General features: G+C 60.9%; 105 protein-coding genes, 1 other RNA gene, 2 pseudogenes and 1 riboswitch (2 of these 109 only partly in view). Of the genes and pseudogenes, 50 read left to right on the forward strand and 58 right to left on the reverse strand.

The window, feature by feature from the left end:
- The 3 genes in view from KHP07_RS03340 to KHP07_RS03350 are tightly spaced (at most 48 nt apart) and all read left to right on the forward strand, a layout consistent with a single transcriptional unit that may run on beyond the window.
- A protein-coding gene (locus KHP07_RS03340) for a DUF1120 domain-containing protein (RefSeq protein ID WP_100491450.1) crosses the window boundary here: on the forward strand, positions 1–359 show its 3' portion. It extends 262 nt beyond the left edge of the window; the window shows 359 of its 621 coding nt (coding positions 263–621); its start codon lies off the left edge, out of view; the stop codon is at positions 357–359.
- A 10-nt stretch (positions 360–369) separates the two neighbouring features.
- Positions 370–1,020, forward strand: a complete 651-nt coding sequence (locus KHP07_RS03345) for a DUF1120 domain-containing protein (protein ID WP_214496600.1) — start codon at positions 370–372, stop codon at positions 1,018–1,020.
- A gap of 48 nt (positions 1,021–1,068) precedes the next feature.
- On the forward strand, positions 1,069–1,692 hold the full coding sequence (locus tag KHP07_RS03350) for a DUF1120 domain-containing protein (protein ID WP_214496601.1): 624 nt from the start codon (positions 1,069–1,071) through the stop codon (positions 1,690–1,692).
- A gap of 95 nt (positions 1,693–1,787) precedes the next feature.
- Here KHP07_RS03350 and KHP07_RS03355 read toward each other — a convergent pair whose 3' ends face one another.
- Positions 1,788–3,053, reverse strand: coding sequence for a CynX/NimT family MFS transporter (locus KHP07_RS03355; protein WP_214496602.1), 1,266 nt, complete (start codon positions 3,051–3,053; stop codon positions 1,788–1,790).
- The gene (locus KHP07_RS03360) at positions 3,043–3,702 is read right to left on the reverse strand and encodes a FadR/GntR family transcriptional regulator (protein ID WP_214496603.1); all 660 of its coding nucleotides are present in this window, start codon (positions 3,700–3,702) and stop codon (positions 3,043–3,045) included. Before KHP07_RS03360 ends, KHP07_RS03355 begins: the two co-directional genes overlap by 11 nt.
- 158 nt (positions 3,703–3,860) lie before the next feature.
- Between KHP07_RS03360 and KHP07_RS03365 the strand changes: the two genes are divergently transcribed.
- Both KHP07_RS03365 and KHP07_RS03370 read left to right on the forward strand, forming a co-directional pair.
- Positions 3,861–4,172: a type II toxin-antitoxin system MqsR family toxin gene (locus KHP07_RS03365; protein WP_099494093.1), complete on the forward strand. Its 312-nt coding sequence runs from the start codon at positions 3,861–3,863 to the stop codon at positions 4,170–4,172.
- Positions 4,169–4,660, forward strand: coding sequence for a type II toxin-antitoxin system MqsA family antitoxin (locus tag KHP07_RS03370; RefSeq protein WP_099494092.1), 492 nt, complete (start codon positions 4,169–4,171; stop codon positions 4,658–4,660). The genes KHP07_RS03365 and KHP07_RS03370 overlap by 4 nt, the downstream gene beginning before the upstream one ends.
- Positions 4,661–4,712: 52 nt before the next feature.
- On the opposite strand, the gene KHP07_RS03375 is transcribed toward KHP07_RS03370, so the two are convergent.
- The 4 genes from KHP07_RS03375 to KHP07_RS03390 all read right to left on the reverse strand — a co-directional run bounded on the left by KHP07_RS03375 (position 4,713) and on the right by KHP07_RS03390 (position 8,882).
- On the reverse strand, positions 4,713–5,477 hold the full coding sequence (locus KHP07_RS03375; protein WP_003171943.1) for an amino acid ABC transporter ATP-binding protein: 765 nt from the start codon (positions 5,475–5,477) through the stop codon (positions 4,713–4,715).
- 11 nt (positions 5,478–5,488) lie between these two features.
- Positions 5,489–6,586, reverse strand: a complete 1,098-nt coding sequence (locus tag KHP07_RS03380; protein WP_078047000.1) for an amino acid ABC transporter permease — start codon at positions 6,584–6,586, stop codon at positions 5,489–5,491.
- 10 nt (positions 6,587–6,596) lie between these two features.
- A complete protein-coding gene (locus KHP07_RS03385; RefSeq protein WP_034102297.1) occupies positions 6,597–7,778 on the reverse strand; it encodes an amino acid ABC transporter permease in 1,182 nt (393 codons plus the stop codon).
- 72 nt (positions 7,779–7,850) lie between these two features.
- Positions 7,851–8,882, reverse strand: a complete 1,032-nt coding sequence (locus tag KHP07_RS03390; RefSeq protein ID WP_025855626.1) for an amino acid ABC transporter substrate-binding protein — start codon at positions 8,880–8,882, stop codon at positions 7,851–7,853.
- Between the two features lie 346 nt (positions 8,883–9,228).
- On the opposite strand from KHP07_RS03390, the gene KHP07_RS03395 reads away from it, so the two are divergent.
- Both KHP07_RS03395 and rhlB read left to right on the forward strand, forming a co-directional pair.
- A complete protein-coding gene (locus tag KHP07_RS03395) occupies positions 9,229–9,885 on the forward strand; it encodes an alpha/beta hydrolase (protein ID WP_078046999.1) in 657 nt (218 codons plus the stop codon).
- A 96-nt stretch (positions 9,886–9,981) separates the two neighbouring features.
- The gene (rhlB, locus tag KHP07_RS03400) at positions 9,982–11,469 is read left to right on the forward strand and encodes an ATP-dependent RNA helicase RhlB (RefSeq protein WP_177409526.1); all 1,488 of its coding nucleotides are present in this window, start codon (positions 9,982–9,984) and stop codon (positions 11,467–11,469) included.
- Between the two features lie 131 nt (positions 11,470–11,600).
- Here rhlB and moaE read toward each other — a convergent pair whose 3' ends face one another.
- The 5 genes from moaE to KHP07_RS03425 form a co-directional block, all read right to left on the reverse strand.
- Entirely contained in the window at positions 11,601–12,050 is a 450-nt protein-coding gene (gene moaE / locus KHP07_RS03405) for a molybdopterin synthase catalytic subunit MoaE (protein ID WP_214496604.1), read from the reverse strand.
- A 2-nt stretch (positions 12,051–12,052) separates the two neighbouring features.
- Positions 12,053–12,295 carry a molybdopterin converting factor subunit 1 gene (gene moaD, locus KHP07_RS03410; protein WP_016978209.1) on the reverse strand — a complete coding sequence of 81 codons (243 nt, stop codon included), beginning with the start codon at positions 12,293–12,295 and terminating at the stop codon, positions 12,053–12,055.
- Complete coding sequence (gene moaC, locus KHP07_RS03415) at positions 12,292–12,765, reverse strand: cyclic pyranopterin monophosphate synthase MoaC (protein ID WP_016978208.1); 474 nt, start codon at positions 12,763–12,765, stop codon at positions 12,292–12,294. Before moaC ends, moaD begins: the two co-directional genes overlap by 4 nt.
- 165 nt (positions 12,766–12,930) lie before the next feature.
- Positions 12,931–14,325, reverse strand: a complete 1,395-nt coding sequence (locus tag KHP07_RS03420; protein WP_012722339.1) for a PhoH family protein — start codon at positions 14,323–14,325, stop codon at positions 12,931–12,933.
- 340 nt (positions 14,326–14,665) lie between these two features.
- Positions 14,666–15,790, reverse strand: coding sequence for a polysaccharide deacetylase family protein (locus KHP07_RS03425; protein ID WP_099494089.1), 1,125 nt, complete (start codon positions 15,788–15,790; stop codon positions 14,666–14,668).
- A 119-nt stretch (positions 15,791–15,909) separates the two neighbouring features.
- Here KHP07_RS03425 and yaaA point away from each other — a divergent pair, with 119 nt between their 5' ends.
- The 13 genes from yaaA to KHP07_RS03490 all read left to right on the forward strand — a co-directional run bounded on the left by yaaA (position 15,910) and on the right by KHP07_RS03490 (position 34,119).
- On the forward strand, positions 15,910–16,689 hold the full coding sequence (gene yaaA / locus KHP07_RS03430) for a peroxide stress protein YaaA (protein ID WP_099494088.1): 780 nt from the start codon (positions 15,910–15,912) through the stop codon (positions 16,687–16,689).
- Positions 16,690–17,587: 898 nt separating this feature from the next.
- Entirely contained in the window at positions 17,588–18,904 is a 1,317-nt protein-coding gene (locus KHP07_RS03435; RefSeq protein ID WP_078046994.1) for a nucleotide sugar dehydrogenase, read from the forward strand.
- Between the two features lie 106 nt (positions 18,905–19,010).
- Positions 19,011–20,492, forward strand: coding sequence for a mannuronan synthase (gene alg8 / locus KHP07_RS03440; protein ID WP_502937525.1), 1,482 nt, complete (start codon positions 19,011–19,013; stop codon positions 20,490–20,492).
- A gap of 38 nt (positions 20,493–20,530) precedes the next feature.
- Positions 20,531–21,697 (forward strand): alginate biosynthesis protein Alg44, encoded by a 1,167-nt coding sequence (locus KHP07_RS03445; protein WP_078046993.1) that lies wholly within the window; start codon positions 20,531–20,533, stop codon positions 21,695–21,697.
- Between the two features lie 89 nt (positions 21,698–21,786).
- A complete protein-coding gene (gene algK / locus KHP07_RS03450) occupies positions 21,787–23,211 on the forward strand; it encodes an alginate biosynthesis TPR repeat lipoprotein AlgK (RefSeq protein WP_371857037.1) in 1,425 nt (474 codons plus the stop codon).
- Positions 23,208–24,695, forward strand: coding sequence for an alginate export family protein (locus KHP07_RS03455; protein WP_214496606.1), 1,488 nt, complete (start codon positions 23,208–23,210; stop codon positions 24,693–24,695). Before algK ends, KHP07_RS03455 begins: the two co-directional genes overlap by 4 nt.
- Positions 24,695–26,284, forward strand: coding sequence for a mannuronan 5-epimerase AlgG (gene algG / locus KHP07_RS03460; protein ID WP_078046990.1), 1,590 nt, complete (start codon positions 24,695–24,697; stop codon positions 26,282–26,284). The genes KHP07_RS03455 and algG overlap by 1 nt, the downstream gene beginning before the upstream one ends.
- Positions 26,285–26,295: 11 nt before the next feature.
- Complete coding sequence (locus KHP07_RS03465; protein ID WP_078050870.1) at positions 26,296–27,741, forward strand: alginate O-acetyltransferase; 1,446 nt, start codon at positions 26,296–26,298, stop codon at positions 27,739–27,741.
- Positions 27,742–27,765: 24 nt separating this feature from the next.
- Positions 27,766–28,875 carry a mannuronate-specific alginate lyase gene (locus KHP07_RS03470; RefSeq protein ID WP_099494086.1) on the forward strand — a complete coding sequence of 370 codons (1,110 nt, stop codon included), beginning with the start codon at positions 27,766–27,768 and terminating at the stop codon, positions 28,873–28,875.
- 180 nt (positions 28,876–29,055) lie between these two features.
- The gene (locus KHP07_RS03475) at positions 29,056–30,588 is read left to right on the forward strand and encodes an MBOAT family O-acyltransferase (RefSeq protein WP_025855609.1); all 1,533 of its coding nucleotides are present in this window, start codon (positions 29,056–29,058) and stop codon (positions 30,586–30,588) included.
- A gap of 11 nt (positions 30,589–30,599) precedes the next feature.
- Positions 30,600–31,784 (forward strand): alginate O-acetyltransferase, encoded by a 1,185-nt coding sequence (locus KHP07_RS03480; RefSeq protein ID WP_100491456.1) that lies wholly within the window; start codon positions 30,600–30,602, stop codon positions 31,782–31,784.
- 16 nt (positions 31,785–31,800) lie between these two features.
- The gene (locus KHP07_RS03485) at positions 31,801–32,457 is read left to right on the forward strand and encodes an alginate O-acetyltransferase AlgF (protein ID WP_033899560.1); all 657 of its coding nucleotides are present in this window, start codon (positions 31,801–31,803) and stop codon (positions 32,455–32,457) included.
- A gap of 210 nt (positions 32,458–32,667) precedes the next feature.
- Positions 32,668–34,119 (forward strand): mannose-1-phosphate guanylyltransferase/mannose-6-phosphate isomerase, encoded by a 1,452-nt coding sequence (locus tag KHP07_RS03490; protein WP_028618920.1) that lies wholly within the window; start codon positions 32,668–32,670, stop codon positions 34,117–34,119.
- An 88-nt stretch (positions 34,120–34,207) separates the two neighbouring features.
- Here KHP07_RS03490 and KHP07_RS03495 read toward each other — a convergent pair whose 3' ends face one another.
- A complete protein-coding gene (locus tag KHP07_RS03495; RefSeq protein WP_214496607.1) occupies positions 34,208–34,735 on the reverse strand; it encodes a hypothetical protein in 528 nt (175 codons plus the stop codon).
- Between the two features lie 179 nt (positions 34,736–34,914).
- On the opposite strand from KHP07_RS03495, the gene KHP07_RS03500 reads away from it, so the two are divergent.
- Together KHP07_RS03500 and KHP07_RS03505 are read left to right on the forward strand one after the other, a co-directional pair.
- Positions 34,915–35,379 carry a multidrug transporter gene (locus KHP07_RS03500; RefSeq protein WP_099494084.1) on the forward strand — a complete coding sequence of 155 codons (465 nt, stop codon included), beginning with the start codon at positions 34,915–34,917 and terminating at the stop codon, positions 35,377–35,379.
- Between the two features lie 134 nt (positions 35,380–35,513).
- Complete coding sequence (locus tag KHP07_RS03505; protein ID WP_078046984.1) at positions 35,514–36,326, forward strand: SDR family oxidoreductase; 813 nt, start codon at positions 35,514–35,516, stop codon at positions 36,324–36,326.
- On the opposite strand, the gene KHP07_RS03510 is transcribed toward KHP07_RS03505, so the two are convergent.
- On the reverse strand, positions 36,323–37,180 hold the full coding sequence (locus KHP07_RS03510) for a LysR family transcriptional regulator (protein ID WP_099494082.1): 858 nt from the start codon (positions 37,178–37,180) through the stop codon (positions 36,323–36,325). The two genes, KHP07_RS03505 and KHP07_RS03510, sit on opposite strands and share 4 nt — an antisense overlap.
- Before the next feature lie 112 nt (positions 37,181–37,292).
- On the opposite strand from KHP07_RS03510, the gene KHP07_RS03515 reads away from it, so the two are divergent.
- Entirely contained in the window at positions 37,293–38,477 is a 1,185-nt protein-coding gene (locus tag KHP07_RS03515) for an MFS transporter (RefSeq protein ID WP_214496608.1), read from the forward strand.
- Positions 38,474–38,875 carry a DUF4440 domain-containing protein gene (locus tag KHP07_RS03520; protein ID WP_078046981.1) on the forward strand — a complete coding sequence of 134 codons (402 nt, stop codon included), beginning with the start codon at positions 38,474–38,476 and terminating at the stop codon, positions 38,873–38,875. The genes KHP07_RS03515 and KHP07_RS03520 overlap by 4 nt, the downstream gene beginning before the upstream one ends.
- 97 nt (positions 38,876–38,972) lie before the next feature.
- Here KHP07_RS03520 and KHP07_RS03525 read toward each other — a convergent pair whose 3' ends face one another.
- The 4 genes from KHP07_RS03525 to KHP07_RS03540 are packed head-to-tail and all read right to left on the reverse strand — an operon-like array spanning position 38,973 to position 43,724.
- Positions 38,973–39,824 carry an efflux RND transporter periplasmic adaptor subunit gene (locus tag KHP07_RS03525; RefSeq protein ID WP_078046980.1) on the reverse strand — a complete coding sequence of 284 codons (852 nt, stop codon included), beginning with the start codon at positions 39,822–39,824 and terminating at the stop codon, positions 38,973–38,975.
- Positions 39,825–39,834: 10 nt separating this feature from the next.
- Entirely contained in the window at positions 39,835–40,035 is a 201-nt protein-coding gene (locus tag KHP07_RS03530) for a DUF1656 domain-containing protein (RefSeq protein ID WP_012722318.1), read from the reverse strand.
- Positions 40,025–42,202 carry an FUSC family protein gene (locus KHP07_RS03535; RefSeq protein ID WP_214496609.1) on the reverse strand — a complete coding sequence of 726 codons (2,178 nt, stop codon included), beginning with the start codon at positions 42,200–42,202 and terminating at the stop codon, positions 40,025–40,027. Before KHP07_RS03535 ends, KHP07_RS03530 begins: the two co-directional genes overlap by 11 nt.
- 10 nt (positions 42,203–42,212) lie before the next feature.
- Positions 42,213–43,724: an efflux transporter outer membrane subunit gene (locus KHP07_RS03540; RefSeq protein WP_214496610.1), complete on the reverse strand. Its 1,512-nt coding sequence runs from the start codon at positions 43,722–43,724 to the stop codon at positions 42,213–42,215.
- Positions 43,725–43,906: 182 nt separating this feature from the next.
- Here KHP07_RS03540 and KHP07_RS03545 point away from each other — a divergent pair, with 182 nt between their 5' ends.
- The 5 genes from KHP07_RS03545 to KHP07_RS03565 all read left to right on the forward strand — a co-directional run bounded on the left by KHP07_RS03545 (position 43,907) and on the right by KHP07_RS03565 (position 48,460).
- Entirely contained in the window at positions 43,907–44,875 is a 969-nt protein-coding gene (locus KHP07_RS03545) for a LysR family transcriptional regulator (protein WP_078046977.1), read from the forward strand.
- Between the two features lie 214 nt (positions 44,876–45,089).
- Positions 45,090–46,064: a 2-hydroxyacid dehydrogenase gene (locus tag KHP07_RS03550; RefSeq protein ID WP_099494078.1), complete on the forward strand. Its 975-nt coding sequence runs from the start codon at positions 45,090–45,092 to the stop codon at positions 46,062–46,064.
- A gap of 162 nt (positions 46,065–46,226) precedes the next feature.
- Positions 46,227–47,129 carry a chemotaxis protein CheV gene (locus KHP07_RS03555; RefSeq protein ID WP_078046975.1) on the forward strand — a complete coding sequence of 301 codons (903 nt, stop codon included), beginning with the start codon at positions 46,227–46,229 and terminating at the stop codon, positions 47,127–47,129.
- Positions 47,126–47,608 (forward strand): GNAT family N-acetyltransferase, encoded by a 483-nt coding sequence (locus tag KHP07_RS03560; protein WP_214496611.1) that lies wholly within the window; start codon positions 47,126–47,128, stop codon positions 47,606–47,608. The genes KHP07_RS03555 and KHP07_RS03560 overlap by 4 nt, the downstream gene beginning before the upstream one ends.
- A 108-nt stretch (positions 47,609–47,716) precedes the next feature.
- On the forward strand, positions 47,717–48,460 hold the full coding sequence (locus KHP07_RS03565) for a YkgJ family cysteine cluster protein (protein ID WP_100491461.1): 744 nt from the start codon (positions 47,717–47,719) through the stop codon (positions 48,458–48,460).
- Between the two features lie 20 nt (positions 48,461–48,480).
- On the opposite strand, the gene KHP07_RS03570 is transcribed toward KHP07_RS03565, so the two are convergent.
- The 5 genes and pseudogenes from KHP07_RS03570 to KHP07_RS03585 form a co-directional block, all read right to left on the reverse strand.
- Positions 48,481–49,644, reverse strand: a complete 1,164-nt coding sequence (locus KHP07_RS03570) for a transporter substrate-binding domain-containing protein (protein ID WP_214496612.1) — start codon at positions 49,642–49,644, stop codon at positions 48,481–48,483.
- A gap of 157 nt (positions 49,645–49,801) precedes the next feature.
- Positions 49,802–50,875, reverse strand: coding sequence for a methyl-accepting chemotaxis protein (locus KHP07_RS03575; RefSeq protein WP_502937527.1), 1,074 nt, complete (start codon positions 50,873–50,875; stop codon positions 49,802–49,804).
- A 219-nt stretch (positions 50,876–51,094) separates the two neighbouring features.
- A pseudogene (locus KHP07_RS29780) lies at positions 51,095–51,376 on the reverse strand (PAS domain-containing protein); the annotation flags it as partial.
- A 107-nt stretch (positions 51,377–51,483) separates the two neighbouring features.
- The gene (locus KHP07_RS03580; protein WP_214496614.1) at positions 51,484–52,254 is read right to left on the reverse strand and encodes a transporter substrate-binding domain-containing protein; all 771 of its coding nucleotides are present in this window, start codon (positions 52,252–52,254) and stop codon (positions 51,484–51,486) included.
- 166 nt (positions 52,255–52,420) lie between these two features.
- Positions 52,421–52,654, reverse strand: a complete 234-nt coding sequence (locus KHP07_RS03585) for a hypothetical protein (RefSeq protein WP_099494074.1) — start codon at positions 52,652–52,654, stop codon at positions 52,421–52,423.
- Positions 52,655–52,864: 210 nt separating this feature from the next.
- Between KHP07_RS03585 and KHP07_RS03590 the strand changes: the two genes are divergently transcribed.
- The 6 genes from KHP07_RS03590 to KHP07_RS03615 all read left to right on the forward strand — a co-directional run bounded on the left by KHP07_RS03590 (position 52,865) and on the right by KHP07_RS03615 (position 62,430).
- Positions 52,865–54,031: an efflux RND transporter periplasmic adaptor subunit gene (locus tag KHP07_RS03590; RefSeq protein ID WP_078046968.1), complete on the forward strand. Its 1,167-nt coding sequence runs from the start codon at positions 52,865–52,867 to the stop codon at positions 54,029–54,031.
- A complete protein-coding gene (locus KHP07_RS03595) occupies positions 54,028–57,117 on the forward strand; it encodes a multidrug efflux RND transporter permease subunit (protein WP_078046967.1) in 3,090 nt (1,029 codons plus the stop codon). Before KHP07_RS03590 ends, KHP07_RS03595 begins: the two co-directional genes overlap by 4 nt.
- Before the next feature lie 26 nt (positions 57,118–57,143).
- Positions 57,144–57,821, forward strand: coding sequence for a heavy metal response regulator transcription factor (locus KHP07_RS03600; protein WP_078046966.1), 678 nt, complete (start codon positions 57,144–57,146; stop codon positions 57,819–57,821).
- Entirely contained in the window at positions 57,811–59,175 is a 1,365-nt protein-coding gene (locus KHP07_RS03605) for a heavy metal sensor histidine kinase (RefSeq protein WP_100491465.1), read from the forward strand. The genes KHP07_RS03600 and KHP07_RS03605 overlap by 11 nt, the downstream gene beginning before the upstream one ends.
- Before the next feature lie 352 nt (positions 59,176–59,527).
- Positions 59,528–60,850, forward strand: coding sequence for an OprD family porin (locus KHP07_RS03610; protein WP_214496615.1), 1,323 nt, complete (start codon positions 59,528–59,530; stop codon positions 60,848–60,850).
- 86 nt (positions 60,851–60,936) lie between these two features.
- Complete coding sequence (locus KHP07_RS03615) at positions 60,937–62,430, forward strand: sensor domain-containing diguanylate cyclase (protein ID WP_214496616.1); 1,494 nt, start codon at positions 60,937–60,939, stop codon at positions 62,428–62,430.
- 185 nt (positions 62,431–62,615) lie between these two features.
- On the opposite strand, the gene lpxC is transcribed toward KHP07_RS03615, so the two are convergent.
- From lpxC to rsmI, 18 genes are all read right to left on the reverse strand, one after another.
- Positions 62,616–63,527, reverse strand: a complete 912-nt coding sequence (gene lpxC, locus KHP07_RS03620) for a UDP-3-O-acyl-N-acetylglucosamine deacetylase (RefSeq protein ID WP_003171886.1) — start codon at positions 63,525–63,527, stop codon at positions 62,616–62,618.
- 112 nt (positions 63,528–63,639) lie between these two features.
- The gene (gene ftsZ, locus KHP07_RS03625) at positions 63,640–64,845 is read right to left on the reverse strand and encodes a cell division protein FtsZ (RefSeq protein WP_017526184.1); all 1,206 of its coding nucleotides are present in this window, start codon (positions 64,843–64,845) and stop codon (positions 63,640–63,642) included.
- 65 nt (positions 64,846–64,910) lie between these two features.
- Positions 64,911–66,173 (reverse strand): cell division protein FtsA, encoded by a 1,263-nt coding sequence (gene ftsA / locus KHP07_RS03630; protein ID WP_010213031.1) that lies wholly within the window; start codon positions 66,171–66,173, stop codon positions 64,911–64,913.
- Positions 66,174–66,188: 15 nt separating this feature from the next.
- Positions 66,189–67,058: a cell division protein FtsQ/DivIB gene (locus tag KHP07_RS03635; RefSeq protein ID WP_033899483.1), complete on the reverse strand. Its 870-nt coding sequence runs from the start codon at positions 67,056–67,058 to the stop codon at positions 66,189–66,191.
- A gap of 3 nt (positions 67,059–67,061) precedes the next feature.
- A complete protein-coding gene (locus KHP07_RS03640; protein ID WP_099494070.1) occupies positions 67,062–68,018 on the reverse strand; it encodes a D-alanine--D-alanine ligase in 957 nt (318 codons plus the stop codon).
- Positions 68,015–69,460 (reverse strand): UDP-N-acetylmuramate--L-alanine ligase, encoded by a 1,446-nt coding sequence (murC, locus tag KHP07_RS03645; RefSeq protein WP_214496617.1) that lies wholly within the window; start codon positions 69,458–69,460, stop codon positions 68,015–68,017. The genes KHP07_RS03640 and murC overlap by 4 nt, the downstream gene beginning before the upstream one ends.
- On the reverse strand, positions 69,453–70,523 hold the full coding sequence (murG, locus tag KHP07_RS03650; RefSeq protein WP_099494069.1) for an undecaprenyldiphospho-muramoylpentapeptide beta-N-acetylglucosaminyltransferase: 1,071 nt from the start codon (positions 70,521–70,523) through the stop codon (positions 69,453–69,455). Before murG ends, murC begins: the two co-directional genes overlap by 8 nt.
- Positions 70,513–71,736 (reverse strand): putative lipid II flippase FtsW, encoded by a 1,224-nt coding sequence (gene ftsW, locus KHP07_RS03655; protein ID WP_078046959.1) that lies wholly within the window; start codon positions 71,734–71,736, stop codon positions 70,513–70,515. The genes murG and ftsW overlap by 11 nt, the downstream gene beginning before the upstream one ends.
- Positions 71,733–73,079, reverse strand: a complete 1,347-nt coding sequence (gene murD / locus KHP07_RS03660) for a UDP-N-acetylmuramoyl-L-alanine--D-glutamate ligase (protein ID WP_100491468.1) — start codon at positions 73,077–73,079, stop codon at positions 71,733–71,735. Before murD ends, ftsW begins: the two co-directional genes overlap by 4 nt.
- Before the next feature lie 6 nt (positions 73,080–73,085).
- Complete coding sequence (gene mraY, locus KHP07_RS03665) at positions 73,086–74,168, reverse strand: phospho-N-acetylmuramoyl-pentapeptide-transferase (protein WP_071491183.1); 1,083 nt, start codon at positions 74,166–74,168, stop codon at positions 73,086–73,088.
- A complete protein-coding gene (locus KHP07_RS03670; protein WP_214496618.1) occupies positions 74,168–75,538 on the reverse strand; it encodes a UDP-N-acetylmuramoyl-tripeptide--D-alanyl-D-alanine ligase in 1,371 nt (456 codons plus the stop codon). Before KHP07_RS03670 ends, mraY begins: the two co-directional genes overlap by 1 nt.
- Positions 75,531–76,994, reverse strand: a complete 1,464-nt coding sequence (locus KHP07_RS03675; protein ID WP_214496619.1) for a UDP-N-acetylmuramoyl-L-alanyl-D-glutamate--2,6-diaminopimelate ligase — start codon at positions 76,992–76,994, stop codon at positions 75,531–75,533. The genes KHP07_RS03670 and KHP07_RS03675 overlap by 8 nt, the downstream gene beginning before the upstream one ends.
- Positions 76,994–78,736, reverse strand: a complete 1,743-nt coding sequence (locus KHP07_RS03680; protein WP_164673122.1) for a peptidoglycan D,D-transpeptidase FtsI family protein — start codon at positions 78,734–78,736, stop codon at positions 76,994–76,996. Before KHP07_RS03680 ends, KHP07_RS03675 begins: the two co-directional genes overlap by 1 nt.
- On the reverse strand, positions 78,736–79,029 hold the full coding sequence (gene ftsL, locus KHP07_RS03685; RefSeq protein WP_003216203.1) for a cell division protein FtsL: 294 nt from the start codon (positions 79,027–79,029) through the stop codon (positions 78,736–78,738). Before ftsL ends, KHP07_RS03680 begins: the two co-directional genes overlap by 1 nt.
- On the reverse strand, positions 79,026–79,973 hold the full coding sequence (gene rsmH, locus KHP07_RS03690; RefSeq protein ID WP_078046955.1) for a 16S rRNA (cytosine(1402)-N(4))-methyltransferase RsmH: 948 nt from the start codon (positions 79,971–79,973) through the stop codon (positions 79,026–79,028). Before rsmH ends, ftsL begins: the two co-directional genes overlap by 4 nt.
- Positions 79,970–80,425: a division/cell wall cluster transcriptional repressor MraZ gene (gene mraZ, locus KHP07_RS03695; RefSeq protein ID WP_003171868.1), complete on the reverse strand. Its 456-nt coding sequence runs from the start codon at positions 80,423–80,425 to the stop codon at positions 79,970–79,972. Before mraZ ends, rsmH begins: the two co-directional genes overlap by 4 nt.
- A gap of 354 nt (positions 80,426–80,779) precedes the next feature.
- Positions 80,780–81,133: RNase P RNA component class A (gene rnpB / locus KHP07_RS03700), an RNA gene on the reverse strand.
- Between the two features lie 96 nt (positions 81,134–81,229).
- Entirely contained in the window at positions 81,230–82,135 is a 906-nt protein-coding gene (gene rsmI, locus KHP07_RS03705) for a 16S rRNA (cytidine(1402)-2'-O)-methyltransferase (protein WP_177409475.1), read from the reverse strand.
- A 176-nt stretch (positions 82,136–82,311) separates the two neighbouring features.
- Here rsmI and KHP07_RS03710 point away from each other — a divergent pair, with 176 nt between their 5' ends.
- The 4 genes from KHP07_RS03710 (at position 82,312) to KHP07_RS03725 (ending at position 85,758) form a co-directional block, all read left to right on the forward strand.
- A complete protein-coding gene (locus tag KHP07_RS03710; RefSeq protein WP_214496620.1) occupies positions 82,312–84,123 on the forward strand; it encodes a penicillin-binding protein activator in 1,812 nt (603 codons plus the stop codon).
- Positions 84,123–84,494: a YraN family protein gene (locus tag KHP07_RS03715; protein ID WP_078046953.1), complete on the forward strand. Its 372-nt coding sequence runs from the start codon at positions 84,123–84,125 to the stop codon at positions 84,492–84,494. The genes KHP07_RS03710 and KHP07_RS03715 overlap by 1 nt, the downstream gene beginning before the upstream one ends.
- Before the next feature lie 92 nt (positions 84,495–84,586).
- Positions 84,587–85,180 (forward strand): phosphoheptose isomerase, encoded by a 594-nt coding sequence (locus tag KHP07_RS03720; RefSeq protein WP_007904374.1) that lies wholly within the window; start codon positions 84,587–84,589, stop codon positions 85,178–85,180.
- Positions 85,177–85,758, forward strand: coding sequence for a BON domain-containing protein (locus KHP07_RS03725; protein WP_012722284.1), 582 nt, complete (start codon positions 85,177–85,179; stop codon positions 85,756–85,758). The genes KHP07_RS03720 and KHP07_RS03725 overlap by 4 nt, the downstream gene beginning before the upstream one ends.
- 59 nt (positions 85,759–85,817) lie before the next feature.
- Here the strand turns inward: KHP07_RS03725 and KHP07_RS03730 are convergent, their stop codons facing one another.
- The 7 genes from KHP07_RS03730 to KHP07_RS03760 form a co-directional block, all read right to left on the reverse strand.
- Complete coding sequence (locus KHP07_RS03730) at positions 85,818–86,591, reverse strand: YiaD family glycine zipper/OmpA-like lipoprotein (RefSeq protein WP_078046952.1); 774 nt, start codon at positions 86,589–86,591, stop codon at positions 85,818–85,820.
- 193 nt (positions 86,592–86,784) lie between these two features.
- A complete protein-coding gene (locus tag KHP07_RS03735) occupies positions 86,785–87,429 on the reverse strand; it encodes an MBL fold metallo-hydrolase (protein WP_028618886.1) in 645 nt (214 codons plus the stop codon).
- 85 nt (positions 87,430–87,514) lie between these two features.
- On the reverse strand, positions 87,515–90,244 hold the full coding sequence (locus tag KHP07_RS03740; RefSeq protein ID WP_100491473.1) for a winged helix-turn-helix domain-containing protein: 2,730 nt from the start codon (positions 90,242–90,244) through the stop codon (positions 87,515–87,517).
- 248 nt (positions 90,245–90,492) lie between these two features.
- Positions 90,493–91,857 (reverse strand): DUF1329 domain-containing protein, encoded by a 1,365-nt coding sequence (locus KHP07_RS03745; RefSeq protein WP_078046915.1) that lies wholly within the window; start codon positions 91,855–91,857, stop codon positions 90,493–90,495.
- A gap of 27 nt (positions 91,858–91,884) precedes the next feature.
- A complete protein-coding gene (locus KHP07_RS03750) occupies positions 91,885–93,744 on the reverse strand; it encodes a DUF1302 domain-containing protein (RefSeq protein WP_214496621.1) in 1,860 nt (619 codons plus the stop codon).
- 330 nt (positions 93,745–94,074) lie between these two features.
- The gene (locus KHP07_RS03755) at positions 94,075–95,757 is read right to left on the reverse strand and encodes a fatty acid--CoA ligase (protein ID WP_214496622.1); all 1,683 of its coding nucleotides are present in this window, start codon (positions 95,755–95,757) and stop codon (positions 94,075–94,077) included.
- A 132-nt stretch (positions 95,758–95,889) separates the two neighbouring features.
- Positions 95,890–96,522, reverse strand: a complete 633-nt coding sequence (locus tag KHP07_RS03760) for a LysE family translocator (RefSeq protein WP_010213066.1) — start codon at positions 96,520–96,522, stop codon at positions 95,890–95,892.
- 85 nt (positions 96,523–96,607) lie between these two features.
- Between KHP07_RS03760 and KHP07_RS03765 the strand changes: the two genes are divergently transcribed.
- From KHP07_RS03765 to KHP07_RS03775, 3 genes are all read left to right on the forward strand, one after another.
- A complete protein-coding gene (locus KHP07_RS03765; protein ID WP_078046912.1) occupies positions 96,608–97,573 on the forward strand; it encodes a 2-hydroxyacid dehydrogenase in 966 nt (321 codons plus the stop codon).
- Positions 97,574–97,603: 30 nt separating this feature from the next.
- A complete protein-coding gene (locus KHP07_RS03770; protein ID WP_099494062.1) occupies positions 97,604–98,602 on the forward strand; it encodes a methyltransferase in 999 nt (332 codons plus the stop codon).
- 50 nt (positions 98,603–98,652) lie between these two features.
- Positions 98,653–98,774, forward strand: a riboswitch (yybP-ykoY riboswitch).
- Positions 98,775–98,862: 88 nt separating this feature from the next.
- Positions 98,863–99,447, forward strand: coding sequence for a TMEM165/GDT1 family protein (locus KHP07_RS03775; RefSeq protein ID WP_025855563.1), 585 nt, complete (start codon positions 98,863–98,865; stop codon positions 99,445–99,447).
- Positions 99,448–99,568: 121 nt separating this feature from the next.
- Here KHP07_RS03775 and KHP07_RS03780 read toward each other — a convergent pair whose 3' ends face one another.
- Positions 99,569–100,387 carry a M48 family metallopeptidase gene (locus KHP07_RS03780; RefSeq protein WP_078050868.1) on the reverse strand — a complete coding sequence of 273 codons (819 nt, stop codon included), beginning with the start codon at positions 100,385–100,387 and terminating at the stop codon, positions 99,569–99,571.
- A gap of 1,324 nt (positions 100,388–101,711) precedes the next feature.
- Here KHP07_RS03780 and KHP07_RS29785 point away from each other — a divergent pair.
- Together KHP07_RS29785 and KHP07_RS29790 are read left to right on the forward strand one after the other, a co-directional pair.
- Positions 101,712–101,912: pseudogene (locus KHP07_RS29785) on the forward strand (HAMP domain-containing protein); the annotation flags it as partial.
- 114 nt (positions 101,913–102,026) lie between these two features.
- Positions 102,027–102,770 (forward strand): methyl-accepting chemotaxis protein, encoded by a 744-nt coding sequence (locus KHP07_RS29790; RefSeq protein ID WP_371319328.1) that lies wholly within the window; start codon positions 102,027–102,029, stop codon positions 102,768–102,770.
- Between the two features lie 131 nt (positions 102,771–102,901).
- On the opposite strand, the gene KHP07_RS03790 is transcribed toward KHP07_RS29790, so the two are convergent.
- Genes KHP07_RS03790 through KHP07_RS03800 form a run of 3 tightly spaced genes read right to left on the reverse strand, consistent with a single transcriptional unit; the run spans position 102,902 to position 104,013 of the window.
- Positions 102,902–103,522, reverse strand: coding sequence for an SOS response-associated peptidase (locus KHP07_RS03790; protein ID WP_214496623.1), 621 nt, complete (start codon positions 103,520–103,522; stop codon positions 102,902–102,904).
- 36 nt (positions 103,523–103,558) lie between these two features.
- Positions 103,559–103,819 (reverse strand): putative signal transducing protein, encoded by a 261-nt coding sequence (locus tag KHP07_RS03795; protein WP_078046908.1) that lies wholly within the window; start codon positions 103,817–103,819, stop codon positions 103,559–103,561.
- Positions 103,820–103,830: 11 nt separating this feature from the next.
- The gene (locus KHP07_RS03800; RefSeq protein WP_012722266.1) at positions 103,831–104,013 is read right to left on the reverse strand and encodes a CPXCG motif-containing cysteine-rich protein; all 183 of its coding nucleotides are present in this window, start codon (positions 104,011–104,013) and stop codon (positions 103,831–103,833) included.
- Positions 104,014–104,146: 133 nt separating this feature from the next.
- Here KHP07_RS03800 and KHP07_RS03805 point away from each other — a divergent pair, with 133 nt between their 5' ends.
- The gene (locus KHP07_RS03805; RefSeq protein WP_177409476.1) at positions 104,147–105,310 is read left to right on the forward strand and encodes a 1-acyl-sn-glycerol-3-phosphate acyltransferase; all 1,164 of its coding nucleotides are present in this window, start codon (positions 104,147–104,149) and stop codon (positions 105,308–105,310) included.
- Between the two features lie 118 nt (positions 105,311–105,428).
- Here the strand turns inward: KHP07_RS03805 and KHP07_RS03810 are convergent, their stop codons facing one another.
- Complete coding sequence (locus KHP07_RS03810) at positions 105,429–105,686, reverse strand: hypothetical protein (protein ID WP_078046906.1); 258 nt, start codon at positions 105,684–105,686, stop codon at positions 105,429–105,431.
- A gap of 182 nt (positions 105,687–105,868) precedes the next feature.
- Here KHP07_RS03810 and KHP07_RS03815 point away from each other — a divergent pair, with 182 nt between their 5' ends.
- Complete coding sequence (locus KHP07_RS03815; protein ID WP_058422975.1) at positions 105,869–106,078, forward strand: hypothetical protein; 210 nt, start codon at positions 105,869–105,871, stop codon at positions 106,076–106,078.
- Between the two features lie 57 nt (positions 106,079–106,135).
- On the opposite strand, the gene KHP07_RS03820 is transcribed toward KHP07_RS03815, so the two are convergent.
- A complete protein-coding gene (locus KHP07_RS03820) occupies positions 106,136–106,723 on the reverse strand; it encodes a YajG family lipoprotein (protein ID WP_078046905.1) in 588 nt (195 codons plus the stop codon).
- A gap of 194 nt (positions 106,724–106,917) precedes the next feature.
- Between KHP07_RS03820 and KHP07_RS03825 the strand changes: the two genes are divergently transcribed.
- Together KHP07_RS03825 and mqo are read left to right on the forward strand one after the other, a co-directional pair.
- Entirely contained in the window at positions 106,918–107,151 is a 234-nt protein-coding gene (locus tag KHP07_RS03825) for a hypothetical protein (RefSeq protein ID WP_078046904.1), read from the forward strand.
- A 722-nt stretch (positions 107,152–107,873) separates the two neighbouring features.
- Positions 107,874–109,382 (forward strand): malate dehydrogenase (quinone), encoded by a 1,509-nt coding sequence (gene mqo, locus KHP07_RS03830; protein ID WP_078046903.1) that lies wholly within the window; start codon positions 107,874–107,876, stop codon positions 109,380–109,382.
- A gap of 69 nt (positions 109,383–109,451) precedes the next feature.
- Here the strand turns inward: mqo and KHP07_RS03835 are convergent, their stop codons facing one another.
- The 4 genes from KHP07_RS03835 to KHP07_RS03850 all read right to left on the reverse strand — a co-directional run bounded on the left by KHP07_RS03835 (position 109,452) and on the right by KHP07_RS03850 (position 111,496).
- Positions 109,452–109,739, reverse strand: coding sequence for a PA4642 family protein (locus tag KHP07_RS03835; RefSeq protein WP_003188614.1), 288 nt, complete (start codon positions 109,737–109,739; stop codon positions 109,452–109,454).
- A 208-nt stretch (positions 109,740–109,947) separates the two neighbouring features.
- Positions 109,948–110,433, reverse strand: a complete 486-nt coding sequence (locus KHP07_RS03840; RefSeq protein ID WP_099494058.1) for a hypothetical protein — start codon at positions 110,431–110,433, stop codon at positions 109,948–109,950.
- 35 nt (positions 110,434–110,468) lie between these two features.
- Positions 110,469–110,936, reverse strand: coding sequence for a WbuC family cupin fold metalloprotein (locus KHP07_RS03845; RefSeq protein WP_099494057.1), 468 nt, complete (start codon positions 110,934–110,936; stop codon positions 110,469–110,471).
- A 2-nt stretch (positions 110,937–110,938) separates the two neighbouring features.
- Positions 110,939–111,496: a hypoxanthine-guanine phosphoribosyltransferase gene (locus tag KHP07_RS03850; RefSeq protein ID WP_078046900.1), complete on the reverse strand. Its 558-nt coding sequence runs from the start codon at positions 111,494–111,496 to the stop codon at positions 110,939–110,941.
- A 164-nt stretch (positions 111,497–111,660) separates the two neighbouring features.
- Here KHP07_RS03850 and upp point away from each other — a divergent pair, with 164 nt between their 5' ends.
- On the forward strand, positions 111,661–112,299 hold the full coding sequence (gene upp / locus KHP07_RS03855; RefSeq protein WP_025856322.1) for a uracil phosphoribosyltransferase: 639 nt from the start codon (positions 111,661–111,663) through the stop codon (positions 112,297–112,299).
- Between the two features lie 2 nt (positions 112,300–112,301).
- A complete protein-coding gene (locus KHP07_RS03860; protein ID WP_034102220.1) occupies positions 112,302–113,576 on the forward strand; it encodes a uracil-xanthine permease family protein in 1,275 nt (424 codons plus the stop codon).
- 121 nt (positions 113,577–113,697) lie between these two features.
- Here KHP07_RS03860 and hisC read toward each other — a convergent pair whose 3' ends face one another.
- On the reverse strand, positions 113,698–113,918 hold the 3' portion of the coding sequence (hisC, locus tag KHP07_RS03865; protein WP_214496624.1) for a histidinol-phosphate transaminase. Its footprint extends 832 nt past the window's final position; only the last 221 of its 1,053 coding nucleotides appear in the window; its start codon lies beyond the right edge, outside the window — the gene reads right to left on this strand; the stop codon is at positions 113,698–113,700.

Here is a 113,918-nt window from a genome sequence, read left to right on the forward strand (position 1 = left end):
CCAAGGATAACCGCCTCGGTTCCAGCTACAGCGAATACTCCAGCACGTTCGGCCTGGGACTGGCTGGCAACAACGCCAAAATCGGTTTCCTGCAAATCACCCTCGAGTCGGTAGTGGCCGACGACGTTGACATGAATCCTATTGGCTCGACGGGGCCCGATACCTGGGCCCCATCAGCCGTGTTGTCGCACCACTTCCTGACTGCGTTCACCCCTGATCAGACACATGTCCCCGCAGCGATACAACATCTGACGGGCGACCTACAGTTCATTCCCTACCTCGCCCCCACCAACACCCTGCCGCTTACCGAAGAAGTGCACTTCGAAGCCTCAGCGACCCTGAGCATCAAGTACCTATAGGAGCTGAATCATGAAGACGTTATTGATTCTCGTGGCCGCCTTCGCCTGGCTTGCCAGTGCCGCCGCCACCCACGCTGCGTCCACTGTCGAACTCACTGTCGGCGGCTTGATCACCCCCATGGCCTGCACTCCGGTGTTCTCCGGCGGCGGGGTGGTCGATTTCGGCAAGATTTCCCAGCAAGACCTCAACCAATCCACCGGCACGCGGCTGCCACTCAAATCCCTGACCTTGACCGTCAGTTGCAACGCCCCGGGCCGCTACGCCCTGCGCATGCGCGATAACCGCGACGGCACCGCCCACGTCGACAGCGAAATTTTCTATGGGTTGGGCCTGGATAGCAGCGGCAACAAGATCGGTGTGTATTCGGTGAAATTCGACCCAAAACAGACCGTCGCCGACAGCGTCACGCAACTCTACGGCACCGAATCCACCACCGGCGGCGTGGCGTGGCGCACCGCCAATAGCAACCCGATCGATATCGGTTCGCGCAGCCTGCTGGGATTCACTGAGACCGAGGGCAGCACCGCCGGCCCTTCACCGATCCAGGTGCTGAGCAGCACGCTGACCCTGGAAGCGGTGATCAACGCCAAGCAGAACCTGGACCTGAGTCACGACGTGCGGATGGACGGCTCAGCCACCCTGGAAGTTGTTTACCTGTAATCCCCCCTTGACCCCTAGTTCCACCCATCACTGAAGGAAGACCTTTAAATGAAAGCATTTTTCCCTACTTGCACGGCCACCCTGTTGCTGGCTGCCGCCTCCATTGTGCAGGCGGCCAGCAGCACCGACCTCACGGTCAAGGGCACGATCACGCCTAGCGCTTGCAGCCCCGCGTTGTCCAACGGCGGATCGTTGGACTTTGGCAAGATTTCCTCCAGTGACCTACGCAAGGACCGGCCCACCTACCTGCCGCGACAAACGCTGCAAATGACGGTGACGTGCGAAGGCGCGACGATGATGGCCCTGGAGGCCAAAGACAACCGCGAAGGCACCGAGTCCTCCAATGACTATTACAACTTTGGACTTGGCCTGATCAATGGCACAGAGAGACTGGGCTACCTGACCATAAGTCCGATGAATCGCGTCGCTGACGGGGTCGGCGTCAGCGGTATTGTTTCATGGGACGGTGGGACGACCTGGGAGCGGGAGCCCATGATAGTGGATAACGGCCTTTACTCCGTCGCCCCCTTGGGCTCATTGACTCCGATACCGGTAACGCTGCTGACCACCGACCTGTCTGTCTCGGGGGTAATCGCTCCGACGCAAAACCTGACCTTGGACAACGAGGTGAACATGGACGGCTCCGTGACCATCACAGTCAGATACTTGTAAGACGAAAAGGCGTGGCGGCACTGGCGTTCCAACCAAGCCCAGCGTCTGTACACCGACCTTGAGCGGCAACGATCAAGGCGGTGTGCCTGTAGCCGTTACACCCGCTCGCTGCTGACCGCCACATAGCGCGCACGGCCGGCGCCCAGGCCGGCAACGATGGCGCCCACGCCGATCACCGCGAAGATCCAGCCCACTGCCGTCCAGCCGCCGGTCCAGTCATGCACCAGGCCGACTGCGAACGGCCCCATGGACGCCAGCGTGTACCCGATGCCCTGGGCCATGCTCGACAGGTTGGCGGCGACATGGGCGTCCCGCGAGCGCAGTACGATCAAGGTCAGCGCCAGGCTGAACGTGCCGCCCTGGCCCAGCCCCAGCAAAATCGCCCAGCCCCACAGCCCGTCGAGCGGCGCATACAGGCAGCCGAACAAGCCGCCGAGGGTCAGCAGCATCACCACCACGATTGCCAGGCGCTGGTCCTTGCCACGGGTGGCCAGCCACGGTGCGGCGAGGGAACTCAGCAATTGCACAATGATCGAGCCCGACAATGCCAAGCCGGCTTCGGTGGCCGTCAGGCCACGGCCGATCAGGATCGACGGCAGCCAGCCGAACACGATGTACGCCAACGACGATTGCAGGCCCATGTACAAGGTCACCTGCCAGGCCAGAGGGTCGCGCAGCAACCCCTTCACGCGGTAGGCGATCCGATGGGCGCCGTGTTTGTGCCCGACTTGCGGCAACCAGAACAACGCCGCGACCAGCGCCGGCACAATCCAGAATCCCAAGCCAATGCGCCAACGGTCGCCGAAGTAATGACTGAGTGGCACCGTCGAGCCCGCCGCCAACGCCGCGCCCAGGCACAGCGCCATGGTGTAGACGCCGGTCATCGCGCCCGCCTGTTTGGCAAAGTCGCGCTTGACGATGCCCGGCAGCAACACACCAATGATGCCGATACTTGCCCCGGCGATCAGGCTGCCGGCGAACAGGCCAAGCTCACCGAATGAGCTGCGCAGGATGATCCCTGCGGCCAACGTCAGCAGAATCCCCAGCACCACGCGCTCGGCACCGAAACGTCGAGCCAGGATCGGCGCCGTGGGCGCGAACAGCCCCAGGCACAGGACCGGCAAAGTGGTCAGTAAACCGGCCTTGGCCGCCGACAGCCCAAGGCTTTGCGAGACCTCAGCCAGCAGCGGCGACATGCTCGACAGTGCCGGGCGCAGGTTCAGCGCCACCAGGATCAGGCCCAGCAGCAACAGCCACGGGCGGCTTACCACGGGGTGGGCGTGCTGTACTTCCTCGTCATCGGCTTCGGCGTCGATCAGCAGCTCTTCAAGTTCGGTCGTGCGTTTGGCTTCAAGGTTCATTGATCAACTGCCGGCAGAGGGATTTGGCGCGTTCCGGGTCTTGGTTTTCGACCGCGTCGAGCAAGGCGATATGCAGGTCGAACACGGCCTGGCGGCGCGGTGAGATATTCAGGGTCTGGCGCAACTGCGCGCCGACGATGGCGGAGAAATATTGGTACAGCTCGCTCAAGGCAGGGTTGTGCGCAGCGTCGACCAAGTGTTTGTGAAACACCAGGTCGGCGCTGATATAGGCCTCCAAATCACCGTGGTACAACTCGGCGCTGGCGTCCAGTGCGCTGCGCAACAGCTTCAGATCTTGCGCGGTACGCCGCTGTGCAGCCAGGCCGATGGCCTCCACTTCCAGGATCTGCCGCGTCTCTTGCGCCTGCTCGAGCGTGCAGTGCGACAGCGCCCGCATCGCACCCAATGGGTCGGTCATCGAGCGCAGGTAACTGCCGTCACCCTGTCGGACTTCGATCAACCCGGAGAATGCCAACACCCGCATGGCCTCGCGCACGGTATTACGGCTGATACCCAGCTCGGCGGACAGCTCGGGCTCGGTGGGCAAGCGCTCACCAATGGCCCATCGGCCTTCAGTGATGCGCAGGCGTAACTGCTCCAGGGCCTGGTCGACCAGGGAGCGTTTGATCAGTGGGGCGATGTCTGTCATGAGTTTTGCGCTTTCGTCCAATCATAGGATGAATTTTCCTACAGCGTATGCGGACTTGCCTACAAAGGCAACGCACTAGGGTTCTTAGGCAAGCAAAGGAGCAGTATTTTCGATTGGTAAAATTACCCTCTGAGGGTAATTATGGACTCAGGTGTCTTATGGACAAGTACACACCTCATTACGATTTGGCGGTGATAAAGGCGGATGTGAGGCGGCTTGGCAGGCGAGCGTTTACCCGCACAGCAGAAGCATGCGGCGACGCTCTTGGCTTTAGCATCGAGGATATGCAGGAGGTCATCTATGAGTTGCAAAACTGGATGTTGTACAAGTCGATGACTACCTATAGAGACCATCGGGTATGGCAAGACGTGTATCACACACACTCAAAAGGCAGGGAGATTTACATCAAGGTCACTTACTCCCCCGACGGTGCCCCCCCGGTGATCTCCTTTAAGGAGAAGAACATATGAAGACAAAAGACTGCTACATCTGCGGCGCCCCCAATGGATTGTCATACTACGAGGGGCGCAGCGAGACCATCAGGATCAAAAACCTGGAGCGCCGGGTCGACAATCTTTCAGGCTGGGAATGTACAGTCTGCGGCGACGGCTTCTGGGACCCGGACAACGACAGCGCCGACCGCTTCGGTGAGGCCAAAGATGCACTGGCACTTGCCGCCCGAAAAATGATCGGCACCGAAATGAAACGTACCCGTCGCAAACTGCACCTTACCCAAAAGGAAGCAGTGGAATTACTGTCCGGTGGCGGTCACAACGCATTCTCTCGGTATGAGCGCGGCGAGCTTCTCGCCCCCAAACCCTTGGTGCTGCTGATGCGGTTATTGGATCGTCACCCGCATTTGCTTGCGGACGCAAAAGCGTTGGCAGACGGTGCGGATATGCGTGGCGCCTTCACCTACACCGTGAACAACGACGCTGAAGCACTCAAAGCGTCCTAGCCCCAAAAAAACAAACCCGGCACAGGGCCGGGTTTGTTTGTTCAACCATCGATCAATGCAAAATCTGGCTCAAGAACAACTTGGTCCGATCGTTCTGCGGGTTGTCGAAGAAGTCATTCGGCGCTGCCTGTTCCACGATTTCGCCCTTGTCCATGAAGATCACGCGGTTGGCCACGGTACGGGCAAAGCCCATTTCGTGGGTCACGCACAACATGGTCATGCCGTCTTCGGCCAAGCCGATCATGGTGTCCAGCACCTCTTTCACCATTTCCGGGTCGAGTGCCGAGGTCGGCTCATCGAACAGCATGATCTTCGGCTTCATGCACAGCGCACGGGCAATCGCCACACGCTGTTGCTGGCCGCCGGACAGTTGCCCCGGAAACTTGTGGGCCTGCTCCGGGATGCGCACGCGCTCCAGGTAGTGCATGGCGATTTCCTCGGCCTTGCGCTTGGGCATCTTGCGCACCCACATCGGCGCCAGCGTGCAGTTCTGCAGGATGGTCAGGTGCGGGAACAGGTTGAAGTGCTGGAACACCATGCCGACTTCACGGCGGATCGCTTCGATCTGCTTGAGGTCGTTGGTCAGTTCCACGCCATCGACCACGATGCGGCCTTGCTGGTGTTCTTCCAGGCGGTTGAGGCAGCGGATGGTGGTGGACTTGCCCGACCCCGACGGGCCGCACAGCACGATACGCTCGCCCTGCTTGACGTTGAGGTTGATGTCTTTCAACACGTGGAACTGGCCGTACCACTTGTTGACGCCCTGCATCTGGATAATGCCTTCAGGGCTCACAGGCTGTTTGATCGCTTCGCTCATAACAACAACTCCTAACGCTTGTGGCCTGTGTCGAGCTTGTGTTCCAAATGAATGGAATAGCGCGACATACCAAAACAGAAAATCCAGAACACCAGGGCCGCGAACACGTAGCCTTCGGTGGCCATGCCCAACCATTTGGGGTCGGCGGCGGCTTGCTTGACGCTGTTGAGCAGGTCGAACAGGCCGATGATGATCACCAGGCTGGTGTCCTTGAACAGCGCAATGAACGTGTTGACGATGCCAGGGATCACCAGCTTCAGGGCTTGCGGCAGAATCACCAGGCCCATGCTGCGCCAGTAACCCAGGCCCATCGCCGCAGCGGCTTCGTACTGACCTTTTGGAATCGCCTGCAGGCCACCGCGCACCACCTCGGCCACGTAGGCCGACTGGAACAGGATCACGCCAATCAATGCACGCAGCAATTTGTCGATGCCCATGCCCTCAGGCAGGAACAACGGCAGCATCACCGAGGACATGAACAGCACGGTGATCAATGGCACGCCACGCCAGAATTCGATGAAGGTCACGCAGACCACTCGAATCGCCGGCATATTCGAACGCCGCCCCAACGCCAGCATGATGCCCAGTGGCAACGCGCCGGCGATGCCGACAGTGGCGATCACCAAGGTCAGCATCAAGCCGCCCCATTGGCTGGTCGCCACGTTGGTCAGGCCGAAGATCCCGCCGTGCAGCAGGAAGTAGGCAATGATCGGGTACAGCACCAGAAAGCTCAGGCCGTAGACCGCCTTGCGCTGGAAGCGCGAGATGAACAACGGCGCCACGCCGACAATGGCCAGCCACACGGTGAGGTCTACGCGCCAGCGCAGGTCGCCGGGGTAGTAGCCGTACATGAACTGCCCGAAGCGCTGTTGGATAAACACCCAGCAGGCGCCTTCCTTAGTGCAATCGGCGCGCGTGGTGCCGACCCAGTTGGCGTCCAGGATTGCCCAATGCAGGATTGGTGGCACCACCAGGTAGATCAGGTAAAACGCCAACAGGGTCAGCAGGGTGTTGAGCCAGCTGGAAAACAGGTTGGCGCGCATCCATGCCATCGGCCCGAACACTTTGTTCGGCGGTGGCATATCAGGTTTGAACGTATGCGTACTCATGCGTGTTTCCTCACCGCTCGATCAGCGCAATGCGCTTGTTGTACCAGTTCATCAGCAAGGAAATGCTGATGCTGATCGCCAGGTACACGCTCATGGTGATGGCAATGACTTCGATGGCCTGGCCGGTCTGGTTGAGCACCGTGCCGGCAAACAGCGAAACCATTTCCGGGTAACCGATACCGGCAGCCAGCGACGAGTTTTTCGCCAGGTTCAGGTATTGGCTGGTCAGCGGCGGGATGATCACTCGCAGTGCCTGCGGAATGATGACCTTGCGCAGCGTCGGCCCAGGGCGCAGGCCCAGGGAGCGCGCGGCTTCGGTTTGGCCATGGCTGACGGACTTGATGCCCGAACGCACGATCTCGGCAATAAACGCTGCCGTGTAGACGGTAAGCGCCAGGGTCAGTGCCAGCAGTTCAGGGATGAGTACCCAGCCGCCGACAAAGTTGAAGCCCTGCAGCTTGGGCATTTCCCAGTGCAGCGGTGCACCGAAGATCAAGGCGCACAACGCCGGGATCACGATGAACAGCGCCAGGCCCGCCCAGAACTTATGGAAGGGGACGCCGGTGGCTTCAAAGCGCTTGTTGGCCCAGCGCGCCATCAGAACGATTGCCACGATGGCCACGACGATGCTGACCACGAACGGCCAGAAACCGTCAGCGGCAATCGCTGCCGGCATGTTCAGGCCACGGCTGCTGACAAAGAAGGTATCGCCGAAGTTATGGCTGTTGCGCGGCCCCGGCATGGTCAGGAACACCGCGAAGTACCAGAACAGGATTTGCAGCAGTGGCGGAATGTTGCGGAACACCTCCACATACACGGTCGCCAGCTTGTTAATCATCCAGTTCGGCGACAGCCGCGCCACGCCGATGACGAACCCGAGCAGCGTCGCCAGGATCACGCCGATAAACGTCACCAGCAAGGTGTTGAGCAAACCGATCACAAACACCCGGGCATAACTGTCCGATTCGGTGTAATCGATCAAATGCTGCGCGATGCCGAAGCCGGCACTGCGCTCAAGAAAGTCGAAACCCGAGGTAATGCCTCGGTGCTGAAGGTTGGTCTGGGTATTGTTGAAGAGGTACCAGCCCAGCGAGACCACCGCCACAATCGTGATGATCTGGAAGAGCCACGCACGCACTTTGGGATCGCTGAAGCTGAGCTTCTGCTTGGGTGCGCCGATTTGATTTTGCATGAAGTGCCCCGGAAAGAATGGAACAGAACATCACCCGGCGGTTGGCCCACCGGGTGACAGAACCATCAGCGATCAGCGCACAGGTGGTGCGTATTGAATGCCGCCAGCGTTCCACAGCGCGTTCAGGCCACGGTCGATTTCCAGCGGGGTGCTCTTGCCCAGGTTGCGCTCGAACACTTCACCGTAGTTACCGACTTGCTTGACGATCTGTACGACCCAGTCTTTCTTCACTTTCAAGTCTTTGCCGTATTCGCCGTCAGCACCGAGCAGACGGGCAACGTCCGGGTTCTTGGTGGACTTGGCTTCAGCTTCAACGTTTTTGGAGGTGATACCGGCTTCTTCAGCGTTGAGCATGGCGTAGCCCACCCAGCGCACGATGGCCAGCCACTCGTCGTCGCCGTTACGCACGACTGGGCCCAACGGTTCTTTGGAAATGGTTTCCGGCAGAACGACGTAGTCCTTCGGTGCGGCCAGCTTGCTGCGCTGTGCGAACAGTTGGGACTTGTCGGAGGTCAGCACGTCGCAACGACCGGATTCCAGCGACTTGGCGCTTTCGTCGGAGGTGTCGAAGGTGATCGGGGTGTATTTGAGGCCGTTGCCACGGAAGTAGTCGGAAACGTTCAGCTCAGTGGTGGTACCGGCCTGGATGCAGATGGTTGCACCGTCCAGTTCCTTGGCACTTTTCACGCCCAGCTTGTTGTTTACCAGGAAGCCGATGCCGTCGTAGTAAGTGATGAAGCCCGGGAATTTCAGGCCCATGCCGGCGTCGCGGGAGCTGGTCATGGTGGTGTTACGGGACAGAATGTCGACTTCGCCGGATTGAAGCGCGGTGAAACGCTCCTTGGCATTCAACTGGCTGAATTTGACCTTGGTAGCGTCGCCGAAAACGGCAGCGGCCACAGCGCGGCACACGTCAGCGTCGATCCCCAGGATCTTGCCGCTGGCATCCGGCACCGAGAAACCCGGCAGGCCGTCACTCACGCCACATTGCACAAAGCCTTTCTTCTGCACGGCGTCCAGGGTGGCGCCCGCTTGGGCGAAACCACTGACACCCAGTACAGCCGCCGCGGAAACGATGGCCAGGGTGGATTTCAATACCTTCATTCAAACCTCCAGTTTGCTCTTGTTGTGTCGGAGCTCGAACCTCAGCGCACCCTTATGAGGCGATATCGACCCGTGTTGGCTTTTTTTAGGGTCAAGCGGCATGAAGTTGTCGCAGTAATTCCAGTTGCTATCCCACAAGCGGCAGTCACTGATAGTGTTACCGTCCCAGGAAAGTTCTGACATCGACCTACACATAGCAAGGCGCGTACCAGAGTGCCGGCTGAGCCGTTTCAGCCCATGATCAAGTGCAAAAGATTCAACCTTGCGACATTCTCTTAACAGATCAACCAGCGGCGCACCGTTCCGTCGCACTTAATCGGAGCGCACGCACATTAATGGAGCAGACATGACCGAACCCTTGATTCTTCAGCCCGCCAAGCCCGCAGACGCCTGCGTAATCTGGTTGCATGGCCTGGGTGCCGATCGCTACGACTTCCTGCCGGTGGCCGAAGCGTTGCAGGAAACTTTGCTGACCACCCGCTTCGTTTTGCCCCAAGCGCCCACCCGCCCGGTGACGATCAACGGTGGCTACGAGATGCCCAGTTGGTACGACATCAAGGCCATGAGCCCTGCCCGCTCCATCAGCCTGGAGGAGCTGGAAGTCTCGGCCAGCATGGTCGCGGATTTGATCGAAGCGCAGAAGAGAACCGGAATAGACGCTTCGCGGATTTTCCTCGCGGGTTTTTCCCAGGGCGGCGCCGTGGTTTTCCACACCGCGTTTATGAATTGGGAAGGACCGTTGGGTGGCGTGATCGCCCTTTCCACGTATGCACCGACCTTCGATAACGCGCTGGAATTGTCTGCCAGCCAGCAGCGCATTCCCACCCTGTGCCTGCACGGCCAGTACGATGACGTAGTGCAGAACGCCATGGGCCGCAGCGCCTACGAGCATTTGAAGAGCCGTGGTGTCACCGTGACATGGCAGGAATACCCAATGGGCCACGAAGTGTTACCTGAAGAGATCCGTGATATCGGTGCCTGGTTGACCGCTCGCCTGGGTTGAACACTGCCGTTTATGTAGCCGTATGACAGACGCACTACGCCGCGCCCGATTCTTGCATTACACTGGCCGGCGTACATTCCTTAACCAATTAATGAGATCACCGTGCTCAAAGCACTTAAGAAGATGTTCGGCAAAAGCGAGGCTGAGCCGCTCGCGCCAGTTCCCAGTGCTCCTGTCCCGACACCCGGCAGCCGCAACGACGGTCAACAGCCCGGCCGGACCGCACCTGCCGCCCAGCCGAAGAAGCCGACCGTGACGCCGCCTGAACCGGCGCAACCGGTTGAAGCCGCTCCCGTGCCAGTCGCAGCCGCCGCGCCCGTCGCCCCCAAGCCGCGTCGCGAACGTGCGCCAAAACCGCCCGTGACCCCATGGAAGCTCGAAGATTTCGTCGTCGAGCCCCAGGAAGGCAAGACTCGCTTCCACGATTTCAAACTGGCCCCGGAACTGATGCACGCCATCCAGGACCTGGGCTTCCCGTACTGCACGCCGATCCAGGCGCAGGTGCTGGGCTTTACCCTGGCGGGCAAAGACGCCATTGGCCGCGCCCAGACCGGTACCGGCAAGACCGCCGCGTTCCTGATCTCGATCATCACCCAGTTGCTGCAGACGCCGCCGCCGAAAGAGCGCTACATGGGTGAACCGCGCGCACTGATCATCGCCCCGACCCGGGAGCTGGTGGTACAGATCGCCAAGGACGCCGCCGACCTGACCAAGTACACAGGCCTCAACGTGATGACGTTCGTCGGTGGCATGGACTTCGACAAGCAGCTCAAGCACCTCGAAGCTCGTCACTGCGACATCCTGGTGGCGACACCGGGCCGCCTGCTGGACTTCAACCAGCGCGGCGACGTGCACCTGGACATGGTCGAAGTGATGGTACTGGACGAAGCCGACCGCATGCTCGACATGGGCTTTATCCCACAAGTGCGTCAGATCATTCGCCAGACCCCGCCGAAAAGCGAACGCCAAACCCTGCTGTTCTCCGCGACCTTCACCGAAGACGTGATGAACCTCGCCAAGCAATGGACCACCGACCCGTCCATCGTCGAGATCGAGGCGCTTAACGTTGCCAGCGAAAACGTCGAGCAACACATCTACGCCGTGGCCGGTGCCGACAAATACAAACTGCTCTACAACCTGGTCAACGACAATGGCTGGGAGCGGGTGATGGTGTTCGCCAACCGCAAGGACGAAGTTCGCCGCATCGAAGAACGCCTGGTACGCGATGGTGTGAACGCTGCGCAACTGTCGGGCGATGTGCCGCAACACAAGCGCATCAAGACCCTGGAAGGTTTCCGCGAAGGCAAAATTCGCGTGCTGGTGGCCACTGACGTGGCAGGTCGCGGGATTCACATCGACGGCATCAGCCATGTGATCAACTTCACCCTGCCGGAAGTGCCGGACGACTACGTGCACCGCATTGGCCGCACCGGCCGTGCCGGGGCTGCGGGGGTGTCGATCAGCTTTGCTGGGGAAGATGACTCGTATCAGCTGCCGTCGATCGAGGCGCTGTTGGGGCGCAAGATCAGCTGCGAGACGCCGCCGACGCATCTGTTGCGCCCGGTAGAACGCAAACGCCCCTAAAGCTGGAATGCAGTAAAAAAATGTGGGAGCGGGCTTGCTCGCGAATGCGGTGTATCAGTACCAGATTCATTGACTGACACTGCGCATTCGCGAGCAAGCCCGCTCCCACATTGGGTTTTGTGTTTAGCCAGCTACTTCCAGCGGTCTGCAGCGGCGTGGTCGCTACTGCGCCCTTCCACCCAACGCGGCCCCTCACTGGTATTTTCCTTCTTCCAAAACGGCGCCCGCGTCTTCAAGTAATCCATCACAAACGCACAGGCATCAAATGCAGCCTGGCGATGGGCGCTGCCTGCCGCGACGAACACAATCGGCTCACCCGGTTCCAGCGCGCCCACACGGTGCAGCACCTCCAGCTTGAGCAACGGCCAGCGTTGTTCGGCTTCCACGACGATCTTGGCCAGGGCTTTCTCGGTCATGCCGGGGTAGTGCTCAAGGAACATTCCCGACACGTCGCGGCCATCGTTAAAGTCGCGCACATAGCCGACAAAACTCACTACCGCGCCCACGCCGACATTGGCCGCATGCATCGCGTTGACCTCGGCGCCGGGATCGAACGGCTCAGCCTGTACACGAATGGCCATGTTCAGCCTCCGGTCACGGGCGGGAAAAAGGCCACTTCATCACCGGCTTGCACCGGCTCATCGAGACCACACAATTCCTCGTTGCGCGCGCACATGAGGCTGCTCTCGTTGAGCACAGCGAACTCCGGATCACTGGCAAGGGCCAGGCGCACAGCCTCGACAGTGGCGAAATCGCCTTCCATCTCCAGCGAGTCAAAGCCCACCGCTTCGGCGTAACGCGCAAAAAACAATACGTTGATACTCATGCCTGGTCCGCCTTGAAGTGCCCGCTTTTACCGCCGAGCTTTTCCAGCAGGCGAATGCTTTCGATGGTCATACCGCGATCCACGGCCTTGCACATGTCGTAGATTGTCAATGCCGCGACGCTGGCGGCGGTGAGGGCTTCCATCTCCACGCCGGTCTGGCCGGAGAGTTTGCAGCGCGCCAGGATATGCACAGCGTCCACGCCATCGGCACTCAGCTCGACCTTGACGCCCGTGAGCATCAGCGGGTGGCACAGGGGGATCAGGTCGCTGGTTTTTTTCGCCGCCTGGATTCCGGCAATACGGGCCACGGCAAACACATCGCCCTTGGGGTGGGCGCCATCGACAATCATTTTCAGGGTCTCGGGTAGCATGCGCACACGCGCTTCAGCCACCGCCTCACGGAAGGTCACGGACTTGTCGGTGACGTCGACCATATGAGCGCGGCCTTGGGAATCGAGATGAGTCAGCACAGGGATACTCCTGATCAGGAGCATCGATTGTAAACCCAACGCATAACAAATGTGGGAGCTGGCTTGCCTGCGATGCAGGCACCTCGGTGTGTCAGTCACATCGCGGTGATGCTATCGCAGGCAAGCCAGCTCCCACAAAAGCCAGCTCCTGCACTGGCTGTGTTTTTACAGGTGAGATTCGGCGTATTCAGCCAGAATCGAACGTGGAACCCCTTGCAGCGCAATGTGCACGCCGTTCGGGAAGTCTTTGAAGCGTTCCGTCAGGTACGTCAGCCCGGAGCTGGTCGCGGACAGGTAAGGGGTGTCGATCTGTGCCAGGTTGCCCAGGCACACCACTTTGGAACCGGCGCCGGCACGGGTGATGATGGTTTTCATCTGGTGCGGGGTAAGGTTCTGGCATTCATCGATCAAAATCAGGCTCTGCTGGAAGCTGCGACCTCGGATGTAGTTGAGGGATTTGAACTGCAACGGCACTTTGCTGAGGATGTAGTCGACGCTGCCATGGGTGTTTTCGTCATCCATGTGCAAGGCTTCGAGGTTGTCGGTGATCGCCCCCAGCCACGGCTCCATTTTTTCCGCTTCGGTGCCGGGCAGGAAACCGATTTCCTGGTCCAGGCCCTGCACGCTGCGGGTGGCGATGATGCGGCGATAGCGCTTGGTCACCATGGTCTGCTCGATGGCGGCGGCCAGGGCGAGGATGGTTTTCCCCGAGCCTGCGGCGCCGGTCAGGTTGACCAGGTGAATGTCCGGGTCGAGCAGCGCGTACAGCGCCAGGCTCTGGTAGATATCACGCGGTTTCAGGCCCCAGGCTTCCTGGTGCAACAGGGGTTCCTGATGCAGGTCGAGGATCAGCAACTTGTCGACCTGGATCTCTTTGATCCAGCCCACGAAGCCCTGCTCGTCGATGATGAACTCGTTGATGTGCACGGCCGGCAGGTTGTCGATCAACTGCACCTGGTGCCAGGTGCGGCCATGGTCCTGACGGGTTTCGACTTTGCTGACCAGGTCCCAGAAGGAGCCCGTCACCGTGTGATACCCACGGGAGAGCATCGACACGTCGTCGACCAGTTGGTCGGTACTGTAGTCCTCGGCAGCGATCCCACACGCTCGTGCCTTGAGGCGCATATTGATGTCTTTGGTCACCAGCACCAGGCGCAGGTCCTTGTCGCGTGCGTGCAGGTCGATCAATTGGTTGATGATTTTGTTGTCGTTCAGATTTTCCGGCAGCAGGCTGTTGGGCTCGCTGCGCTTGCTCATCAGAATCGACAGCAACCCCTTGGGTCCGCTTTTGCCGCGCTGGATCGGTACGCCGACTTCGACGTCCTCCGGCGACGCTTCGCCCAATGTCTTGTCGATCAGGCGGATAGCCTGGCGGCATTCGGCGGCAACGCTGTGGTGCCCGCTTTTGAGTTTGTCGAGCTCCTCAAGCACGATCATCGGGATGGCGACGTGGTGTTCTTCGAAGTTGAGCAGTGCGTTTGGATCGTGAATCAGTACGTTGGTATCAAGCACATAAAGGATTGGCTGGTCGGAAGAAGGGTTACGTCCATGATCATCCATACTCGGTCACCTTTGTGGGAGCCAGTCGACGCAATACCTGGGCGGTGCTGCGCCTCGATTCGACCACCGACTGCACCTGAGTGACGTCAAGCGCAGTGCCCACATGAGGAGTCTTGGAAGACGCCACCTGTGCTGCAGGTTTCGGCGATCTGACTTCGTAATACCGCAAAACCCATGACAGGAAAAAGCACTTTGACGCTTTTTTGAAGTTTATTTTTCAGGATGACGAATAGCACTAGTCGAGTGCCACGTACCCCGCTAAAGTCGGAAGTCCGCCTGCATCGAAATATCGCAAAAAATCACCCCAAAAAGGCCTCATCCCCAACAGGGCCGGGCATTTTCAGCGAAACGCCTCTCGGCAGTCCTGCCAACCCAGACCACTCTGCGCCGTCGCTTGCAACAAGATCGGCAACGCCACCCGTGCCTTGTCCTGGGTGTCATGAAAAACAATCACACCCTTGCGCCACAGCAGCATCAACGTCAGCACCCGTTGCGCCGATTCTTCGGCCTTGAGCTTGCCCGGTTCGTCCTGGGAATCAATGTCCCACAACGCCACTTGCAGACCCTGTGCCTGGAAAAAGCCCTGGCTGTCCGCACGGCGTTGGCCATAGGGCGGACGGAACAGCGGCACGTAGTTTTCCGGCATCAGGTTTTGCGCCAGCGAGGCGCTGCGGGTAATCGAACCCTGCCAATCCACCCAATGGCTGTGGGAGCGATACTGCCAGCCCTGGGTGCCGACGCACTGGCCTTGGTACAACGCCTGCACATCGGCGACCGAACTGCGCTCCACACGGGTTTGCAGGCTGCTGCCGAGGGCAAAGAACGTCGCGTTCATCTTCTGCTTGCGCAGGTAGTCAGTGAGCCAATCGGTGTTGCCGCTGACCGGCGCCGGGCCGCCGTCGAACGTGAGCAGGAACAAGCGATCGTTGAATTCGTCGCCATTACGTTCATGGTCGCCGAAACGCGCGATTTCGCTGCTGATCTGCGGGAACAGCGCGGCCTTGCGCAGCAACTCGTCCAGATAACGTTCGTGGAAGACATGGCTGGGGCCGGCCCAGCCTATATAGAAGGAGTTTTCGCTGACCTCGAACTTGCCGGCCTGCTCGCGCAGGTCGTCCATGCTCTCTACCAGGTAGCAAAATGAGGCGTCCTCCTCGCAGCTTTGCTGGGCGAAGGTGTAGTTCTCCAACAGACGCTGCCAGAGCTGGCGGCGCAGGTCATCGATGGCGGCCAGGTTGATGATCTTCAGGCCCAGGCGCTGCTTGAGCGCGGCCTCGTCCTGGTTCTCGCTGGCCAGCAGGCTGTGGGCGAACATGAGGATTTCCGCGCGCGAGGCCACATCGAACAGCGCCGGGCTGCCGAGTTTTTCCGGCCAGGTGCTACGGTCCAGGCTGGCCACATCCACGGGCGCCGCGTGGGCATTGAGGCACAACAAGCAAGCCGACAACAAAAGCGCTATTCGCACACGGGGTCTCCCTCTCCAGAGTCACCGGCCATCATAGCGGATCGCGCCTATCGCCATCATAGGTGGAGTCAAACCGCCCAACCCCCTAGAATCCCCCCACGTTTACAGGAGACGACTTCATGCTGATGGTGATTTCCCCCGCCAAGACCCTCGATTTCGAGACCGCGCCAGCGACGCAGCGCTTTACCCTGCCGCAGTACCTGGACCACTCCCAGGAGCTGATCGAGCAACTGCGCACCTTCAGCCCGGCGCAAATCAGCGAACTGATGCACGTATCCGACAAAATCGGCGGCCTCAACGCCGCCCGCTTCGGCAGTTGGACCCCTGCCTTCACCCCCGCCAACGCCAAGCAGGCGTTGCTGGCGTTCAAAGGCGATGTGTACACCGGCTTGAATGCCGAAACCTTCAGCGATGCCGACTTCTCCTACGCCCAGGATCACTTGCGCATGCTCTCGGGCCTATACGGTCTGCTGCGGCCCTTGGACCTGATGATGCCGTACCGCCTGGAGATGGGCACCAAGCTGCCTAACGCCCGTGGCAAGGACCTGTACGCCTTCTGGGGCACGCGCATCAGCGAATGGCTTAACGAAGCACTGGCCGAACAAGGCGACGACGTGTTGCTCAACCTGGCCTCCAACGAGTACTTTTCGGCGGTCAAGCGCACTGCGTTGAATGCGCGAATCATCAATACCGAGTTCAAGGACCTGAAGAACGGCCAGTACAAGATCATCAGTTTCTACGCCAAGAAGGCGCGGGGCATGATGAGCCGCTTTGTGATCGAAGAGCGCATCAACGACCCGGCAAAGCTCAAGCAGTTTGACGTGCAGGGCTATCGCTTCAACGCCGAGCAGTCGAAGCCGGACAATTTGGTGTTCTTGCGCGATCACGCACCGGAATAAAGCGGCCGCTCCTTTCGCCGCACTGAATCTCAACTGTGGGAGCTGGCTTGCCTGCGATGGCGGTGCATCAGTCGATTCATTTCTGACTGATACACCGGCATCGCAGGCAAGCCAGCTCCCACATTTTTTTGCGCATTTCAATCAGGGAATCGTCATTATTTTGGCGTCAAAAAATATCCTGACGCATCTCTAACAATTCTTTCACTCGACATTCGTCGATTTTTTTCGTAGTGGCACCACTTTTTTAAAACACTAGTGGCACAAAACTATCCCAGCGTGCCAACTCCCTATAACTACTGGCCCAAATAGCAAGTGCTATCAATATAGTAGCAGTGCCATCTTTGCCAATATTTCAAGAAATTTCAGGAAACAGGATGAGTGGGCTGGAACTTCGTCCTAAAGCACCGCTCATACCACCGGTAACGAAATTCTCTGTTTCTGTAGGAGATGACTTACACGGCAGACCAACGGAAGTAGCGAAGTTGTCACATTAACTTTGACTCAGTGGTCACATTACCAACCGATTAGTTGAGAGCGGCGATAAGGATCAATTGCCACGAACTATAAGGCCAAGGCTGTGCTTACCCTAATGGGTCAGTGATACAACCCAAGGCATTGATATTTAAGGCTTAAAGCCCCCTATCAAAGCCATGCGGCACTGGCGCCGAGCCCTTCTCCCAGGAAGGCTGGCTGCATTTCAGGGCAAGCCCCAATAACAAGGCCAAGTTGCGCACAACTTGAGTGCAATAGTTAGTCACTCACTATTTAACATGCCTGTACGCGGTAAGTCGGCGTCTATTCGCTCAACTTCCGTGGCATCAGTGACGCTTGCAAACATGAACTCCGGCCATTAATTGGCATGATTAACACAGTCTTGAATGACAAAGAGGTAAATGCGATGCGCATCAGCATATTTGGTCTCGGTTACGTTGGCGCAGTATGTGCCGGTTGCCTGTCTGCCCGCGGCCACGAAGTGGTTGGCGTAGACATCTCCAAGGACAAGATTGACCTGATCAATGCGGGCAAATCGCCAATCGTTGAACCAGGTCTGGGCGAGCTGTTGAGCCAGGGTATCGAAACTGGCCGACTGCGTGGCACCACCAACTTCGCCGAAGCCATCCGCGATACCGACCTGTCGATGATTTGCGTCGGTACGCCAAGCAAGAAAAACGGCGATCTGGAGCTGGACTACATCGAAGCGGTATGCCGCGAAATCGGTCTGGTCCTGCGTGACAAAGCCACCCGCCACACCGTGGTTGTGCGCAGCACCGTACTGCCGGGCACTGTGGCCAACGTGGTCATCCCGATCCTCGAAGACTGCTCCGGCAAAAAAGCCGGCGTCGACTTCGGCGTTGCAGTCAACCCGGAATTCCTGCGTGAATCCACCGCCATCGCCGACTACGACCTGCCACCGATGACCGTCATCGGCGAGTTCGACAAAGCCTCCGGCGATGTCCTGCAGTCGCTGTACGAAGAACTCGACGCACCGATCATCCGCAAGGACATCGCCGTTGCCGAGATGATCAAATACACCTGCAACGTGTGGCACGCCACCAAAGTGACCTTCGCCAACGAGATCGGCAACATTGCCAAGGCCGTCGGCGTCGACGGTCGCGAAGTGATGGAAGTGGTCTGCCAAGACAAGACCCTCAACCTGTCCCAGTACTACATGCGCCCAGGCTTCGCCTTCGGTGGTTCGTGCCTGCCTAAAGACGTGCGCGCCCTCACCTACCGCGCCAGCTCCCTGGACGTGGAAGCGCCGCTGCTCAACTCGCTGATGCGCAGCAACGAGTCCCAGGTACAGAACGCCTTCGACATCGTCTCCAGCCACGACAAACGCAAAGTCGCACTGCTGGGCCTGAGCTTCAAGGCCGGCACCGATGACCTGCGCGAAAGCCCGCTGGTCGAGCTGGCCGAAATGCTGATCGGCAAGGGCTACGACCTGAGCATCTACGACAGCAACGTCGAGTACGCCCGTGTCCACGGCGCGAACAAAGACTACATCGAAGGCAAGATCCCGCACGTGTCGTCCCTGCTCAACTCGGACTTCGACGACGTGATCAACAACTCCGACGTGATCATCCTGGGCAACCGCGATGAGAAGTTCCGTGCCCTGGCGCAGAACGCACCACACGGCAAGCAAGTGATCGACCTGGTGGGCTTCATGTCCAAGGCCACCAGCACGAGCGGTCGTACCGAAGGCATTTGCTGGTAACAGAAGAGCAGCGGCAAGTTTCGAGCCGCAAGCTGCAAGTAAAAGCACTTCCACTTGCAGCTTGCGGCTTGCAATTTGCCGCTTTCATCACCTTCGGATGACGCTTATGTCCAAGTTAAAACAAGTACTGCTCCAATCCGCCGGCTGGCTGTTCTTTCTGAGCCTGCTGATGGGACTCGCCCTGCTTTTGCCGGCGAGTACGTTCGACTCCGAGTCGAAGAATTTTATTTTCCTGATTGGCGCCGTCGGTATCTGGCGCTACTCGATGGGTGCTACGCATTTCTTTCGCGGCATGCTGTTCCTGTACGTGGTCTACCCGCACCTGCGCCGTAAAGTGCGCAAGCTGGGCAAGGCCGCCGACCCGTCCCATGTGTTCCTGATGGTCACCAGCTTCCGTATCGACGCGCTGACCACTGCGCAGGTGTACAGCTCGGTGATCCGTGAAGCCATCGAATGCGGCTTCCCCACCACCGTGGTCTGCTCGCTGGTGGAAATGTCCGATGAGCTGCTGGTGAAAAGCCTGTGGGAACGCATGAATCCGCCGGAGCATGTGAAGCTCGATTTCGTGCGTATCGCCGGTACCGGCAAGCGCGACGGCCTGGCCTTCGGTTTCCGCGCCATCTCCCGCCACCTGCCGGATGAACGCGCGGTGGTTGCGGTGATCGATGGCGACACCGTGCTCGCCGAAGGCGTGGTACGCAAGACCGTGCCGTGGTTCCAGCTGTTCGGCAATGTCGGCGGCCTGACCACCAACGAGTTCTGCGAAGTGCGCGGCGGCTACATCATGAGCGAGTGGCACAAGCTGCGCTTCGCCCAGCGCCACATCAACATGTGCTCCATGGCCCTGTCCAAGCGCGTACTGACCATGACCGGTCGCATGTCGGTGTTCCGCGCCAACGTGGTGACCGACCCGGGCTTTATCGCCGACGTGGAAAGCGACTCGCTGCAACACTGGCGCCTGGGCCGCTTCAAGTTTCTCACCGGTGACGACAAGTCCAGTTGGTTCAGCCTGATGCGCCTGGGCTACGACACATTCTACGTGCCGGACGCGGCGATCCACACCGTGGAACACCCGCCGGAAAAGAGCTTCATCAAGGCCAGCCGCAAGCTGATGTTCCGCTGGTACGGCAACAACCTGCGCCAGAACTCCCGTGCCCTGGGCCTGGGTATGCGTCGGTTGGGCCTGTTCACCAGCATCGTGTTGTTCGACCAGCGCGTATCGATGTGGACCTCCCTGCTCGGCCTGACCGTGGCAATCATCGCCACCTTCAAGTACGGCGGCGCGTTCATCCTCGCGTACCTGCTGTGGATCGGCATCACCCGCCTGATTCTGACCCTGCTGCTGTCGTGCTCCGGTCACAAGATCGGCCCGGCGTACCCGGTGATTCTCTATTACAACCAGATCATGGGCGCACTGGTGAAGATCTACGTGTTCTTCCGCCTTGATCAACAGTCCTGGACCCGCCAGGACACCAAACTGACCCGCGATTTGGCCAGCTTTCAACGTTGGTTCAACACCTGGTCGTCTCGGACCATGACCTTCTCCGCCGGCAGCATCTTCGTTGCCGTGTTGCTGATGATGGTCTGACCCTGCCAAGCCTGAATTAACTCTAGGAAATTGCCCTGATGAACAGCCAAGTAAATGCCAATGTTGTCCACGAATCCGAAGCCCAGCGCCAACATGCCCGCGTAAAAATCCCGGCCAAGCTGCGCTTCTTCAACACCGACCGCACCCAGACCGAAGCACGGGTGATCGACCTGTCCGCCGGCGGCCTGGCGTTCACCGCCACCCAGCCATTGACCGTGGGTGAAGTGCACAAGGGTCGCCTGCAGTTCGTCATCGACAACCTCGGCCTGGCCATGGACGTGGAACTGCAGATCCGCTCCTACGACCGCCAGACAGGTCGCACCGGTTGCCAGTTCCAGAACCTGGAACAGCAGGATATTTCCACCCTGCGCCACCTGATCACCTCGCACCTGTCCGGTGACATCGTGACCATGGGCGACGTGCTGGCGACCCTGCAACGCGACAACTTCACCAAGGCACGCAAGGTCAAGGACGGCGGCAGCAACATGAGCGCCTTCGGCCGCCTGCGCGCCGTGACGTTCAGCCTGGCAATCTTCCTGGTCGGCCTCGCGGCGTTCGGTTTTGTCTTCAAGTCGGTGTACGGCATGTACTTCGTCAGCCACGCCCAGGCAGGCCTGGTCAGCGTTCCGGGCATGAACGTGACCATGCCGCGCGACGGCACTGTGCAAAGCCTGCTCAAGGGTGACGGGATCGCTGCCAAAGGCGCGCCACTGGCGACCTTCAGCACCAGCATGCTCGATGTGCTCAAGGGCCACCTGGACGAAGACCAACTGCAACCGGCCAAGGTTGAAGAGCTGTTCGGCAAGCAAATGACCGGCACCCTGACGTCGCCCTGCGATTGCGTGGTGGCCCAGCAAATGGTCGCCGACGGTCAGTACGCCAACAAAGGCGACGTGATCTTCCAACTGGTACCACGCGGCAGCCTGGCCAATGTTGAAGCACGCTTTACCTACCGCCAGTTCGCCGACGTTCGCCCAGGTACACCGGTGACCTTCCAGGTGGCCGACGAAGAACAGATCCGCACCGGCACCATCGTTAGCAGCACCAGCCTGAACAGCGCCGACCTGTCCTCCGATATCCGCGTGCAGATCAAGCCTGACGCACCGCTGGACAGCACCTACGCCGGTCGTCCGGTGGAAGTGACCAGCGACCGTGGCCCGTCCCTGAACTGGCTGATCGATAAAGCCATGGCTCACGGTCTGTAAGCGAGGAGATGCCTGTGATGACTCTCTCAAAAACACCACAATCCCTGTGGGAGCGGGCTTGCTCGCGAAAGCAGTGTGTCAGCCAACACATGCATCAACTGACAGGGCCCCTTCGCGAGCAAGCCCGCTCCCACATGGGAACTGTAGCGTTGCTAGCTGTTGCGGTCAGCCTGGCCGGTTGCGCCGGCCTGCCCGACCAACGCCTGGCTAACGAAGCTTTGAAACGTGGCGACACCGTCACCGCGCAGCAGAATTACCAGCAGCTGGCAGACCTGGGTTACAGCGAGGCCCAGGTGGGCCTGGCCGACATCCAGGTAGGCACCCGCGATCCGGCGCAAATCAAACAGGCTGAAGCCACCTACCGTGCGGCGGCGGACACCTCGCCACGCGCCCAGGCCCGTCTTGGTCGCCTGCTGGTGGCCAAGCCTGGCAGCACCGAAGCCGAACACCATGAAGCCGAAGGCTTGCTGAAAAAAGCCTTTGCCAATGGCGAAGGCAACACCCTGATCCCGCTGGCGATGCTGTACCTGCAATACCCGCACAGCTTCCCGAACGTGAATGCCCAGCAGCAGATCAGCAAGTGGCAGGCCGCCGGTTATCCGGAAGCCGGCCTGGCCCAAGTGCTGCTGTATCGCACCCAGGACACATACGACCAGCACCTGGATGACGTGGAGCGCATCTGTAAAGCCGCGCTGAACACCACCGATATCTGCTACGTCGAGTTGGCCACGGTCTACCAGAAAAAAGCCGAGCCAGAGAAACAGGCCGAGCTGCTCAAGCAGATGGAAGCCGGCTACAGCCGTGGCACCGTTACCGCACAACGTGTTGATAGCGTGGCACGCGTGCTGGGCGACGCTTCGCTGGGCAAGACGGATGAAAAAACCGCCCAGGCCCTGCTGGAAAAAATCGCACCTGGCTACCCGGCATCGTGGGTCAGCCTGGCGCAACTGCTCTACGACTTCCCCGAACTGGGCGACGTCGACCAGATGATGAAGTACCTGGACAACGGCCGCGCCGCCGACCAACCGCGCGCCGAGCTGTTGCTGGGCAAGCTCTACTACGAAGGCAAATGGGTGCCGGCCGACGCCAAGGCAGCTGAAGCCCACTTCGAAAAAGCCGTGGGCAAGGAAGTGGCCGCCGATTACTACCTCGGCCAGATCTATCGCCGTGGCTACCTGGGCAAGGTCTACCCGCAAAAAGCCCTGGACCACTTGCTGACCGCTGCACGCAACGGCCAGAACAGCGCCGACTTCGCCATCGCCCAGTTGTTTTCCCAAGGCAAGGGCACCAAGCCCGACCCGTTGAATGCCTATGTCTTCAGCCAATTGGCTAAAGCCCAGGACACGCCAGAGGCCAATGACTTGGCCACGCAGCTCGAAACCCCGCTCACTCCGGAGCAACGCGCCCAAGGCCAACGCCTGGTGCAACAGGAACTGGCCGCCCGCGGCACCCTGGCCCAGAGCACGCTGCAACTGCACGCCCTGGAAGAAGAAGACGGCGAGGAATCCCTATGAAGCTCAACCCATTCGTCAAGGCCGGTATCGGCCTGACCTTCGCCCTGCTGTGGTCGTGCCCGACCCTGGCCGCGCTGACCGAAGCCAAGAACTTCGGCCTGGAAGTCAAAGCCACCGCGCAGTCCGAAGATGACCGCGACCTCGGCACGCAGAAAGGCGGCGACGTCAACGGTATCGGCCTCGACCTGCGCCCGTGGATCTACGGTGAAAGCGGCAACTGGAGCGCCTACGCCATGGGCCAGGCGGTGGTATCGAGCGACATCATCGAGACCGACACCCTGCAACAGTCGGCCGACGACGAAAACCAGCAGACCACCAACAACGACCGCAAGGCCAAGAAAAACTACTTGGCCATGCGCGAGTTCTGGGTCGGCTACAGCGGCTTCACGCCCTACCCTGGCGAGATCCTCAAGCTGGGCCGCCAGCGCCTGCGCAATGACGACGGCCAATGGCGCGACACCAACATCGAAGCGCTGAACTGGACCTTCGACACCACCCTGCTCAAGGCCAATGTCGGCGTCGCCGAACGTTTCAGCGAGTACCGCACCGACCTCAAGGAGCTGTCGCCCAAGGACAAGGACCGCCAGCACCTCTACGCCGACGCCGCCTACCAGTGGACGCCAGGCCAGTGGATCGGCCTGCGCGGTCACCACACCCATGACAACGGCAAGCTCGACTACCCGGAACCCGGCGTACCGACCGACTCGTTGGACAAGCGCGAAAACGGCGACCTGAGCTGGCTCGGTATCGAAGCCAACAGCGACGCCTACAACTGGCGCAACACCAACACCGTCAACTACTGGGCCAGCGTCACCGGCATGCGCGGCGACCGTGATTCGGTCAATGCCCTGAACGCCGACGGCACTCGCCCGACCAACGCCAAGCACAGCGACGATGTCAGTGGCTGGGCCACCGACCTCGGCGTGCGCCTGCGCCTTGACCCGCAGTGGCAAGTGGGCGCGGCCTACTCACGCGCCAGTGCCGAGTACGAGCAGAACGGCCTGCAAAGCAACCGTTCGAACTGGACCGGCACCCAGTCCCGCGTGCATCGCTTCGGCGAAGCTTTCCGTGGCGAGATGAACAACATGCAGTCCATGAGCCTGTTCGGTTCCTGGCAGCTGCGCGAGGACTACGACGCCAGCCTGGTGTACCACAAGTTCTGGCGTGTCGACGGCAACAAGCCGGTGGGCAGCAACGGTATCGATGCCGTGCAGAACAACACCGACGACGTGACCGGCGCGATCCTGTCCAGCACTTCCCTGCCGCTTGAAGACGGCAAGAAGGACCTGGGCCAGGAGATGGACCTGGTGGTCACCAAGTACTTCAAGACCGGCCTGTTGCCGGCTGCGCTCAGCCAATCGATCGACGAGCCGTCGGCCCTGGTGCGTTTCCGTGCAGGCGTGTTCAAGCCGGGCGATGCCTATGGCTCCCAGGTTGACTCGTACATGCATCGCGCGTTTGTCGACGTGATTTGGAAGTTCTGATGGGAGCCTGCGCAATGAACCCTCAAGCCCTCAAAGGCTCGGCCCTGCTGGCGGCAGCGATGCTGCTGGCAAGCGGCGCTGCCCTGGCCGATGTCGCGCCGCAGGCTAAAGCGCCGACCATCGCCAAAGAGCTGCAACAGGCCAAGACCTACACCATCTCCAGCCCGCCGACCGCGCCGCTGGAAATGGCCAAGCCGGCCCTGCCGGACCTGTCGGGCTACACCGACGCGGCGATGGAAAAGAAGATCGTGCGCGCCAAGCCGGGCAAGATCAGCATCCGCCGCATGATGCAGGAAGACGCCCTCAAGGACTTCATCGGCGGTGACAACAAGATGGCCGAATGGGTGGTGCGCCAGCACGGTATTCCCCAGGCGATCTTTGTCGACGACGGCTACATGAACCTCAAAGACCTGCTGGGCAAGGTGCCCAAGCAGTACCTGAGCGAGACCTCGCCGGGCGTGTTCCTCGCCAAGCTGCCGATCGTGGTCGGGCGCAAGGGCATCCTGGAAATCGACAAAAAGACCCAGGAGCTGCGTCTGTCCCAGGAAGCCGGTTCGTTCCTGATCAACGACGGCCAGTTGTTCGTGCGTGACACCAAAGTCACCGGCTGGAGCGAAAAGGCCAACGGCCCGGCGCTGTTCAAGTCGCCCAAGGAGTTTCGCCCGTTCCTGCTGGCCTGGGGCGGCACCGAGACGTACATCTCCAAGACCAAGATGGCCAGCTTCGGCTACGCCAACAGTAAGTCGTACGGGGTGAGTATTTCCCAGTACACGCCGAACATGGCCAAGGTGCTCAAGCGTCCCGAGCCGACCGGTTGGATCATCGACTCCGAGTTCTCGGACATGTGGTACGGCTTCTACTGCTACGAGACCACGAACTTCGTGATCAAGGGCAATACCTACAAGGACAACATCGTCTACGGCATTGACCCCCACGACCGTTCCCACGGCCTGATCATCGCGGACAACACCGTCTACGGCACCAAGAAGAAGCACGGCATCATCATTTCCCGTGAAGTGAACGACAGCTTCATCTTCAACAACCGCAGCTACGACAACAAGCTCTCGGGCCTGGTGCTCGACCGTAACAGCGTCAACAACATCGTGGCTGACAACGAGTTCTACCGTAACCACACCGACGGCATCACGCTCTATGAGAGCGGTGACAACCTGCTGTGGGGCAACAAGGTGATTGCCAACCGTCGCCACGGTATCCGCGTGCGTAACAGCGTGAACATCAAGTTGTACGAGAACACCTCGATGGCCAACGGCCTGACGGGTCTGTACGGCCACATCAAGGACCTGACCGACACCGACCGTGACATCGCCCTCGACCCGTTCGACGCCAAGGTCTCGCTGATCGTGGTCGGCGGTGAACTGGCGGGTAACGGCAGTGGCCCGCTATCCATCGACTCGCCATTGAGCGTTGAGCTGTACCGCGTGTCGATGCTGGCGCCGACCAAGTCCAGCGGCATCAGCTTCAACGGCGTGCTGGGCGATCGCCAGGAAGAGATTCTCGACCTGCTGGTACGCCAGCAGAAAGCCGTGCTGATCGACCCTGTCGAACGCCAGACCGAATTGCAGGACTGAGGATGACCCTTATGCACCCACACATGATCAAACTGCTGAGCCTCTCGGGTCTGACCCTCGGCCTGCTCGCGGCCAGCCAAGGCGTACGCGCCGACGAAGTCAAGGCACCGACCTTCACCGCCGAGCCGTGCTGCAGCCTGTGCCCGGCCGCCCACGATGCAAAGAACTACACCACACGCTACCAGCAGAACTTCACCACCCTGGTGCAAGCCCAGGGCGACTGGCTGTTCCGTACCCAGGAAGACCTGCGTACCGAGTTCGACACCACCCCGTCCGGCTACAAACGCATGCAGCAGTTGCACGATGCGTTCAAGGCCAAGGGTGTGGAACTGGTGGTGGTCTACCAGCCGACCCGTGGCCTGGTGAATCGCAACAAGCTCAACCCGGAAGAGAAGGCCAAGTTCGACTTTGACAAGGCGCTGGGTAACTACAAAACCATGCTCGGGCGTTTCGCCAAGATGGGTTACGTCGTGCCGGACCTGTCGCCGCTGACCAACGAACAGCTTCCGGATGAACTGCCGGCCCACGATTTCTACTTCCGTGGCGACCAACACTGGACGCCGTACGGCGCCCAGCGCACCGCAAAAATCGTCGGTGCCAAAGTGCGTGCCATGCCTGAGTTCGCCGATATTCCCAAGCGCGAATTCGAAACCAAGCGCTCCGGGCGCATGGGTAAGACTGGCACCCTGCACAACATGGCCGGCCAGCTGTGCGGCACCAGCTACGCGATCCAGTACATGGACCAGTTCACCACCGAGCCCAAGGGCGAAGCGGGCGACGGCGACCTGTTCGGCGATTCGGGCAACCCGCAGATCACCCTGGTGGGTACCAGCCACAGCGGCAAGAACTACAACTTCGCCGGCTTCCTGGAACAGGAAATCGGTGCTGACATCCTTAACGTCGCCTTCCCCGGCGGTGGCCTCGAAGGCTCGATGATCCAGTACCTGGGCAGCGATGAATTCCAGAAGACCCCGCCAAAGATCCTGATCTGGGAGTTCTCGCCGCTGTACCGCCTCGACCAGGAGACCATCTATCGCCAGATGATGTCGCTGCTCGACAACGGCTGCGAAGGCAAGACCGCGCAGATGACAGCCAGCACCACCTTGAAACCCGGCAAGAACGAATTGCTGGTTAACAGTTCGAACAAAGACCTGCGTAACGCCAATCACCAGGTTGATATCCGCTTCGCCGACCCGTCGGTGAAAACCCTGCAAGCCACCCTCTGGTACATGAACGGGCGCCACGAGGACATCAAGATCGAGAAACCCGAAACATCCGATACAGACGGGCGTTTCGCCTTTGAACTGCGCACCGATGAAGACTGGGCCTCGCAGAACTTGCTGGCCGTGGAAGTGCAGGGTCCGGAAGCGGGCGCTGCCGCGCAGAAAGTCGAAGCGAAAATTTGCACACGCAACGTATTCCCTAGCGGCGGTCAGAAGACTGCTTCGCTGCCGTGAAGTAAGTGCGCAATGAGGTTACCTATGCAGAACATATTGATTCCAACGCTGCTGGGCCTGGCGATGTTCGCCGGCTCAGTCAACGCCGCCGCGCCACTGCGTCCACCCCAGGGCTACTTCGCCCCGGTGGAAGCGTTCAAGACCGGCGACTTCAAGAATGACTGCGACGCCATGCCGGCGCCGTACACCGGCTCGCTGCAATTTCGCAGCAAGTACGAAGGTTCGGACAAGGCCCGTTCCACGCTGAATGTGCAATCCGAAAAAGCCTTTCGCGACAGCACCGCCGACATCACCAAGCTGGAAAAAGACACCAGCAAGCGTGTGATGCAGTTCATGCGCGACGGTCGTCCGGAGCAACTGGAATGCACGCTCAACTGGCTGACCAGCTGGGCCAAGGCGGATGCGTTGATGTCCAAGGACTTCAACCACACCGGCAAGTCCATGCGCAAATGGGCGCTGGGCAGCATGGCGTCGGCCTATGTGCGCCTGAAGTTCTCCGAGTCGCACCCGCTGGCCAACCACCAGCAGGAAGCGCAACTGATCGAAGCCTGGTTCAACAAACTGGCCGATCAGGTGGTGAGCGACTGGGACAACCTGCCGCTGGAAAAAACCAACAACCACTCCTACTGGGCCGCCTGGTCGGTGATGGCAACGTCCGTCGCCACCAACCGTCGCGACCTGTTTGATTGGGCCGTGAAGGAATACAAGGTCGGCGCCAACCAGGTCGATGACCAGGGCTTCCTGCCGAACGAACTGAAGCGTCAGCAACGCGCCTTGTCGTACCACAACTACGCGCTGCCGCCGCTGTCGATGATCGCCAGTTTTGCCTTGGTCAACGGTGTGGACCTGCGCCAGGAAAACAACGGCGCACTCAAACGCTTGGGCGACAAAGTGCTCGCCGGGGTGAAAGACCCGGAGATCTTCGAGCAGAAGAACGGCAAAGAGCAGGACATGAAAGACCTGAAGGAAGACATGAAGTTTGCCTGGCTCGAACCGTTCTGCACCCTCTACACCTGCGCCCCGGATGTGATCGAGCGCAAGCACGGGATGCAACCGTTCAAGACTTTCCGCCTCGGGGGCGACCTGACCAAGGTCTACGACCCGACGCATGAAAAGGGCAATAAAGGTTCCTGAACCTGTGGGAGCGGGCTTGCCCGCGATAGCTATCTGACATCCTACATGGATGTCGACTGACACACCGCTATCGCAGGCAAGCCAGCTCCCACACTGAAACATGTACACCCTCCCGGATTTGATGGGGGGGTTTGGGGGGGCTCTGGCCCTTGACTGTTGGTTAAACATGGAGAGATCGGGATGGTTTTCTCGTCCAATGTGTTCCTGTTTCTGTTCTTGCCGATCTTTCTCGGCTTGTACTACTTGAGCGGGCAACGCTATCGCAACCTGCTGCTGCTGATTGCCAGCTATGTGTTCTACGCCTGGTGGCGAGTGGACTTCCTGGCGCTGTTCGCCGCCGTGACGCTGTGGAACTACTGGATCGGCCTCAAGGTCGGGGCAGCCGGTGTGCGCACCAAGCCGGCCCAACGCTGGCTGTTGCTCGGCGTGGCGGTCGACTTGTGCATTCTCGGCTACTTCAAGTACGCCAACTTCGGCGTCGACAGCATCAACGTGATGATGAAGTCGGCGGGCCTGGAGCCCTTTATCCTCACCCACGTGCTGTTGCCGATCGGGATCTCGTTCTACATCTTCGAGTCCATCAGCTACATCATCGACGTGTACCGCGGTGATACCCCAGCAACCCGCAACCTCATCGACTTTGCGGCGTTCGTGGCGATCTTCCCGCACCTGATCGCCGGCCCGGTGTTGCGTTTTCGCGACCTGGCCGACCAGTTCAACAACCGCACCCACACCCTCGACAAATTCTCCGAGGGCTGCACGCGGTTCATGCAGGGTTTCATCAAGAAAGTCTTTATCGCCGACACGCTGGCGGTGGTGGCCGACCATTGCTTCGCCCTGCAAAACCCCACCACCGGCGATGCCTGGCTCGGTGCGCTGGCCTATACCGCGCAGCTGTACTTCGACTTCTCCGGCTACAGCGACATGGCCATCGGCCTGGGCTTGATGATGGGTTTCCGCTTCATGGAAAACTTCAAACAGCCCTACATCAGCCAGTCGATCACCGAGTTCTGGCGGCGCTGGCACATCAGCCTCTCCACCTGGCTGCGTGACTACCTGTACATCACTCTGGGCGGCAACCGCAAAGGCACGCTGACCACCTACCGCAACCTGTTCCTGACCATGCTGCTCGGTGGCCTGTGGCACGGTGCGAACATCACCTACATCGTGTGGGGTGCGTGGCACGGCATGTGGCTGGCGATTGAAAAAGCCATCGGCCTCAACACCTCGCCGCGCAGCTTCAACCCGGTGCGTTGGGCCTTCACCTTCCTGCTGGTGGTGATGGGCTGGGTAATCTTCCGCGCCGAGAACCTGCACGTCGCCGGCCGTATGTACGGTGCGATGTTCAGCTTTGGCGAGTGGTCGCTGTCGGAACTCAACCGCGCCAACCTCACCGGCCTGCAAGTGGCAACCCTGGTGGTGGCGTATGCAACGCTGGCGTTCTTCGGCCTGCGCGATTTCTACACCAATCGCCCTGCGGAAAAAGCCAAGCCTGCCGACCCGAGCCTGATCAAGGCCGTACCGGGCGACAACCCCGGCAGCATCCACGAGCCAGGCTTCACCGTTGGCCAGGATGCCGCTGTGCAACCGGCCTACTGGACCGCTGACTGGCCACGCTACGCCATGCGCGCTGCGGTGCTGCTGCTGTTCGTGGCGTCGATTCTCAAACTGTCGGCGCAGAGTTTCTCGCCGTTCCTTTACTTCCAATTCTGAGGGAGCCGACCATGACACGATCATTGCGCGTCCTCTATATCGGCCTGTTCCTGGTGGTGCTGCTGGCGCTCGGCGCCTGGTCGCTGCGCAGTTTCTTTGGCTTCAGCACCAATGCCGACGCCACCGTGCTCAACGGCCGCTGGACCAAGGCCGTCGAGACGCACTACGACGACCAGTTCCCGATCAAGCGCATCGGTACCAACCTGTGGGCGGCGCTGGACTACAAGCTGTTCAATGAAGGCCGCCCCGGCGTAGTGCTGGGCCGCGATCACTGGTTGTACAGCGACGAGGAGTTCAACCCCGCCGTCAATGAAGACCAGAACCTGCAAGGCAACTACGCGCTGGTCGAAGGCGTGCGCCAGAAACTCAAGGCCCAGGGCATTCAACTGGTGATGGCAATCGTGCCGGCCAAGGTGCGCCTCTACCCGGAACATTTGGGTGAAGTGAAACCGGCCAGCATCCACGCCAACCTGTACCAGGACTTCCACGCCCGTGTGGCTGCCGACAAGATCATCGCCCCGGACCTGCTCGGCCCGCTGCAACAGGCCAAGCTCGGCGGCAAGCAAGTGTTCCTGCGCACCGACACCCACTGGACCCCGGACGGCGCTGAAATCGCCGCCAAGCAGTTGGCCAAGACCATTGCCGACAAGACCCCGCTGAGCGGTGAGCCGCAACGCTTCGTCACCGAGGCCGAGAAGACCGAACCGCACAAAGGCGACCTGCGCCTGTTCCTGCCGCTGGACCCGCTGTTCGAAAACCTGATGCCGCCTAAAGAGCCGCTGGAAAAACGCGTCACGCACCTGGCCGAAACCAAAGGCGACGACGCCCTGTTCAGCGACAGCCAAACCCCAGTGGCCCTGGTAGGCACCAGCTACAGCGCCAACCCCAACTGGAACTTCGTCGGTGCCCTCAAGCAAGCCTTGGGCAGCGACGTGGTCAGCTACGCCGAAGACGGCCACGGCCCGATCCTGCCGATGCTCAGCTACCTGAAAAGCGATGACTTCAAGAACAGCCCGCCACAGGTGCTGATCTGGGAGTTTCCTGAACGTTATCTGCCCATAAACAACGAAATCGGTGATGCCGACCCCGCATGGGTTGCGCAGCTTAAACAAGCCGGTTCGCGCCAACAGAACATGGCACTGAACACCCCGATTAAACACGAAAAATCCGAGACGCCCGACCGGGCGCAAAACTGAAAGAGAGGTAACTCACATGACTTTCACTACAACTCCTCGTCGTCTCGCTAAAACCCTGGCTATCGCGGCCGGCCTGAGCTTCGTATCGATGTCCGCCTTCGCCGGTGGCGACGCCGCCCTCTACGGCCCAACCGCGCCAAAAGGCTCAAGCTTCGTGCGGATCTACAACGCCAGCAACCAGGAAGTCAGCGCCACCGTTGGCGCGACCAACCTGAGCGATGTGGCCCCACTGGCCAGCAGCGACTTCAGCTTCATGCCCGGCGGTGACTACAGCGCCAAGGTCGGCAGCCAGACGGTGCCGGTCAAACTCGCACCTGACCACTACTACACCTTGGTCAACAGCGGCAGCGGCCAGCCACAGCTGATCGAAGAGCCACCGTTCAAGAACAAGCAGAAATCCCTGGTGCGCGTGCAGAACCTCAGCGACAAGGCCCTCACCCTGAAAACCGCTGACGGCAAGACCGATGTGGTCAAGGCCGTTGCCGCCAAAGGTCGTGGCGAGCGTGAGATCAACCCGGTGAAGGTGAGCCTGGCGCTGTATGACGGCGACAAGAAAGTCGGCGATGTGAAGCCAGTGGCCCTGGAGCGTGGTGAGGCAGCGGTGCTCTACGTCACCGGTTCCGGTTCGAGCCTGTCGCCAGTGTGGGTGAAACGCCCTGTGTCGACCCGCTAATTAGATTTCCGACCTGGCTCCGCTCCCCTGTGGGAGCTGGCTTGCCTGCGATGGCATCACCTCGGTCTCCCTGACAAACCGAGTCGTCTGCATCGCGGGCCAGCCCGGCTCCCACAGGGACCGAGGAGTCCGGTCGGACCGAGACAAAAACAAGAGTGAAACGACAAACCTTCGTAGCTCTGACCCAAATCGATTCAAGGAGAAACACCCATGATTCCAGTCATCCTTTCCGGTGGTAGCGGCTCACGTCTTTGGCCGCTTTCCCGTAAACAGTTCCCTAAACAATTCCTGGCCCTGACCGGCGAACACACGCTGTTCCAGCAAACCCTGGAACGCCTGGTGTTTGAAGGTATGGACGCTCCAATCGTGGTCTGCAACAAGGACCACCGCTTTATCGTCAACGAGCAACTGGCCGCCCGCAAGCTGGAAAGCCAACGCATCCTGATGGAGCCGTTCGGCCGCAACACCGCGCCGGCCGTGGCCCTCACCGCGATGATGCTGGTCAATGAAGGCCGCGACGAGCTGATGCTGGTGCTGCCCGCCGACCACGTGATCGACGACCAGAAAGCCCTGCAACGTGCGCTGGCCCTGGCCACCGTGGCCGCCGAGCGTGGCGAGATGGTGCTGTTCGGCGTACCGGCGACCCGTCCGGAAACCGGTTATGGCTACATCAAGTCCACCAACGATTCGCTGCTGCCCGAGGGCGTGAGCCGCGTCGAGCAGTTCGTGGAAAAACCCAATGAAAAACGCGCCGTCGAGTTCGTCAAAAGCGGCGGTTACTTCTGGAACAGCGGCATGTTCCTGTTCCGCGCCAGCCGTTTCCTCGAAGAGCTGAAAAAGCACGATCCGGACATCTACGACACCTGCCTGCTGACGCTTGAGCGCAGCGAACAGACCGCCGACACCGTGACCTTCGACGAAGCCACCTTCGCCTGCTGCCCGGACAATTCCATCGACTACGCCGTGATGGAAAAAACCCAGCGCGCCTGCGTGGTGCCGCTGAGTGCCGGTTGGAGCGACGTGGGTTGCTGGGCATCGCTGTGGGCCGTCAACGACAAAGACGTGCACGGCAACGTGAGCAAAGGCGACGTGGTGATCCAGGACAGCCGCAACTGCATGATCCATGGCAACGGCAAGCTGGTCTCGGTGATCGGCCTGGATAACATCGTGGTGGTGGAAACCAAGGACGCGATGATGATTGCCCACAAGGACAAGGTCCAGGGCGTCAAGCAGATGGTCAACACCCTGAACGACCAGGGCCGCAGCGAAACCCAGAACCACTGCGAAGTCTATCGTCCGTGGGGCTCCTACGACTCGGTGGACATGGGCGGGCGTTTCCAGGTCAAGCACATCTCGGTCAAGCCGGGCGCGTGCCTGTCGCTGCAGATGCACCACCACCGTGCCGAACACTGGATCGTGGTCAGCGGTACTGCCGAAGTGACTTGTGACGAGAACGTGTTCCTGCTCACTGAGAACCAGTCCACCTACATCCCGATCGCTTCGGTGCATCGCCTGCGCAACCCTGGCAAGATCCCGTTGGAGATCATCGAAGTGCAATCGGGCAGCTACCTGGGTGAAGACGACATCGAGCGCTTTGAAGATATCTACGGTCGCTCGACGCCGGTTGAACGTGGCGTGTCGGTGAAAACTATCGCGCAATAAAACAGTCGTACAAGAAGCCCTCGCCCAGCCCATTGCGTCCCCTATCCGCAGTGGGTTGGGTGGGGGCTTTTTTCATTTCCGCGACGACCTAAGCCTGTGACGACCCCTTCCAGTTCTTAGGGGAATAGGCGTTGTAACTGCCAGTACTGCCAGTGGTGCTACCCGAGTTATCATATTGCGCCTTACCAACTTCTTGAGCAGCCTTGCCCAAGTAGACCAAGCCCGCACCAAAGGCTTTTGCGGCTATTCCGCCACTTGAACCAATCTTTTTCCCAAGGCCTTGCGCGGCGGCTCCGCCCACCATCAAACCGGCTCCCGTCGCTTTCTCTTTTTGGGCTCCGCCCCCTATAAAACCGGCTCCCGGCGCTTTCTCCTTGTTCTCATTGTTATGCAGCGCTGTGGGGAAAAGCGCACCGGCACCTCGCAGAACCGTTTGTCCCAGGCTGGTCAGCTTTTGATGTTGCATGCGGGGCTTCACATCAACGTCTTTCTCTGCACTTAGGTCGGCAGTTCCAGCGTTGGTCGGCGTTGGCGCGGACTGAGGAGCGATGAGAGAGGTCAAGGCTGACGCAACTGGGGATGCAGTGACCGGCGCAGTTAGGGCTGAAGCATTCATGGTTTTTTCTCACATAACAGAACGTTTTTATTACCCTCCTGGATAATCTGCATTTCCCTATAACGGCTCTGTGGGAGAAATGAGCGAAACGGTTCCCTCCAATCAAAAAGTCCTACCGCCAATAGTCATCAATGCCATGCCGCAGGTAGGATGTCTTATCCGTATCCGAGACTGTCACCATGTTCTTCGGCGTTCTCCTGATCATCACCTGGCTGATCCTGCTACTGCGCTACCCCGCCAAGGCGCTGCCGGTTTCCCTCGCTGCCGCTGTCGGCCTGGGCTGCGTGGCGATCTGGGTGGTGTGGCTGGACAACCGCGAAGCCTCGCAGCTGGCACGCCTGGAACTGCGCATCACCTTCGCCCCGCAAGAATGCCCCGCCGACCGACCGCTCAAGCTGACCCTCAACAATGGCAACGACGTACCACTGACCGAACTGCGCTGGCGCGTCGCCGCCTATGCACCGGGCGACTCGGTCAACCTGGCCGACAACGTCTACGCCGCCCCGCGCTATCGCGGCCCTGGCGAGCTTCAGGCCGGCGCCACGTGGGACGATTGCCTGCCCACCCCGCCCTTGCGCCCTGGTTATCGCCCGCAAACCCTGGAATTTCGTGCCGAGCACCTGCAAGGCAGTTTCTCGGACTGACAAACCTCATTCAGGCGTATCTGCAAGCGTCTAAGAATGAAGCTTAAGCGCCTGGTTGTACGGCAATGCTCCCTTGGCTGGCTATAATCGGACGCGTCCAAGCCCACCGACCCACCTGCCCGAAGGACTGCCCCATGCCCAACGTACTCATCACCGGCTGTTCCAGCGGCATCGGCCGCGCCCTGGCAGATGCGTTCAAATCCGCCGGCTATGACGTGTGGGCCAGCGCCCGGCGGGAAGAAGATGTCGCTGCCCTCCGCGCCGCCGGTTTCAATGCGGTGCAGCTGGACGTCAACGACAGTGCCGCCTTGAAACACTTGGCCGAGCAATGGGGCGAGCTGGACGTGCTGGTCAATAATGCCGGCTACGGTGCCATGGGCCCCTTGCTTGACGGCGGCACCGAGGCGATGCAGCGCCAGTTCGAAACCAATGTGTTCTCCCTCGTCGGTGTGACGCAGGCGCTGTTCCCTGCATTGCGGCGCGGCAAAGGCCTGGTGGTGAATATCGGCAGTGTGTCCGGTGTGCTGGTGACACCCTTTGCCGGCGCCTACTGCGCATCAAAAGCGGCCGTGCACGCTTTGAGCGATGCACTGCGTATGGAACTGGCACCCTTTGGCGTGCGGGTCATGGAAGTGCAACCCGGCGCCATCGATACGAGTTTCGCGAAAAACGCAGGCGCCCAGGCAGAGTTGCTGATCAACGAGCAATCGCCGTGGTGGCCGTTGCGCGAGGGCATCCGCGCACGCAGCCAGGCCTCCCAGGACAAACCAACCCCGGCCAACGTGTTTGCAGCGCACGTGCTGAAGGCCGTGCAACAGCCACACCCGCCTCGGCTGTTGCGCTCGGGCAATGGCAGCCGGGCATTGCCGTTGATGGCGGCGTTGTTGCCCAAGGGGTTGTTGGAGACGGTATTGAAGAAACGCTTCGGGCTGGGCGGTTCGCTCTAATCCTTCAAAAAATCAATAAACGCCCGCACCTTCAGCGGCAAATGCCGGGTGTCTGGATACAGTGCGTAGATCCCTTGTGGGGCGAAGCGATGATCCGGCAACAGGCGCACCAACCGTCCCGCGTCCAGGTCGTCCTGTACCAACCATTGCGGCAACACCGCCACGCCATGCCCGCGGATGGCAAAGGCCTGGAGCACTGCCGCGCTGTCGGCCATGAGCGCCGTTGGGCCGGGGCGGTATTGATGCTCGCCGCCTTGAGGGTCGGTCACACTCAGTTCCGTCAAACGACCGTGCCCCAGCTTGGGGAGCTGCTCCAACGCGTCCAGTGAGTCCGTCGCGGCAAACGCGGGTGCCGCCACGGCGAACACCTCGAACGTGGACAGTTGCACCGCGCGATGATTTGAATCCAGCAAGCGCCCCAAGCGAATTGCCACGTCAAAACGCTCGGAGATCAGGTCCGCGTGAGTAGAGGATGTGGATAAGTGTATGTGCAGGTCTGGATGCAGGCGGCGGAAGGCTTCGACCGCCGGTGCAACCTTGGCCAACGCGTACTCGATCGTGGTGGTAATGCGCAATGTCCCTTTGAGCTGGGCATGCTCAGAACGCGCTTCATCTACCGCCAATCGCGCCTCTTCGAGCATCCGCGTGCAACGCAGGTAGAAGCGCTCACCGGCATCGGTGAGCGCCAGTTGGCGGGTGTTGCGGATCAACAAGGTGACGCCCAGTTCAGCTTCCAGGCGCTTGAGGTTGAAGCTGACGACGGCACGGGTCTGGCCCAGCAGGTCGGCGGCCGCGGTGAGCGAGCCGGCCTCGACCACGGCCTTGAAGGTGTCGAATCGGTCCAGGCTGACCATTTGCTGCACGCCCCTTTTGTCAAAATATTTTTGACAAACTAGCAGGCAAACCGGCGTATCCAAAACATTGTGTGCGGCCTACCCTGCCCGCCTCACTCGCCGGACCGCACCCATGACCTACCGCTCGAAAGTCGCCTGGATCTTTTTGCTGGGCTTTGCCCTGGACCTGGTGAACATGTTTGTCGCCACGGTTGCCTACCCGGATATCGCTCGCGAACTGCAGGCCTCGGTCACGCAACTGGCGTGGATCAGCAATGCCTACATGCTTGGCCTCACCGTGATTATTCCGTTCAGCGTGTGGCTGGCAGCGATGATGGGTGAACGCGGCTTGATTGCCGCCAGCTTGCTGTTGTTCGCCGGCGCCTCCTTACTGGTGGGCCAGGCGAGTTCGATTGAAGCGCTGATCGGTTGGCGCGGCCTGCAAGGGGTGGGCGGTGGCTTGCTGATTCCCGTGGGCCAGGCGATGGCCTACCGATATTTCCCGCCCGCTGAACGCAGCCAACTGACGGCGCGGGTGATGTCGGTGGCGTTACTCGTGCCGGCGCTGTCCCCTGCATTGGGCGGGTTGATTGTCGACAGCGTGTCTTGGCGCTGGATCTTCTACGCCAACTTGCCCTTGGCGTTGATCACGCTGCTGCTGGCCCTGCTGTGGATAAAACCTGACAGGCCCACGAATGCCCGACCTGCCTTGGACGTGGGCAGTATTTTCCAACAGGCCCGCAGCCCAATGCTGCGCACCACGATGCTGATTTACCTGTGTATCCCTGGCGTATTCATCGGCACCAGCCTCATTGCCATCCTCTACCTGCGCGGGCTCGGCTATGACGCCACACAGACTGGCGCACTGATGCTGCCGTGGGCGCTGGCTTCAGCCCTGGCGATTTACCTCAGCAAGAAGCTGTTCAATCGCTGCGGGCCGAAGCCATTGCTGTTGGCCGGCATGGCCTTGCAATGCGTCGGCATTCTGTTGCTCAACGTACCGACCCTGATTGTGCCGGCCTATCTGTTAATGGGGTTGGGCGGCAGCCTGTGCAGCAGCACCGCGCAGACCCTGGCGTTTCTCGACACCCCTGCCGAACGCATGGGCCACGCCAGTGCCTTGTGGAACATCAACCGACAGGTGAGTTTCTGTCTCGGCGCGGCCGCACTGAGTGCGCTGTTGTCGGCCTTGGATTCTTTCGCCATAACCTTCACGATGGCGGCTGGCCTGACCCTGCTGCCTTTTTTTGCAGTGCTGCGCCTGGACACTTCCAGAGTCCGCACACTGCTTCACCCTGCCAGCGAGCCTCACCCATGATCGACTACAGCGATTTTTTTGAAGAAGTGATCCAGACCCACGTCGAGATCGAACAATGGTTTGCCGGCGTTGCGCCGCAAGGCACCCTGGAGAGCTTGCTCGCGCGTTTCTCGCCTGAGTTCAGCATGGTCGCCCCCGCCACTGGCACCAGGGTGAATGCGGCTGGGGTCAATGCTTTATTCACGCGTCTGGGCGGCATGCGCCCGGGGTTGAAGATCACCTTGAGTGAAATGACCGGGATTGACCGGCATGCGCGCGGCGCAACGGTGACCTATCGCGAGCATCAGATCGATGCCAGCGGCACCCAGACCGATCGCCGCGCCACGGTGGTGTTCGAGAAGCAGGCCAGCGGCGCGCTGCTGTGGCGCCATCTGCACGAAACGTTCATCAAGGCATAACACGGTCAACCGGTAGCCGCCGGCTGGCCGGCGATAGCGACCTGTCATGTTGCGCAAGCCTCAAGGGCCCCATCGCCGGCAAGCCGGCTCCACGGGGTTATGGGTTGACGATGACGGTGCAGGTGATGCCCGCCGCCAACAGCACGCCTTGCGGCACCTCATCGATATGAATCCGCACCGGCACCCGCTGGGCCAGGCGCACCCAGTTGAAGGTCGGGTTCACATCGGCAATCAGTTCGCGGCTTTCGGGGTTGTCGCGGTCGTAGATGCCGCGCGAGATGCTTTCCACATGACCCTTCAAGGTCTCGCCGCTCATCAATTGCATATCGGCTTTATCGCCAACTTTCACATGGGGCAGCTTGGTTTCTTCGAAGAAGCCATAAACCCAGAACGAGTTCATATCCACCACAGCCATTTTGGCTTCGCCGATGCGGGCGTAGTCACCGCGATGCACGTTCAGATTGGTGACATAACCATCCACCGCCGCCACCACCTGCGTGCGTTTCAAATTGAGTTCGGCTGCTTCCAGTTGCGCCAGCGCGTGTTGGTAATCGGCCAGTGCCGAGTCGGCGATGTTGCTGGCGTCGTCGCGGTTTTCCTTGGAGATCACCAGCGCATCGAGGTCAGCCCGGCGATGGGCGTTGACCTTGCGCATTTCCCAGGTGGCTTTGCGCGACGCCACCAGCGACTGCGCCTGCTTGACCGCAATGCGGTAGTGCTCGGGGTCGATCTGCATCAACAGGTCGCCCTTTTTTACCAGTTGGTTGTCACGCACCGGCACGTCGACCACTTCGCCGGTGACGTCGGCGGCGACGTTGATGATATCGGCGCGCACACGCCCGTCGCGGGTCCACGGGGTTTGCATGTAGTGCACCCACAGCGTGCGGCCAATCCAGATCGCCAAGGCCAGTACCAGCAAGGTCGCGAGCAGGCTGAAAAACTTTTTCATCGGGGCATTCTCAACGGTAGACGGTCAGCGCCAGGGCGCCGAACAGGCAAACAAACAGGCTCAGGCGCAGCAACGCCGGGTGCCAGAAAAAGCGGTACAGGTCGAACCCGGCCAGGAAGCGATCAAGCGCCCAGGCCAACACGGCCGCGATCAGGAACATCAGAGTCATGGTTGGCATGTACACGCCATGGAAGGCGATTTCACGGGGCATGCGGGGATCCTTTAAGGGCGGCCAGCGGCGATTGCGGGTCCAAAAGCGAAGTGCGGATAAAGTGCAGGTAGCTCTTCACCCGACGCAGGGCCGAGGTGTCGAAGTGCGGGGCAGAAGGCTCGTCGGTGGCCTGCACGCGACTGATGGCGTGGTCGACGGCGATCAGGCCGCGCTCCAGGTTGCTCGCGCTGGGTTGCAGGAACAGCCGCACCAGCGAGCGGCCCATCACGCGGATCGCCTGGCGCCACGGCTGGGACTCCGCGTACGCCGGGTGCACCGGCAAAATCGCCTGTTCCTTGCGCAACTCGATGATCGCGTGGCCGACCTCCAGCACCACGAACATCCAGCGCAGCAGGTCGCGTTGCACTTGCGGCTGGCCGACGGCGAGGCCATAGGCCTGGTGCAGCAGGTCGCGGGTACGGCTTTCGAAACTTGAGGCCAGGCCCTTGAGCTTGCCGCTGATCGCGTACACCACTTGCTCGCGCAGGTCCTGCTCCAACCGGCGCCATAGCCAGCGGCTGTTGGGCGGCAAAATGATCGCCCCCGCCGCCGCGCACACCAGCATGCCGATGACCATGGCGATGTAGTCGTTGATGAAGGTGTAGGGGTTGTAGACCGTGAGGTTGTCCGGCACCGAGCCGGTGCTGAAGAAGATCAGCAGCCCCACGCCGACACCCGCGTATTGCGGGCGCGAAGCGAGGAATGCGCCAAAGATGATCACCGGCGCAAGCATCACGCACAACAGCGGGAAACCGTCGATCCAGGGAAACACGAAGAACATTTCGACAAACCCCACCAACGCGCCGATCAACGTGCCGCAGGCCATCTGGAACGCCATGCGCTTGGGGTTGGGCGTGGCGGCGGACAGGCCGACCGTGGCGGCGGCGATCAAGGTCATGGTGGCGCCGCTGGGCCAGGCGGTGGCCACCCAGTAACTGCCGAGCACGATCAGGATGAACGACGCGCGGATGCCCGAGGCGGCGCAGGCCAGCCAGTTGGTCTTAGGGATAAAGGTTTCGTCCCACTGCTCGCGCGCATGGCTGTGATCGGCAAGGGACGCGTGGGTTTGCGCGTAGTTGTGCAGGTCATCGACAAAGCGGTAAAGCAGCTCGTAGGCGGTGTGGAAGTCCAGTTGTTCGGCTTCGGTAGGCTCCCCCTCCTGGAAGGCCGCGCGCAGGCTGCGGACCTTGGCGGGCAAGCCGTCCTTGTAGGCGCTCAATTGCGCCACCAACCTTGCGGCATCAGGGCTGGTGAGCGCGCGAGCGGAGAAACCATCGAGCACTTCGGCAAGGTCTTGCAGGCCGGGCTTGATGGCCGCCACCACATGGTCCGCTTCGTCCGTGCGCAGCCGTTCAAGCAACTGGTGCAAGGCATTGAAGCGCGTGGTGATGCTCATGAACTCGCTGTTGAGGCGGCTGAGCCGGCCGTTGCGTCGACGCATATGTGGGTCTTCGAACACCGTGACACTGCGCAGCCCTTCCAGGCCCACGGCTTCGGCGATAAAGCGCACGTTGCTGGCTTCGAACCCCTCACGCTGGCTGCGCCCGCGCAGGCCATCGGTGACGAACAGCGCGAACACGCCAAAGCGCTGGTACAAGGCGTTGCGCATGGCGGCGCTGGAGGTTTGCGGCAGGATCGCGGCGCTGACCAGAGTGGAACACAGAATCCCCAGGGAAATTTCCAGCACTCGCCACACCGCCGCCATAAAGGCCCCATCCGGATGCGCCAGGGCCGGCAGGCCGACCATCGCCGCCGTGTAGCCGGCCAACACAAAGCCGTAGGCGCGGAAGTTGCGATTGCGCGTCGCGCCCGCCGTGCAGATGCCCACCCAGATCGCCAGCGCGCCGAGAAACAGCTCGGTGTTCTGCGCAAACAAGGCGATCAACAGCACCATCACCGCCGACCCCGCCAGGGTGCCGAGGAAGCGATAGAAGCTCTTGGCAAACACCTGGCCGCTCTGGGGCTGCATCACGATAAACACGGTGATCATCGCCGTGCGCGGTTGCGGTAGCTCCAGGCGCATGGCCAACCACAGCGTGAGGAACGCGGCGACCAGCACCTTGAAGATATACACCCAGGTCACGCCATCACTGCGTGCCCAGTCGAAAAAACCACGGCGCCACTCTAGGGCATATAGCCAGCGCAGCGGTGCAGGCAAGGGCGTCATCAAATCCTACTCAGTGATCGAACGCGGCAAGCGCCGCCGGGGTCTTGCTCGGAAGGGTCTTGGCGTCTTGAGGCACATCGTTGCCGGCACCGAGGCCGCCGCCCAGGGCCGTGACCAATTCAGCATGGGCACTCAGGCGCGCGGCCTGGACCTGTTGCTCGATCTGCTGCTGATGGAACAGCAACGTCTGCGCATTCAGCACATTGAGGTAGTCGGTAAGGCCGCGCTGGTAGGCGATCATCGCGATGTCGTAGGTCTTCTGCGCCGAGGCCACCGATTGCGCAGCAAAGGAGGCTTGCTTGTCCATGGACTCGCGGCGGATCAACTGGTCGCTGATGCCCTTGAGCGCGTTGACCAGGGTCTGGTTGTACTTGGCGACAGCTATGTCATAACCGGCGCTGGCTTCGCCCAGCTCTGCGCGCAGGCGCCCGCCGTCGAAGATCGGCAAGGTGATCGCAGGACCGACGCTGTAGTTGAATTTCTTGCCGGCCAGGAACTCCAGCATGCCGCCGCCGGTGGCCACGTAGCCGAGGCTGCCGACCAAGTCGACGTTGGGGTAGAAACCGGCGTGGGCCACATCGATGCCACGGGCCTGGGCCGCAACTTGCCAGCGGCTGGCGACCACGTCCGGGCGTTGGCCGAGCAATTGCGCAGGCAGTCGCGACGGCAGTTTCAGGGGCGCGGCGAGGGACAGGGTCGGGCGTTGCAATGTCGCGCCCTCCCCCGGCCCCTTGCCCGCCAGCGCTGCGAGTTGGTTGCGGCTCAGGGCGATCTCTTCGTCCAGGGCGTCCAGTTGGCGATGGGTTTCCGGCAACGGCGTTTCGGCCTGGCTGACATCAAAGTGGGTGCCGATCCCGGCGTTCAGGCGTTTGTTGGCCAGGTCGAGAATCTGCTGCTGTTGCGCCAAGGTGGCCGCGACGATATCGCGATTGGCGTACTGCAACGACAGCTGGATATAGGCGCGCACCACGTTGTTCTGCAATTCGAGCTGGGCCTGGCGCGCTTCGGCGGCGCTCATGTGCGCCAAGTCGACGGCACGTTCGGTGGTGTTGCTTTCGCGGCCCCACAGGTCGAGGGCGTAGCTCAGGCCCAGGGAGGCATTGTTGTCCCAGGTGTTGGCTCCGCTCAGCTCGCCGGGGCCGTAGAACTGATCCTTCGGCCAGTTGTGGCGCTTGAGGGTGGTGTCGCTGTTGATCTGCAACGACTCGGCCGCCTCGGCGATCCCGGCCATGGCCCGTGCTTCACGCACCCGCGCGGCGGCCATGGCCATGCTCGGGCTGTGTTGGGTGGCGAGGTCGACCCAGCGGTTGAGCTGGGGGTCGCCGTAGGCTTGCCACCATTGCGCGGTGGGCCAATGGGCGTCTTGGGCGGCGCTCTGGATCGCTTCGTCGGTGGCCAGGTCACTGGCGTTGAGGGACTGGCCTTGGGGCGCGATTCCTCCGGTTCCGATGCAGCCGCTGATAGCTAACGATAAAGCCCAAACACTGAGAGTCTTAAGCTCTCTGCTGATGCGACGCGGCACGGCAAGCGTATTCCTGAGAGGGTGGAGCGGGAAAGGTGGCGCAATTCTAGGCGGCGGCATGAACGACGATAAGCTGGCATTCCTGTGAATCTTTGTTACCGTTCAGGCGATAATCCGTTGGTAGGGATCACTGGACGGCGTAACTTTCTGTCACAATTTGTTATCTCCCCTGAGAACACTCCATGGACACTTTGCAAAATATGCGCGCCTTCAGTTGCGTGGCCGAAGCCGGCAGCTTCACCGCCGCCGCCGTGCAACTGGACACCACCACTGCCAACGTCTCGCGCGCGGTCTCCAACCTTGAGGCCCATCTGCAAACCCGCTTGTTGAACCGAACGACACGACGCATCGCGCTGACCGAAGCTGGCAAACGCTATTTGCTGCGCTGTGAGCAGATCCTCGCCTATGTCGAGGAAGCCGAAGCCGAGGCCAGCGACGCCCATGCGCGCCCTGCCGGGCAATTGAAAGTGCACACCATGACCGGTATCGGCCAGCATTTCGTCATCGACGCCATCGCCCGCTATCGCCGTACTCATCCGGACGTCACCTTCGACCTGACCTTGGCCAACCGCGTGCCGGACCTGCTCGACGAGGGCTATGACGTGTCCATCGTGCTGGCCAGCGAGCTGCCGGACTCGGGCTTCGTGTCCCAGCGCCTGGGCATCACCTACAGCATTGCCTGTGCCTCGCCGGACTACGTCAAGGCCAAGGGCTGCGCCCATCGCCCCAATGACCTGCTCAACCATGCCTGCCTGCGCCTGGTCAGCCCGGTGATCCAGCTGGACAAATGGACCTTCAATGGCCCCGAAGGCCAGGAAAGCGTGGCGATCAATACTTCGCCGTTCCTGGTGAATTCGGCCGATGCGATGAAAACCGCGATCACCAGCGGCATGGGCATCGGGCTGCTGCCGGTGTATGCGGCGATCGAAGGTTTGCGCAATGGCACGCTGGTGCGGGTAATGCCCAACTACCGTTCCCAGGAACTGAACCTGTACGCCATCTACCCGTCGCGCCAGTACCTGGATGCGAAGATCAAGACTTGGGTGGAATACTTGCGTGGTTCGCTGCCGGAGATTCTGGCGGCGCACCAGGCGGAACTGGTGGCGTATGAGTTGAGTGGCAGCCTCAGCGGCGCGCGGATGGCTAACTGATATTTATCAGACGATAGAGATTCAGTATGGGAGCGGGCTTGCTCGCGAATGCGGCGTGTCAGGCGACACATCTGCTGCTGACGCACCGCATTCGCGAGCAAGCTCGCTCCCACATTTTGAACTGTGCCCACTTGGGTCCAGTGATCTCCTGACAACCGTAACGAGGAATGTTAGCGTGCTTGGCATTCTTCCGTAGTCGATGAGCCCGCCTGCAATGAAAAAGACTGTCCTCGCTTTCAGCCGCGTCACCCCGGAAATGATCGAACGCCTGCAACAGGATTTCGAGGTGATCGCGCCCAATCCCAAGCTGGGCGATATCAACGCACAGTTCAATGAAGCCTTGCCCCACGCCCACGGTCTGATCGGTGTGGGTCGCAAGCTGGGACGCGAGCAATTGCAAGGCGCGAGCAAGCTGGAAGTGGTGTCCAGCGTGTCGGTGGGCTACGACAACTATGACGTCGCGTACTTCAACGAACGCGGGATCATGCTCACCAATACCCCTGACGTCCTCACCGAAAGCACCGCCGACCTGGCCTTTGCCTTGCTGATGAGCAGCGCGCGTCGTGTGGCCGAGCTGGATGCCTGGACCAAGGCCGGGCAGTGGAAGGCCAGCGTCGGTGCGCCGTTGTTTGGCTGCGATGTGCATGGCAAGACCCTGGGCATCGTCGGCATGGGCAATATCGGCGCGGCCGTGGCCCGGCGTGGGCGGCTGGGTTTCAACATGCCGATCCTGTACAGCGGTAACAGCCGCAAGCCGGCGCTGGAGCAAGAACTGGGCGCGCAATTTCGCAGCCTGGATGAACTGCTCGCCGAGGCGGATTTCGTCTGCCTGGTGGTGCCGTTGAGCGACAAGACCCGTCACCTGATCAGCACCCGCGAGCTGGGGCTGATGAAGTCCAGCGCGATCCTGATCAATATTTCCCGAGGCCCGGTGGTGGACGAACCGGCGCTGGTCGAGGCGCTGCAAAGCCAGCGTATCCGTGGCGCCGGGCTCGATGTGTATGAACAGGAGCCACTGGCCGAGTCGCCGCTGTTCCAGCTGAGCAATGCCGTGACCCTGCCGCACATTGGCTCGGCCACCCATGAAACCCGCGAAGCCATGGCCAACCGCGCCCTGGACAACCTGCGCAGCGCCCTGCTGGGCCAGCGCCCGCAGGACCTGGTGAACCCACAGGTGTGGAAGGGCTGACACCCGCTTATCCTCTGTAGGCACTCGGCTTGCCGGCGATGGCGATCGGGCGGGCTTCATCGCCGGCAAGAACTAGGCGTCCCCCCGGCGCCTACAGTTTTGGGTGTACAGGTCGATAACCTTCCATAGAAGATCGTCATCCCTGATCCACAGAAGGTTTTTATGTCCACCACCAAAGCCCGCGCAGACTCACTCTCGCTTCTGCTCTTTACCTTGCGCAGCGGCAAGCTGATGGCGATCAACCTGCTGAAAGTCAGTGAAATCATCCCGTGCCCGCCGCTGACCAAGCTGCCGGAGTCGCACCCGCACGTCAAAGGCATCGCCACCCTGCGCGGTAACTCGCTGGCGGTGATCGATCTGAGCCGCGCCCTCGGCGAAATGCCCCTGGCGGACCCTGATGGCGGCTGCCTGATCGTCACCGACGTGAGCCGCTCCAAGCAGGGTTTGCATGTACAGGCGGTGAGCAAGATCGTGCATTGCCTGACCACCGACATTCGCCCACCACCCTATGGCTCCGGCGGTAACCGCGCGTTCATCACCGGGGTCACCCAGGTGGAAGGCGGCCTGGTGCAGGTGCTGGATATCGAAAAAGTCATCCACGGCATCGCGCCGGCGCCGATCGAAGCGGCGCCGACCGACCTCACCATGGAAGAAGCCGAAGTACTCGGCCACGCACGCATCCTGGTGGTAGACGACAGCCAGGTCGCGCTGCAGCAATCGGTGCACACCCTGCGCAACCTCGGCCTCACCTGCCACACCGCGCGCAGCGCCAAGGAAGCCATCGACGTGCTGCTGGAGTTGCAAGGCACGGCCGAGCAGATCAACGTGGTGGTGTCGGACATCGAGATGTCGGAGATGGACGGCTACGCCCTTACCCGCACCCTGCGCGAAACCCCGGATTTCCAGCACCTCTATGTGTTGCTGCACACCTCGCTGGACAGCGCGATGAACAGCGAAAAAGCCCGGCTGGCCGGCGCCGACGCGGTGCTCACCAAGTTCTCCTCGCCCGAGTTGACCAAGTGCCTGGTGGTGGCCGCGCAAACGGTGGCGCAAAAAGGCCTGTGAGCGAATATTTCCAACTGCTGCGCCGCGACCTTATCGGCAGCCTGCCCGCCCCGCAGTGGCCGGCGGGCACGCAGTTGGATCATTACCGTGACGACCTGGCCCCGGCGATTCACGCCGTATTGCGCCTGACCCAGGATCAGGGTGGCGGTCGCGTTCCCAACCTGGAAACCTGGCAGCAGCAGTTCACCACCGATGCCGAGTTCGACCCCACGCTGTGCCTGGTGGCCAGCAACGACGACGGCATTCTCGCCGTGGCGCAGTGCTGGACCAGCGCGGTTATCAAGAACCTCTCCGTTCACCCCTGCGCCCAGGGCCAGGGATTGGGCCGCGCATTGCTGTTGCACTGCTTCCACGCCTTCAAGCAACGCGGTGAACCCTATGTGGACCTCAAGGTGTTGGAGAGCAACCTGCGTGCCCGCCAACTGTACGAAAGCGCGGGCATGAGATTTGTCCTGCGCGATGTGGTGCCACGGGACTGACAGGCACTGGCGTGTAACTTGCTTCCAGAGAGCTAAAACGGTGAACAGAGGTAAAAACCCGTCACTGTTCCTGCGTACCCTCTGACCTTGCCTGGTGACAGATCCGCCATGAACACTCAATTTTCCTGCGTCGGTTGTGGTAAATGCTGCTCCGACCACCACGTGCCCCTGACCCTCGAAGAAGCCCGCCTGTGGGCGGCGGACGGCGGCAATGTCATCGTTCTGGTGGAGGGGTTCCTGGGCACTGGCCTGGGCCTGCCGCAGCAGCAACGCGAGCATGCCGAGCGTCGCTCGGTCATCGTGCCCAGCGGCAATACCCAGGCATTTGTGGCAATCACCTTTGCCGCCTACAACGCCGGACGCTGCCGGAATCTTGACGAAGACAACCTGTGCCGCATCTATGAACGCCGCCCGCTGGTGTGCCGCATTTATCCGATGGAGATCAACCCGCATATCCCGCTGAACCCCGCCGCCAAGGATTGCCCGCCGGAGTCCTGGGAACAGGGCCCGGCGCTGATCGTCGGCGGTGAGTTGATGGACCAGGAACTGGCCGAACTGATCCGCCGCTCACGCCAGGCCGACCGTGACGATGTACAGACCAAAGAGGCGGTGTGCGCCCTGCTGGGAATTCGCACCACAGCCCTCAAGGGGGATGGGTTTACCGCTTACCTGCCCGACATGGGCGCATTTGCCCAAGCCATCGAGCTGGCGGTGCAACGACCGTCCGTGGTCAGCGAGTGGGTGTTCCATGTGTCCGGCATGGACATCGCGGAGCAGGTGCTGGATGCCGGGGCGCAGATTGCGACTGAGGTGCCGGCCAACTATGCGTTTATTTCACTGCGCGCCGCCTAGACGCGCAGGTTTGCAGTGGGTCAGAGGCTGGCCATGCACTCGATCTCGATCCGCGCATTCAGCAACAGCTTGCCAGCAAATGTCGTCCGGGCTGGCAGGCGGTCAGCCTGGAAGTAGCTGGCATAGACGCTGTTCATTTGTGCAAAGTCCTTGAGGTCGGCAAGAATCACCCTGCACTGGGCAACTCTATCCATCCCGATACCCTTGGCCATCAGAACGCCGCGTATGTTCTCGAGAGCCTGCGCCGTTTCTGCACGAATACCGCCAGGTACCAGACGACCGTTTTGATCCAGCCCCAACTTCCCGGAAATGTAGAGGGCCTGACCGACTTGCACCGTTTCCGAGAAGGGCAACCCACCCTCTGCCGGCGTATACGTCATCCTGGCCGGCTCAAGAGGCGCAGCGCCCAGATAACGCTCGGTAATGGCCGCATACTCGCCGCTGTCTTTCATGCGTTGCAGCGCCTCGTTGAGCGCCGCCGTGAGATCAGGATTGGTTTTGCGAGTGGCAATGGCTACGCCGCCGCCCAACATGTCATCGACCACCGTTGGCCCGGCAAAGGCGAACGCAGCACCTTCAGCGGTGTTCAACAGCGCTTCGCTGATTTCGACGGTGTTTTGCAACGTGGCGTCAATTTCACCGGCCTGCAAGCTACGGATCAAATCAGTGTTGAGGCCAAAGCTGCGCACAATCACCCCCTGGGTCCCCCACCGCGTCAAGGCAAAGGCTTCACGGCTGGTTCCCGCCAGCACGCCCACGCGCTTGCCCTTGAGTGCCTGGGCGGTTGGCAGCAGGTTGGAGCCCTTAGGAGCCACCAAACGGCTTTGAAGGGCATAGAGGTCATGGGTGAAGTCGACGAGTTCACGCCGCGCGGCTGTCGCCGTCATGGGCATGATCGCGTCGAACCGGCCAGCCTGGAGCGCTGCGAGGTTGGTCGCATAAGGCTGCTCAACCCACACGCAACGCGCATCAAGCGCTGCACACAGGGCATTCCCCAGTTCTATATTCAGCCCCACGAGCTCACCCTGGGCATTGCGGTATTCAAAGGGCGGCACATCCGCCTCTACACCAAAGCGGATTTCACGCCACGAACTCTCGGGAGCAGGCGCCACAGCACATCCCGCCGCGGACAAAAGGGTCAGAAAAAACGTCACCAGCGCCAGCAGTCGTCTTGAAGTCTTCATAAGCCTGTCCTGTGCAAAAGGTATGGGGCAGACGGGCTCCGTGAGTCATGGCCCGTATGCGCCCGTTGTTCTAACAAGCACTGACCGGTGTTTTAACTTCAACACGTCTGTTTGACTGGTAGGAAAGCTCCTAAATAGCAGTAGCCGTTGAATTGGGTTACCGCTGCTGCCCCCAGAACTCCTGCGCCAACTGGCGTAAATCCTCCGCCAGCGCCGCCACATCGCCTGAACTGAGCTGGCTCTGCTGCCCGGCGCTGACCGTGGCCTCCCCGGCATTGCGAATGCCAACGATATTGCGGTTGATGTCCTCGCTCACCGTGCTCTGCTCTTCCACGGCGGTTGCTATCTGCTGGCTCATGGCGGTGATTTGCGTGACACGCTGACTGATGCCGTCCAGCGCTGCGGCGGCCCGCTGTGCCTGCTGGACGCTGGCTTCGACATGCTCGCCGCTCTGCGCCATCGCTTGTACCGCATCCCGTGCGCCGCCTTGCAGGGTGCTGATCATGCGCTGGATTTCATCGGTCGATTGCTGGGTGCGCTGGGCCAGGCCGCGCACTTCATCGGCCACCACGGCGAAGCCACGCCCCTGCTCGCCCGCCCTCGCCGCTTCGATGGCGGCGTTCAGCGCCAGCAGGTTGGTCTGTTCGGCAATCGTGCGGATCACTTCCAGCACGCCGCTGATTTCGCCACTGTGGCTTTCCAACTGGTGAATGACTTCGGTGGCGCGTGCCAACTCCTGGGACAGGCGCAACACGGCATCACGGCTTTCATCCACGCGCTGATGGCCTTCGCGGGTCTCGCTGCCGGCCTGGTCGGCCGCCTTGGAAGCCTGCTGGGCATGGTTGGCCATTTCGGCCACGCTGGCGGCCATCTGGTGGATGGCTGCGGCTATCTGGTCGGTCTGAGTCTGTTGGCCGAGGCTGCTGGCGTGGCTGCTGTCCAGGTGCCGCACCAACTGCGCAGCGTGGCCCGACAGGCGCTGGGAGGCGTCGCCGATACGCCCCACCACCGCTCCTACCTGGGCTTCGAGCATTTGGAAGGCGAATTCGATTTGCCCGCACTCGTCCCGGCGCCCGGTGTAGATTGCCTGGCTCAAGGGGTTGTCGGCCACCCGGCGTGCACGCTGCTGCAGGTGGGACAGAGGTCGCAGGATCGCCTGCGCGCCAACCGCACCGACCGCACACCCGGCCACCAGGGCCAGTAACTGCCAGCCCAGCGCGTAATCCGCCAAGCCCAAGCCCAGGGCTCCGGTGACACCGCAGGTGAAGGCGACCCAAGCGAACAGTTTCATGCCCAAGCCAAGCACCGGCCATGCCGGTCGTTTGCCCGCTCGCAAGCGCGCATAGACCCGCTCTGCTGCGGCGATCCGACGCGCATCCGGCTTGGTACGTACCGATTGATACTCCACGGTGGCCCCGTCCCGGCTCACGGGCGTGGCATACGCGCTGACCCAGTAATGGTCACCGTTCTTGCAGCGGTTTTTCACCATGCCCATCCACGAACGCCCCGCCTTGAGGGTTCGCCACATATGGGCGAACGCCTCGGACGGCATGTCCGGATGACGCAGGATGTTATGTTTCACGCCAAGCAGCTCATCGCGGTCGTACCCGCTGATGTCGATGAAGTCCTGGTTGGCGTAGGTAATCGCGCTGGTCAGGTCGGTGGTCGAAAGGATGTTAGCGTCGGGGGCAAAGTCCACATTCCGACCGGTGACCGGCAGATTGATCTTCATGGAGAAGCGCGCTCGTAATTGTTGGAGGAGTCGGCAGGGCGTCGACTCTAAGCGCACCGAGGGGGCAAATACTGATCCAGCTCATGTTCCGCGCAATTAATTAGCCATCACGGTAGGTCGAGGCGATAAGGCGCAAGGATCCGCTGGTATTCACCATTGTGCATCAGCTGTTCCAGCGCACGGTTTAGCTCGGTACGCAGCGCGGTGTCAGTCTTGCGTAACGCGATCGCCACACCGTTGCCCAGCAGTTCGTTGGAAACGGCGGGGCCGAGGAAGTCGAAATCCTGGCCGGCAGCCGTGTCGAGCAGGGCCTCACGGATTTCCACGGTGCCCTGCAGCGTCGCATCGATATCGCCTGCCACCAGGCTGCGGACCAGTTCGTCGTTGAGCCAGAAGCTCTTGATGATCACGCCTTTGCGCGCCCATTTCGCATGCGCAAAGGCTTCGCGATTGCTGCCCAGCAACACGCCGACACGCTTGCCCTTGAGCGACCTTGGCGTCGGCATAAGGCCCGAGGTTCGGCGCGCGACCAGCCGCGTGGTGAAGGGGTAGAGGTTTTCGGTGAAACTCACCCAGCGCCGCCGCAAAGATGTCGGGGCTATGCCCATGATTGCATCGAATCGCCGCGCTTCCAGACCTTCGAAGTTTTCAACCAGCACCTGGTCAACCCACGTACAGCGCACATTCAACTGCTGGCAAAGGGCGTTGCCCAACTCGATATTCAGACCGACCAACTGCCCTTGCGGGTTGCGGCTCTGGAAAGGGGCAAATTGCGCGGCAACGGCGAAGCGGATTTCACGTCGCGGTTGATCAAGGCCTGCGACGGCATCCACCGCCAGTAATAGGGCAAGCGCTACACAGAGATGTATCAGGGGCACAGGAAACGTCCTTTTCCGGAAAGAGCGCCCTCCGCTGCACGCCCGTTAACCAAACCGGGGTGAAGCGGAAGCCGTGCAAGCTTTCAAGAAACGGTCGCAGACCTACAAGCAGAAACATCAACGGAGGCTGTAGGCAATATCCGTCAAATGTTACAGATGATTAATCTTAACGTTTACCCATGGAACGGCGTGTACCGGGCGGGGCCATACCCGGGCTCTTGGTGTGGCCGTTCTTGGCGCCGTTCTTGTACCAGGGCTGGGCGGCATTCTTGGCTCCGGCCAGTTCACCCGGTTTGAAGGGGAATTTGAACGCCGGGATCTCGGCTTTTTCAACGCCTTCGGCGCTGGCCGGATCGACGAGGTCGTCCGCTTCAACAGGGGGTTGTGTCGGGGAAGTCATAAGGGCTCCGGCGCGGGTATTGGTGTAAAAGCGCGAGTATAGCGGGGCCGGAGGGCCAAGCGGTAAGCTTCAAGCGGTAAGTTTAAAGCACTAGCTGTCATGGCTGTCAGTTTGACGTCACGATCCTGACCGGGTCGCCGCGCTATAAAGCTTTTATCCAAATCTCAACTTGCAGCTTGAAACTTGCAACTGCGCCTCTGGTGTCCGTCGATGCACATTCAACGAAAAACCGCCCTGATCGTGGGGGTCCTCGTGGTGTTGGCCGTTGCAACCTGGGCACTGACCCGACCGGCCAAGTCCAAACTGGCGGCACCCACCGCTATTCCCGTGCGGGTGGTGAGCGTGGCGCAGCAGGACATTCCGCGCTTTGTCAGTGGGATTGGCTCGGTGCTGTCGCTGCACAGTGTGGTGATTCGCCCGCAAGTGGACGGCATCCTCACTAAATTGCTGGTCAAGGAAGGCCAGTTGGTCAAGGCCGGTGACCTGCTGGCGACCATCGATGACCGCTCGATCCGTGCCAGCCTTGACCAGGCCAAGGCCCAACTGGGCGAAAGCCAGGCGCAGTTGCAGGTAGCGCTGGTCAACCTCAAGCGCTACAAGGAGTTGAGTGTCGACGACGGCGTGTCCAAGCAGACTTATGACCAGCAACAAGCCCTGGTCAACCAGCTCAAGGCCACTGCCCAAGGCAACCAGGCCGCAATCGATTCAGCTCAGGTACAACTTTCCTACACTCAGATTCGCTCGCCGGTCAGCGGACGCGTCGGTATTCGCACCGTGGATGAAGGCAACTTCTTGCGCACCGCCGATACCCAGGGCCTGTTTTCCGTGACCCAGATCGACCCGATTGCCGTCGAGTTCTCCCTGCCGCAACAAATGCTGCCCACCTTGCAGGGCCTGATCGCGGCGCCCACAAAAGCCAGCGTCGATGCCTACCTGGGCGCCGACACCGATGGCCAGACCGGCGACTTGCTTGGCGAGGGTCACCTGAGCCTGATCGACAACCAGATCAGCTCCACCACCGGCACCCTGCGCGCCAAGGCCGAATTCAACAATGCCTCGCAGCGCCTGTGGCCGGGGCAACTGGTGACCATCAAGATCCAGACCGCCCTCGACAAAAACGCCTTGGTGGTGCCACCGACCGTCGTGCAGCGCGGCCTGGACTCGCATTTTGTGTACCGGGTCAACGGTGACAAGGTCGACGTGGTGCCGGTGCAAGTCACCTACCAGAACAGCGACGTGAACATCATCAAGGGCGTACAGGCCGGGGATGTGCTGGTCAGCGACGGCCAGTCACGGCTCAAGGCGGGTGCGCAGGTGGAAATACTCAAGGAGCCGCCGCAAGTCATTCAGACCGTTGATGCCAAGGTGCAGCCATGAGCCGTTCGCCGTCAGCCTGGTGCGTCGACCACCCGGTCGCCACCCTGCTGCTGACCTTTGCCCTGGTGCTGCTCGGGCTGATTGCCTTCCCGCGCCTGGCCATCGCCCCACTGCCGGAAGCGGAATTTCCGACGATCCAGGTGACTGCCACGCTGCCCGGCGCCAGTCCGGACACCATGGCGTCATCCGTGGCCACGCCGCTGGAGGTGCAATTCAGCGCCATCCCTGGCATGACCCAGATGACCTCCAGCAGCGCCCTGGGCTCCAGCCTGTTGACCCTGCAATTCACCCTGACCAAAAGCATCGACACCGCCGCGCAGGAAGTGCAGGCGGCGATCAACACCGCGTCCGGTAAGCTGCCCAGCGACATGCCGAGCCTGCCGACCTGGAAGAAGGTCAACCCGGCGGACAGCCCAGTGCTGATCCTCAGCGTCAGCTCCAACAGCATGCCCAGCACCGAGTTGAGCGACTACGTGGAAACCCTGCTGGCCCGGCAGATCAGCCAGATCGACGGGGTTGGCCAGATCAACATCACCGGCCAGCAGCGCCCGGCGATCCGGGTACAAGCGTCCCCGGACAAACTCGCCGCCATCGGCCTGACCCTGGCCGATATCCGCCTGGCCATCCAGCAATCGAGCCTCAACCTGGCCAAGGGTGCGATCTACGGCGAGAACAGTGTGTCGACCCTGTCGACCAACGACCAGTTGTTCCACCCGGAGGACTACGCGCAGTTGATCGTGTCCTACAAGGACGGCGCACCGGTTCAACTGCGTGATATCGCCAAAGTCATCAACGGTTCGGAAAACGCCTACGTGCAGGCCTGGTCCGGCGACACCCCAGGGGTCAACCTGGTGATCTCGCGCCAGCCCGGCGCGAATATCGTCGAGACCGTCGACCGCATTCAAGCCGAGCTGCCGCGCCTGCAGGCGATGCTGCCGGCGTCGGTGCAGGTCAGCGTGTTGACCGACCGTACCAAGACCATCCGCGCGTCGCTGCATGAGGTGGAAGTGACGCTGCTGATTGCCATCCTGCTGGTGGTGGCGGTGATGGCGCTGTTCCTGCGGCAGTTGTCGGCGACGATGATTGTGTCCAGCGTGCTGGGTGTGTCGCTGGTCGCCAGCTTTGCGTTGATGTACCTGATGGGTTTCAGCCTGAACAACCTGACGCTGGTGGCGATCGTCATCGCAGTGGGCTTTGTGGTGGACGATGCCATCGTGGTGGTCGAGAACATTCACCGCCACCTGGAAGCTGGGCTCGACAAGCGCGAAGCGGCGATCAAAGGCGCCGGGGAGATCGGCTTTACGGTGGTGTCCATCAGCTTCTCGCTGGTGGCGGCGTTTATTCCGCTGCTGTTCATGGGGGGCGTGGTTGGGCGTTTGTTCAAGGAGTTTGCCTTGACGGCGACCTCGACCATTCTGATCTCGGTGGTGGTTTCGCTGACCTTGGCGCCGACCCTGGCCGCGCTGTTCATGCGCGCGCCCAGCCACCCTGCGCACGACAAACCGGGCTTCAGCGAACGGCTGCTGGCCGGCTATGCGCGCAACCTGCGCCGTGCCCTGGCCCATCAACGCACGATGGCGGCAATCTTCGTCGTGACGTTGGCCCTGGCCGTGGTCGGCTACGTGTTCATCCCCAAGGGGTTCTTCCCGGTGCAGGACACCGGCTTTGTACTCGGCACCAGCGAAGCGGCGGCCGACGTGTCCTACCCGGACATGGTGGCCAAGCACAAGGCCCTGGCCGAAATCGTCAAGGCCGACCCGGCAGTGGAAGCGTTTTCGCATTCGGTCGGTGTGACCGGCAGCAACCAGACCATTGCCAACGGCCGCTTCTGGATCGCCTTGAAGGACCGCGGCGACCGTGACGTGTCCGCCAGCCAGTTCATCGATCGCATCCGCCCGAAACTGGCCAAGGTGCCGGGTATCGTGTTGTACCTGCGCGCCGGGCAAGACATCAACCTGAGTTCCGGCCCCAGCCGTGCTCAGTACCAATACGTGCTCAAGAGCAACGACGGCCCGACGCTCAACACCTGGACCCAGCGCCTCACCGAAAAACTGCGCGCCAACCCGGCGTTTCGCGACCTGTCCAACGACCTGCAACTGGGCGGCAGCATCACCCACATCAGCATCGACCGCCAGGCCGCCGCGCGTTTTGGCCTGACCGCCACCGATGTGGATCAGGCGCTGTACGACGCGTTCGGCCAGCGCCAGATCAACGAATTCCAGACCGAGATCAACCAGTACCAAGTGGTGCTGGAATTGGATACCCAGCAACGCGGCAAAGCCGAAAGCCTCAACTACTTTTACCTGCGCTCGCCGCTGACAAACGAGATGGTGCCGCTGTCGGCGCTGGCCAAAGTCGATCCGCCCACCGTGGGGCCACTTTCGATCAGCCATGACGGCATGTTCCCGGCCGCCAACCTGTCGTTCAACCTGGCACCGGGCGTGGCCTTGGGCGATGCAGTGATCATGCTCAACCAGGCCAAGAATGAAATCGGCATGCCGACCACCATCATCGGCAACTTTCAGGGCGCGGCCCAGGCATTCCAGAGTTCGCTGGCCAGCCAACCGTGGCTGATCCTGGCGGCGCTGGTGGCGGTGTATATCATCCTCGGCGTGCTGTACGAGAGCTTCGTGCACCCGCTGACGATCATTTCGACCTTGCCCTCGGCAGGGTTGGGCGCGCTGATCATGCTGTCACTGATGGGGCAGGACTTTTCGATCATGGCGCTGATCGGCCTGGTGCTGTTGATCGGCATCGTGAAGAAGAACGGCATCCTGATGATCGACTTTGCCCTGGAGGCTCAGCGCGTCAGGGGTCTGTCGCCGGAAGATGCGATCTATGAAGCCTGCGTCACGCGGTTCCGGCCGATCATCATGACCACCCTCGCCGCCCTGCTCGGCGCGGTGCCGCTGATGCTCGGCGCCGGCCCTGGTGCGGAAATGCGCCAGCCGCTGGGTATCGCAGTGGTTGGCGGGTTGCTGGTGAGCCAGGCGCTGACGCTGTTCACCACACCGGTCATATACTTGTACCTTGAGAAGTTTTTCCACCGGCCCACACCAACGCCTGCGTTGGCGACCACAGACTGAGGCCCGGCCCTGGAGCAAAAAGACTCATGCGCGTACTGATTATTGAAGATGAAGAAAAAACCGCCGACTACCTGCACCGTGGTCTGACGGAGCAAGGCTACACCGTCGACGTGGCACGCGAAGGCGTCGAGGGTTTGCACCTGGCGCTGGAGAACGACTACGCGGTCATCGTGCTCGACGTGATGCTGCCTGGCCTCGATGGCTTTGGCGTGCTGCGTGCCCTGCGCGCGCGCAAGCAGACGCCGGTGATCATGCTCACGGCCCGCGAGCGCGTGGAAGACCGCATTCGCGGCCTGCGCGAAGGCGCCGACGATTACCTGGGCAAACCGTTTTCCTTCCTGGAACTGGTGGCACGCCTGCAAGCCCTGACCCGCCGCAGCGGTGGTCATGAACCCGTGCAGGTGACGGTCGCCGACCTGTGGATCGACCTGATCAGCCGCAAGGCCAGTCGCAATGGCTTGCGCCTGGACCTGACCGCCAAGGAGTTCTCGCTGCTCAGCGTGTTGGCGCGGCGCCAGGGTGAGATCCTGTCCAAGACCGCGATTGCGGAGATGGTCTGGGACATCAATTTCGACAGCGACGCCAACGTGGTGGAAGTCGCGATCAAGCGCCTGCGCGCCAAGCTCGACGGGCCGTTCGAACAAAAGCTGCTGCACACCATCCGTGGCATGGGGTATGTGCTGGAGAGCCGAAGTGTCAGCTAACTCCATCGCCCTGCGCCTGAGCGGCATGTTCACCCTGGTGGCGCTGCTGATCTTCGTATTGATCGGTGGTGCGCTTTATCAGCAAGTGGACCGGGGGCTGGGCTTGTTGCCAGGCGCCGAGCTGGATGCGCGTTACAGCGTGCTCGAATCTTCGGTGAACCGCTTCGGCACGCCGGACCATTGGGTAAAGATCAAGGCCAAGCTCAAGCTGCTGGGTGAGGAAGACAAACGTATTCGTTTCTGGGTGGTGAGCAGCGATCCGAATTATGAATATGGCGAGCCGGACGCGCAGATCCGCGCGTTTGCCGAAGGGCCTACCGGCAAGCGCGATTTGCGCCTGCCGGGCCACCATCACCCATTCAAAGTGCTGGTGAGCCAGTTCCCGGCCAAGGAGCAGCGCCCGCCCCTGCGCTTCATGATTGCCATCGATACCGAGAACTTCCGTGCAACCCAGCATCATTTGCTGGTGGCGTTGATCAGCCTCGCATTTGTCGGTGTGGTCCTGGCGGCGCTGTTGGGGTTCTGGGTTTCACGCATCGGCCTGAAGCCGCTGGGCAAGCTGTCGGACGAGGCGCAAAAGCTCGCGCCACCAAAACTCTCCGGGCGCCTTGAACTGTCGCCGCTGCCGCCGGAGCTGAGCCAGTTCGTCAATTCGTTCAACTCCACGCTCGACCGCGTCGAGCAGGCCTATTCACGCCTGGAATCGTTCAACGCCGACGTCGCCCACGAACTGCGCTCGCCCCTGACCAACCTGATCGGCCAGACCCAAGTGGCGCTGACCCGAGGGCGTTCGGCCGAGCATTATTTCGAGGTGCTGCAATCGAACCTTGAAGAGCTGGAGCGCCTACGTTCGATCATCAATGACATGCTGTTCCTGGCCAGCGCCGACCAGGGCAGCAAGGCCACCAAGTTGATCGAAAGCTCCCTGGCCGACGAAGTAGCCACCACCCTCGACTACCTGGACTTCATTCTTGAAGACGCCCAGGTCAAGGTACAGGTAAAGGGCGATGCCACGGTGCAGATCGAAAAAGCCCACCTGCGCCGTGCGCTGATCAACCTGCTGAGCAACGCGGTGCAGCACACCGCGCCTGGGCAGGTGATCGTGGTGAATATCGAGGTGCAAGAACATCAGGTGGCGATCGGCGTCACCAACCCCGGCGACGTCATTGCCAGCGAACACTTGCCACGTCTGTTCGAACGGTTTTATCGGGTGGATGCGTCACGCAGCAACAGCGGCGCCAACCATGGCCTGGGGCTGGCCATCGTCAAGGCGATTGCGCTGATGCACGGCGGTGATGTGTTCGTGCGCAGTGAGGGCGGCGGCAATACCTTTGGCATCACTTTGCCCGTCTGACACTGCCGGCGATGGCGGTGTTCGGGTCGACGTGTGCATGACTGAGCCACCGCTATCGCCGGCAAGCCGGCTCCTACAGGGACGGTGATGGGTTTGTTGCGATTTGGGCAACAGTCATTATCTTGTTACACTCTGTATCGTACCGCTCGCCTGCGTTAATTTGACGCATCGATGAGCGCGACGGCAAAGGCAGCCTCCCGCTTACCCGAATTTCCCTCGACTTATTTCCAGGGCTCTACACTGGGAATCTGTCTTAAAGCCGCTGACTTCAGCGGCTTTTTTTTGCCGTAAAAAAAGGCCAGGCACCCCCACGACATTGGCCGTTTTCCGATTGACCAAAGGAGCTACACCGGTGAAGAACTCGCTGACGTTCACCCCGTTATTTCTCGCAATTGCAGCAACGATCACCCCTCTTGCCCATGCGGCAGACACCACCCCCGCCGACGGTTTCGTCGAAGGCGCCCACCTCAATATCAACACCCGCAACTACTACATGAACCGCGACCGTCGCGACATCCACACCGATGACAGTAAGGAATGGGGCCAGGGTTTCATCGGCACCTTCGAATCCGGCTACACCCAGGGCACCGTCGGCTTCGGCCTGGACGCCCATGCCATGCTCGGTCTGAAGCTGGACGGCGGTGGCGGTACGGACGGTTCCAGCATCCTTCCGTACGGCAGTGGCAACGGTAAGGCGCCCGGCTCGTTCTCGACGGCGGGTGGCGCCTTGAAAATGCGCGCGTTCGATACCGAGTTGAGGGCCGGCGACCTGTTCCTCAATAACCCGGTGATCGCCGGCGGCGCAACCCGCATGCTGCCGCAGACCTTCCGTGGCGTGAGCCTGAGCAACCACAGCCTCGACGGCTGGATGTTCGAAGGTGGCCAGGCCAGCTTCACCAAGCTCTACAACCAGAGCGGCCACCGCCGCATCGGCACCAGCTACGGTGCGCTGCCCAGCAATACCGATAGCCAGCACATGAACTGGGCCGGCGTGTCGTTCAGCGGCATCGACGGGCTGACCAGCAACCTCTACGCCTCCGAGCTCAAGGACGTGTGGAACCAGTACTACTACGACCTGGACTACACCTATGTGGTGAACGAGATGATCAGTCTCAACCCCGGTCTGCACTACTACCATACCCAGGACACCGGGCAGTCGCTGCTGGGGGATATCGACAACAACACCTACAGCCTGCACTTCACCGTGGACGTCGGCCATCACAGCGTCACGGCCGCGTACCAGCGGGTCAACGGCAACACACCGTTCGACTACATCGCCCAGGGCGACAGCGTGTACCTGGACAACTCCCAGCAGTACTCCGACTTCAACGGCCCCAATGAGCGCTCGTGGAAACTCAAGTACGCCTATAACTTCGGCGGCCTGGGCCTGCCCGGCCTGACCTCGGCCGTGTCCTATATCAGCGGCAAGACCGACCTGACCAAGGTCGACCCGCAAAGCCGTGGCTATAGCGCGTGGTACAGCGCCGACGGTAAAGACGCCAAGCATTGGGAACGGGACATCGACCTGAAATACGTCGTGCAGGACGGCAAGGCCAAGGACTTGGCGGTGCGCCTGCAATGGGCGGTCAACCGTGGCAGCAATGGTTACTCGGCGGTGGATCGGGATGTGGATGAATACCGGGTGATCGTCGACTACCCGATCAACGTGTTCTGACAGACGTCTTTTTCTTTTTAACCAAGCATTTAATTTTCATCGGGTAGAACTAAACTGCCAGCATCCTCACCGCTGAAGTCTGCCCGATGAGTCCACGCCCTGTTCGTACCTCACCCGCACATCCTGAGTTGTTACTGATGCTGGGCAGCGGGCTCAGCGTTGCCCTGATTGTGATCATTGTCGCGGTGCTGTTGATTCGCGAACACGCCAGCACGCTTGAGGCGGCCAAGCGATCGACCACCAATATCGCCCAACTGATCAACGCCGACGTGCTGCGTAACGTCGAGTTGTATGACCTGTCGCTCAACGGGCTGATTGCGGCCACGCAACGTGAAGACCTGTCCGGGGTTGCTGCCAATATCCAGCACTTGGTGCAGTTTGATTTATCCACGGCGGCGCCTTTCAAGGGCGAGGTCTTGCTGCTGGATGCCAACGGCAAGGTTATCGCCGACTCCTCCACACTGCGGCCCACGCCACGTAATTTTGCCAGCCGCGATTATTTCCAGGTGCATGCCAAGGACGCCAACGCGGGCCTGTTTATCAGTCGCCCCTTCAAGATCCATTGCGACTGCGACCAGGTCTGGCGCATGGCATTCAGTCGACGTGTGTCGGGCCCCAAGGGAGAGTTTGTCGGCGTAGCGGTCGCGACCATGCGCCTGGCGTATTTCGACCAGCTGTTCAACACCCTGACCATCGGCAATGGCAGCAGCGTCAACCTGCTGAACAACAACGGCATTCTCCTGGCCCAGCAGCCGCTGCTCGAACGCGACATGATCGACAAGGACCTGAGTGACCGGCCTAACTTCAAGCGAATACTGCGCGACGGAAGCGGCAGCTTTCAGGCGATCTCTGCCATCAGTGGTAAAGAGCGCCTGTATACATTTACCAATGTCGGTGCCCTGCCATTGATCGTGGTAGTAGCGTTGTCCAGCGAGGACGTATTCGCACCCTGGAGACGCGCGGCACTGCTGACCAGTGGTGCCACCGGGGTGCTCTGCGCCGGTTTGTTGTGGCTGACCTGGTTGCTACGCCGGGAACTGCGAAGGCGGCGTCGCGCTGAACGAGTACTGTCAGAACTGGCAGCCACCGATGCATTGACCGGCCTGGCCAACCGGCGCGTTCTGGATGAACGCCTGCGCCTTGAGTGGGACCGCGCTCAGCGCTCCACCGAGCCGCTGACGGTGCTGATGATTGACGTGGACCACTTCAAGGCCTTCAACGACCGCCACGGCCATCACGGTGGCGACGACGCGTTGCGCAGCGTGGCCCAGGTGATCGGCAGCAACATCCGCCGACCGGCTGACCTGGCCGCACGTTATGGCGGCGAAGAGTTCGCGGTGGTGTTGCCGGTGACCGACGCCAAGGGCGCCTGGGTGATCGCCGAGCACATCCGCAGCGCCATCGAGTACTTGCCGAGGGTTGGAGGTGATGAGCAGCCGATTACCGTGAGCATTGGCCTGAGTACTTGGGACAAGCGTAGCCGTCAGTCGCTGGAGGCGTTGTTGCTAAGTGCGGATCAGGCGCTCTATGAAGCCAAGCACACCGGGCGCAACCGTATCGTGGATGCTTCGGTCCTTTAATGAACACGGCGTTTCTGCGGTGAGCGGGCTTAATGTTGTGAACAGGCTTGGTGTGGTGAGCGGGCCTGTTGTGGTGAGCGGGCTCACCACAATAGGCCCGATCGCCACTAAGCGCCCTAAAATTCAGGCATAAAAAAAGGCCACCCGAAGGTGGCCTTTCAAAACTAAAGAAAGAGAGTTGTTACTTACACCGCCGCAACGGGACGCATGTAAGAGATCGGTGCGGTGCTGGCATCTTCGAAGGTCACGACTTCCCAAGCGTCTGTCTGCTCAATCAACTTGCGCAGCAGCTGGTTGTTAAGGGCGTGGCCCGACTTGAAGCCTTTGAACTCGCCTATCAGGCTATTGCCCAGCAGGTAGAGGTCACCGATTGCATCGAGGATCTTGTGCTTCACGAACTCGTCTTCGTAGCGAAGGCCGTCTTCGTTCAGTACACCATCCGCGTCGACCACAATGGCGTTTTCAACGCTGCCGCCGAGTGCGAGGTTGTGCTTGCGCAGGTACTCGATGTCACTCATGAAACCAAAGGTACGGGCGCGGCTGACTTCTTTTACAAACGAAGTGCTGGAAAAATCCACGCTTGCACTTTGGGTGCGGTCACGGAATACCGGGTGATCGAAATCGATCTCAAAGCTCACTTTAAAGCCTTCGAACGGGACGAAGGTGGCGCGCTTGTCGCCGTCTTCTACTGTCACTTCCCGCAGAATGCGAATGAACTTCTTGGCTGCGTCCTGTTCTTCCAGGCCGGCAGATTGAATCAAGAATACGAAGGGTCCAGCGCTGCCATCCATGATCGGGACTTCGGACGCGGAGAGCTCGACGTAGGCGTTATCGATGCCCAGGCCAGCCATGGCCGAGAGCAAGTGCTCCACCGTGTCCACTTTGACGTCACCGTTGACCAATGTGGTCGACATAGTGGTTTCGCCAACGTTTTCCGCGCGAGCAGGAATCTGCACCACAGGGTCCAGGTCGGCACGCACAAACACGATGCCGGTGTCGACAGGTGCAGGCTTGAGGGTCAGGTATACCTTCTCCCCGGAGTGCAGACCTACACCTGTGGCACGAATAATATTCTTCAGGGTGCGTTGTTTAATCATGGCTTGGACCGCTTCAGCGCAAATTGCGAACTGGTATCAACAAAGGCTGGCGATAATAGCAGACCAGACCTTTGCTGAACACCAATCACCTTCATAGCCCTGATACATTCCATTAATCGGCCTGACGACGCAGGAATGCCGGGATGTCCAGGTAGTCCAGATCATCTTGCGGATTCGGGCTACGGGACGCCGCAGCACCGGCCTGAGCCTGATTGCGCATCACGGTCGGACGGTCCAGGTCACGGTAGTTCACCGACGGCAGTTCCTGGCGCGAAGGCGCTGGAGCGGCAGCCGCTTGGCTGGCGTGGCTGGCTTGGCTGTTATGCAGGGTGTTGTCGATGACCTTCACAGGCTTCTCGATTTTCGCGCCCAGGCCGGTGGCGACCACGGTCACGTGCAGCTCGTCGCGCATGTCCGGATCGATAACGGTACCGACCTTGACCATGGCGTGCTCGGAAGCGAAGGCTTCAATGATGCTACCCACGTCGGAGTACTCACCCAGGGACAGGTCAGGACCGGCGGTGATGTTCACCAGGATGCCGCGTGCGCCTTGCAGGTTCACGTCTTCCAGCAACGGGTTGCGGATGGCCGCTTCGGTGGCTTCACGCGCACGGTTCGGACCGCTGGCGCAGCCAGTGCCCATCATCGCCATGCCCATTTCGCTCATCACGGTACGTACGTCGGCAAAGTCGACGTTGATCATGCCTGGGCGCTTGATGATGTCGGAGATACCGCGAACGGCACCGGCCAGTACATCGTCAGCCTTGGCGAACGCGGACAGCAGGCTTGCGTCCTTGCCCAGGATAGTCAGCAGTTTCTCGTTGGGGATGGTGATCAACGAGTCGACGCTTTCAGACAGCAGACGGATACCTTCGTCGGCGATCTGCATGCGCTTGCGGCCTTCGAACGGGAACGGACGGGTCACGACAGCAACCGTCAGAATCCCCATTTCCTTGGCCACTTCGGCAATGATCGGCGCAGCACCGGTACCGGTACCGCCGCCCATGCCAGTGGTGATGAACACCATGTTGGTGCCTTGCAGCACTTCAGCAATACGCTCGCGGTCTTCCAGCGCGGCTTGACGGCCGACTTCCGGATTGGCGCCAGCGCCGAGGCCCTTGGTCACGGCTGTGCCCAATTGCAGGATGGTCCGCGCGCCGATGCTTTTCAGCGCCTGGGCATCAGTGTTGGCGCAGATGAATTCAACGCCTTCAATGTTGCTCTTGACCATGTGATTGACAGCGTTGCCGCCGCCACCGCCGACACCGATCACTTTGATGACCGGGCTTGCGGGGATGTTGTCTACGAGTTCGAACATGTTCCCTCTCCTTTCGTTTTCTCTAGTTTTTTCGCCTACTGCTTACAACGGTGTCGCGGTAAATCTTAAAAATTGCCTTTGACCCATGCTTGCAAACGCTCGAACAACGGCGCTTTCGCCTCGTCGTCGCTGCGGTAGCTGTCACGGTTACTCGGGCCCGACAGGGAAATGCCGTCGGTCTGCTTTTGCAGCCCGTACAACAGCAAGCCCACACCGGTGGAATAAATCGGGTTGCGTACTACGTCGCCCAAGCCTTTGACGCCATGGGGCACGCCCAGGCGGACTGGCATGTGGAAGATTTCCTCGGCCAGTTCGACCGCGCCTTCCATCTTCGAGGTGCCACCGGTCAGCACGATGCCGGCCGGAATCAAATCTTCGTAGCCGCTGCGACGCAGTTCCGCCTGGATCAGGGTGAACAGTTCGTCGTAGCGCGGCTCGACCACTTCGGCCAGGGCCTGGCGCGACAGTTCACGCGGTGGACGATCGCCCACGCTTGGTACCTTGATGGTCTCGCCGGCACCGGCCAGTTTGGCCAGGGCGCAGGCGTAGCGAATCTTGATTTCTTCGGCGTACTGGGTCGGTGTACGCAGCGCCATGGCGATGTCGTTGGTCACTTGGTCGCCAGCAATCGGGATCACGGCGGTGTGACGGATCGCACCCTCGGTGAAGATCGCGATGTCGGTGGTGCCGCCGCCGATGTCGACCAGGCACACGCCCAGCTCTTTCTCGTCGTCGGTGAGTACCGAATAGGCCGAGGCCAACTGTTCAAGAATGATGTCGTCGATTTCCAGGCCGCAGCGGCGCACGCATTTTTCAATGTTCTGTGCGGCGTTGACGGCGCAGGTCACCACGTGGACCTTGGCTTCCAGACGTACGCCGGACATGCCCAGCGGCTCACGAACGCCTTCCTGGTTGTCGATCACGTAGTCCTGGGGCAGCGTGTGCAACACGCGCTGGTCAGCCGGGATCGCCACGGCCTGGGCAGCGTCAAGCACGCGCTCAAGGTCGGCGGAGCTGACTTCGCGGTCGCGGATCGCCACGATGCCGTGGGAGTTCAGGCTGCGAATATGGTTGCCCGCCACGCCAACGAATGCCGAGTGGATCCGGCAACCGGCCATCAGCTGCGCTTCTTCGATGGCGCGCTGGATCGACTGCACGGTGGACTCGATGTTCACCACCACGCCCTTCTTCAGGCCCCGGGACGGATGCGTGCCAATACCGACGATTTCGATGACGCCGTCTTCACCGACCTCGCCCACCAGCGCCACCACTTTGGAGGTGCCGATATCGAGACCGACGATCATTTTGCCGCTTTGCACGTTTGCCATGGGTCCTGCCTCTTCTTAATTCTTCGCGACAGCGGGTTGCGCTGCCGTGGGCGCAGCCGGTTCACGCCAGCCGACGGCAAGGCCGTTGGCGTAACGCAGGTCGACGCTCGCAATGTTCGTAATCTGTTCTTTCAAGGTCTTGTCATAGATGGCAATGAAGCGGCGCATCTTTTCCACCAAGCGGTCGCGTCCCAGCAACAACTGGATGCCCGGGCCGGAACTGCCTGCCCCGGTCGTCAAAAACCAGCTACCCCGTTCACGCAGTTCCAGGCGTGCAATGGAGAAGCCCATTGGCCGCAGCATCTGGCTCAAGGCCTGGTACTGCTGCATCACTTGCTGCTGCGCCCGCTGCGGCCCGAACAACTGCGGCAGGTGCTCGTAGTTCGCCAGCTCACGCGGGGTGAACGCCTGGCCCTGGTTGTTCAACAGCGCTTCATCGCCCCAACGGGCCACGGGCAGTTGTTCTTCCAGGCGGATCGTGACCTGGTCCGGCCATACACGGCGGACCTCGGCGTGAGCGATCCACGGCATCTGCTCCAGCTCCGAGCGCATACCGGCCAGGTCGATGGTAAAGAAGCTCGCCGCCAGGTACGGGCCAATGCGCTGCTGTACCGCTTGCTGGCTGATGTAGCTCAAGTCGCCCTGCACGCTGATCTTGGTGATCGGCCGGTCGGCATACGGCAACAGACGCTGCGCGCCCTCGTAGGTTCCGAAGCCCAGCACCACCAGCAACACCGGCCAGAACAGCGCCTTGAGGAAACCAAAGTTGGCTTTCGGCAGGCGCGCCGACATCGGCTCTTTAGCCACCATTCGGCTGGCACCCCGTGGCACCGGCTTGCGGCTCGGTGCTTGTGGGGGCTGATGACGAAGCGATGCGCCTTTCATGTCTTAGCCTCTTGGCTCAATGCTGTCGGCCAGGATCGCCAGCACCAACTGCTGGAAGTCCAGACCGGCCGCACGGGCTGCCATAGGTACCAGGCTGTGATCGGTCATGCCCGGTGCGGTGTTGACTTCCAGGAACCAGAAATTCCCTTGGTCATCCTGCATCACGTCTGCGCGCGCCCAACCGGCGATACCCAGCGCCTCACAGGCTTTAGCCGTGAGGTCCATCAATTCCTGTTCTTTGCTTGCGTCAAGGCCGCAAGGGATCCGGTACTGGGTATCGGAAGCCAGGTACTTGGCGTCGTAGTCGTAAAAGGTGTGGGGCGTGCCCAATGCGATAGGCGGCAATACCTGGCCACGCAGGGTGGCGATGGTGTACTCGGGACCCTGGATCCACTGTTCCACCAACACTTGCGAATCGTAGGTACTTGCCGCTTTCCATGCGTCGATCAATTCGGCGGCCGAGTTCACTTTAGCCATGCCGATACTGGAGCCTTCATGGGCAGGTTTGACGATCAAAGGCAGGCCCAGTTCCTTGGCTGCAGAAATACAATCGTCTTCGCTGCACAGCACACTGTGACGCGGGGTTGGAATGCCCAGGCTGTGCCACACCTGCTTGGTGCGCAACTTGTCCATCGCCAGCGCGGAGGCAAGGATGCCGCTGCCGGTGTAAGGGATGCCGGCGCACTCCAACAGGCCTTGCATGCTGCCGTCTTCACCGCCACGGCCGTGGAGGATGATGAAGGCACGGTCGATCTTCTCGGCCAGAAGGCGAGCGAGGAAGTCATCGCCCACGTCGATGCCGAAGGCGTTCACGCCGGCGCTTTGCAGGGCTTCGAGCACAGCGTTGCCGGACTTGAGCGACACTTCACGTTCAGCGCTTTTGCCGCCGAACAACACCGCCACGCGACCGAAGTCAGCGGGTGCGATTGTGGAAAACAGGGAGCCGTAGTCGTTGATCATTTCGACTTCCCCTTCGCGGCGGCAAACAGCGGGCTCGCCAGTAATTTAGGGGCAAGGCCACCAATGTCACCGGCACCCTGGCACAGCAAAATGTCACCGGCTCGCAGCAGCGGCTTGACGATCGGCGCCAGGTCTACACCACGCTCGATGTAGATCGGGTCCAACTGGCCCCGCTGACGGATGCTGTTGCACAGCTTGCGGCTGTCGGCGCCCGGGATCGGTTCTTCACCGGCCGGGTACACCTCCATCAGCAACAGCACGTTGGCATCGGCCAATACATTGACGAAATCGTCGTACAGGTCGCGGGTACGGCTGTAGCGGTGCGGCTGGTAGACCATCACCAGGCGGCGCTCCGGCCAGCCACCGCGCACGGCCTTGATCACCGCGGCGACTTCGGTCGGGTGGTGACCGTAGTCGTCCACCAGCATCACGTCACCGCCCTCTACCGGCAGTTGGCCGTAGACCTGGAAGCGACGGCCCACGCCGGCAAAGCGCGACAGGCCTTCGACGATGGCCTCGTCGCTGACGCCTTCGTCGGTGGCAATGCAGATAGTCGCCAAGGAGTTGAGTACGTTGTGGTTGCCCGGCATGTTCACCGATACATCCAGTGGCTCACGGTCCGGACGCAGCACGGTGAAGAAGGTTTGCATGCCTTCCTGGCGCACATTGATAGCGCGTACGTCAGCGTCTTCGCTGAAGCCGTAGGTCACGGTCGGGCGTTTGACCAGCGGCAGGATTTCGCGCACCACCGGATCGTCCAGGCACACCACCGCCAGACCGTAGAACGGCAGGTTGTGCAGGAACTCGACGAAGGTTTTCTTCAACTTGTTGAAGTCACCGTCGTAGGTCGCCATGTGGTCTTCGTCGATGTTGGTGACGACAGCGACCAGCGGTTGCAGGTGCAGGAAGCTCGCATCACTCTCATCGGCTTCGGCAATGAGGTAGCGGCTGGTGCCAAGCTGGGCATTGGTGCCGGCTGCATTCAGGCGACCACCGATGACAAAGGTCGGGTCCAGGCCACCGGCGGCGAACACCGAGGCGATCAGGCTGGTGGTGGTGGTTTTGCCATGGGTACCGGCAACGGCAATGCCGTGGCGGTAGCGCATCAGCTCGGCCAGCATCTCGGCACGTGGCACCACGGGAATGCGGCGCTCAAGGGCAGTGGCCACTTCCGGGTTGGAGGTGTTCACGGCGCTGGACACCACCAGAACGTCAGCCTCGGAGGCGTTTTCGGCGCGGTGGCCGATAAAGATCTGCGCACCGAAGGTTTTCAGGCGATCAGTGACCGGCGACTCTTTCAAGTCGGAGCCGGACACCTGATAACCCAGGTTCAGCAACACTTCGGCGATGCCGCACATGCCCACGCCGCCGATACCGACGAAGTGGATACGCCGGATGCGGCGCATTTCCGGTTGCGGCATGGCTTTCTGATTCTCAACCATGGGCCACCTCCAGGCAGATATCGACCACGGTGCGGGTTGCGTCAGGTTTGGCCAGGCGGCTTGCGGTGCTCGCCATGCTGTTGAGTCGTTCCGGTTGCATCAATACCTCGGTCAGGCGTGCGGCCAAATCGGCGGCGCCAGTCGTTCTTTGCGGCAGCAGGAAGGCAGCGCCCTCCCCGGCCAAATATTCGGCGTTGCGGGTCTGGTGATCGTCGATGGCGTGGGGCAAAGGCACCAGCAAGGACGGCAGACCGGCGGCGGCCAGTTCACTGACGGTCAGCGCACCGGAGCGGCAGACCACCAGGTCGGCCCAGCCATAGGCGTGGGCCATGTCTTTGATGAAAGGCTGTACGTTCGCCTCAACACCGGCTTCGCGATAACGCGTGGCGGTGACTTCACCGTGATCTTTGCCGGCCTGATGGAAGACCTCCGGACGCAATTCCACGGGGAGTTGCGCCAGGGCTTGGGGCAGCAGTTTGTTCAACGGCTCGGAGCCCAGGCTGCCGCCCATGACCAGCAGGTGCGGCTTGCGCCCGGCCAGTGCTTCGCGAGCAATGTCCATAAACAGTTCGGTGCGTACCGGATTACCGGTGGTGCGCAGCTTGTCCGATGCACCAAAGGTTTTCGGAAACGCTTCACACACCCGTGCAGCCAATGGCGCCAGCAGGCGGTTGGCGGTTCCGGCGACGGCGTTTTGCTCGTGCACGATCACCGGCACACCAGCGAGCCGAGCAGCAACACCACCAGGACCTGTCACGTACCCACCAAAACCGAGCACGCATACCGGTTTCAATTCACGAATGATTTTGCGCGCCTGCCACACCGCCTTGAGCAACACGAACGGCGCCTTGAGCAAGGACAACTTGCTCTTGCCGCGCAGGCCGGTGACGTTGATCAGGTGCAGCGGCAAGCCGGCGGTCGGCACCAATTCATTTTCGATGCCACGCGGTGTGCCCAACCAGTGCACGGTGTAGCCACGGTTCTGGAATTCCCGCGCGCACGCCAGGGCCGGGAACACATGGCCCCCGGTGCCGCCCGCCATGATCAGCACGTTAGCGCCCATGGGTCGGCTCCTCGGCGAAGTCGCTTTCGCTGAACTCCATCTCTTCGCTGCCCAGGTGGGTGCGACTCTCCCACTCGATGCGCAGCAACAGGCCCAGGCACGCGCAGCAGATCACCAACGAACTGCCGCCGTAACTGAGGAACGGCAAGGTCAGGCCCTTGGTCGGCAGCAGGCCGACGTTCACACCGATGTTGATCAGGAACTGGCCGATCCACAGGAACGACAAGCCATACGCCACATAGGCGGCGAAATACTGTTTGGCCTTCTCGGCCCACAGGCCGATGTACATGCCGCGCACGCACACGAACACGAACAGCGCGACGGTGCAGAGCGAACCGACCACACCGAGTTCTTCCGCAAGCACCGAGAACACGAAGTCGGTATGCGCTTCCGGCAGGTAGAACTGCTTCTGCACGCTGTTACCCAGGCCCACGCCCAGCCACTCGCCGCGACCGAAGGCGATCAGCGCCTGGGTCAACTGGTAGCCGGAACCAAACTGGTCGGACCATGGGTCGGTAAAGGTGATCAAGCGCGCCATCCGGTAGGGTTGCGCTTGTACCAGCACAGTCACCGCCGCCACCGCCAGCACCACCATCAAGGTGAAGCGGAACAGGCCCACGCCGCCAAGGAACAGCATCGCGGCCGCCGCGCCCATCATGACGACGGTAGCGCCGAAGTCCGGCTCCATCAGCAACAGACCGGCCATCGGCAGCAGCACGATGAACGGCTTGAAGAAACCCATCCAGCTTTCGCGTACTTCTTTCTGGCGACGCACCAGGTAGCCGGCGAGGTAGATCACCACGAACACCTTGGCGATCTCCGACGGCTGCACGTTGAATGCGCCGAAGCCGATCCAGCGCATCGAACCGTTCACCTCCCGGCCAATGCCAGGCAGGATCACCATGATCAGCAAGCCAAACGCGCCGATCAGCATCAACCAGCCCAGGCGCTGCCAGGTGGCGATAGGGATCATCATGGTCACGATGCACGCGCCCAGGCCGATCACCAGGTACACCAAGTGGCGGATCATCATGTACAGGGTGTTGCCGGACTGCACGGCGGCCACTTCGGAGGACGCCGACGTGATCATCACCAAGCCCAGGCCGAGCAACGCCAGGCAACCGGCGAGCATCGGGAAATCGAGGTCGACACCGCGCCCAGTGATGATCGGCGACGGGTACGGCTTGATGATGTTCCGAAAGTTGATACTCATGCCAAGGCCTCCACGGCGCGGGCGAACAGCTGGCCGCGCTCTTCGTAGTTCTTGAACATGTCGAAACTGGCGCAGGCGGGCGACAGCAACACCGCATCGCCGGGCTGGGCCAGGGCTTTGCACTGGGCAATCGCGTCATCCAGCGAGGTGGCACGCACTTGCGGCACGGCATCACCCAAAGCAGCAGCGATCAGGTCGGAATCGCGGCCCATCAGCACCACGGCGCGACAGTGTTCAGCCACCGGGCCTTTAAGGTCCTTGAAGTCGGCACCCTTGCCGTCGCCACCAGCGATCAGCACCAGCTTGCCTTCGATATCGGCGCCAAGGCCTTCAATGGCCGCCAGTGCAGCGCCGACGTTGGTGGCCTTGGAGTCGTTGTAATAGCTGACGCCATCGAGGTCGCGCACCCACTGGCAGCGATGCTCGAGGCCGCCAAAGGTACGCAGCGCAGCCAGCATGGCCTCAAACGGCAGGCCAACGGCATGGCCAAGCGCCAGGGCCGCCAGGGCGTTGGACTGGTTATGCGCGCCACGGATTTTCAGCTCGCGCACCGGCATCAGGTTCTGGAATTCGAAGGCCAGGTATTTCTCGCCATTCTCTTCGCGAATGCCGAAGGCTTTGAAATCAGGTTTGCTCAGGCCGAAGGTCCAGCACGGCAGGCCTTCGCCCATCAGCGGACGGCTCAACGCGTCCTGACGGTTGACCACCACTTGCTTGGCGCCACGGAAGATCCGGTGCTTGGCCAAGTGATAGGCCGGCAGGCCGCTGTAGCGGTCCATGTGGTCTTCACTCACGTTCAACACGGTGGCCACTTCGGCACCGAGATCGTGGGTGGTTTCCAGCTGGAAGCTCGACAGCTCCATCACATACAGCTCGACATCGTCGCTGAGCAGGTCCAGCGCCGGGGTGCCGAGGTTGCCACCCACGGCCACACGCTTGCCGGCCGCAGCCGCCATCTCGCCTACCAGGGTGGTCACGGTGCTTTTCGCGTTGGAGCCGCTGATGGCCACGATCGGTGCCTTCGCGTGGCGCGCGAACAGGTCGATATCGCCGGACAGCTTGACGCCACGGGCAGCAGCGGCTTGCAGGGCCGGTGTCGCGATCGCCAGGCCAGGGCTCACGTAGAGCTCATCGGCACGGCACAGAAACTCGACATCCAACTCGCCACAACGCACTTCCACGTGCGGGTAGTCACGGCGCAGCGTGACCAGCTCCGGTGGATTTTCCCGCGTATCGGCCACGGCAAACGGCTTGCCCCGGTTCGCCAGGAAGCGAACCAGAGACATGCCGCTCTTGCCGAGGCCGACAACGATGCGGAAGTGGTCTGAAGCGATCAGGGACACTCGTTTCTACCTCAGTTTCAGGGTGGCAAGGCCAATCAGCACCAGAATCACGGTGATGATCCAGAAGCGGACGATCACGCGTGGCTCGGGCCAGCCCTTGAGTTCAAAGTGGTGGTGAATCGGCGCCATGCGGAACACACGACGCCCGGTCAATTTGAAGGAAGCCACCTGGATGACCACCGACAGGGTTTCCATCACGAACACACCGCCCATGATGAACAGCACGATTTCCTGGCGAACGATCACGGCAATGGTGCCAAGGGCTGCGCCCAGCGCCAGTGCGCCGACGTCACCCATGAAGACTTGTGCGGGGTAAGTGTTGAACCACAGGAACCCAAGGCCGGCACCGATCAGTGCGCCGCAGAACACAATCAACTCACCCGCGCCCGGTACGTAAGGAATCAGCAGGTACTCGGCGAACTTCACGTTACCCGACAGGTAGCAGAAGATGCCGAGCGCGCCGCCCACCATCACCGTCGGCATGATCGCCAGGCCATCGAGGCCGTCAGTCAGGTTGACCGCGTTGCTGGAGCCGACGATCACAAAGTAAGTCAGCACCACAAAGCCGATGCCCAGTGGAATGCTGGCGTCCTTGAGCATCGGGATGATCAAGGTCGTTTCCACTGCGCTCGGCGCGGTCGTGTAAAGGAAGATCGCGGCAGCAAGGCCGAATACCGACTGCCAGAAGTACTTCCAGCGGCTTGGCAGGCCCTTGGAGTTCTTCTCGATCACCTTGCGGTAGTCATCCACCCAGCCGATGGCGCCGAACAGCAGGGTCACCAACAGCACCACCCACACGTAGCGGTTGTGCAGGTCAGCCCACAGCAAGGTGCTGATACCGATGGACGACAGGATCAGCGCGCCGCCCATGGTCGGGGTGCCGGATTTGGACAAGTGCGACTGCGGGCCGTCATTACGAACCGATTGACCAATTTGCAGGTTCTGCAGGGTGCGGATCATCCACGGCCCCAGGAACAGCGACAAACACAACGCGGTCAGCACACCCAGGATCCCGCGCAGGGTCAGGTACTGAAAGACCGCGAAGCCTTTGTGGAACTGTTGCAGATACTCAGCCAGCAGCAGCAGCATTAATGTTTCTCCATACTTGAGCCACACAAGGCCGCGACGACGTTTTCCATCACCGCGCTGCGCGATCCCTTGATCAAAATGGTTGTGTGTTTGTCGTGTTCAGCCGCCGTCAGCGCCTGGATCAGTTCGGCCTGTGTGGCGAAATGCAGCGCGCCGGAGCCGAAGGTGTCGACGGCGTGAGCCATGTTCTTGCCGACGGCATAGAGCGCGTCGACTTTGCCTGCGGCGTAGGCGCCGACCTCGCGGTGGGACTGTTCGGCCCAGTCGCCCAGTTCGGCGATATCGCCCAGCACCAGCACCTTGCGACCGTCGAAACCTTTGAGCAGGTCGATGGCCGCGCAGACCGAGGATTGGTTGGCGTTGTAAGTGTCATCGATCACGCGCATGCCGTTGGTTGCCAGCTGTGCCACGGTGCGGCCCTTGACCGGCTGCACCGCGCCCAGACCCGTGGCGATACCGAACAGCGACACCCCCAGGGCGTAGGCGGCGGCGGCGGCGGCCAAGGCGTTTGCAACGTTATGGTTGCCCAGCAGGTTCAACTGCACGTGTTCGTTGCCTTGCGGGGTGTGCAAGGTAAAGGACGGACAGCCACGGGCATCCACAGTGATGTTGGAAGCGTGGAAATCAGCCGCCGCGTTGAGCACGGCAAACGTCAGGACCTTGCGCCCGGCGGCACGTACACGCCAGGTTTCGAAAGCCTTGTCGTCAAGTTTCAGTACAGCGGTGCCCGAGGCATCGAGGCCTTCGAGGATTTCACCCTTGGCTTCGACGATTTTCTCCGGGCCGCCGAACTCGCCGACGTGGGCGGTACCGGCGTTGTTGATGATCGCCACGTGGGGCTTGGTCAGCGCCACGGTGTAGGCGATTTCGCCGACGCGCGACGCGCCCAGTTCGATCACTGCCGCGGTGTGTTCCGGGGCCAGTTCGAGCAGGGTCAGCGGTGCGCCAAAATCATTATTCAGGTTGCCACGAGTGGCGTGCACCGGGCCGCGCGTACGCAGGACACCGGCGAGCAGTTCCTTGACCGTGGTCTTGCCGCTGGAGCCGGTGATGGCCGCAACGGGGTTGGTGAATGCGGCCCGGTTCAACGCACCCAATTGGCCGAGGGCCAGGCGGGTGTCGGCGACCAGCAGTTGCGGCAGTGTGGAATCCGCGACTTCACGTTGCACCAAGGCACCGACGGCACCTTTGGCGGCGACTTCATTCAGGTAGTCGTGACCATCGAAGCGCGGGCCAGCCAGGGCGACAAACAGTTGCCCCGGCTTGATGTTGCGACTGTCGATACTGACGCCATCGAAGCTGCAATCGCTCGACACGACCCGGGCCGACAGGGCCTGGGTCAGTTCGCTGAATTTCATCGCTTTAAGCATGGGCGACCTCCCAGGCGGTCAGGGCGTGATCGGCCTCGACCAGATCGGAGAAGGCATGACGCTCGCCATCGATTTCCTGATAGTCCTCGTGGCCCTTACCAGCCAGCACCACCACATCGTCAGCGCTGGCGCTGGCGATCAGTTGGGCAATGGCCGCGCCACGACCGGCAACGAAAGTGGCCTTGGACGCGTCGTTGAAGCCAACACGGATGTCGTCGAAAATCTGGCTCGGGTCTTCGCTACGCGGGTTGTCGTCGGTGACAAGCACGCCATCGGCCAGGCGCTCGACAATCTCAGCCATCAAAGGACGCTTGCCGCGATCGCGATCACCGCCACAGCCGAACAGGCACAGCAATTTGCCCTTGGCGTGGGGACGCAGGGCCAACAGGACTTTTTCCAGGGCGTCCGGTGTGTGGGCGTAATCGACCACGACCAGCGGCTGCGTGCCGCCACCCAGGCGCTGCATGCGGCCAGCCGGGCCTTCCAGCTTCGGCAGCACGCGCAGGATCTCATCCAGGGCGTAATCCAGGCCGAGCAACGCACCAACGGCGGCGAGCACGTTGCTCAGGTTGAAACGACCGAGCAGGCTGCTGCGCAAATGGTGCTCGCCCTGCGGCGTCACCAGCGTGGCGCGCACGCCTTCGTCATTGAATTGAGCTTCACGGCAATACAGGTAAGCGCTGGCGTCTTCCAGGCTGTAGCTGATCAGGCGCGACTCACGGTCTTCGGCAGCCAGCTGGCGGCCGAATTCGTCGTCCAGGTTCACCACGCGGCACTTGAGGTCGTTCCAGGCAAACAGCTTGGCCTTTTCGGCAGCGTAGGCTTCCATGGTGCCGTGGTAGTCCAGGTGATCGCGAGACAGGTTGGTCATCACTGCCACGTCGAACGCCAGGGCGGCAACGCGCCCCTGGTGCAGGCCGTGGGACGACACTTCCATCGCGACCGCCTTGGCACCGGCCTTTTTCAGGTCGGCCAGGGTCGCTTGCACGGCTATCGGGTTCGGGGTGGTGTGCAGGCCGCTTTGCAGCGCGCCGTAGAAACCCGTGCCCAGTGTGCCGACGATGCCGCAGTGCTGGCCCAGCAGATCAAGCGCCTGGGCAATCAATTGGGTCACGCTGGTCTTGCCGTTGGTGCCAGTGACACCGACCAGGTTGAGCTGGCGGCTCGGGTCGCCATAAAAGCGCCCGGCGATATCGGACAACTGCGCAGCCAGGCCTTTGACCGGAATCAACGGCACGTCAGTGATCGGCAGCACCGTAGCGCCATCCACTTCATAAGCCACGGCAGCTGCACCGCGCTGCAACGCATCAGCGATGTGCGCACGGCCATCGAACTTCCCGCCAGGCACGGCCAGGAACAGGTCACCGGCAAGTACATTACGGCTGTCCAGGCTCAACTCGCGGATCAACAGATCGCGACCGGCATGGGCGAAAATCTTGTTCAGGCTAAGAGACATCAGCCGCGCCCTCCATTGGCTTTTACCGCAGCGGCCGGTGGACCGGCGTTCGCTTGTTGGGTCGGCGGCAGGTTGTCCGGCGTGATGTTCATCAGGCGCAGGGTGCCGGACATCACTTTGCTGAACACCGGCGCCGATACCAGGCCACCGAAGTAACCGGCCTTGCTCGGTTCATCGATCACCACAACGATGGCGTAACGTGGATCGCTCATCGGGCCGAAGCCAGCGAACAGCGAACGGTAAGAGTTTTCGGCGTAGCCCTTGGTGCCCACCGACGTCTTACGCGCAGTACCCGACTTGCCGGCCACGTGATACGCCGGCACTTGGGCACGGAATACGCCGCGTGGCGCTTCGATCACTTGTTGCAGCATGCCTTGCATGGTCTTGGCGACGTTTTCCGGGATCACCTGAGTGGCTTTCGGGGCTTCGTCGACATGAATCAGGCTCAGCGGAACCATACGGCCGTTATTCGCCAATACAGAGAACGCGTGGGCCAGTTGGATCGCGGTCACCGACAGGCCATAGCCATAGGAAAGCGTGGCGGTCTCGGCCTTTTTCCAGTCGCGATAGTTGGGCAGATTGCCCACGCGCTCGCCTGGGAAATCCAGGCCGGTGGGTTGGCCCAAACCGATCTTCTGCGCCAGGTGGTAGATGGTTTCGCCGCCGATATCAAAGGCGACCTTACTCATGCCCACGTTACTGGAGTTGATCAGGATACCTGTCAGATCCAGCACCGGACCTTCGGTGCGCGATACGTCACGAATGGTGTATTTGCCCAACTGCAGGGTGCCCGGGTACACCTCAACCTTGTCGCTGGGCTTCCAGCGTCCGGTTTCGAGGGCGGCGCTCATGGAGATGGCTTTCATGGTCGAACCCGGTTCGAACACGTCGATCATCGCGCGGTTGCGCATCATCGCCGGCTGCAGGTTGCGACGGTTGTTGGGGTTGTAGGTCGGCTGGTTGACCATGGCGAGGATCTCGCCGGTCTTCACGTCCATGATCACCAGGCTACCGGCCTTGGCGCCGTTCTCGATGATCGCGTTTCGCAGCTCGCGGTTGGCCAGGTATTGCAGGCGCAGGTCAATCGACAACGCCAAGGGCTTACCGGCCTTGGCGTTTTTGGTGACTTGGACATCCTTGATCAGTCTGCCGCGCCGATCCTTGATGACTTGTCGTTTGCCGGGAACCCCGGCGAGCCATTCATCGTAGGCGAGTTCCACGCCTTCACGGCCGTGGTCATCAATGTCGGTGAAGCCGACCATATGCGCGGTGGTTTCACCGGCCGGGTAGAAACGACGGAATTCCTCGATGCCGTAGACACCGGGGACTTTAAGGTCGAGCACCTGCTGGCCCTGTTCAGGCGTCAAGCCACGAACCAGGTAGATGAATTCTTTATTGGCCTGGGCTTCGAGGCGTTCGGCCAAGGCTTTAGGGTCCTGGCCCAGGGCGGCAGCCAGTTGTGGCCACTTGTCCTTGGCGACCTGCAATTCCTTGGCGTTGGCCCATAGGGTGGTCACCGGCGTACTCACGGCCAGGGGCTCGCCGTTACGGTCGGTGATCAGGCCGCGGTGCGCAGGAATAGGGATATGGCGCAGGCTGCGGGCATCACCCTGACCGATCAGGAAGTCACGATCGACCACTTGCAGGTCGATGATCCGCCAGGCGATCGCCCCCACCATCAATGCAAGCAAGCCGAGCATCAGGCGGAAGCGCCAAGGGTAGAGTGCGCCTTCGAGTTTCATCATGGCGCCACCATGCGGACTTCGGCCGCGCCCGGGATGTGCATTTTCAGCTGTTCGGTGGCCAGCACTTCGATACGGCTGTGGGCCGTCCAGGTGCTTTGCTCCAGGATCAGCCGGCCCCACTCCGCTTGCGCCTTGTCACGCACACTCAGTTCCCCGTACAGGGTATTGAGCAGTTGACGGTTGTAGTGCGCGCTGTAGGACACCGCAATCGCGGAAACCAGCACGCCGACAAACAGCAGCAACATAAAGAAGCTGCCGCCCGGGAGGGGCTTGGCGAAAAGCTTGCTCACCGCAACTTCTCCGCGACGCGCATGACGGCGCTACGGGAACGTGGGTTGGCCTTGAGTTCGGCTTCTGAAGCGAACTGCGCTTTGCCAAGGATTTTGATTTTCGGCACAAAGGCTTCGAAACGTACCGGCAGGTTACGCGGCAGGTTATCGGACTCTCCCTTGACCAGGCGACGCATGAACAGTTTGACGATACGGTCTTCCAGGGAGTGGAAGCTGATCACCACTAGGCGACCGCCCACTTCCAGCGCCTCAAGGGCAGCCTCGAGGCCGGCCTCCAGGTCGCCCAATTCGTTGTTGACGTGAATGCGCAGGCCCTGGAATGCGCGGGTTGCCGGGTTCTTGCCCTTTTCCCATGCAGGGTTGGCGACCTTCAACACTTCGGCCAGGTCGGCAGTGCGTTCGAACGGCTGGATTTCGCGGCGCTCGACCACGGCGCGGGCCATGCGGCCGGCGAAACGTTCTTCACCGTACTCCTTGAACACGCGGGCAATTTCTTCCACCGGCGCGGTGGCGATGAACTGTGCAGCGCTGACGCCACGGGTCGGGTCCATGCGCATGTCGAGCGGGCCATCGTTCATGAAACTGAAGCCGCGCTCCGGGTCGTCGAGCTGTGGCGAAGACACGCCCAGGTCGAGCAAAACCCCGGCCACCTTACCTGCCATGCCACGCTCGGCGACTTCGGCACCCAGCTCGGCAAAGCTACGCTGCACAACGACAAAGCGGCCGTCTTCGGCCGCTAGCGCTTGCCCGGTGGCAATCGCTTGAGGGTCTTTGTCGAACCCGAGGAGTTTACCGTCGGACCCGAGCTGGCTGAGTATCAACCGGCTATGCCCGCCCCTGCCGAACGTACCGTCCAGATAGCAGCCATCCGCGCGTACGGCGAGAGCCTCAACGGCTTCGTCAAGCAGTACGGTGATGTGGTTAAAGCCGCTATCAATAGTCACAGGATCAAATCACGCAGTTCATCAGGCATAGCGCCCGGTTGTTGAATAGCAGCCAGGTCAGCTGCAGAAACAGCATCCCAGGCATCTTCGTCCCACAATTGGAACTTGTTCAGTTGGCCGACCAACATTGCGCGCTTATCCAGCTTGGCGTACTCGCGCAAGCGCGGCGGTACCAGGAAACGACCACTGCCATCGAGCTCGAGGTCGACGGCATTACCAATCAGCAAACGCTGCAGGCGGCGGTTTTCTTCACGCAATGAAGGCAGGGCGCGCAATTTGGTTTCGATCAACTCCCACTCATCGAGCGGGTAAACACATAAACAAGGGTCAACGGCATCGATGGTGATGATCAACTGCCCGGAACTTCGCGAAATGAGCTCGTCACGATACCGGCTCGGCATGGCGAGACGGCCTTTTGCATCGAGACTGATAGCGTTAGCTCCGCGAAACACAGATGCGTTTCTCCAAATTTTAGCGTTTTACGTTCAAAAAACCCACTTTGTGCCACTTTCCGCCACTTGCGCACACTATAGGAATGCGCCCACCACACCGTCAAGGCGCGGATTCAAGGAAAAGCCTTACAGAACGGAGATTTAGGAGCGTAAAAGGAGGAGAAACCAGAGTTCGGCGATGTTTTTGGCCCATCAAGCACAAATAGCTCAAAGAGCTATGGCCTAAAGTTAAAGTAATTTATTAAGAGTAAGATTTTTTTGGTATTACGAAGATGCATCTGCCAATGATTTGGCAGGGAGGGATTCTTGCGTTACTACCGGGTTTCTGCCCGAGATTCGGACAGAAGGAAAAAGGTGGAGAGTCGATCTATAAGCCGGGTTCTGTCTTGAACAGTCATTCGTCTACGATGGCCATCACTGGACATCTTTAGCAACCTACCCGGCCCCAGCGCGGGCCACGCCTTGGGACCCTATTTGGTCTTGCTCCAAGTGGGGTTTACCTAGCCACGAACTGTTGCCAGTCGTGCGGTGCGCTCTTACCGCACCTTTTCACCCTTACCGGCACCGAAGTGCTTAGGCGGTTATTTTCTGTGGCACTTTCCGTAGGCTCACGCCTCCCAGGCATTACCTGGCACTTCGCCCTATGGAGCCCGGACTTTCCTCCCCCCCCTAATTTTCATAGAAGGCAGCGACTGTCCAATCGACTCTCCGCCGCGCAGGTTAACGGCACGGCGGACTTAGGACAAGTAATAAAAGTTCAGAATTGCCATCACGTTCAGACGGAATACAGGTTCTACCCCGGAACTATTCGGCTTTCTGTTTATCCAGCGCCGCCTGGTACAAGAGGTTCTTGCGCACGCCGGTAATTTCCGCCGCCAGGGCCGCTGCACGCTTAAGGGGCATCTCCTTGAGCAACAGGTCCAGGATGCGCATGGCCTCGCTGCCTACCGCGTCTTCATCCTCCGGCGCGCTCCAGCCCGCCACCAGTACCACACACTCGCCGCGCTGCTGATTGCTGTCGCCTTCGACAAACGCGCGCAGTGCCTCCAGCGGCAGGCCCTTGAGGGTCTCGAAGGTCTTGGTCAGCTCGCGGGCCAGCAACGCAAGGCGTTCGCCGCCAAACACCAGCTCCATGTCCTGCAGGCACTCAAGGATGCGATGCGGGGCTTCATAGAAGATCAAGGTACGCGGTTCTTCCTTCAACGCTTGAAGCCGCGCCCGCCGCCCCACGGCCTTGGCCGGCAGAAAACCTTCGAAGATAAAACGGTCGGAAGGCAAGCCGGCCGCCGACAATGCTGCGATCAGCGCGCACGCTCCCGGAACTGGCACTACATTGATACCAGCGGCCCGTGCTTGGCGCACCAGATGGTAGCCAGGGTCGGAGATCAGCGGCGTACCCGCGTCGGAGATCAGCGCCACATCGTCGCCTGCCAGCAGGCGCACGATAAAGCGGCTACCTTCTTCGCGCTCGTTGTGCTCATGGCAGGCCGCTAATGGCGTGCTGATACCAAAATGCTGCATCAAACGCTGGGAGTGCCGAGTGTCTTCAGCCGCGATCAATTTAACGTCGCGCAACACTTTCAATGCCCGAGCACTGATGTCGTCCAGGTTGCCAATGGGCGTCGCCACGACAAAAAGCGAGCCTGCAGTGGAATTCAAAGGACCTGGAGCAGTCAAAACGCACACCTCGATGGTTGGCAAAAGCGACATTGTAGCGCGTAGGCGCCTTGAAAATATGCCATCACGGCCGATGCCTTTCAGGCCTTTAATAGCCAACTGCAACATTTGCACGACCTAAATCGACGGTTTCACGCCAGTAACATCGCGCCTGGGCCAGTGCTTGGGTACAATTCCACGCTAATTTGATCGGTATCAGGAACACTTACATGATCGCTTGCCTGCGGCTGCTCTCCGCCCTCTGCCTCGCTGCCTTGCTGGCCGCGTGTGCCAGCTCGCCCTCGTCCAGCCTTGGCGACCTTCCACGGACCCCGGACGCCAGTATCGAGCAACTGCTCGAACAGGCCACCACCGCCAAAACGCCAGAAAAGGCGGCATTGCTGCGCCTGAGTGCGGCAGACATGGCCTACAAACAGAACAACCCCGGCCGCTCGTCGCAGATTCTTGCGCAGGTGCCCCTGGATGTCCTCAAGCCGGCCGCGCAAGTGTTTGCCAGCACCCTGGCCGCCGAACTGGCCATGGCGCGCAATCAGCCCAAGGCGGCGCTGACCGCCCTGAACCACCCGAGCCTGCAAAGCCTGAAGGACCTGCCGCCTGAACAGCAGATCCGTACCGGCAGCGTACACGCCCGCGCTTATGAGGCCGACGGCCAGACCCTGGCTGCCGCGCGGGAACGTGTCGCCATGGCCCCGCTGCTCACGGGCGATGCCGCCAACGCCAACCACGAAGCCATCTGGGTATTGATCGCCGCGCTGCCGGCCGAACAGCTGCAAGCCAGCGGCAACCCGGTGCTGGACGGCTGGATCAGCCTGGCCCAGTCGGTCAAGGGCGCCGGCACGCTGGAGCAACAACAAGCCGCCATCGACACCTGGCGCGCGCAGAACCCGGGCCACCCGGCTGCCATGCAACTGCCGACGCCGCTGACCAAGCTCAAGGAACTGGCCAGCCAACCGCTGACCAAGATCGCCCTGCTGCTGCCGCAGGATGGCCCCCTGGCCTCTGTCGGCAAGGCGCTGCGTGAAGGCTTCATGGCGGCGCACTACCAGGCTGAACAAGCCGGACAGAAGCCACCGGTGATCGAGTTCTACGACAGCTCGCGCCTGACCTCCCTCGACGACTTCTACGCCAAGGCCCAGGCTGCCGGCGTGCAACTGGTGGTCGGCCCGCTGGAAAAACCGCTGGTCAAACAGCTCAGCGCCCGCCCACAACTGCCCATCACTACCCTCGCGCTGAACTACAGCGAGACTGACCAAGGCCCGGCACAACTGTTCCAGTTCGGTCTTGCCGCAGAAGACGAAGCCCGCGAAGTGTCGCGTCGCGCACGCGCCGACGGCCTGCACCGCGCCGCAGCGATGGTGCCGCGTGGCGAATGGGGTGAGCGTGTCTACAAGGCCTTCCGCCAGGATTGGGAAGCCAATGGCGGCACGGTTGTTGGCGTCGAGTACGTTGACCAGCCGGTCGCCCTCGCCCAGCAGATTGCCGATTTGTTCCAACTGCGCAAAAGCGAAGGTCGCGCCAAGAGCCTGCAAAGCACCGTCGGTACCGACGTAGCCGCGCAGCCATCGCGCCGCCAGGACATCGAGTTCATTTTCCTGGCCGTCACGCCGCAACTGGCCCAGCAGATCAAGCCGACCCTGAACTTCCAATACGCCGGCGATGTGCCGGTGTATGCCACGTCCCACGTGTTTAGCGCCAGCGGCGACAAGAACCAGTACCTGGACATGACCAATGTGATGTTCTGCGAAACCCCTTGGCTGCTCAACACCACCGACCCGCTGCGTAACCAGGTTGCCGCACAATGGCCGCAAGCCAACGGCAGCCTTGGCCGCCTGTACGCGATGGGCGTCGATGCCTACCGCCTGGCGCCACGCCTGGGCCAACTCAAGGCACTGCCGGATACCCGTGTCGACGGCCTGTCGGGCAACCTGGGCATCAGCACCAACCAGCGCGTTGATCGCCAGATGCCATGGGCCAAGTTTGTCGGCGGCGAGATCCAGCGCCTGCCGGATACCCCGCGCTGATGCCCGAGCGGTCGAGCGCACAAAGCGGCAAGGACGCCGAGCTTCACGCCCTCAAGCACTTGCAACAACAAGGTCTGCGCCTATTGGCGCAGAACTGGTTATGTAAACGTGGCGAGCTTGATCTGGTCATGCTTGACGGCGATACAGTAGTATTTGTCGAAGTCCGCTACAGAAAACACGCACAATGGGGTGGCGCGCTCGCCAGTATCGACGGGCGCAAGCGTCAGAAACTGATACTCGCCGCGCAGTTCTTCCTGCAAAAAGAGCATCGCTGGGCCGACGCCCCCTGCCGTTTCGATGTGGTTGCCATAGAAAGCACACCGTCTGGTCAGGCTGATCTGAACTGGCTCAAAAATGCCTTCGACAGCTGATTCGCCGGACATCTTCACCACACACTTTTGCTCTTTGCTTTGCGGGCTGCACATTCCTGTGCCGAACAGCCGCGCTACTTAAGGTCACACAGATGGACATGCAATCCCGAATTCGCCAGCTTTTCCAGGCCAGTATCGACACCAAGCAACAGGCGATGGACGTACTTGCACCGCACATCGAGCAAGCCAGTCAGGTCATGGTCAATGCCTTGCTCAACGAGGGCAAAATGCTTTCGTGCGGCAACGGCGGTTCGGCCGGCGACGCCCAGCATTTTTCGTCCGAGTTGCTCAACCGCTTCGAACGTGAGCGTCCGAGCCTGCCGGCTATCGCCTTGACCACCGATTCGTCGACGATCACCTCGATTGCCAACGACTACAGCTACAACGAAATCTTCTCCAAGCAGATCCGCGCCCTGGGCCAACCAGGCGACGTGCTGCTGGCGATTTCCACCAGCGGCAACTCGGCGAATATTATTCAAGCGATCCAGGCCGCACATGATCGCGAAATGATTGTCGTAGCATTGACCGGACGCGATGGCGGCGGCATGGCCTCGCTGCTGTTGCCTGAAGACGTGGAGATTCGCGTCCCGGCCAATGTCACCGCACGTATCCAGGAAGTCCACCTGCTGGCGATCCACTGCCTGTGCGATCTGATCGACAGCCAACTGTTTGGGAGTGAAGAATGACCGTTAACCGCCTCAGCCTTTTGGCCATCACCCTGTGCCTCGCTATCAGCGGCTGCAGCACGGCCATCACTGCAACACGTGACACCCCTATTCAGGATGACAAGGGCACCCGCACTTTCGGCAGCAAGATCGATGACTCGCTGATCGAAACCAAGGTCGAAGTCAACGTCGCCAAGGCCGCGCCCGACCTGGGCAACGGTGCTTCGCGCATCGTGGTGACCAGCTTCAACGGCGTTGTGCTGCTCGCCGGCCAGACGCCACGTGCCGACCTCAAGGCCCAGGCCGAGCAAGCCGCCGCCGCAGTACAGCGCGTGAAGAAGGTGCACAACGAACTGCAGGTCATGGACCCGATCACCCTGCTGGCCATCAGCAACGACGCCTTGCTGACCACCAAGATCAAGGCACAGATGCTCACCGATAATGCGATCCCTGGCTCGCGCATCAAGGTCGTGACCGACAACGGTATCGTCTACCTGATGGGCCTGCTCACCCAGGCTGAAGCCACTCGGGCAGCCAACCTGGTGCAGGGTGTATCCGGTGTGCAGAAAATCGTGAAGGTGTTCGAATACATCGATTGATGTAATGACGCAGCCACAAAAAAGGGCGCCTTACGGCGCCCTTTTTTATTAACGAATGTTTACTGGTACTGCGAGTACGGGTTGCCCTGGAACTGGTTGTTCTGCTGCGGCGCCTGTTGCTGGGCACCTGGCTGACCGTACTGCTGGCCTGGGATCGGGCCGAGGTTGACTTCAACACGACGGTTCTGGGCACGGCCGTTGACGTCGGCGTTGCTGGCAATCGGGTTATCCGGGCCGGCACCGCGGGCGCTCAGGTTGGCGCCGTTGACGCCCTGGGACGTCAGGTAGTTAGCCACGCTCTGGGCGCGACGCTGAGACAGGTCCATGTTCAACTGACGGCTACCGGTGCTGTCGGTGTAGCCAACGATCTGGATAGTGTTCTGGTTGAACTGCTTGAGCGAGTTGGCCAGGTTGTTCAGCGGCTGGTAGAAGCTGCTGGAGATCGCATCCGAGTTGGTTGCAAAGGTGATGTTGCCCGGCATGATCAGCTTGATCTGGTCGCCCTGGCGCTGAACTTCTACACCGGTATTGGCCATGCTTTCACGCAGTTTCTTTTCCTGTTGGTCGGCGTAGTAGCCGTACCCTGCGGCACCGGCACCCGCAACGACGGCACCGATCAGCGCGCCCTTGCCACGGTGGTTGTGGTCGATGGCCGCACCCGCCAATGCACCGGCCAGGGCACCCAGCCCACCGTACTTGGCGGTCTTGCTCATCCCGCCAGACTCATTACTTGCCTGCCCCTGGCTGCTGCCGTCATAAGGGTTAGGAGATGCGCAGCCGGACAACAAGGCTACGCAGGTAGCGACAACAAGCAGACGACGCGAAGTGAACATGAAGGGAGCTCCTACTTTTGCATTCTATGGTGCAAAGGACATTGGCAATGGACCTGTGCCGAGTTTGGAACGCGACAAACGGTAAAAATTCCGTGGCTACAAAAACCGTAGCAGACGCATGCTGAACACGACCTGAGTTTTCTGCGACAACGCTTGCCTGTTATAGAACGCGTTCTGCCCGGCAATTATTCCTTCACGCCCGCACGAAAGGATTCTCGCGCATTTCATCGCCCAGCCGGGTATCCGGCCCGTGACCGGTCACCACCGTCGCGCCCTCGTCCAGGGTGTACAGGCGCTGCTTGATCGAGCGCACGATGGTAGCCTGGTCGCCGCCCCACAAATCGGTGCGCCCGATACCGCGACGGAACAGTGTGTCGCCGGCAATCAGCAGCTTGGCATCAGCAAACCAGAAGCTCATCGACCCCGGAGTGTGACCGGGTGTGTGCAACGCCACGCCACAGCCGCAGGCCAACTCTTCATCATGTTCCAGCCAACGGTCCGGCGAAGGCACAGGGATATAGGGCACGCGAAACATCTGGCATTGCATTTCCAGATTATCCCAAAGGAATTGATCTTCTTTGTGCAGGTGCAAGGTGGCACCGGTCTTCTCCTTCAACTGGCCGGACGCCAGGAAGTGATCCAGATGGGCATGGGTGTGGATGATGCTCACCACTTTCAATCCCAGGGCATCGAGCCGCGCCAGGATCAGCTCATGGTTGCCGCCTGGGTCGACCACGATGGCCTTTTTGCTGATGGGGTCGCCGATGATGGTGCAGTTGCACTGCAAGGGGCCGACGGGGAAGGTTTCACGGATAAGGGTCGGCTTGGCGGTTTCCATTCGGGGTCCTGTCGTGCAAATGAAATGTCGATTCCGGGCGAATATCACCAGAATAATTGCGCCATTAAAACAGACTGGGGCGTCCCTAGCCGATCAACCTCAGTTCCTGCGCCCGCGCCACCGCCTGGGTACGACGCTCCACACCCAGCTTGCTGTTGATATGGCTCGCGTGAGTCTTGACCGTGTGCAGTGAGATAAACAACCGGTTGCTGATCTCCTGATTGGAGCAACCCTGAGCGATCAATTGCAGCACCGCCAGCTCTCGGGCGCTCAATGTCTCATGAGTCGAAGCTGCTTCCACCACTGCAACCGCCGGTAACAGCGCCAGCAGGCTCTGGCTCAGCAGCCCATGGGGATCTTTGGCAAGCTGCTCGCGCATCCAGTCCGGGTGGGTTTCCAGCAATCGTTCGAAGGGTTGCAACGCGCCACCTGCCCCGGCCTCAAGGGCTTGGGCAAACACTGGACGCGCCTTTGCCTCCTGCCCCTCCCCCAGCAACAGTTGCACCCGCTGGGTCAGGGCCATCAGCGCGATCATCTGACGCCCACTGTTATGAGCCTGTATTGCCAACTCTTCGAGACGTTGCAACGCCGCCGCCGGTTGGTGGCGAGTCGCGTCCAACGCAGCCTGTTGAAGCCCGATGTGCTGCGGCAGGTGTGGGTGGAACTCCGGCGCGGCGGCGGCGTGTTCGCCATTGTAGGTTTGCCCCAGACGCGTCAACCAGGCGTCAGCCAAGTCGGTTCGGCCCTGGGCCAGCCACAGCTCGCACTTGATCAGGGTGATCATTGCCAGGTAGTAGATCGGCGGCACATCCCAGATATGCATCAGCCGCTCAGCCTCGGAGAGTTCGGCGAAGGCTGCACCAAAGTCACCACGGCGCCCTTCAAAATTGGCGATCACGCAATGGCCGATCAACACACTGATGTCGCGGCAAGCCCTGGCTTCAGCAAGACCGGCGCGCAAACGGGCGAGCCCGGCTTCGGGCTGGAGCCGCACCAGCAACAAAAAACCCTCGTAGAGCGATAAACGCGCACGCACCGCATACAAGCGCTGCGGCGCCAAGCCGTGCAGGCGTTGCAGGCCTTGGCGCACTTCGTCCAGGGAACGCAGGATTTCACCGCGCGCCTGCAACACCCGCGCACGGTCGTAATGGGCCAGGGCCTCGAACAACGGGTTGCCGACGCGCTGCGCCAGTTCCAGGGATTCGCGATTCAAGCCACGGGCACGCCACAGGTCGGCATCGACAATGGCCAGGTTGGACAGGGTCGACAAGCACATCAGCCGCTGGCCATAACGCCGTTGCGGCAGGCTTTCCAGGGCTTCGCTGCAATAGCGTTGGGTCAGCTCACGATCACCCCGGCCCCGGGCGATGATCCCGCTCAGCGCCAGCCACTGGGCCAACATTGATTTTTGCGCGGTGGCCGAGGGTGCCGGCAGGAAGCGACTGAGGTAGCTGGACAATTCTTCCGCCGCGTCCAACTGGCAGGCCAGGCCCAAGGCCCAGCTGTACAGCACGATCAAACGAGGCGTGCTGATCAGCAGGCTGTCGGGCAAGTCCATTTTCCAGCGCAGCAGCATGCCGACATTCTGCTCGGCCAACAGCTGCTCTTCGGACAGGTTCTGCACCAGATTGGCCGCCACATCCAGGTGACCGGCGCGCAAGGCTTGCTCCACCGCCTCATCAATCAAGCCCTGGGCATTGAACCAGCGGCAGGCGCGCAGGTGCAGGCTGGCGGCCGGCAGCACATGGCTGCTGGCGCGTCGGGTGCGCAAGAGGTCGGAAAACAGATGGTGATAACGGTACCAGTGGCCCTGCTCGTCCAGGGGCACCAGGAACACCTGGTGGGCTTGCAGGTAACGCAGGATGTCGGCGCTGTCATGGGCTTCACGCACGGCGTCGCAGAGTTCGCTGCAAAATCGATCCTGCGGCGCGGTGTCGTACAGAAACGCCTGCACGTCGGCCGGCAGGCAGTCGATGACTTCTTCCAGCAAGTAATCGCGGATCAACCCTTCGCCACCGTGCAGGCTTTGTGGCAACGCGCCGTCACTGCCGGCTTCGGACGCGGCCAGTAACCAGAAGCGCAGGCCGGCGACCCAGCCTTCGCTGCGGCGGATCAGGTTGTCGAGGGCTTCGCCGCGTAACGAACTGCTGTGGCGATCAAGCACCGCCAGGGATTCGTCGTGCGTCAGGCGCAGGTCCTGCTCATGCAGCTCCAGCAGGTGGCGCGATAACCGCAGCCGCGCCAGATGCCAGTCCGGGCGCTGGCGGCTGGTGACCAGTACCACCAGCCCATCGGGCAGATGGTTGAGGAAAAACTGCAGGCAACGGTCGAGCACCGGCCCCTGGGCCAGATGGTAATCGTCCAGCACCAGCAACAGCGGCGCGCGGGTGGACAGCTGCACCGTCAGCTCATCGAGCACGCCGTCCAGCCATTCTTCAAAGGCAAAGGGTTGGTGGCGCTGGCGCATTTTCAGCAGGCCCAGGGACTGGGCGCCAAGTTGCGGGAAGAATTGCTGCAAGCCGTCGAGCAGGCGCTCGAGGAAACGCCCAGGGTCGTTGTCCCGTGGGCTCAAGCCCAGCCACAGGCTTTGCCAATGGGCCGGGAGGCTCTGACAGAACTCCACCGCCAACGAACTCTTGCCGAAGCCCGCCGGCGCGCTGACCAGCAACAACCGCCCTTCCAGCCCGGCACTCAGCCGCTCGCACAGGCGCGGGCGCAGCACGTAGCCGTCAGGCAGGGGGGGCCTGTAGAAGCGACCTTCCAGGGTGGGGATTACCGCACTGGCAGGCCCTTGGATTCGGGACAGATCAGTCATCGCCGGGCTCTTGTAGAAGGCTGTTGTCGGCATTGCAGATGTCCGGAGACTAGCGGTAAAAGCGGCAGGTTTGTAGATCTTTGCAACATTTGCCTGAAAAGAACTGCGACAAAAAATCTCCTCACAAAAAAGTAGGAGCCGGCTTGCTGGCGATGCAGGCCCTCGGTGTGTCTGTTACACCGAGGGGCTGCTATCGCTGGCAAGCCAGCTCCTACAGGGGGGCGGCTCCCAGAGTGGGGGGCTTGGGCTTAGCGGACACCGTCCTGGCGCAAGGCTGCCGGGGTGAAGTCGCTGGTGGTGGCGGTGAAGCCGAAGTCATACGCCTGCTTCTCTTCGTTCTTCATGCCCAGCGCCAGGTAGCGGCCAGACTGCAGGTCGTAGAGGGTTTCCAGGGCGTACCACGGCACTTGCTTGTCGTAGTAGTTCTCGGCATGGGCTTCGGCGACGCGCCACAGTTGGCCACGGCCGTCGTAGTGGTCGATAACCGCCGCTTGCCAGGTGTCTTCATCGATGAAGAAGTCACGCTTGGCGTAGATGTGGCGCTGGCCTTCCTTCAAGGTGGCGACGACGTGCCAGACGCGGCGCAGCTCGTAGCGAGTCAGGTCCTGGTTGATATGGCCGGCCTTGATGATGTCGGCGTATTTGAGCTTCGGATCATCGATCTTGTAGCTGTTGGAGGCGATGTAGATTTCTTTCTTGCCCTCCAGCTTCCAGTCGTAGCGATCCGGTGCACCGTTGTACATATCGAGGTTGTCGGAGGTACGCAGGCCATCGGCTGCGGTGCCTGGTCCGTCATAGGACACTTGTGGCGCCCGACGCACGCGGCGCTGGCCGGCGTTGTAGACCCACGCCGAACGCGGTTCCTTCACTTGGTCCAGGGTTTCGTGCACCAGCAGCACACCACCGGCCAGGCGCGCTGGCGCGGTCACTTGTTGCTTGAAGTAGAACAGCACGTTGCCCGGATTTTTCGGGTCGAAGTCTTTCATCTTGTCGCGGAACACGAACTGGTCTTTGAAATACACCAGGCTGAACGAGCCGTTGGTTTGCGGCGTGGCCTGGGTAACCAGGCGGGTCACGCTGCCGCCGCGATAACGGGTGATGTGGTTCCAGATCACCTCAACGCCGCTTTTTGGAATCGGGAACGGCACGGCGGTTTCAAAGTTTTCCAGGCCGTTGCCGCCAGACACCAGGTTGGTGGTGGTGGCGTTCTTCTTGATGGCCGCAAACACATCGGCCGGCACGGTAGCGCCGCGATGGGTCGGGTAGACCGGCATCTTGAAGGTCTCCGGGTAACGCTTGAACATCGCGTACTGCCCCGGCGCCAGCTTGTCCTTGTATTGCTCGACGTTCGCTGCAGTGATGGTGAATTGCGGTTGCTCACTGGCGTACGGGTTGGCCAGGAACCCACGGGCGTCGACGGCGCCAGCGTTGGTGGGCAGTGGCGACCATTTTGGAATGGTGCCGGCGGCGTTGCCGGCCATTTCGGCGCCCATCGGGGTCAGGGTCGTGCCCAGCTTGGCAGCTTCATCCGCCGAGACTGCCGCCATGACGTTGCTCGCCAGGATCGACAGCCCAAGCACACCCACGTGCAACAGACTTTTGGTTATTTTCATGTTCTGGTCTTCCTGAAATGCGTGTGCTTAGAAGTTGGCGCCGAAGCTCAAAGCGACGAAGTCGCGGTCATCCACCGTACTGAACTTGCCACCAAAGAAGTTGGTGTAGGCCAGGCTGGCGGTGTAGGTGTTCTGATACTCGGCATCCAGGCCCAGGCTGACCGCCTTGCGACCTTCTTCGAAGTTACCGCCAGGGCCTGGCGAGTAACCTTTGACGTCGTGGGACCACGCCACGTTTGGCTTGAGGTTGACGCCGGCGAACACGTCCGGGTATTCCCAGATGGCGCGAGCGCGGTAGCCCCAGGAGGTGGCGGTGGTGTAACCGTCGTTGTTGCAGTTGGTGTTCAAACCTGCCGCATTGGGAAGACCTGCGCCGGTGGCCGTCGAGTTGTTGAGGGCGTTGCAAAACCCACCAGGCAGACTACCTGGGCCAAACACCGGATCACGACCGTAACGGGCCTCGGATTTGCTTTCCAGACCACCGACGTGGGTCACGCCGATTTCACCGACAGTGGTCAAGCGGCTGGCGCCCATCACCTGATCGAAGAAGTGCGTGAAGGTGGTCTGGAACTGAGTCACTTCCTTGCGGTTATAGCCATGCAAATCCTGGCCAGGCGTCCCTTTCAGCACGGACGCATTGCCAAAGCCCGGAATTGGCGTGACACCGGCATACAGGATATCGGTCGTGCTCAATTGCACAGGCGCATTCGGCCGGTAGCTCAACTCACCACTCCAGGCCGTGCCCGTAGGTAGCGTGGTGGAAAAGCTCAGGCCGTAGAGGCGGATATCTTCCGGGTATTCGACGAAGTAGTTCGAGCTACCAGCCACGATCAGCGGACGCAGCGCAGCCAGCGGCCCCAGCGGACGGGTATAAGCGGACGACGGTGCACCTTGAGCACTGAAGATCGGTGCACGGCTGTGATAGTTCATGAAGTACGCGCCGAACTCGGTATCCAGCGGCTCGAAGTTGTAATGCATGGCCACGCCAAATTGGCCACTGTCCCGCGCATCACGGTCGGGACCACGACGTACCAGTACACCTTCGTTATTGACGTCTACACCCAGGGCATTCAAGGTCGGAAAAGCGGCACCCGGAATGGTCGAGCGCTTGTTGAGCACTCGCAGGTTATCGCTGCAACCGTCAGATATCACGTCAGGCTGCGAGAAGAACGTACCGCAGTTATCGGTAACGGTCTGGTCCCACTCCAACTGATAGAACGCTTCCGCCGACAGGTTATCGGTCAGGGTTTGCGACACGTAGAACATGTTGACCGGAATCAAGCCTTCCTTGATCTCAGCCCCCGGACGCCGGAATGCGGACACATCGATCGGGTTGATGGAGTTGATGCCGCCGCCGATGAAAGTACTTTCACCCCAGCTCACCACCTGCTTGCCGAAGCGCACGTTACCCGGCAAATCTGCAATGTTGTAGTTGTGGTAAATGAAGGCATCTAGAATCTGCCCACCGGAAGACTTGGCACCTTCCTTGCGGTTGCTGTCGCTGATGTCCTTGAACTCACGGCTTTCGTCTTTCAACTCAAAGTCATACCAGTACTTGCCACGTACAAATACACCGGTATCGCCGTACTTCAGCTCCAGGTCATGAATGCCTTTGAAGATCTTCGAGAAGGTCTCACCGCGCTTGAAGTTCAGGTGACCGTCATCGGAAGTCTGGGACAGGCCACGACCACCGTTGTTCGCACCAATGAGATCTTTGTTGGGCTTGGCCGTCGACCAGCTCGCACCCACGGAAAGAGACGAGTCAAAACTCCCTTCGATTTCACCGATATTGAAACTGACGCCGAATGCGGGCCCGGCGAGCGTAGAGGCGAGACTGACGGCCAGGGGCAGTTTTGCCCGGCGCCAGAACTGGTTTACTGAGGTCATCGACGCTACTCCATGTGCATTATTGTTATGGCAGTGAGTTCTTTCTGTGATGCGTGTAACGGCCGGAATACAACGATTCCAATGCCGCTCGGCAGTCGAGCCCCCATGGCCCGTAGCGGAACATCCGTGAAAAACTCTGGAAGGGACTATAGCCAGCAGGGGGTAGTGCTTGATCCCTCTAAAGTGTGATTTGCATCACCGACCCGTCTGCCACGACCCTTTCGCCACGTCGGCGAAGGCCGACGCGGCAAGGATGGCTGAAAATTGGCAAATCACAAGTGAAGGCGCGAGATAGAGCATTGCCGTGCCATACGGGCACGGCAAACCGGCTCAGAGGGTGGACAGGAATGTACTGTTGTTGGCCTGCCATTCGATGATGTCGATACGGATACGTTTTTTGTCGAGTTTTCCTACACTCGTCTTGGGAATTTCCGTAACAACGGCAATCTGGCTCGGAATCGCCCACTTGCTCAAGTGGCCCAACTCCACGAACGGCTTGAGGTGTTCCTTGAGCTCGCGGGCCCCTATCACATGGCCATCACGCACCACCAGCAAGGCAAACGGGCGCTCGCCCCATTGCGGGTCGGCAATGCCCACCACCGCTACTTCGCGTACCGCCGGGTGGCGACTGACCAGGTCTTCGAGGGCCAGGGAAGAGATCCACTCGCCGCCGGTCTTGATCACGTCCTTGATGCGGTCGCGAATGTCGATCACGCCGAATGCATCCAGCGTGGCGACGTCGCCGGTGTGCATCCAGCCGCCTTCCCACAGCTCGGCGCCCTTTTGCGGCTCGTTGAAATAGCCTTCGCTGAGCCACGGCGCGCGCAATACCAGCTCACCCTGGGACTCGCCGTCGGCCGGCAGGAAGTTGCCATCACTGTCGATGATTGCGGCTTCTACCAACGGCCCGGGCACACCGGCCTTGATACGGTAGGTGGTGCGTTCATCCTCGGTGCCCGCCATCAGCTCTTCGTTGAGGTGGGCGCAGGACACCAGCGGCCCGGTCTCGGACATGCCATAAGCGGCGGTCAACTGAATGCCACGCGCCTTGGAGGCTTCATACAGCGAACGGTTGAGCGCACTGCCGCCGATGACGATTTTCCAGCCACCGAAATCCACGTCCTGAGCAGCCTTGGCATTGAGTACCATTTGCAGGATGGTCGGTACGCAGTGGGAAAAAGTGACCTTTTCCTTGTGCCACAGCTCCACCAGGTATTCCGGGTCATAGCGGCCAGGGTAGACCTGCTTCAGGCCGAGCATGGTTGCCACGTACGGCAGCCCCCAGGCGTGCACGTGGAACATCGGCGTGATCGGCATGTACACATCGTTGGTGCCCAGCAGCCGCACACTGTCGACGCTGCCCATTATGGTCGCCACACCGATGGTGTGCAGCACCAACTGGCGGTGGGTGAAATACACGCCCTTGGGGTTACCGGTGGTGCCAGTGGTGTAGAAGGTGGTGGCAACGGAGTGTTCGTCGAAGTCCTGGAAGTCATACTTCGGGCTGGCGGCCGCCAGCAGGGTTTCATACTCGCCGACCAGGTTGGGCAGCTCGGCGGTCTTGGCATCACCGTCGGTGAGCAGCAGAGTCTTGTCGACCGTGGTCAGGTGCCCGGCAATTGCCTGGTAAAGCCCCACGAACTCACTGTTGACCAGCACGAAGCGGTCCTCGGCATGGTTCATGGTGTACAGGATCTGTTCCGGCGACAGGCGCACGTTGATGGTGTGGATCACCGCGCCGATCATCGGGATGGCGAACATGCACTCCAGGTAACGGTGGCTGTCCCAATCCATCACCGCCACGGTGTCACCAGCCTTGACCCCCGCCTCGGTCAGCACATTGGCCAGCCGCGCGACCCGCTCGATCAGGGTCGGGTAGGTGTAGCGCAGTTTGTCGCGGTAGACGATTTCCCGGGTCTTCTCGTAACGGGTGCCGGACATCAACAGGCGTTTGATCAACAGCGGGTATTGGTACGCACCTTCGGCGGGCGGGATAACACGGGTCTGCAACATACGAATCCCTTTTTATGACTGCACAGTCTTGGCTTGAAGATCTGCACTGTAGAGACCTTATGTTTCAGCCAAATCAGCCAAAGGAATGATTTGCAGACCCCAATGGATGCTAGCTTTGCGCCAGCATCCGGCCTATTTCATGCTGGTGAAAGCCAGCTTTACCCCAATCGCGATCAACACCGCGCCCATGGTCCGATCAAACCAATGCCCCATTCGCGCGAAACCGGCGCGCACGCGCTGCTGGCTGAACAACATCGCCACCAGGCAGAACCACAACGCCGTCGCCACCGCCAGGTACACGCCGTAACCGGCCTGGATCGCCAGCGGCGTGTGCGGGTTGATCACCACGGTGAACAGCGACAGGAAAAACAGCGTGGCCTTGGGGTTCAAGCCGTTGGTCACGAAACCGGCTGTGAACGCGCCGCGCGGGGTCCGCTCGCCGGCTTCGCGGTGCAGCTCGCCCTCGGCGGCAGGCTTGGCCGGCTGCGCGCGCAGGGCCTTGAAGCCGATGTACAACAGGTAGGCCGCCGCCGCCCACTTGAGCGCGTTGAACAGCACGATGGACTGGGACACGATCAAGCCGATACCGAGCAACGAGTAACCCACATGCAGGAAAATCGCCGACCCCACACCCAGTGCGGTCCAGGTCCCGGCGCGGCGACCGTGGGTAACACTTTCACGCACCACCACCGCGAAATCCGGGCCAGGGCTGGCCACCGCCAATAAGTGAATCAGGGCTACGGTCAAGAACTCGGCGGCGTACATGCTCACTCCAATTAAGTAACTGATTATTTCATCTGATAGGCTCGGCAGATTACGCCTTCGAACCCTGTCGCAAAAGGTACAGTTGATGACGAACAATCGCCGCGCCGTCTTCCTTGATCACCCGTCCCTGGACCTGGGGGACCTTGACCTCAGCGACCTGCGCGACAGTTTCAGCGAGTTGCAGCTGTTTTCGGACACCACGCCGCAGAACCTGGTTGAACGCCTGCAGGGCGCCCAGGTGGTGATCAGTAACAAGATCGCCCTCAACAGCGCAACCCTGGCGGCCTGCCCGGAACTCAAGTTGATCCTCGTCTCGGCCACCGGCACCAACAACGTCGACCTCGAAGCCGCCCGCGCCCATGGCATCACTGTAAGCAACTGCCAGGGCTATGGCACGCCATCGGTGGCGCAGCACACGATCATGCTGCTGCTCAACCTGGCCACGCGCTTGCAGGATTACCAACGGGATGTAAACGCCGGCAAGTGGCAGGAGGCCAAACAGTTCTGCCTGCTCGACCACCCCATCGTCGAACTGGAAGGCAAAACCCTCGGCCTGCTCGGCCATGGCGAGTTAGGCGGCGCCGTGGCACGCCTGGCCGAGGCCTTTGGCATGCGCGTGCTGCTTGGCGCGATCCCAGGGCGCCCTGCCCGCGCCGACCGCGTGCCATTGGATGAACTGTTGACCCAAGTCGACGCGCTCACCCTGCACTGCCCGCTCAACGAACACACCCGCGACTTTATCGGCGCCCGTGAACTGGCGTTGCTCAAGCCCGGCGCGTTTGTGGTCAATACCGCACGCGGTGGCTTGATCAACGAGCAAGCCTTGGCCGACGCCTTGCGCAGCGGTCATCTGGGCGGTGCGGCCACCGATGTGCTGAGCGTGGAGCCGCCGGTCAACGGCAACCCGCTGCTGGCCGGCGATATCCCCCGCCTGATCGTCACGCCACATAACGCCTGGGGCAGTCGCGAAGCGCGACAACGCATCGTCGGCCAACTGGCGGAAAACGCCCAGGGCTTTTTCAGCGGCGCCCCGCTGCGCGTTGTGAGTTGATAAACTGCGCCCCTTTTCAAGGAGCAGACCATGGATCCGCGCAGTGAAGTACTGCTTCGTCAGGCCGAACTTTTTCAAGGCAACCTGCTATTGGTGGGCCTGCCTGCCGACGACCTGCTCGGCCGCCTGCCCAACGCCCACGGCTGGAGCTGGCATGCCGGCGACCAGGCGGCGCTCGATGCACGCTTCGCCGAGCGCAGCCACTTTGGCGTGAACGTGCCGGAGCGCGCCTTTGAGGCGGCGGTGATCTTCCTGCCCAAGTCCAAGGACCTGACCGACTACCTGCTCAACGCTGTGGCCTCTCGCTTGCCCGGTGCCGAGTTGTTTCTGGTCGGCGAGAAAAAATCCGGCATCGAAAGCGCCGCCAAGCAGATGATCCCCTTCGGCAAGCCACGCAAGCTCGACAACGCGCGGCATTGCCAGCTGTGGCAGGTCACCGTGGCCAACGCGCCGCAAGCGGTCGAGCTGGAAAGCCTGGCACAGGTCTTCGAGGTACCGCTGGCCGAAGGCCCGCTGAAGGTGGTGAGCCTGCCGGGCGTGTTCAGCCACGGTCGACTGGATCGCGGCACCGAACTGTTGCTGGAGCACCTGGACAAGCTGCCAAGCGGCCATCTACTGGACTTTGGTTGTGGCGCCGGCGTGCTGGGGGCTGCGGTCAAACGTCGCTACCCGCACAACAGCGTGACGATGCTGGATGTGGACGCCTTTGCCGCCGCCAGCAGCCGCCTGACCCTAGCCGCCAACGGCCTGGAAGCCGAGGTGCTGACCGGTGATGGCATCGATGCCGCGCCGATGGGTTTGAACGCGATTTTGAGCAACCCACCGTTCCATGTCGGCGTACATACCGATTACTTCGCCACTGAGAATTTGCTGCGAAAAGCGGCGAAACACCTGGCAAAAGGCGGCGAACTTCGTCTGGTTGCCAACAGCTTCCTCAAGTACCAGCCATTGATCGAAGAGCATCTGGGCGTGTGTGCGGTGAAGGCCGAAGGCAACGGTTTTCGCATCTACCGTGCCAAGCGCGGCTGACGGGTGTTTGAAAAAGAAGGCTTGCCGAATGGATTTTGCCTAGGCAGAATCCGCTCCGTCCTAGGGGAGTAGTCTCCCACGAGCGCCACGCTCGTCCGGCATACGTCAACATACTTGGTCAGCAGACCATGGCGTATGCGACCCAGGAGTCCGCACAGACGGACCGGGGTTTGACAAGACCTATGACACGCACACCTTACCCGGGGCGGGAAGGCTGTACGTGTCATAGCCGTGTCGACCCGCCCCTGGAAACTAACCTGATGCTGGATTCACTACTCGTTCCTACCGCAATCGTTGCCTTGGCCGAAATCGGCGACAAGACGCAACTGCTCGCGCTCATCCTTGCCGCACGCTTTCGCAAACCCTGGCCGATCATCGCCGGCATCGTCGCCGCGACCCTGGCCAACCATGCGGCGGCCGGTGCCGTGGGTGCCTGGTTCGGCAGTTTCTTCTCGGATGCGGTGTTGCACTGGATCCTCGCCGCGAGCTTCTGCGCCACGGCGCTCTGGACCCTGGTGCCGGATAAACTCGACGATGACGAAGCCAGCACCACACGCAAATTCGGGCCATTCCTGACCACGCTGATTGCGTTCTTCCTGGCGGAAATCGGTGACAAGACCCAGATCGCCACGGTGATGCTGGCGGCGCAGTATCCGGAACTGTGGCTGGTGATTATCGGGACGACCGTGGGCATGCTGATTGCCAACGTGCCGGTGGTCTTGGCGGGGAATTTTGCAGCGGAGAAACTGCCGTTGACGCTGATTCGTCGACTGGCGGCGACTGCGTTTTTCGTCCTGGCGATTGTGGCCGTGTACAAAGCCATGCAAAGCAGCGGCTGGATCTAAGGCTGCAAACCCGATCCCTGTGAGAGCTGGCTTGCCTGCGATGGCAGCAACCCGGTGCAACTGAGAGACCGAGCCGCCTGCATCGCGGGCAAGCCCGGCTCCCACATTGATCTGCGTTAACTCAGGATTTTTTTGCCTGCTGGTACAGCGGCATCACCTTCGGAATCGCCGCCTGCAACGAGGCGATTCGGCTGTCGGACGCCGGGTGAGTGCTCATGAACTCCGGCGGCGCACCTTCCGAGGCCTTGGCCATCTTGTTCCACAGCGTAATGGCGGCGTTCGGGTTGTAGCCCGCACGGGCTGACAGTTCCAGGCCGATCAAGTCGGCTTCGTTTTCATTGCTGCGGCTGTTAGGCAAGGTCATGCCGTAGTTGGCCACGGTGTCGGCCAATGCCAGGCTGTCCTGGCCCAGGCCGAACAACGCACCGGCACCCTGCTTGGCCATCTCGATCCCGTAGGCCTTGGACATGGCTTCACGCCCGTGTTCACGCAAGGCGTGGGCGATTTCATGGCCCATCACAGCGGCCAGTTCGTCATCGGTGAGCTTGAGGTTGTCGATCAACGCGCTGTACACGAAGATCTTGCCGCCAGGCCCGCAGTTGGCGTTCATCTCGTCGCTCTTGATCAGGTTCACTTCCCACTTCCATTGCGCCGCATCCGGGCGGAAGGTCGGTGCCTGGGCGATCAAGCGGTTGGCAATCGCCTGCACACGCTTGGCGTTGGCGCTGGTCTTGTCCACCAGCCCCTTGCCGCTGGCTTCACCCAGGGTCTGCTGGTAGGACTGGGCATACATCTGGTCGACTTCCTGGCTCGACAGCATGCTGAACATGTACTGCTTGCGCTCGACCCCAACGGCGCCGCCGCTGGTGGTGTTGACCGACTGACAGCCTGCCAGCAGCATCGCTGCAACCAACCCGCTAACGGCCAACGATTGCTTCATACCTTTCATATTCATGCGCCTGCTCCCTGAAAACATGGCGCGTATCGTAGGCGCACATTTGTATCGGCGCCAGATACACCAGACGTGTAACCGCAGATTTTCAGATACATCCCACCTGCACCCGCAACGGCGGCGGGCATTCCGTTTGCGACATCCCGAACAATTTTGCAGGACAACCCCTCATGCGCAACGCGTCCGTGGCCGATACAAAAAGGCGGATCGTCCCCCTGTGCCCGGAGCTTTCATGAAATTCAAGTCGATTCAGTTTTCTGTCGCGGCATTGGCCGGGGCCATTGTCCTGAGCGTGGTCGCGGTGCTGGTGCTGTACGCCTTGTTTGCCGGCGCACGGACCCAAGAGATGGTGCAGGAGCGCACCCAGGTGCAGTTCGAGCAGATTATCGAGCAACGCCTCACTGCCCTGGCGCAGACCCAAGCCACGTTGATCCAGCGGGAATTGGAAGCGCCGCTGGTGACGGCCAAGAGCCTGGCGACCGCCAACGCCCTACTCGGCATGAAAGACGCCAAGGGTGAACCGGCCCTGCAGGTCGGCCGCGAGCAACTGATCAACCTGCTGCACGAAACCGTGGTGCGCAACCCGAAGATCCTCGGCGCCTACATTGGCTGGGAGGCCAACGCCATCGATCACAACGACGCCGCCTACGTGAACAGCCCGATTATCGGCATGGGCGCCGACGGACGTTTCCTGCCGTGGTGGTACCGCAACGCAGATGGCAGCCTGGGCCTGGATAAGCTTGCCGACGTCAACGACCAGAACATTTTGTCCACCGGTGTGCGCGCCAGCGAGTACTACCTGTGTTCCAAGGAAAACAAAAAGGCCTGCGCCATCGACCCTGCCCCTTACAAGGTCGGCAATGCCATGGTGATGCTCGCTTCGTTTATCGAACCGATCATGATCGACGGCAGCTTCCAGGGCATCGTCGGTGCCGATCTGTCGGTGAACTTCATTCAGGACATGCTCACCAGCGCCGATCAAAAGCTCTACAACGGTGCCGGTGAGCTGGCGCTGATCTCCAGCAACGGCCGCCTGGTGGCCTACACCAAGGACGCCAGCAAACTCGGTGAAAAGGCCACCGACCTGCTCGACAGCAACGAACTGACCAACCTCAACCAACTGAGCGTCGGCGAAGTTCGCTACGACATCGACAAGGAACACGGGCATATCGAGTTGTTCCTGCCGTTCACTATCGGCCAGACCGACGCACGCTGGACCCTGATGATGCAACTGCCCCTCAGCGCGGTGATGGCTGACTCGCAGAAACTGCAAAGCGACCTGGAAGCCCAACGCAAGACCGACATTTTCGGCATGACCATCGCCGGCCTGTTGATCGCCGGTATCGGCCTGCTGGTGATCTGGCTGGTCGGTCACGGCATCGCCCGCCCGCTCAAGCAAATGGTGGCCATGCTCAATGACATCGCCCAGGGCGAAGGCGACCTGACGCGACGCCTGACCAGCGACCGCGCCGATGAACTGGGCGCGATTGCCGCCGGTTTCAACACCTTCCTGATCAAGCTGCAAGGCATGATCACTCAGGTGGTGAGCTCGGTGCAGAAGGTCAGCGATTCGTCAGAGCACACCGCCGACATCGCGATCCGCACCAACCAGGGCGTGCACAAACAGATGGTGGAAATCGACCAGGTCGCCACCGCTGTGCATGAGATGACCGCGACTGCGCAAGATGTTGCGCGCAACGCCACCCAGGCCGCGCAAGCCGCCAGCCATGCCGACCAGGCCGCGAGCCAGGGCATGCGCATTGTGCGCGACACCTCCACTTCCATCGGCGCGTTGGCCGAGGAAATCGGCAAGGCCGTGGGCGTGGTGCAAACCCTGGCCAAGGACAGCGAGAACATCAACGCCATCCTTACCGCGATTCGCGGGATCGCGGAACAGACCAACCTGCTGGCGCTGAACGCAGCCATTGAGGCAGCCCGTGCCGGCGAGCAAGGCCGTGGTTTTGCCGTAGTGGCTGACGAAGTGCGCAACCTGGCGCAGAAGACCCAAAAAGCCACCGAAGAAATCCAGACCATGATCCAGCAGTTGCAACAAGGCACGCGGGACGTGGTGCGGGTGATGGAGGACAGCCAGAACCGCACCGATGAAAGCGTGCAACACGCGGCCAAGGCGGCCGAAGCGCTGGAAACGATCACTCAGGCAGTCTCGGTGATCAACGACATGAACACCCAGATCGCCAGTGCCGCCGAAGAACAGAGCGCGGTGGCCGAGGACATCAATCGCAACGTGATCAACATCGGCCAAGTGGCCAATGAAGTAGCAGGCGGCGCGGATGAATCCAGCGCGGCCAGTGCGGACTTGACCAAGCTGGCGGAGCAGCAGCGCCGGTTGATCAATCAGTTCAAAGTCTAGGGATTTTCGGTGGCTTGAGGCCGCCTTCGCGAGCAAGCCCGCTCCCACATTTTGACTGTGTTCACACATCCAAATGTGGGAGCGGGCTTGCTCGCGAAGGGGCCAGTCAACCTAACCCAACACTTAGTGACTCACGCCGGGGTCAGGCACTCAGGCCCATTGAGCTTCGGATCATTGACCATGTTGGCCAACACCCGCTCGCGCAACGCGGTGGGCTCGCTGGCCAACAGCCCTTGCAACACATGCAACGGCGTCTCGGGATCAAGCCAGGCGTCCTGCCCCTCGGCATCCAGAATCAGCGGCCGGCGCTGAGCCTGCGCCGCCTGGGTCACCACCGCCGTGCTCAGCCACACCTGCTCCTGCACGGGGTAAGCCTCCCAGATCGCGGCAAAAAACAACGCGGAGCCCTCCCCCGGCGTGAGCCAGTACGGGCGTTTGCGCTGGGTGCCGCGCCATTCGTAGAACCCATTGGCCGGCAGCAGGCAGCGGCGTTGACGGAACGCTTCGCGAAACATCGGTTGCTCGGCCAGGGTTTCGGCGCGGGCATGGGCGGGCGTGCGGGAAAGGTCGGTGAGCCAGGATGGCGTAAGCCCCCAGCGCGCGCGCGCCAGGGTGCGCTGGCCGTCGCTCAGGCGCTGGATCAGCACCGAATCATTCGGGGAGATGTTCCACTGGGCCTGCTGGTCAGCCGGGAAGCCCGGCAAGGCAGCAAAAGCGGGGGTCCAGCGAAACAGGGCATAACGTCCACACATGGGGCAACACGACTCTTGGGTAAACCGACCGACAGCCTAACAGACCAGCACGTCGGGGAAGCTGTCCGGTTCGTCGCCGGGCAAGGGTTGCGCGCCAATATAGGCAGTGATCAGCGCGCGGGCGTCGACGGCCCGGTCGTTGTCCACCTCCAGACCCAATAGGCCGAAGATCGGCAATTCGCCGGTGCCACCCAGCAAATGGCGGCCCACCAGGTGCGCTTCGATGCCCTCGCTGGCGAGCATCTGCTGCAGCAACTCGCCTTCCATCAGGTTTTCCGGTTCGTAGATTCGCTGCATGGGCGCCCCCTTTATTCATTTTCGCTGCGGGTTTCAAGCATCCATTCTTCACCATGGACCTGCAGATCGAAAATGATCGGCCGGCAACACACCTGGCAGTCTTCTATATAGGTCTGATCACCGCCCGACAAATCCACCGTTGTCTCGACCACTTCACCACAATAAGGACAATCGTACGTCGCGCTTTCCAGCATCGCAGCCTCCAAGGTGACTTGTGCGTATAATCGCCGGTCTATTTACAGGGTTATCGTTCGGCCGAGCCCATTACTCGCGCCGCGCCCTGGTATTTCCTTTACTTACCCTAGCCGTTTCTAACAAGAGAGCATGATGGGCGAATTCGATACCATCCGACCTTACAATGACAGCGAAGTCCCGGCAGTGCTGGCACGTCTGTTCAGTGACAAGGCCTTTCTGGACATCCTGACCCACTTCCGCTTCCCGCGCTTTGCCGGCGCCCTGGGCTGGCTGCTCAAGCCGATGATCGCCCGCAAATTGCGCCGTGAATTCGCCGGCGTCACCACCGTGGCCACGCTGCAGGACAAAGTCGAGTATTACGTCGACCACACCATTGACCGAGCGACGGACGGTGTGACCTACACGGGCGTCGAGCAGCTCAAGTCCGGCACCGCCTACCTGTTCCTGGCCAACCACCGCGATATCGTGATGGACCCGGCCTTCGTCAACTATGCCGTCTACCACGCCGGCCTGCCGACGCCACGCATCGCCATTGGCGACAACCTGCTGCAAAAGCCGTTTGTCAGCGACCTGATGCGCCTGAACAAGAGCTTCATCGTGCACCGCTCGATCACCGGGCGAAAGGAGAAGATGGCGGCCTACAACCTGCTGTCGGCCTATATCAACCATTCGATCCGAAACGACTGCCAATCCATCTGGATCGCCCAGGCCGAAGGGCGCGCCAAGGATGGCGATGACCGCACCGAATCGGCGATCCTCAAGATGTTCCACGTCAGCCGCAAGGACGAGCCGTTTGCCGAGGTGATCCAGTCGCTGAACCTGACGCCCGTGTCGATCAGCTACGAGTACGACCCCTGCGATACCGCCAAGGCACGCGAGTTATACATCCGCGCCACCACCGGCACCTACAGCAAGGCACCAGGCGAGGATGACGTAAGCATCGCCTTGGGCATCACGGGCTACAAGGGCCGGGTGCACATCAACTTCGCGCCGCCGATTACCGAGCGTTTCGAAGACACCAAGCTGCTGGCGGTGGAAATGGATCGGCAGATTCTCGGCGGTTACCGGTTGTTCCCGGTGCACTACCTGGCCTACCAGCAATGGAGCGACGCCGACCCGCAACTGCAGGTGCCGACGGCAGCCGAGGTGTTCCCGGCGGATGAACTGGCCAAGGCCAAGGCTGAATGGGAGCGCCGCCTGAACGAATGCCCGGCCGAGCACCGGCCATTCCTGGTGGTGCAGTATGCAACCCCGGTGCGTAATCAATATCGAGTTAAAGCCGGAATACCTTTGTAAACACTGATCAAAATGTGGGAGCGGGCTTGCTCGCGAATGCGGAATGTCAGTCGCTACATTGTTGACTGATACACCGCATTCGCGAGCAAGCCCGCTCCCACATTTGTGTTGTGGCGTTTTAGAGGTGGGTGCTGAGCCAGGAAAAGGCCAGCGCCAGCCCCAGGCAGGCGAACCCGATGCGGTAAGCCAGACGATGCGCCCGTTCGGTGCGCACATCCAGAAACAACATCGGTTGGTCGATTGCCCTATCTTCGCTTTGCGCGGTCAACTCGGCCATTGCGCGCTGTTCGCGCAGGCGGGTGATAAACAGCAGCGCCGCACCCGGACAGGCCACCAATAAAGCCACAACATTGATCAATAGTGCGGGCAGCGCCATCGCAAACCTCGGTAAAACAGTGTCTTGGTATCAGTTCAGATACAAACCTGAACGATAGTGGCCTCCGGCGCCGCTCATGCTCCCTCCCCCATGGACGGTTAATGTATCCAGTAATTTACACCGTCACCTGAACGTCACCTTAACAAGCCACTCTGTTGCCCTTCGATGCTTAGGAGCTTGTCATGCTGCACGCGCAAAACCAGGATCGGCTGTACCTGATCGCCCAGAGCGATGAGCAAGAGGCGCTGATCGGCGGCCTGGCGTTCAACGTCCAGGACCGCCACTGGCTGGTGTATTGCGCCCTTGGCGGGCACCAGCATGCGGACCTGCCGGAGGCCGATCTGCTGACGGGGGTAAGCCTGCTGGATTTCTGTATCGACACTGCCGCATGAAACTGGAGGCGAAAAAAAACCGGGCTCATCACTGAGCCCGGTTTTCTATCGGATCGGTTATTGCGCGCTGAGCAGCGAACCGATGCTTGGGTCCTTGAACAGACGGGTCAAGGCGTCGCTCAGGACGTCGCTGACCAGCTTCGTGTTGGTTTCCTGGTTCGGCGACATACCGAAACGCTGGTTCAGGGACGCGCCATAGCGACCACTGTAGCGACGGGTGCCGGCGCTGACGTCGGACTTGAAGGTCGCGCCGATGGACGCTTCGGTCACGTACAGGCCGTCTTTAGGCGACTGATACTTCAATTCAGCCAGGGTGATCGTCAACTGCGGAGCGCCTGGGGCATTGGGGCTTGGGGTGAAACCCAGCAGGCGCACGGCGGCTTCGGCCTGGGCCTGCAGCTTGGGCAGCACGTCTTGAGCGTTCACCGACACCAGGGCGGTTTCCGGGTACAGGCCACCGCGCGAGCCGAGCGTCGGCGATGGACGACCATCCACCACCCGTACCGATACCGGCTGGCCGTGGCCCACTGGCGCCAGCTGGGTGGTGATCTTCGGTTCCGGGGTCAGTTGTTGCGGGCTGTTGGCGCAGCCAACCAGGGTCAAACTGGTCACAGTGATCAAACCGAACAACAGGCGTTGCAACATGCTCTTCTCTCCAGAAATCAGGTACCGACAGGCCGGCAGTATAGCGGGGCGCCACTGCCGGGAACTAGCATCAGTTACAACCTGTGACCCCTTGCCTGGAACGCGGTTCGATGTCACCGATATGTCACACCCGTTACATGGGCTCGTCATCCCGGGCAGGCATGCTTGGCCCCAATCTCAGGAGGTTGATCGCCATGCATTTTCTCTGGTCACTGTTCACGCGCAAGACCGCCCTTCGCCAATTCGCCCTGCTCGATGCACAGGGGCGTTGCCAGGCGTTCAAAGAGTGCAGCCAGCCTCCAGTTGGCGACGGCTGGGTAGAAATCGATGAAATCCGCCTGAGCTGGATGCACCACCCATTGCCTGCCCGGGCCCGCGTCAGCCCGCGTCCTGCGCGGTCGTCCCGCCACCAGCCGTTGGCCGCCTGACCGAACACCTAATAAAAGTCATAAAACACGCCCATTTCCCTGGCGTTCTTCGCTACAATCTCCCCCCGATTATAAGGACGTCTCCTGATCGGGCCTCGCAGCATCGTTAATGCCTCGGCATTAGCCCAAGAATCGCCCACAGAGAGCCGCCCACACAGATCGAGTGAAGCTGGCGTGCTTGCTGTTTTCCCTGCAAACCCTCCGCCTTTATCGAATCTGCCAGAGCTGCCATTGCGCTCGGCCACTAGTTGTTTGCCCGTTTTGCCGCGTGTCGGCAAGGTATCCGGGCCAGGTGCCAGGCTGGGGCAGCCCTTTTTTGAGGTTCACGTCTTCAAAAGAGCGTGAAAAAACGGGTTTTCACAACTTCACAAGAGTGTGGCGAGCAAATGAATAGTTTGGCGTTTGTACAAGCACCATCAGCGTCTGGAACAGCCCAACCACACAGGACCGAGCACGCCTCAAAAACCGGAGCTTGAGCCTGTCCGCTACGGATTGGTTGCACGAATCGCACGCTTTGACCATAAGTCGAATTGCCACAGGCGCCCATGAATGCGTTCATAGGCAGATTAGCCCGGCAGGAAGCGTGCGCTGAAGTTGCAAAGAATTGCGAATCGGACATGGCGATCCTGGCCATGGGTAACCTGGGGCAACACGTGAACCGCCCCGTCACTCCTGGCAGCCATGCCGTCAATTTGGTGCTGCAGATTTTGGAGACGCGTTAAATGGCGCATAACGAAGCAGTCGACGTAGTACTGGTAGGGGCCGGCATCATGAGTGCCACCCTGGCCGTACTGCTCAAAGAGCTCGACCCCGGCCTCAAGCTGGAAGTCGTTGAGCTGATGGATTCGGGTGCCGCGGAAAGTTCCAACCCGTGGAACAACGCCGGTACCGGCCACGCCGGCCTGTGTGAGCTGAACTACACACCGCAGGCTGCCGATGGCTCCATCGACATCAAGAAAGCCGTGCACATCAACACCCAGTTCGAGGTGTCGAAGCAGTTCTGGGCGTACCTGACCAAAAAGGGCACCTTTGGCTCGTCCAAGTCCTTTATCAGCCCGGTGCCGCACTTGAGCTTCGTGCAGGGCGAAAAAGGCGTGGACTTCCTCAAGAAGCGCTTTGAATCCCTCCGCCAGCACCACGCGTTTTCGGACATGCACTACACCGAAGACCGCAACGAAATGGCCGAGTGGATGCCGCTGATGATGCCGGGCCGTCCGCTCGACGAAAAAATCGCGGCCACCCGCGTGATGAACGGCACGGACGTCAACTTCGGCGCGCTGACCAACCAACTGCTCAGCCACCTGACCAGCTCGGCAGACGCCCAGGTCAAGTACAGCAAGCGTGTAACCGGCCTCAAGCGCAACGGCGCGGGCTGGACCGTGAGCATCAAGGACGTCAACAGCGGCAACAGCCGTGAAGTGGACGCCAAGTTTGTGTTCCTCGGCGCCGGTGGCGCAGCCCTGCCGCTGCTGCAAGCCTCGGGCATCGAGGAAAGCAAAGGTTTTGGCGGCTTCCCGGTCAGCGGCCAGTGGCTGCGTTGCGACAACCCGGAAGTGGTCAAGCACCACCAGGCCAAGGTCTACAGCCAGGCTGCCGTGGGCTCGCCACCGATGTCCGTGCCGCATCTGGACACCCGCGTGGTGGATGGCAAGAAGTCCCTGCTGTTCGGGCCATACGCCGGTTTCACCACCAAGTTCCTCAAGCACGGTTCGTTCCTTGACCTACCCCTGTCGATTCGTGCCGGCAACATCGGCCCGATGCTGGCCGTGGCGCGCGACAACATGGACCTGACCAAGTACCTGGTCAGCGAAGTGCGCCAATCCATGGAGCAGCGCCTGGAATCCCTGCGCCGCTTCTACCCTGAGGCGAAAGCCGAAGACTGGCGCCTGGAGGTGGCCGGTCAACGGGTGCAGATCATCAAGAAAGACCCGAAGAAAGGCGGTGTGCTGCAATTTGGTACCGAGTTGGTCGCGGCCAAAGATGGTTCGTTGGCCGCGCTGCTGGGTGCGTCCCCGGGTGCTTCGGTGACCGTTTCGATCATGCTGGAACTGATCGAGAAGTGCTTCCCAAGCAAAGCGTCGGGTGAATGGGCCGCCAAGTTGCAGGAAATTTTCCCGGCGCGGGAAAAGGTCCTGGAGACGGATGCCGAGCTGTATCGCAAGATCAACACGCAGAACAACATCAGCCTTGAGCTGGTGGCACCTGCTGCCGAGACCGAAAGCTACGCTTGAGGCCGTGACGCCATAAAAAACGCCCCGCTCTCATGATGAGAGCGGGGCGTTTTTGTGTGTCTAGGATAATCAGCCGCGGGCGTTATCGATCAGCTCGATGTACTCGGCGGCATTACGCTGGTCCTTGATCAGATCGACAAAGGTCTGGCCATGCTCATCCTTGCCGTCGAGGTCCAGGCCGGCTTCCTTGAAGAAGCCCAGGAACCGTTCGAAGTCGTCGATACGCAGGCCACGGTAGGCCTTGATCAGTTTGTGCAGGGACGGTGAAGTCGCGTCGACCGGCTCGAAGTCCAGGAACAACTTGATCTGATCGTCGCCGATCTCATCACCAATCACCTGTTTCTTATCTTTACGCATTACCGACTCCAGCCTGCAGACATTTACACGGGGTTTGAAGTCTACCTGCCAGACACCACCTTCGAAAACAACCAAACACTTATGTGGGAGCTGGCTTGCCTGCGATAGCGGCGGGTCAACTGGCCCCTCTGTCAGTGAGACAACGCTGTCGCAGGCAAGCCAGCTACCACATCAATTGCATCCACATAGCGGAATCTGTGTCGCCTGGCTACTTCGCGCGAACGGCTCCGGTATGCAAATCCGCCCAGATATGCCCGTTGGTATAACTGAGGAACTGCACATACATCGTGTCATTGCGCAGCAAGTCGACGATCACGCGGTACTGGGCCACCGGGTACGACAAGGTCAGCGTCTTGCTCTTGTCATCGTAAGCGGGCTTTTTCAGGCTTTTGCTCTCAGCATCAAAATTGAGCACCACTTGGCTGATCGTCGCGCCCTTGTTGAGGGACTTGCCCTTGAGGCGAATCATCAGCGGCGAAGTCACCGGGATCGGTTGCTGGCTGGATTGGCGCTGGTTGCCCACCACTACCGCGTACTCGGTGACTTGCAGCAGTTGCTGCTGGTCCGGCGCTTCGGCGCGTAGGGTCAGGTCATCCGAGGGCAAGAATTGGCTGTGCATCGGCGCAGGCGCCGCGGCCAGGGGCAAACTGAGGGTCAACGCCAGGGCGGCGCAGGTGCGTGTCAACAGGCTCATGGGCCGCTCCGGCAAGGTGGGCCCAGCACTGTAGCTCAATCGAACTGGGCAAGCATCCAGCGTTGATACTCGGCCACGCCAGCGTCACCTTCACGGGGTGCCCAGTCGGCCAGTTCGCCCTCGCCCACCGGACGATAAGGGCCGGCCTTGCACTCGAACATCACCGTGTCGGGCTCCAGCACCACCAGGCCATGGAACACACCCGGCGGCAGGTCGACACCCGCGCACTCACCGCCCGCCTGCATGACGCGCTTGGCGAGCACCTCGCCGGTTTCGCTGAACACCAGCACACCCAAACGGCCCTGCAGCACCAGCAAGGTTTCCGCCTTGTCCGCACTCAAGTGCCGATGAGGCGGCACATAGGTGTCCGGTTGCAGGCCCACCGCCAGACGATGGCAGGGCTCTTCCATTTGATGAAAGTTGTGGTGGTGTCGGCCACGAGGGCTGGCGGCCGCTTTCTCGGCCAGTTCGGCAAACAGCGTCTGATCAAGAAAGCGGGCCATGCTTACATTCCTTTGACGGCGAAGATTCCATTGGCGTTGCGCCAGTAGCCTTTGTAGTCCATGCCGTAACCGAAGATGTAGCGGTCGATGCACGGCAGGCCGACGTAATCGGCTTTCAGGTCCGGGCGCGCCTTGCGGTCGTGGTCTTTGTCGATCAGCACGGCGGTGTGCACTTTGCGCGCGCCGGCGTGTTTGCAGAAGTCGATGATCGCGCCCAGGGTGTGACCTTCGTCGAGGATGTCATCGATGATCAGCACGTCGCGATCGATAAACGAGACTTCCGGCTTGGCCTTCCAGAACAGGTCGCCGCCGCTGGTTTCGTTGCGATAACGGGTGGCATGCAGGTAGGACGCTTCCAGCGGGAATTGCAGGTGGGTCAGCAATTTGCCGGCGAAGATCAGGCCACCGTTCATCACGCAGAAGACCACCGGGTTGGTGTCGGCCATTTCACGGGTGATGTGTGCGCCGACCTTGGCGATCGCTTCTTCGACTTGCGCTTCGGTGTACAGGCAGTCAGCCTCGTGCATGATTTGACGGATATGCTCGAGATCAGCGGACATGGCGCTCTCCAAGGGGGTGCTGTGGCAAGAAAAGCGGGCGAAGGTACGCTTCTCGTGCGCTCCGAGCAAGCCTTAATGGACTAACGTACTAGATGTCTATAGGACAACACCCTCGGATAGATTAATCTAGGCCGGTTTTTTTGCCCGCCGCCGGAGCCTTTCCCATGCCCACTCGCGAGATCCGCCATCCGCTGATCCGACACAAGCTCGGCCTTATGCGCCGCGCCGACATTAGCACGAAGAACTTCCGTGAGCTTGCTCAGGAAGTCGGAGCGTTGCTCACTTACGAAGCGACCAAGGACTTGCCCCTGGAAAGCTACGAGATTCCTGGTTGGGCCGGTCCCGTCCAGGTCGAGAAAATCGCCGGTAAGAAAATCACCGTGGTGCCGATCCTGCGCGCCGGTATCGGCATGCTCGAAGGCGTGCTCAGCCTGATCCCGGGCGCCAAGGTCAGCGCCGTGGGCGTGGCCCGCAACGAAGAAACGCTGCAGGCCCACACCTACCTGGAAAAACTCGTTCCGGAAATCAACGAGCGCCTGGCGATGATCATCGACCCGATGCTCGCCACCGGCAGCTCCATGGTTGCCACCATCGACCTGCTGAAAAAAGCCGGTTGCCGGGACATCCGCGCCATGGTGCTGGTCGCTGCCCCCGAAGGCATCGCTGCCGTCGAGAAGGCGCACCCGGACGTGCAGATCTACACCGCGTCCATCGATGAGCGTCTGAACGAACACGGCTACATCATCCCAGGCCTGGGCGATGCCGGTGACAAGATCTTCGGCACCAAGCAGAAGGACGCGTGAGCATGCAGGATGAATTCAACGACCCGCTTTGGCGCCAGATCCTGTCTGGCGCACAAATGCTCTTCGTAGCATTTGGCGCGCTGGTGTTGATGCCACTGATCACAGGTCTTGATCCAAACGTCGCACTGTTCACCGCGGGCCTGGGCACGTTGTTGTTCCAGGTGGTGACAGGGCGGCAGGTGCCGGTCTTCCTGGCGTCGAGCTTTGCCTTCATCACCCCGATCATTCTCGCCAAGGGCCAGTTCGGCCTCGCGGCGACCATGGGCGGGGTGATGGCCGCCGGCTTCGTTTATACCTTCCTGGGCTTGGCCGTGAAGATCAAGGGCACCGGGTTTATCGACCGGCTGCTGCCGCCCGTGGTGATCGGGCCAGTGATTATCTCCATCGGCCTGGCCATGGCACCGATCGCCGCCAACATGGCGATGGGTAAAGCCGGTGACGGTACCGAGCTGATCCATTACCAGACGGCGATGATGATCTCGATGCCAGCACTGCTGACCACCTTGATCGTGGCGGTGTTCGGCAAGGGCATTTTCCGCCTGGTGCCGATCATCTCCGGCGTGCTGGTGGGCTTTGCCATGTCGTTCTACTTTGGCGTGGTCGACACGGCGAAGATCGCCGCCGCCCCCTGGTTTGCCCTGCCCCACTTCACCGCACCGGAATTCAACTGGCAAGCGATCCTGTTTATCGTCCCGGTGGCCCTGGCCCCGGCGATCGAACATATCGGCGGTGTGATTGCGGTGGGCAGCGTGACTGGTCGCGACTACCTGAAGAAGCCAGGCCTGCACCGCACGTTGCTGGGTGACGGCATTGCCACCACGGCTGCCGGCCTGTTTGGCGGCCCGCCGAACACCACCTACGCCGAAGTGACCGGCGCGGTGATGCTGACCAAGAACTACAACCCGAAAATCATGACCTGGGCGGCAGTGTTTGCTATCAGCCTGGCGTTTATCGGTAAGTTCGGCGCATTGCTGCAGAGCATACCGGTACCGGTGATGGGCGGGATCCTGTGCCTGCTGTTCGGCTCGATTGCCGCGGTGGGGATGAACACGCTGATCCGCCACAAGATCGACCTGGGCGAAGCTCGCAACCTGGTGATTGTGTCGGTGACCCTGGTGTTCGGGATTGGCGGTGTGCTGGTCGGTACCGGCACCGGCCCGGATGACTTCGGCCTCAAGGGCATTGCCCTGTGCGCGGTAGTGGCAATTGGCTTGAACCTGTTGCTGCCGGGCAATGATGGTTGGAAGAACAAGAAGCCGGATGAGCCGTTGCTGTAACGATGCGGTGTTGCTGATGGCCTCATCGCGGGCAAGCCCGGCTCCCACAGGGAAATGCATTCCAATGTGGGAGCCGGGCTTGCCCGCGATGAGGCCCGTCAAGCCAATAAAGGTCTAACGCCTAGAGCTCACCGAGCCCATCGATCAACGCCTGGTTCTGCTCAGGCGTGCCGATGCTGATCCGCAGGAACTGGGCAATCCGCTCCTGCTTGAAGTGACGAACAATCACCCCTTGCTCACGCAACTTGGCCGCCAGGCCCGCCGCGTCATGCTGTGGGTGACGGGCAAAAATGAAGTTGGCTGCCGACGGCAACACTTCAAAGCCTTTGGCTTCCAACTGTG

Origin of the sequence: Pseudomonas sp. VS40 (assembly GCF_018587885.1) — a bacterium.
Classification (GTDB): domain Bacteria; phylum Pseudomonadota; class Gammaproteobacteria; order Pseudomonadales; family Pseudomonadaceae; genus Aquipseudomonas; species Aquipseudomonas pergaminensis.

Bases quoted from the DNA above. Each gene is read 5' to 3' on its own strand.
- KHP07_RS03370 (WP_099494092.1), top strand. From the start codon at position 4,169: ATGAAGACAAAAGACTGCTACATCTGCGGCGCCCCCAATGGATTGTCA.
- KHP07_RS03825 (WP_078046904.1), top strand. From the start codon at position 106,918: ATGCATTTTCTCTGGTCACTGTTCACGCGCAAGACCGCCCTTCGCCAA.
- KHP07_RS03840 (WP_099494058.1), bottom strand. From the start codon at position 110,433: ATGAGCCTGTTGACACGCACCTGCGCCGCCCTGGCGTTGACCCTCAGT.
- moaE (WP_214496604.1), bottom strand. From the start codon at position 12,050: ATGGCCATTCGTGTACAGGCTGAGCCGTTCGATCCCGGCGCCGAGGTC.
- KHP07_RS03530 (WP_012722318.1), bottom strand. From the start codon at position 40,035: ATGCCCCGTGAAATCGCCTTCCATGGCGTGTACATGCCAACCATGACT.
- KHP07_RS03520 (WP_078046981.1), top strand. From the start codon at position 38,474: ATGATCGACTACAGCGATTTTTTTGAAGAAGTGATCCAGACCCACGTC.
- KHP07_RS03470 (WP_099494086.1), top strand. From the start codon at position 27,766: ATGCAGAACATATTGATTCCAACGCTGCTGGGCCTGGCGATGTTCGCC.
- KHP07_RS03480 (WP_100491456.1), top strand. From the start codon at position 30,600: ATGACACGATCATTGCGCGTCCTCTATATCGGCCTGTTCCTGGTGGTG.
- KHP07_RS03500 (WP_099494084.1), top strand. From the start codon at position 34,915: ATGTTCTTCGGCGTTCTCCTGATCATCACCTGGCTGATCCTGCTACTG.
- KHP07_RS03545 (WP_078046977.1), top strand. From the start codon at position 43,907: ATGGACACTTTGCAAAATATGCGCGCCTTCAGTTGCGTGGCCGAAGCC.
- KHP07_RS03525 (WP_078046980.1), bottom strand. From the start codon at position 39,824: ATGAAAAAGTTTTTCAGCCTGCTCGCGACCTTGCTGGTACTGGCCTTG.
- algG (WP_078046990.1), top strand. From the start codon at position 24,695: ATGGGAGCCTGCGCAATGAACCCTCAAGCCCTCAAAGGCTCGGCCCTG.
- KHP07_RS03555 (WP_078046975.1), top strand. From the start codon at position 46,227: ATGTCCACCACCAAAGCCCGCGCAGACTCACTCTCGCTTCTGCTCTTT.
- KHP07_RS03805 (WP_177409476.1), top strand. From the start codon at position 104,147: ATGGGCGAATTCGATACCATCCGACCTTACAATGACAGCGAAGTCCCG.
- KHP07_RS03745 (WP_078046915.1), bottom strand. From the start codon at position 91,857: ATGAAAATAACCAAAAGTCTGTTGCACGTGGGTGTGCTTGGGCTGTCG.
- KHP07_RS03590 (WP_078046968.1), top strand. From the start codon at position 52,865: ATGCACATTCAACGAAAAACCGCCCTGATCGTGGGGGTCCTCGTGGTG.
- ftsZ (WP_017526184.1), bottom strand. From the start codon at position 64,845: ATGTTCGAACTCGTAGACAACATCCCCGCAAGCCCGGTCATCAAAGTG.
- KHP07_RS03495 (WP_214496607.1), bottom strand. From the start codon at position 34,735: ATGAATGCTTCAGCCCTAACTGCGCCGGTCACTGCATCCCCAGTTGCG.
- algK (WP_371857037.1), top strand. From the start codon at position 21,787: ATGCATCAACTGACAGGGCCCCTTCGCGAGCAAGCCCGCTCCCACATG.
- KHP07_RS03535 (WP_214496609.1), bottom strand. From the start codon at position 42,202: ATGACGCCCTTGCCTGCACCGCTGCGCTGGCTATATGCCCTAGAGTGG.
- KHP07_RS03710 (WP_214496620.1), top strand. From the start codon at position 82,312: ATGATCGCTTGCCTGCGGCTGCTCTCCGCCCTCTGCCTCGCTGCCTTG.
- KHP07_RS03765 (WP_078046912.1), top strand. From the start codon at position 96,608: ATGACGAACAATCGCCGCGCCGTCTTCCTTGATCACCCGTCCCTGGAC.
- KHP07_RS03395 (WP_078046999.1), top strand. From the start codon at position 9,229: ATGACCGAACCCTTGATTCTTCAGCCCGCCAAGCCCGCAGACGCCTGC.
- murC (WP_214496617.1), bottom strand. From the start codon at position 69,460: ATGGTTGAGAATCAGAAAGCCATGCCGCAACCGGAAATGCGCCGCATC.
- KHP07_RS03810 (WP_078046906.1), bottom strand. From the start codon at position 105,686: ATGGCGCTGCCCGCACTATTGATCAATGTTGTGGCTTTATTGGTGGCC.
- KHP07_RS03790 (WP_214496623.1), bottom strand. From the start codon at position 103,522: ATGTGTGGACGTTATGCCCTGTTTCGCTGGACCCCCGCTTTTGCTGCC.
- mraY (WP_071491183.1), bottom strand. From the start codon at position 74,168: ATGCTGCTGCTGCTGGCTGAGTATCTGCAACAGTTCCACAAAGGCTTC.
- murG (WP_099494069.1), bottom strand. From the start codon at position 70,523: ATGGGCGCTAACGTGCTGATCATGGCGGGCGGCACCGGGGGCCATGTG.
- KHP07_RS03720 (WP_007904374.1), top strand. From the start codon at position 84,587: ATGGACATGCAATCCCGAATTCGCCAGCTTTTCCAGGCCAGTATCGAC.
- KHP07_RS03735 (WP_028618886.1), bottom strand. From the start codon at position 87,429: ATGGAAACCGCCAAGCCGACCCTTATCCGTGAAACCTTCCCCGTCGGC.
- KHP07_RS03455 (WP_214496606.1), top strand. From the start codon at position 23,208: ATGAAGCTCAACCCATTCGTCAAGGCCGGTATCGGCCTGACCTTCGCC.
- upp (WP_025856322.1), top strand. From the start codon at position 111,661: ATGCCCACTCGCGAGATCCGCCATCCGCTGATCCGACACAAGCTCGGC.
- KHP07_RS03615 (WP_214496616.1), top strand. From the start codon at position 60,937: ATGAGTCCACGCCCTGTTCGTACCTCACCCGCACATCCTGAGTTGTTA.
- KHP07_RS03505 (WP_078046984.1), top strand. From the start codon at position 35,514: ATGCCCAACGTACTCATCACCGGCTGTTCCAGCGGCATCGGCCGCGCC.
- KHP07_RS03485 (WP_033899560.1), top strand. From the start codon at position 31,801: ATGACTTTCACTACAACTCCTCGTCGTCTCGCTAAAACCCTGGCTATC.
- alg8 (WP_502937525.1), top strand. From the start codon at position 19,011: ATGTCCAAGTTAAAACAAGTACTGCTCCAATCCGCCGGCTGGCTGTTC.
- KHP07_RS03515 (WP_214496608.1), top strand. From the start codon at position 37,293: ATGACCTACCGCTCGAAAGTCGCCTGGATCTTTTTGCTGGGCTTTGCC.
- KHP07_RS03420 (WP_012722339.1), bottom strand. From the start codon at position 14,325: ATGGATGATCATGGACGTAACCCTTCTTCCGACCAGCCAATCCTTTAT.
- KHP07_RS03570 (WP_214496612.1), bottom strand. From the start codon at position 49,644: ATGAAGACTTCAAGACGACTGCTGGCGCTGGTGACGTTTTTTCTGACC.
- KHP07_RS03565 (WP_100491461.1), top strand. From the start codon at position 47,717: ATGAACACTCAATTTTCCTGCGTCGGTTGTGGTAAATGCTGCTCCGAC.
- KHP07_RS03435 (WP_078046994.1), top strand. From the start codon at position 17,588: ATGCGCATCAGCATATTTGGTCTCGGTTACGTTGGCGCAGTATGTGCC.
- KHP07_RS03585 (WP_099494074.1), bottom strand. From the start codon at position 52,654: ATGACTTCCCCGACACAACCCCCTGTTGAAGCGGACGACCTCGTCGAT.
- rsmI (WP_177409475.1), bottom strand. From the start codon at position 82,135: ATGTCGCTTTTGCCAACCATCGAGGTGTGCGTTTTGACTGCTCCAGGT.
- KHP07_RS03390 (WP_025855626.1), bottom strand. From the start codon at position 8,882: ATGAAGGTATTGAAATCCACCCTGGCCATCGTTTCCGCGGCGGCTGTA.
- yaaA (WP_099494088.1), top strand. From the start codon at position 15,910: ATGCTGATGGTGATTTCCCCCGCCAAGACCCTCGATTTCGAGACCGCG.
- KHP07_RS03715 (WP_078046953.1), top strand. From the start codon at position 84,123: ATGCCCGAGCGGTCGAGCGCACAAAGCGGCAAGGACGCCGAGCTTCAC.
- KHP07_RS03380 (WP_078047000.1), bottom strand. From the start codon at position 6,586: ATGAGTACGCATACGTTCAAACCTGATATGCCACCGCCGAACAAAGTG.
- KHP07_RS03730 (WP_078046952.1), bottom strand. From the start codon at position 86,591: ATGTTCACTTCGCGTCGTCTGCTTGTTGTCGCTACCTGCGTAGCCTTG.
- KHP07_RS03465 (WP_078050870.1), top strand. From the start codon at position 26,296: ATGCACCCACACATGATCAAACTGCTGAGCCTCTCGGGTCTGACCCTC.
- KHP07_RS03740 (WP_100491473.1), bottom strand. From the start codon at position 90,244: ATGACTGATCTGTCCCGAATCCAAGGGCCTGCCAGTGCGGTAATCCCC.
- KHP07_RS03780 (WP_078050868.1), bottom strand. From the start codon at position 100,387: ATGAAGCAATCGTTGGCCGTTAGCGGGTTGGTTGCAGCGATGCTGCTG.
- KHP07_RS03600 (WP_078046966.1), top strand. From the start codon at position 57,144: ATGCGCGTACTGATTATTGAAGATGAAGAAAAAACCGCCGACTACCTG.
- KHP07_RS03345 (WP_214496600.1), top strand. From the start codon at position 370: ATGAAGACGTTATTGATTCTCGTGGCCGCCTTCGCCTGGCTTGCCAGT.
- KHP07_RS03635 (WP_033899483.1), bottom strand. From the start codon at position 67,058: ATGAAAGGCGCATCGCTTCGTCATCAGCCCCCACAAGCACCGAGCCGC.
- KHP07_RS03750 (WP_214496621.1), bottom strand. From the start codon at position 93,744: ATGACCTCAGTAAACCAGTTCTGGCGCCGGGCAAAACTGCCCCTGGCC.
- KHP07_RS03725 (WP_012722284.1), top strand. From the start codon at position 85,177: ATGACCGTTAACCGCCTCAGCCTTTTGGCCATCACCCTGTGCCTCGCT.
- KHP07_RS03365 (WP_099494093.1), top strand. From the start codon at position 3,861: ATGGACAAGTACACACCTCATTACGATTTGGCGGTGATAAAGGCGGAT.
- KHP07_RS03445 (WP_078046993.1), top strand. From the start codon at position 20,531: ATGAACAGCCAAGTAAATGCCAATGTTGTCCACGAATCCGAAGCCCAG.
- KHP07_RS03355 (WP_214496602.1), bottom strand. From the start codon at position 3,053: ATGAACCTTGAAGCCAAACGCACGACCGAACTTGAAGAGCTGCTGATC.
- KHP07_RS03815 (WP_058422975.1), top strand. From the start codon at position 105,869: ATGCTGCACGCGCAAAACCAGGATCGGCTGTACCTGATCGCCCAGAGC.
- KHP07_RS29790 (WP_371319328.1), top strand. From the start codon at position 102,027: ATGGTGGAAATCGACCAGGTCGCCACCGCTGTGCATGAGATGACCGCG.
- ftsW (WP_078046959.1), bottom strand. From the start codon at position 71,736: ATGAGTATCAACTTTCGGAACATCATCAAGCCGTACCCGTCGCCGATC.
- KHP07_RS03760 (WP_010213066.1), bottom strand. From the start codon at position 96,522: ATGTACGCCGCCGAGTTCTTGACCGTAGCCCTGATTCACTTATTGGCG.
- lpxC (WP_003171886.1), bottom strand. From the start codon at position 63,527: ATGATTAAACAACGCACCCTGAAGAATATTATTCGTGCCACAGGTGTA.
- KHP07_RS03550 (WP_099494078.1), top strand. From the start codon at position 45,090: ATGAAAAAGACTGTCCTCGCTTTCAGCCGCGTCACCCCGGAAATGATC.
- KHP07_RS03795 (WP_078046908.1), bottom strand. From the start codon at position 103,819: ATGCAGCGAATCTACGAACCGGAAAACCTGATGGAAGGCGAGTTGCTG.
- KHP07_RS03595 (WP_078046967.1), top strand. From the start codon at position 54,028: ATGAGCCGTTCGCCGTCAGCCTGGTGCGTCGACCACCCGGTCGCCACC.
- KHP07_RS03510 (WP_099494082.1), bottom strand. From the start codon at position 37,180: ATGGTCAGCCTGGACCGATTCGACACCTTCAAGGCCGTGGTCGAGGCC.
- KHP07_RS03640 (WP_099494070.1), bottom strand. From the start codon at position 68,018: ATGATCAACGACTACGGCTCCCTGTTTTCCACAATCGCACCCGCTGAC.
- KHP07_RS03835 (WP_003188614.1), bottom strand. From the start codon at position 109,739: ATGCGTAAAGATAAGAAACAGGTGATTGGTGATGAGATCGGCGACGAT.
- KHP07_RS03775 (WP_025855563.1), top strand. From the start codon at position 98,863: ATGCTGGATTCACTACTCGTTCCTACCGCAATCGTTGCCTTGGCCGAA.
- KHP07_RS03845 (WP_099494057.1), bottom strand. From the start codon at position 110,936: ATGGCCCGCTTTCTTGATCAGACGCTGTTTGCCGAACTGGCCGAGAAA.
- KHP07_RS03680 (WP_164673122.1), bottom strand. From the start codon at position 78,736: ATGAAACTCGAAGGCGCACTCTACCCTTGGCGCTTCCGCCTGATGCTC.
- KHP07_RS03375 (WP_003171943.1), bottom strand. From the start codon at position 5,477: ATGAGCGAAGCGATCAAACAGCCTGTGAGCCCTGAAGGCATTATCCAG.
- KHP07_RS03490 (WP_028618920.1), top strand. From the start codon at position 32,668: ATGATTCCAGTCATCCTTTCCGGTGGTAGCGGCTCACGTCTTTGGCCG.
- mqo (WP_078046903.1), top strand. From the start codon at position 107,874: ATGGCGCATAACGAAGCAGTCGACGTAGTACTGGTAGGGGCCGGCATC.
- KHP07_RS03860 (WP_034102220.1), top strand. From the start codon at position 112,302: ATGCAGGATGAATTCAACGACCCGCTTTGGCGCCAGATCCTGTCTGGC.
- KHP07_RS03360 (WP_214496603.1), bottom strand. From the start codon at position 3,702: ATGACAGACATCGCCCCACTGATCAAACGCTCCCTGGTCGACCAGGCC.
- KHP07_RS03475 (WP_025855609.1), top strand. From the start codon at position 29,056: ATGGTTTTCTCGTCCAATGTGTTCCTGTTTCTGTTCTTGCCGATCTTT.
- moaD (WP_016978209.1), bottom strand. From the start codon at position 12,295: ATGAGTATCAACGTATTGTTTTTTGCGCGTTACGCCGAAGCGGTGGGC.
- KHP07_RS03850 (WP_078046900.1), bottom strand. From the start codon at position 111,496: ATGTCCGCTGATCTCGAGCATATCCGTCAAATCATGCACGAGGCTGAC.
- KHP07_RS03800 (WP_012722266.1), bottom strand. From the start codon at position 104,013: ATGCTGGAAAGCGCGACGTACGATTGTCCTTATTGTGGTGAAGTGGTC.
- KHP07_RS03755 (WP_214496622.1), bottom strand. From the start codon at position 95,757: ATGTTGCAGACCCGTGTTATCCCGCCCGCCGAAGGTGCGTACCAATAC.
- KHP07_RS03770 (WP_099494062.1), top strand. From the start codon at position 97,604: ATGGATCCGCGCAGTGAAGTACTGCTTCGTCAGGCCGAACTTTTTCAA.
- KHP07_RS03675 (WP_214496619.1), bottom strand. From the start codon at position 76,994: ATGTCTCTTAGCCTGAACAAGATTTTCGCCCATGCCGGTCGCGATCTG.
- ftsA (WP_010213031.1), bottom strand. From the start codon at position 66,173: ATGGCAAACGTGCAAAGCGGCAAAATGATCGTCGGTCTCGATATCGGC.
- KHP07_RS03385 (WP_034102297.1), bottom strand. From the start codon at position 7,778: ATGCAAAATCAAATCGGCGCACCCAAGCAGAAGCTCAGCTTCAGCGAT.
- KHP07_RS03350 (WP_214496601.1), top strand. From the start codon at position 1,069: ATGAAAGCATTTTTCCCTACTTGCACGGCCACCCTGTTGCTGGCTGCC.
- KHP07_RS03670 (WP_214496618.1), bottom strand. From the start codon at position 75,538: ATGCTTAAAGCGATGAAATTCAGCGAACTGACCCAGGCCCTGTCGGCC.
- KHP07_RS03820 (WP_078046905.1), bottom strand. From the start codon at position 106,723: ATGTTGCAACGCCTGTTGTTCGGTTTGATCACTGTGACCAGTTTGACC.